Origin of the sequence: Isoptericola sp. NPDC019482, assembly GCF_040632295.1 — a bacterium.
In the GTDB taxonomy this organism is placed as follows: Bacteria; Actinomycetota; Actinomycetes; order Actinomycetales; family Cellulomonadaceae; genus Isoptericola.
This window is the reverse complement of sequence record NZ_JBEYBQ010000013.1, coordinates 1-108,248: the sequence shown is the minus strand read 5'-3', so window position 1 is coordinate 108,248 and position 108,248 is coordinate 1. Positions and strand designations below refer to the sequence as shown.

Genomic DNA, 108,248 nt, shown 5'->3' with positions numbered 1-108,248 from the left:
TCGCTTCTCCGCCTACCCCCCGGCCCGCCCCTGGTTCCCGGCCGCGGCGGGGGGGGGGGGGGGGGGGGGGGGGGGGGGGGGGGGCCGGGCCCCCCCCCCCCGCCCCGCCCCGCTCCACACCCGTTTCGCTCCCGTTCCACACCGACCGGAGGACGACGATGTCCAGCAGGTGGATCAGAACCAGCACGGTGGCGCTCACCGCGTTCGCGGCGGTCGCCGCCGTCGGCGTCGGGGCCACGGCCTTCGACCCGTACACCGCGAGCACGCAGGGCGCCGGGAGGTGCCCCCAGTTCTACGTCTCGCCCGACGGGGACGACGCGCGCGGCGACGGCACCCGGGACGCGCCCTGGGCCACCCCCGACAAGGCCCGCGACCACATCCAGGACCTGGGGCTCAACCACGAGCGCAAGATGCGGTGCGACATCGTGGTCAACCTCGCCGAGGGCGACTACCCCGTCGACCAGACGATCGAGTTCACCGAGAAGGACTCGGGCAACAACGGCCACCAGGTGGTCTACCGCTCCGCCGACGGCCCCGGCAAGGCCAACCTCGTCGGCGCCGAGCCCGTCACCGGCTGGGAGCCGTACCAGGACGGCATCTACAAGGCGTCCGTCGATCTGGACGCCCCCTTCTTCACGCTGTTCGTCGACGGCGACCGCGCCACCACCGCACGGCACCCCAACCGCACGAGCGAGGACACCCACGCGCCGTACCTCGTCTCGCGGCTCATCGAGCCCGAGAAGGAGGCGTTGCGCGACCAGATCGGCTACAACCCGGGCGAGTGGGACGAGACGGCGGACCTCGGCTCGTACACCACTTGGCCGGCCCAGGTCATGGTCTGGTCCGGGGGCTCGTGGAGCTGGTTCACCGACACGGTCCCGATCGGTGGCGCCGACATCAAGGACACCGACAACAAGCTCATCCTCGACCACTGGACCCGCTACGCGATGATGAACACCCGCAGCGGCTCGCGGTACTTCCTGCAGAACTCCCTCGACTTCCTCGACCAGGCGGGCGAGTACTACCTCGACTACGAGGCGGGCAAGCTCTACTACAAGCCGGCCGCGGGCTCGATGGACGGCGTGACCGTCATGCGGCCCACGGTGACGACGCTCCTCGACATCCAGGGCGGCTCCCCCGAGGACCCGGCGCACGACCTCACGTTCGACGGCATCGGCGTGCAGTACTCCGACTTCGTCGGCTGGTACCGCAACGGCTGGATCAGCGCAGGAGACTCCGGCGTCCCGCACGAGTACCCCGAGTACGACCGCCAGATCGAGATGCCCCGCAACCGGTTCGGCGCGATCACGCTCGAGAACACCGCGGACATCACGCTCACCGGAATGCGCATCCAGGACACGGGCTTCACCGGCGTGTACGCGCTGTTCGCCAACGAGCGCCTGACCGTCCAGGACTCGCTCCTGGAGAACCTGGGCGCCGACGGCGTCAAGGTCGAGGGCGGCTGGCCCGGCGAGGGGGACCTGAGCCACGGCCACACGTTCCGCAACCTGTACATCGACCACGTGGGCGAGCTCGTGCCCGGCGACGCCGCCGGCATCGAGCTCATGTCGACCGGCGACAACACCGTCGAGCACGTCCACGTGAAGCACTCCGCGCGCTACGGCATCAGCCTCGAGTCCCGCCCCGAGGTCGTCGACGGCGACCAGTACACCGACAACAACACCTTCCGCTACATCCGGATCGACGAGGCCGGGCTCGACTCCGGCGACATGGGCGCCTTCTACACCTACGGCGTGGACAACCAGGATCCCCACCCCGTGCAGAACACCGTGGACCAGATGGTCATCGGCGACGTCATCCCCGACCCCGCGGGCGCCATGCCGGACTCCGGCACCCGCGGCGTGCACATGGACGCCGGCGGCTGCGGCTTCGCCTTCTCCAACATCGAGGTCGGCGAGACCACCGACCAGTCCTACCAGTCGTACGACTGCAACGAGGTCGCCAACGGCAACTGGGAGGACGACTTCGACGCCACCCGGATGCAGTACGACCAGATCGGCGTCACCGCCGACTTCCCCTACTCCGTCGACTGACACCCCGCGGGAGCCACCATGACCGACCGCCAGACCACCCGAACCCTGCGCCGCGCGCCCGTCGTCCTCGGCGCCGCGGCCGCCATGCTCGCGACCGTCGTCGTCCCCGCCGGGGGCGCGACGGGCGCGGACGGACCGCCCGACACCGACGTCGGGCTCGAACGCCCCTTCGCCCTGCCCGGCTACGTCGAGCGGGACGACAACGGCGCCCTCCTCGTCGGCGAGGGCGAGAGCCGCTTCGCCCTTCGGGTCGACCTGCTGACCGCCGCCGGCAAGCTCGTCCGGGAGAACCAGGGCTTGCTCAACAACGTCGCCCACGTCGGCCCGGTGACGGTCGACGGCTCGTACTACGAGGTGGAGATCAGCAGCGACGACCGCTCCATCACCCCCGACCGCCTGGGCGCGCTGCGGGAGATCCTCGCCCACCCGGACGAGTGGTCCGCCGACCAGGTGGCTGAGGCCCGCGAGCAGCTGCCCACCCTCCAGGCACGCTACGACCAGACGCAGCGCGACAAGCAGACGATCCTCCTGCGGTTCGCGCGGACGGCGCCGAACACCCTCGTCGGGTCGGTCACCGCGCGCGACGCCGACGCGACCGTCTTCCTCGAGGCCGCACCCCCGTGGGACGAGGAGAACTCCTACGCGCTGGCCGATGGGGGCGTCCGCGCCACCGGCGCCGGGCTCGACGACCCCTCGGAGGTCGGCCACTTCGCCCTGCTCCCGACGCAGGCGCCCGACGACGCCGGGGCCTACGCGTCCGAGGACGACCTGGTCGCCGCGATGGAGGGCAAGGAGGGCGCCGCCGGCGACGCCGCGGCCGCCCTGCGGTACGACCTCGAGGAGGGCGAGACGATCACGTTCACCACGAGCGTGGCGGACGAGCCCCCGGCCGACCGCGCGTCGCGCGGCAGCATCCTCGGCACCCTCGCCCGGGCCCGGGCCAAGGCCGACGACGGCACCCTCAGCGGCAGCGGCCCGGCCGGCCGCGCGGCGACAGCGATGCGCAGCGCCATGGCCCTCAACACGAACTACGACGAGCAGTCGCGGCAGAGCTTCCTCGTGTGGGGCTGGGGCCGAGGCGGGGCGGAGAACGACTCGATCTTCACCGGCTGGGACTCCGCCTGGGACGCGATCACCGCGCTCACCGTGGACCCGGACCTGGCGCGCCAGCACGAGCGGGTGCTGTTCGCCTCCGGCGGGCCGCGCTACGACCAGCTGCACGCCGGCCCGATGCACGCCTACGCCGTCAAGCGGATCTACGACGCCACGGGCGACCGCGAGCTCGTGGAGCAGGCGTACCCCGCGCTCGTGGAGTTCTTCGACAAGCTGCCCGAGTGGGACGTGAACGACGACGGCCTGCTCGAGGCGCCCTACGACGGCGACCCGAGCAAGGTGGGCAACCACCTCGGTCTCGACGACCTGCCCGTCTACCTCGCCGCCGACCGCATCGCCAAGGAGGGCGGCAGCGGCGACGAGCGCGACAACACCGACCTCACCGACGTCGCGCTGACCTCCTACTACGCGCTGATGGCGGACTCGCTCACCGAGCTCGCCACCGCGCTCGACCGCCCCGAGGACGCCCACCGGTTCGCTGCCGTCCTGGCGCAGACCAAGAAGGCCGCGAACGACACCCTCTGGGACGACGAGCGCGGCATGTACCTCGACCGCAACCTCGACGGCACCTGGGGGGACGTCGTCACGCCCACGATCTTCTACCCGCTGTTCGGGGGCCTGGCCACGCCCGAGCGGGCGGCGCGGACCGTCGAGGAGAACCTGCTCGACCCGGAGCAGTTCTGGGGCGAGTACGCGATCCCGAGCATCAGCCGCGACGACGCGGAGTACTGCGCGAACGGCGACGTCTCCGCGACGTCGTCCCCGGAGTACACGTACTACCTGGGCTGGGGCGAGGAGAACACCTGCGAGCAGTGGCGCGGCGCCGTCTGGCCGCCGATGAACGCCACCGTCTACGACGGCCTCAAGCGGTACGGGCTCGACGGGGCCGCCGGCGAGCTGGCGACGAAGAGCACGAGCATGTACCTCGACAGCTGGGACGAGAACGGCTTCTTCCCGGAGTACTTCGACCCCGAGCCCGGCCAGGTCGTCAACGCCTCGGCGGTGGACAGCGCGTGGCGCTACTACACGTGGTCCAACGTGATGCCCCTGATGGCCGTGCACGAGCTCGTCGCCGAGGACGCGTGGGGACGGCCCGGGTCGGTCACCTTCGGCTCGCACGCCCTGCCGGGCCGCAACACCGTGGACGACGTGCGCGTCGGCGAGCACACCTACGCGGCGACGGTGAGCCCGCGCACCACGGCGCTGGAGCGGGACGGGCGGACCGTGTTCCGGTCGACGGGCGGACGCGTCGTCGTGCGCGACTTCGCGCTCACCCGGGACGGTGCGTGCTTCGACGTCAACGCCACCGGGACCGCACGCCTGGCGGTGACGCCGCGACCCGGCACCACCCTGCGCACCACGGTGCGGGAGGGCAGCTCGCACGTCTGCCTGTGACCCCACGGCAACCCGGCGCCCGGTCGTGACCACCCGTCACGGCCGGGCGCCGTCGTCATGCGCCGCCACCAGCTCCGCCCCGAGGCGGGCGAGCTCCGCGCGCACCGCGGGCGGGCCGACGACGTCGGCCTGGGCGCCCCAGCCGGCCAGGTGGCGCGCGACGTCGAGCGGCGTGGGGGCGGCGACCCGCACGGTCGCGCGAGCGCCGTCGCCGTCGCCGCCGTCCCCGTCGCCGTCGCCGTCGCCGTCGCCGACGACCGTGTGCCGCCCGAACTGGGCGCGCAGCACGTCGACGTGCTCGGGGGCCACGCGCACGGTGGCCCATGTCGCGGACCGCTTGAGCTCGACCTCGCCGACGACGCGGTCCCACTCGGCCCGCAGGTCGACGTCGTCGGGCACGACGGCGGGCTCGTCGGTGACCTCCAGCGCACCGATGCGGTCCACCCGGAAGGTGCGCGGGCCGCGGGCCGTGCCGGCGATCAGGTACCAGGCGCCGTCCTTGTCGACGAGTCCCCACGGGTCGACGTCGCGCCGCGAGGAGTACCCGGTCGCGCCCGTGTAGTCGACCCGCACGCGCCGCCGCTCGACGACGGCGCGCTGCAGCGCGTCCACCTCCGGCGGGCGGGCACGCTCGGCCGCGCTCCAGCCCTCCCGGTCGACGACGACGGCCGCCGCGGCCGCCTCCGCCTCGGCGCGGAACGTGGCCGGCAGCGCCCGCACGAGCTTGCGCAGCGCCGCGCGCGCATGGTCGGACGACGCCGCGCCCGGCCCGGCGAGCAGGAAGAGGGCGCGCGCCTCGGGGGCCGTCAGGCCGCTGAGGTCAGTGCGCGACCCGCCCAGCAGCGACCACCCGCCGCCGCGCCCCGGCTGCGGGTAGACCGGCACGCCCGCGGCCGAGAGCGACTCCAGGTCCCGGCGGGCGGTCGCCACCGAGACCTCGAGCGCGTCGGCGAGCTCTGCCGCCGTCACGCGGGGGCGCGACTGGAGATGGAGCAGCACCTGGATGAGGCGGTCGGCTCGCATGCTCCGAGACTGCCACCAAAAGTAGTCAGCAGGTGAGCACTTTGGGCGGAAGAGTGGTGCTCACGAGGTCACCAGGCCTCGATCGCACCGACCGACACCGAGCACCGGGAGCCGACATGCTGCGCGGACTGACCACCATCACCTACCTGGCCGACGACGTCGCCGCCGCCCGCGACTGGTACGCGGAGGTGCTCGGCACCGATGCGTACTTCGCCCGCGAGGCCGGCGGGGCGCTCGCCTACGCGGAGTTCCGCATCGGCGACTACCAGCACGAGCTCGGGATCATGGACCGGCGCTTCGCTCCCCCGCAGCCCGACGGCGCCGCGGGCGCCGTCGCCTACTGGGCGGTCGACGACGTCCGCGGCGCCGTCGCGCGGCTGCTGGAGCTCGGCGCCGCCGCGTACCAGGAGCCGATCGAGCGCGGCCCCGGCTTCGTCACCGCGGCCGTCGTGGACCCGTTCGGCAACGTGCTCGGCGTGATGGAGAACTCGCACTACCGCGAGGTGCTCGCCTCGCTGACCTCGTGAGCGCGACGGTCCCCCGTGCCAGCATGGGGCGAACCGCGACACGAGGAGGTCCGCGATGACCCGCACCGTTCCCCAGGACGACGCCGAGCTCGCGCGCCAGGTCCTCGACGGCGGCCGCTATATGGTCCTCGCGTCGGCCGACCCGGACGGGAACCCGTGGCCCACGCCGGTCTGGTTCGCCCGCGAGGGCCGCGAGCTGGTCTGGGTCTCGCGCCTCGGCACGCGCCACTCGTCCAACGTCGCGGGGCGCTCCGCGGTGGGGATCGTGGTCTTCGAGACCCCGGTCCCCGCCGGCGGGCGCCCGCGCGCCGTGTACGCGGAGGCGACCGCCGGCGAGGTGCCGGACGCCGACCGCGAGCGCTGCCTCGCGATCTTCGACCGCCGCTCCCGCGCGGAGGGCCTCGGCCCCTGGACGCTCGACCGCGTGGTCGCGCCCGCCGAGCTGCGCCTCTTCCACGCCCTCGTGTCGCGGTTCTTCGTGCTCGAGCCCGACCGCGACGTCCGCCGCGAGGTCGACCTCGAGTGACGGTGGCTCCCGCCATGATGTCCCGATGATCACGATGTTCGACGGTCCGCTGGACGTCCATTACGGCTACTTCTCCGTCGCGCCGCCCGACGAGTTCGTCGACAACCTGGCGGATGCCCGGGCCGGTCAGGCCAACGGGCTGCTCGGCGGCCGTGAGCCGCACCGCCTGTCGGGGGTCACCGGCCTGCACACGGGCGAGGTCACCTTCCGCGTCGAGTGGTCGCCGGAGGAGCCCGCGCTCGACACCGCGGGTCAGGACGTCGTCGAGGTGTCCGTCGACCTCGCCGGTCCCGGAGCCGAGCTGCGGACGTTCAACGAGTCGTGGCCGCTGACGTTTCCGGGCCAGGGCTGGCACCGCGCCCGGTTCACGGCCCGGGAGATGGACGCCGGACGGGACCTCGACACCGCGTTCGAGGAGCCGGCCCCCGACTCCTACCTCCTGCAGCTGTGGCCGGCCCCTCCCGCTCCCGACGCCGTCGTCGCCCGGCACAGTGCGATCGCCGACTACTGGCACGGGGTCGCCGGAGGTGCCCGCTGACGCTCAGGCGCTCAGCGTGAGCACCGCGAGCGCGACGGCGAGGATCACGTCGAGCACGCCGCAGAACTCCGCGAGCGACCGCGCGACGACGCGGCCGGTGCGGTGGTGGTACGCGTCCCAGGCGGCGTGCCCGAGCAGCCCGACGGCGACGACGAGCCCGCCCGCGGTGACGTCCAGCCGGACTGCGACCAGCGCGGCTGCTCCGAGCACGAGCATCGCCGCGGCCTGCAGCGGGAGGGACCACGGCGGGCGCGTGCGCCCGGCCGCGAGGCCGACGACGGCCAGCACCACGGCGAGGCCGATCATCCACGGCGTCGGGTCGAGGTCGACGACCTTGGTGACGCCGATGAGCACGAACGTCACGCCGAAAGCGAGCCAGGCGGCGCCGGGCCGGCCGAGCGCGGCGGCCGCCAGGTACACGAGGCCGGACGCGGCGAGCACCGGGGCGACGTCGCGGGCGTCGGCGAGCCCGAACATGGTCGCGACGGCGACGAGCACCCCCAGCGCCGCGGGCCACACCCTGTCGAACGCCGAGCGCCGGTCGGTCCCGGCCGTCGACGTGCCTGACACCTGGTTCCGGGTCATGGTCTTCTCGCTCTCGTGCGTGCGAACCGCGTGAGGTGAACCGCTGACGATCGAGCCCGATAAACTGTACACACCTGTTCGAGTTAACGGAAGGGTGAGTCGCGATGCCGCGCAGCACGACGCCGCCGGGACCCGCCACGCTCCGGCCGGCGACGGCGGACGACACGGACGCCGTCGCGCGGATCTGGCGCGAGGGATGGGCGGACGCGCACCTCGGTCACGTGCCCGACTCCCTCGCGGCGGCGCGCACCCCGGCGTCGTTCCCGGAGCGTGCCCGCGACCGCGTGGCGGACACGACCGTCGCGGTGCGCGACGGCGGCGTCGTCGGCTTCGTCATGATCGCCGGGGGCGAGGTGGACCAGCTCTACCTCGACCGCGCGGCCCGCGGCGGAGGCGTCGGCGGGGCCCTGCTGCGCCACGCGGAGCAGGCCGTCCGGGCCGCCGGACACGCGCGCGCCTGGCTCGCCGTCGCGACGGGGAACGCGGCCGGCCGCCGGTTCTACGCGCGGCAGGGCTGGGTCGACGAGGGCCGGTTCGCGCACCGGGCGCCCGTGCCGGGCGGCACCGTGGAGGTCGACTGCCACCGCTTCACCAGCCCGGGCCGTTAACCTGGACACCCCTGTACAGGCTTGGAGGAGCTCGTGGCCACGACACCGACACGGACGACGGCGGCACCGCCGAGGACCTCGCCCGACGGGGGGCGGGACCGCGCCAAGCGCGCCGACGCCGTCCGCAACGTCGAGGCGATCCTCGCCGCGGCCACCCGGGTGCTGGCGGCGGACCCCGACGCGAGCATCAACGAGATCGCCAAGACCGCGGGCGTCGGCCGGGTCACCCTCTACGGGCACTTCGACTCGCGCGCGACGCTGGTGCGCGAGGTCGTGGACCGCGCGATCGCCCAGACCGACGAGGCACTGGCCGAGGTGGACCTGAGCGGCGACCCGCGCGACGCGCTCGGCCGCCTGCTCGAGGCGACCTGGCACCTGACCCACCGGTTCGGGGCGCTGGTCGTCGCCGGCTCACAGGTGCTGCCGCCCGAGGAGATGAGCCGCGCGCACGAGGGGCCCGCGCAGCGGGTCCGCGGGCTGCTCGAGCGCGGCCGCGCGGCCGGCGAGTTCCGCGACGACATGCCCGTCGACTGGCAGGTCAGCGCGCTGCAGGCGATCCTGCACGGCGCCTCTGCCGCGGTGCACCGCGGCGAGATCACCGCGGACGAGGCACCCGCGCTCGTCCGCGCCACGACCCTCGGCGCCCTGACCGCCTGACGGCGCCCCGGGCGCCACCCGCACGAAGTCACCCGCACGACCCTCTTGTCGAACATGCCTGTTCGAGTTAATTTACTTGAACAGGCATGTTCGACTTATCCGTGCTCGACACACCGAGGGACCGTGCCATGACGTCACCAGAGAAGCCCGCCCCGGAGCAGACCACTCAGGACCAGGCGGCCCGGGACCAGGGAACCCAGGACGAGGCCGCAGCGCCCGATCCCCGGCGGTGGCGCGTCCTCGCGCTGCTCGGCATCGCGCAGCTGATGCTCATCGTCGACGTCACCGTCGTCGCGATCGCGCTCCCGGAGATGGGCGCGGACCTCGGCCTCGACCGCGCCGGCCTGACCTGGGTGGCGAGCGTGTACGCCCTGGTCTTCGGCGGGCTGATGCTGCTCGGCGGCAAGGCCGCCGACGTGCTCGGGCCGCGCCGCGTCGTGGTCGCCGGCCTCGCGCTGTTCACCGTCGCGTCGCTGCTCGCCGGGCTGGCACGCTCCCCCGAGCTGCTGCTCGTCGCCCGGGGCCTGCAGGGCGTCGGCGCGGCGGCCATGTCGCCGGCCGCGCTGTCCGTCATCGTGCGCACGTTCGCCGGGCCCGAGCTGTCGCGGGCCCTGGGCGTGTGGTCCGCGCTCGGCGGCGCGGGCGCCGCGGTCGGCGTCCTGCTGGGTGGCGTCCTCACCTCGGGCCCGGGCTGGCCGTGGGTTTTCTGGGTGAACGTCCCGGTCGGGGTCGTCCTGCTCCTGGGCCTGCCGCGGACGGTCCGGGCGTGGCCCGGGTCGGGCGGGCGGCTCGACGTCCTCGGCGCGGCCCTCGCCACCGCCGCGACCGCCGCCGTCGTGTTCGGCCTGGTCACGGCCGGCGACGACGGGTGGCTCAGCGCACCGACCCTGGTCGCCCTCGCCGTCGCCGTCGTCGGGTACGCGCTGCTCGCGATGCACCTGCGGGCGTCCGCCGCGCCTCTCGTCGACCCTGCCCTGCTCGCCCGGCGTCCCGTGCTGCGCGGGCTGGCGCTGATCCTGGTCGCGACCGCCCTGATGATCTCCGTCTTCTTCCTCGGCTCGTTCACGCTGCAGCAGCTGCACGGCTTCAGCCCGCTGGACACGGGGCTGACGTTCCTTCCGGTCGCCGTGGGCACGATCCTCGGCTCGACGGTCGCCGGGCGGGCGCTCCCCCGCCTCGGCGTGCGCGTCGTGTCCGTGACGGGGCTGCTCGTGGCCGCGGCCGGACTCGCGGCCGCCGCCGGGATCTTCTCGATGACCGTGCTCGCGGTCGGCATCACCGTCGCCGGGTTCGGCGTCGGCGCCGTCTTCGTCGCCGCCGCGGCCAGCCTGTTCTCCGCCGCCGGTCCGCACGAGGCGGGCGTCGCCTCCGGCGCGCTGAGCACGTTCCACGAGTTCGGCGCCGCCACCGGCGTCTCCGCCGTGTCCAGCGTTGCCGCGGCGGCCCTGCTGGACCCTGGCTTCGACACCTTCGCCGCCGGCTACTGGTTCGCCGCCGCCGTCGCGCTGGTCGCCGCGCTCGCGTCGCTCGCGCCGGCCCGTGCCGGTCGCTGACGGGGCCGTCCACCGGCCCGGGCCGGGCCGGGTGATATCTCGCCGTCGCGTGGCCGGTCGCGGGGCGGAAGAGGGACGCTGGGTGCTGCCGCGCCCGCCGCGCGCGGGCACATACTGGCAGGAGCACACCCGGGCGGAGTCACGATGACGCGTGCACAGGAACCTGGGGCGCCCGACCTCGGCGCCCCGAGCGCGGGCCGGCGCAGCCTCCTGTCGACGGTCTCGCAGGCGAAGCTGCGTCCCGCCGTCAGCCCCGAGTACCTCGTGTCGCGGCCGCGGCTCGTGAGGCTGCTCGACGACGCGGTGCGGGCGCCGCTCACGCTCGTCGTCGCGCCGGCCGGGTCCGGCAAGACCTCGCTGGTCCGCGACTGGGCCGCCCGGACATCCCTCCCCCACGCCTGGCTGTCCGTCGACGAGCCCGACCGCGACCCCGCCCAGCTCTGGCGGGGGATCCTCGCGGCGCTCGAGGGGATCGCCCCGGGATGCTCCGAGCCCGCGGCCCGGGCGCTGCGGCAGCGCCCGCTCGCCGACGCCCTCGCCGTGCTCCTCGACGACCTCGAGGCCCGGCCCTACGACGCGCTGGTGCTGGTGATCGACGACCTGGAGCTGGTCGACGACGAGCCCGTCACGGCGTCGCTGCGGACGTTCGTGCAGCGGCTCCCCGGCTGGCTCCACGTGGTGCTGGTGAGCCGTCGGGTGCCGGACCTCCCGGTGGACCGGCTGCGGGCGCGCGGGATGCTCGGCGAGGTCCGCTTCCCCGAGCTCCGCTTCTCGGACGCGGAGGCGTCCGCGATGCTCGCCCGGCTCGCCCCCGCGATGCCGGCCGACCGCGTGGACGAGATGTCCCGCCAGGCCGAGGGCTGGGCCGCGAGCATCCAGCTCGCCGCGCTGGCCGCCCGGTCGGCCGCTGCGCGGGCCGACGACGTCCGGGCCGACGACGTCCGGGCCGACGGGGGCAGCGACGACCGGTCGGCCCCGGGCGCCGTGCGCCGCGACGACGGCGCCCGCTACCTCGAGGACTACGTCTGGCACGAGGTCCTCCGCGGCGAGGCGTCGGACGTCGTGGAGGTGCTGACCGCCACCGCCGTCGTCGACCGCGTCGACCCGCGCCTCGCGCAGGCGCTGGCCGGCCGCGAGGACGCCCCCGACCTGCTGGCGCGCGCCGAGGAGCGGGGCCTGTTCGTGGCCCGGATCGAGCCCGCGGGGTCGTACGAGGTGCACGGGCTGGTCCGCGAGGCGCTGGTCGCGCGGCTGCGCCGGCAGGACCCGGCGCGGATCGCCGAGCTCCACCGGCTCGCGGCCCGGTGGTACGAGCGGGACGGCCAGCCGGTGAACGCCCTCGAGCACCTGCTGCGGGCGCAGGAGCACCGCGACGCGCTCCGGCTCCTCGCGTCCTGCGTCACCGCGCTCTACGAGAGCGGTCGCCGGTCCACCGTCCAGCGCACGCTCGACGCGATCCCCCCGAACGTCGCGCTGGCCGACCCGGGTGCCGCGACCGACGTCGCCTGGTGCCGGCTCTACGTGGACCGGGCGGGCTTCGTGCAGACGGTCGACGGGCTCGACGCCCGGGCCCACGGCCTCGACCCGGGAGCCGTCGACCCTGGCGCCGACGGCGTGGGGACCGCGCCGTCCGTGCGGGCCCGGCTCGAGGTGCTGCGGGCGGTCGTCGCCGCGATCCGGGGCGACTGGGCCGGCGGCGCGGGGCTCGCGCGCGCCGGCCTCGCCACGATGGGTGACTCCTGGCTGCTCGACCCCGTGGTGCGGTACGGCTGGAACCTGGTCGCCCGCGAGATCGCGCTCGCCGAGCGGTGGGACGACGCCAGTGCGGAGGTGCGCAAGCTCGCGCTCACGATCGCCGCCGCACCCGAGCGGAGGCTCGCGCTCGAGGGCACGCGGGCGCTCGGCGCCGCACTCGACGGGCGTCCGGTCGACGCCCTGCGGCTCGTCGCGGGCACGCGGGAGGCGGCCGACCAGGTCAGCATGACCATGCTCCGCACGGAGCTCCTGACCGCCGAGGGCATCGCCCTCCGGGAGATCGGCGACCGGACCGCCGCGCTGCCCCTGCTCGCGCGGCTCGCCGCCGCGGACTGCGACCCGCTGCCGCACTGCCGGCTCCTCGCCTGCCTGGAGCTGGCCCAGGCGCACCTCGACCAGGGGGACCTCGACGCCGCGGGGCGTGCCTTCGCCCAGGCGGCCGAGATCGTGGGGGCCGAGGTCACCGGGCCGGGCGGGCGGAGCCTGCTGGCCCGGACCGGGTGCCTCGTCGCGCTGGCCCGGGGCGCGACGGACGAGGCGCGCGGCTGGGTGGACCAGGTCGACGACCCGTTCTGGTCACCCGTCCAGGGCGCGCTCGTGCTCCTCGCGGGCGGCGAGCCCGGGGCCGTCGCCGGCCTGCTCAAGGACGCCGAGCCCCGGAACGCGCGGCACCGCGTCGTGCTCGACCTGCTGCTCGCCCGCACCGCCGCGAGCCCGGCGGACGCCGAGGAGCACCTGCTGCGGGCGGTCGAGCCGGCCTCCGCGCACGGCCTGGTGCAGACCGTCGCGAGCGCAGGCCCCGAGGTCGTCGAGGCGATCGAACGCCTGGCCTGGCGCGTGCCACCGGGCTGGTTGGCACGGCTGCGCCGCGTCCCCGCGCCCGGGACCGCGGTGTCGAGCGCGGCCCTGCGGGAACGCGCCCGCTCGCTGACCGACCGTCAGCTCGGGATCCTGCGGATGCTGCCGAGCCGGCTCACCCTGCGGGAGATCGCGGACGAGCTGTACATCTCCGTGAACACCCTCAAGTTCCACCTCAAGATCATCTACCGCGAGCTCGACTGCGGGTCGCGCGCGGAGGCCGCCGAGCTGGCGCGCGCCCTCGTCAGTCCCGGCCGCGCTCAGCCGTCGAGCACCCTGCGTCGCTGAGCCTCGTACTGGTCGAGGGTGAGGACGCCTCGCTCGACCAGCTCGGCGAGCGTCCGCAGCTGTGCCGCGGGGTCGACGGCGAGCTCGGGCCGCACGGCCGTCGCCGGACCGCGGACCAGCAGGTCGGCGGCGCCCCGGCGGCCCGTGTCGGAGACGGGCCCGGTGTCGCGCGGCGCGGAGGGCAGCATGGCGGACCCGGCGGCACGGACGCGGACACGGGCCAGCCGCTCGCCGCCGACGATCCGCCCCCCGGCCGCCCGGGCGGCGGCCGACAGCGGAGCGGCCCAGCGGTCCTCGAGGAGCAGGAGGAGGGCGGCCGCGTCCGGCTCGACCGCCACCGACGCGAGCGCGACGTCGTGCGCGCTGAGCCGGACCCGGGCGTTCTCGAGCGGGGCGAGCGGCGCCAGCTGCGCGACGTCCCGCAGGGCGTGGGCGGTGGCCGACGCCTGGTCCGGCCCGCGGCGGAGCAGGACCGCGTCGACCAGCCCGAGCACCCCCGACCGGACCAGCCCGGTGACCGTCGCGACGACGCCGCTCAGGAGCTCCACCGCCGGCACGGCGATCATCACGTACTCCAGGAGGTCGTCGTCGTGGCCGCGCACCGCGCCCGCCCCCGGCGCATCGGTCATCGGACTCCCCCTCCCCCGCGGTCGTGTCGTGCCCCGCCAGGCTGGCCCGAGGGCGGGTGGGGCGGCACCACCCCCCGACGGATGGCGCTCACCCACCCGCGCCCGACGGATGCTCGAAGCACGACGCCTCGGGCGACGGCACGGGCGACGGCGGGAGAGGACGACGATGACGACGGGACCGGCGACCGAACCCACCAGCGGCACCCGGGGGCTCGTGCTGCTCACCCTGGCCTCCGGCCAGTTCCTCATGACCCTCGACAGCTCGGTCATGAACGTGTCGATCGCGCAGGTCGCCGAGGACGTCGGGACCACCGTGACGGGCGTGCAGACCGCCATCACCCTCTACACGCTGGTGATGGCGACGATGATGATCACCGGCGGCAAGATCGGCACGATGATCGGGCGCCGCCGGGCGTTCGCCGTCGGCTGCGTGATCTACGGCGCCGGCTCGCTCACGACGTCCCTCGCGCCCAGCCTCGGCGTCCTGCTGCTCGGCTGGTCGGTGCTGGAAGGGCTCGGCGCGGCGCTCATCATGCCCGCCATCGTGGCGCTCGTCGCCGCGAACTTCCCGCCCGCGGGGCGCCCCCGCGCCTACGGCCTCGTCGCCTCCGCGGGGGCGATCGCGGTCGCGGCCGGCCCCCTGATCGGCGGCGCGGTCACCACCCTCTGGACGTGGCGGTACGTGTTCGCGGGCGAGGTGGTCGTGGTCCTGGCGATCCTGGCCCTCACCCGCCGCATCGCCGACTCCGCGCCCGCCGCCCGGTCGCGGATCGACCTCGTGGGGGTCGTCCTGTCGGCGCTGGGCCTGGGCGTGGCGGTGTTCGGCGTGCTCCGTTCGAGCGAGTGGGGGTGGGTCCGCGCCAAGCCCGGCGCCCCGGCGGTCGCGGGCATCTCCGCGACCCTGTGGCTGATCCTCGTCGGCCTCGTCGTGATCCGCGTGTTCCTCTGGTGGCAGGGCCGTCGGACGGCGCGAGGGCAGGAGCCGCTGGTCGACGTCACGCTGCTGCGCAACCCGCAGCTGGTGGGCGGCCTCGTCATGTTCCTGTTCCAGTTCCTGCTCCAGGCGGGCCTGTTCTTCACCATCCCGCTCTACCTGTCGGTGGCCCTCGGGCTCAGCGCGTTCGAGACCGGGCTGCGCCTGCTGCCTTTGTCCGTGGCGCTGCTGCTCGCGGCGGTCGCCGTCCCGAGGTTCTGGCCGGAGGCGTCGCCGCGCCGCGTCGTCACGATCGGCCTGGTCGCGCTGCTGGCCGGCATCGTGTCGCTGGTGCTCGCGCTCGACGTCGGCACCGGGCCCGAGATCGTCTCGGTGCCGCTCCTGCTCGCCGGGATCGGGGTGGGCGCGCTGTCGTCGCAGCTCGGCGCCGTGACCGTCTCCGCCGTGCCGGACCGGCTCAGCGGCGAGGTCGGCGGCCTGCAGAACACGTCGACCAACCTCGGGGCGTCCCTCGGGACGGCGCTCGCGGGGTCGGTGCTCGTCGCGGCGCTCACCGCGAGCTTCCTGGCCGGGATCGAGGACCACCCCGCCGTGCCGGACGAGCTGGCCGCGACCGCCACGGTGCAGCTCGCCGCGGGGATCCCGTTCCTCTCCGACGCCCAGCTGCGCGAGGGGCTGGTCGACGCCGGGTTGCCGCCCGAGCAGGTCGACGCCGTCGTGGAGGAGAACACGGCGGCGCGCGTCGACGGGCTGCGCACCAGCCTGGCGGTGCTGTCCGTGCTCGCCGCGGTGGCGGTGCTGCTGACCCGGCTCCTGCCCACGCGGGCCGTCGGCGCCCGCAAGCCCTCCGGGTGACCGGGTCCTTCAGGCGCGGACCGCGGAACGCCGCCGCCGGGCGACCAGCTTCCAGAGCTCCTCGACCACCACCAGGGACAGCGCGAGGCCGGCGGCGGTGCACCACTGCCCGAACGACAGCCCCGTGGTCCCGAAGATCCGCGCGAGCAGGTCGACGCCCGTCACCGCGACGACGGCGAGCAGCGCCAGGCCGTACCGGCGCAGCTGGACCGCCCCGGGCAGGGCGTCCCGGTCGAAGATCGTGCCCTCCGGGTCGCGCGAGAGCAGCGCCCCGGCGAGGTGGAACAGCGACAGCGTGGTCAGCAGCATCGTCGTCGCGACGACCGCGCCGCCCTGGCCGTCGCCGATCTGGTAGGCGACCAGGGAGCCCACCGTCATGACGAGCCCCTGCGCGCAGAGCCGGACCCACCCGTCGCGCGAGATCACCGGCGCGGACACAGGCCGGGGCGCCCTCGACATCAGCCCCCGCGCGGGCTGGTCGAACCCCAGCGCGATCGCGAGCGGGATGTCCACGACCATGTTGAGCCACAGGATCTGCAGGGGGTCCAGGGGCACCCCGCCCGCGATCCCGAGGGTGCCGGCGCCGAGGAAGATCGCGATGTAGGCGACGAGCGTCGACATCTGGAAGCGCAGGTACTTCACCAGGTTGTCGTAGAGCGCCCGCCCGTAGGACACCGCGCCGACGATGGTGGCGAAGTTGTCGTCGGTGAGCACCATGACGGCGGCCTCCTTGGAGACCTCCGTGCCGGTGATGCCCATGGCGACGCCGATGTCGGCCGTCTTGAGCGCGGGGGCGTCGTTCACGCCGTCCCCGGTCATCGCGACCACCTCGCCCCGCTCCTGGAGGAGCCGGACCAGGCGGACCTTGTCCTCCGGCGCGACCCGGGCGACCACGCCGATCTCGTCGAGGTCGCGGAGCAGGCGCTCGTCGCTCGTCGCCGCGAACTCGCGGCCCGTGACGGCCCGGCCCTCGATGCCGAGCTCCGCGGCGATGGCTGCGGCGGTCGTGGCGTGGTCGCCGGTGATCATCCGGACGCGGATGCCGGCCCCGCGGCACTCGGCGATCGCCGCCCTCGCCTCGGGGCGGGGCGGGTCGACGATGCCGACCATCGCGAGCAGCGTGAGCCCGTCCACGAGGCGGACGAGGTCGCCGGGCGGGGTGCCCTCGAGCACCCCCGGCGCCAGGTCGCGCTGCGCGACGACCATGACGCGCTCGCCCGCGGCGGCGATCTCGTCGTTGGCGGCGAGCGCCCGCCGCCGCTCGTCGTCGGTCAGGGAGGTCACGGCCCCGTCGGGGCGCAGGACGGCGGTGGACCGGCCGATCAGGACGTCCGGCGCGCCCTTGACGTAGCAGCGCACGACCGCCCGTCCGTCGGCGACGACCTCGTGGAACGTCGCCATGAACTTGTACGCGGAGTCGAACGGCACCTCCGCGACGCGCGGGAGCGCCGCGCGCGTGCCCGCGACGTCGAGCCCGCCCTTCGCGCCGAGCACGATCAGCGCACCCTCCGTGGGGTCGCCGACGAGGTCCTCGCCGTCCAGGACCGCGTCCGCGCACAGCACCATCGGCAGCAGGTAGGGGTCGAGGTCGATCCGCTGCCCCCCGACGTGCCGGATCTCGCCGGCGGTGGAGTAGCCCTCGCCGGTGACGGTGAAGCGGCCGTGGCCCGGGACCACGAGCTGGCGGGCGGTCATCTTGTTGAGCGTCAGGGTGCCGGTCTTGTCCGAGCAGATCGCCGACGTCGAGCCGAGGGTCTCGACCGCGGGCAGCCGCTTGACGATCGCGTTCCGGCGGGCGATCTCGCGGGTGCCCATGGACAGCAGCGCCGTGACCACGGCGGGCAGGCCGGTCGGGATGGCGGCCACGGCGAGCGCGACGCCCGTGACGAACAGCGTGTCGAACGGCTGCCCCTGCGCCAGGCCGAGCATGACGACGAACACGAGCGCGACGCCGGCGACCGACGCGATGATCCGCGACAGCGCGTCGAGCTGGCGCTGCAGCGGCGTCCGCGCGGTCTCGGTGCCGGCCAGCATGTCGGCGATGTGCCCGATCTCGGTGCCCATCCCGGTCGCCGTCACGATCAGCTCGCCGCGTCCCCGGGTCACCGACGTGTTCATGAACGCCATGCAGACCCGGTCCCCGAGCGGGACGCCGTCGCCGGGCACGGGCTCGACCGATTTCGCGACGGGCAGGCTCTCGCCCGTCAGCGCGGCCTCCTCGATCTCGAGGGCGGCCGCCACCCACAGGCGTCCGTCGGCGGGGACGCGGTCGCCGGCCTCGACGAGGACGACGTCGCCCGGCACCAGCTCGGTCGCGTCGATCTCCACCGCCAGGCCGTCGCGCCGCACCCGGCAGACCGTCCGCATCATCTGGGCCAGCGCCCGGACGCTCTCCTCCGCCTTGGCCTCCTGCCGCAGGCCGATGACGGCGTTGAAGACCGTCAGGCCGGCGAGCACGACCGTCGTCCCGGTGTCGCCCGTGACCACCTGGTTCACCACGGCGGCGACGAGGAGCACGACCTGCATGAAGTCCTGGTACTGGCGCAGGAACGCGCGCCACCCGGGCTCCCGGACCCTGGCCGCGAGCTCGTTGCGCCCGTGCGACGCGAGCCGGGCCCGTGCCTCCTCGGCCGTCAGCCCATGGGTGGGATCGACGCCGACCGCGCGTGCGACGTCGACGGCCTGGGCGGAGACGGGGTCGACCGAGGTGGGTCCGGGGTCGGTGAAGGTCATGCTCGGCTCCGAGTGGCGGCGGGACGGGGCGGGAGGCGGGTGGTGGTCGTCCCGACCGATGCTGCGGGCGACCCGGGTGGCGACGCTCCACCCCGCCCGGGGTGGGGTGCGACCACCCGGGGCGGTGCCAGCCTGTCCGTCGCGGCCGCACGGGTCGCGACCGACAGGCCGGCGCCGGCGCAGGAGGACCTCGATGACCGAGCAGCAGGTGGGACCGATCGACTACCTCGTCCTGGAGTTCCCGGGCGCGAGGCTGCAGGGCAAGGGGCTGCCCGCGCTCCTGGACCTCGTGGAGCGCGGGATCATCCGGATCCTCGACCTGCGGGTGGCGAAGGTGACGGAGACCGGCGTCGTCGGCGTGGCGCTCACGGACCTCGACGACGACGGGCAGCTGGACCTCGCCGTGTTCGAGGGGGTGACGTCGGGCCTGCTCGACGACGAGGACCTCGCGCGCGGCGCCGAGCTCGTGGAACCGGGCAACGCCGTCGGGATGATCGTGTACGAGAACACGTGGGCGGGACCCTTCGTCGCCGCCATGCGCGAGGCCGGCGCGGAGGTCGTCTCCAGCGGCCGCATCCCGGTCGACGACGTCGTCGCGGCGCTCGACAAGCTCGAGGAGGAGTGAGATGGGACTGCTACGAGGGGTCGCCCGGACCGCGGTGGTCGCGGGCACCGCGACCGCGGTGTCGAACCGGGTGTCACGACGTCAGGCCGGCCGCTGGGCCGCGCAGGAGCAGTACGCGGAGCCGCAGCAGCAGTACGCGCCGCCGCCTCAGCAGTACGCGCCGCCACCGGCGCCGGCCCCTGCGGCCGCCGGCGGCGACGACGTCATCGCGCAGCTGGAGAAGCTGGGCCGGCTCCGTGACAGCGGCGTCCTCACGGACGAGGAGTTCGCCGCCCAGAAGGCCAAGCTGCTCGGGTCCTGACCGGGATCGGGAGACGACGATGAGTGCCACGGACACGCCGCGCCCCGCCGCGGCCGGCACGAGGACGAGGCCGCCCGCGACGGCGTGGATCTCGTGGGTCGCGCTCGCCATGATGACGACCAGCTCGGTGGCCAGCCTGCGGGCCGCGCCGACGATGGCGGTCTACGGGCTCGCCTGCGTGTTCCTCTACCTGCTGCCCGCGGTGGTCTTCCTGCTGCCCACGTCGCTGGTGTCCGCCGAGCTCGCCTCGGGCTGGAAGGGCGGCGTCTACAACTGGGTCGCGCTCGGCATCTCCAAGCCGATGGGCTTCCTGGCCGTGTGGTGCCAGTTCGCGATGACGATCTTCTACTACCCGAGCCTGCTCGGGTTCGTCGCGAGCACCCTCGCGTACGTCTTCAACCCGTCCCTGGCCAGCAGCGGCGTCTGGACCGCGCTCGTCATCATCGTCGTGTACTGGAGCGGCGTGTGGGTGTCGTCCCGCGGCACCAAGGGCGTGGCCGGGCTCGCGAGCGGCGGGCTCATCATCGGCACCCTCATCCCCGGCGTCGTGCTCGTGACGCTGGGCATGGTGTTCCTCGGCCAGGGCAACGAGTCGGCGGCGCCGATGACCAGCGACCACATCTTCCCCGTGTGGGCCGGCCTCGCGAGCCTCGTGCTCATCGTGAACAACTTCCTGTCGTACTCCGGCATGGAGATGAACGCGGTGCACGTCTCCTCGTTGAAGAACCCGGCCAAGGAGTTCCCCAAGGCGATGTTCCTCGCGATGGGGATGGTGCTGCTGATCTTCATCCTCCCGGCGCTGGCGATCAGCTGGGTGGTGCCCGCCGAGGAGCTGTCCCTCACCGCCGGCGTCATGCAGGCCTTCGACGCGGTGTTCGCGAGCTTCGGCTCGCAGTGGCTCACCCCGATCGTGGGCGTCATGCTCGTCACCGCGTCGCTGGGCGGGATGCTCACGTGGCTGGCCGGGCCGTCCAAGGGCCTGCTGCTCATCTCGCGGCAGGAGGGCTACCTCCCACCGTTCCTGCAGCGCCTGAACAAGCACGGCGTGCAGCAGAACATCCTGGTCGTGCAGGGAGTCGTGACGACGGCGATCGGCCTGATGTACGCGCTGATCCCCGACGTCTCCAGCGCGTACTGGATCTTCTCGGTGATCACCACGCAGGTGTACCTGATCATGTACCTGCTCATGTTCGTCGCCGCCGTCGGCCTCCGCCGCCGGTACCCGGACCACCCGCGCGGCTTCCGGGCCCCGATGCTCGTGGCGCTGTGCGGCGTCGGGTTCGCGGCCTCGCTCGCGGCCCTGCTGGTGGGCTTCGTGCCGCCGTCCCAGTTCGGGGGCGGCAACGCCGGCCTGTACTTCCTCATCGTGGGCGGCGGGGCGCTGGGGCTCGGCCTCCTCGTCCCCTACCTCTTCTACCGGTTCCGCAAGCCGTCGTGGCGGCAGCCCGACGACGGCGGCGAGGCGGGCACCGACGTGGCGGGCGCGCCCCCTGACGCCTCGGGGGTGAGCGAGGCATGAGCACCGTCGACGAGACCCAGCCGCCCCGCGAGCGCCGGACGCTGTACGTGGTCGTGGCCGTCGTGGTCGTCGCGCTCGTCGTCCTCGGACTGGTCTTCTACCGGTCGGGCGAGCAGACCCGCGACGCCGAGGCCAAGGCCGACCAGCTCATCGCTGCTCTCGATGCCGCCGGGGCCCGCACGCCGTCCCAGGACCAGGTGATGCGCGTGCTCGCCGACGACGGCGGCGCGGTGTGCGCGAACCCGAACGAGGCGCTGAGCCGGGCCGCGTACCTCGCGCAGCTCGCCAACGGGGCCACCGGCCCGGGCGCGCGGCCCGTGATCGCGGACAGCCGGGCCGTCAAGGGGCAGCTGCTGATCATGGGGATCTACTGTCCCGACGAGCTCACGGAGTTCCAGCAGTTCGCCGACGAGCTGACGACCGAGGACCTCACGTCGCCGTGACGGGCGGGCCCGTTCACCCCTGCCCCGCCGTCCCGCGCGCGGCGAGCTCCTGGAGGAACGCCGGGATCCGGCCGGTGCCGAAGTCGTAGTACCGGGCCCAGGTCGGCACGACGGCGATGCGGGCCATGCGGTCGTACAGCCCGCGGCAGGCCTGCTCGAACTGCGCGAGCGCGTCGCCGGACATGCCCTTGCCCGCGGCGGCGAGGTACTCCGGCACGACGCCGTCGACGACCGTGATCTCCGCGCGGCCGCGCACCGACAGCGACTTCGCCCCCGACGGCGAGTCGCCGTCGTCGAGGGACAGGGCCACGTCCGGGCGCGCCCGGAGCGCGGCGACCTTGGGCGCCGTCTCCGCCGTCGAGATCACGAGCTCCCGGCCGGTCCACCAGAAGCCCGCGGGGACCACCCGCGGCGTGCCGTCCGGCGCGGTGTACGCCAGGTGGAGGGCCGACGGCGACGCCAGCAGCTCCCTCGCGTCCGCCAGCTCGCGGTCGATCTCCTGCTGGTCCATCGCGTGCGTCCCTCCGTCGGTCGCGGCGCCGGTCGCCGCCCTCACCCCGGGGACGGAGCGGGCCGCGCGTCCTCGACATCTGCTCCCGACATCGAACCGCGGCCGCGGCACCTCCGCCCGGCGTGGACACCGTGGGGTCCCCTGGCGGTACACCTCACGCCGGGGACTCCCCTGCCCGCCGCCGGGGGCGTTGACTGGGACCCGAGCCGGTGCCGTACGGGCGCCGGCCGCCGCGTGGGAGGAACGACATGACGACGCTCGCCATCATCGGTGCCGGCCCCGGCCTGGGGCTGTCGGTCGCGCGGCGCTTCGGCCGCGAGGGCTTCTCCGTCGCGCTCGTCGCCCGGGACGCCGCGAAGCTGGACCGGCTCGCGTCCGGGCTGCGCGACGAGGGGGTCACCGCCGCCGGGTACGTCGCCGACGCCCGTGACCGCACCGCGCTGACCGCCGCGCTCGACCGGGCGGCCGCCGAGCTCGGCCCCGTCGAGGTGCTGCAGTACAGCCCGGTGCCCGCGCGCGAGTTCATGAAGCCGACGCTCGAGACCACCGCCGACGACCTCGTCGGCCCGCTCGAGCTGTCCGTGCTCGGCCCCGCCGCCGCCGTCCGGCAGGTGCTGCCCGGGATGCGCGAGCTCGGCCGCGGCACCGTCCTGTTCCCCAACGGCGGCAGCGCCGTCCGGCCGCGCGACGCCGTCACCGGCACGTCCGTCGCCTTCGCCGCCGAGAGCGCCTACGCCCGGCTGCTGCACGAGGCCCTCGCGCCGGAGGGCATCCACGTCGCGCAGCTCATCATCCCGCTGGGCATCGGCGGCGGGGAGCCCGACCACGCCCCCGACGCCCTCGCCCAGCGCCTGTGGGAGCTGCACACCGGGCGCGGCGAGTTCCGGACGTTCGTGCGCCCGCTCGACTGATCCCGCGAGCGGTCAGGTGTTCCCCGGGAACTCCGTGGTGACCAGCGGGTCGGAATGCATGTGCACGATCCGCCAGCCGTCCGCGAGGCGCCGGTAGACCTTGGTGACGCGGCGCTCCCGCACCACCGGCTCCCCGGCCGCCGACCGGGAGTGGATCTCCTCCACGTGCACCGTCCAGGCCGTGTCGCCGTGGACGTGCTCGTCCAGCTGGTCGAGCCGCCGGTAGACGCCGTCGCCGTACGTCGCCGCCACGGCGGCGAGGCGGTCGCGCACCTGGTCCCAGCCGCGCGCGACTCCCCCGAACGCGCCGAGCAGCGACACGTCCGGGGCGTGGTCCCACAGCTGCTGGAAGTCGTGCGGGTCGCCGGCCACCAGCGCGGCCAGCGCGGAGCGCTGCGCGGACTGGAAGTCGGCCCACGTCGACACCATCGTCACGACCTCTCAGGGCAATCTTCCGCGAGGCGAGGGCCGCGCGGGTCGCGGCGGCCTCGCAGCCTCCACGTCACCACACCGGCGGCGGCCCTTCAACCCCTGGGGCGCAGGACGGCGTCGCAGAGATCGCACGACGTCGACGGCGCGCACGCCCTGGCGAGGGCGCGTTGACCTGCACCGACAGCGTCGTCCACAGACACCCGGGCAACCGTCTGACCGTTTGCTCTACAGTGACGCCCGACGTCACCGCCGACAGGGAGCCTCGTCATGACCCGAAGCCGGGCCATCCTCGCCGCCGCCTCCATCGCCGCTGCCACCGCGCTCCTCGTCGCCGCGTGCGACGACGACCCACCCGCCACACCCTCGCCCGAGCCGACCGCGACCAGCTCCAGCGCCGAGGCATCGCCGTCGCCCACCTCTACCGCCGTCGACGTGGCGCCCGAGCGCCCGAAGGAGATGGACGACGACGGCCCCGCCGGCGCCGAAGCCGCGGCGGTGTACTTCCTCGAGCTCGACGACTACATCATGAAGACCGGCGACACGGCTGAGTGGGAGGCGATGTCTGGCAGTGCCTGCGGTTTTTGCGATGCACGCCTCGAACAAGCAAGAACAATCGCCGAGCGGAAGGACAAGTTCGAAGGCGGAGACACCGAAGCACGAGCCGTTCACACCTACGAGCAGGATTCCACAACGGGGATCTGGCCAATTGACGTGGAAACGTCTGAGAAACCCTGGGCGATCACCGATTCAGATGGCAAAGAGATCGCGTCCCAAGGTGCCCTTGTTGCTACATCACGCGTCGAGGTTGCCCGCAAAGACGACGAGTGGGTAATCGTCGGGGTTGTGAACGACCAGGAGCGCTGACATGGGTCGAATCACAACTAGCGTCGCGTTTATAGCTTTGATCGTTTCTGTGTCGGCCGGGGTCCCCGACTACGAAGGCAAGACAGACAACGACGACGACACCGTGACTGTCGACGGCACTTCGAACGCCTGGACGAATGGTGCCGACGGCCGCGAGCCGGCCAACGACGAACCCCAGGACCGCTACGCCCGCACTGACGCGGTGACGTGCGGAACGCTGGGTGAGGACCTGGACGCCCTCAGCGGCATCGTGACGGCACCGGGCGCGTGCCCGGACGGCACGGACGTCGTCGAGATCACGATGCCGTGCGAGGACGGGGAGTACGCCCTGGATGCGCTGTGGGTGCAGCGGGCCCGCGAGGACGGCACGTTCGACGAGGCGGAGCAGCTCACCGAGGACGAGTGCGTGTCCCCCGCCGAGATCGCCGCAGCAGTGCAGCGCGAGTTCAAGACGATGAAGGTCGCGGCGCCGGAGGCGACGATGCAGGGCAACCCGCCGATGGTGGTCAACGTGCACTACCCGGCGTACACCACCGCAGCCCCGCAGGACCGGACGGTCACGCTGCTGGGCGTGCCGGTGGTCATCCGCGCCGAGCCGACGGAGTTCACGTGGGACTTCGACGACCCGTACTCCGCCGACGGCAGCACCCTCACCACGACGTCCCCGGGCCGCCCCTGGCACGAGGGCGACGCCACCCCGGACGGGAGCTGGGTCGGGCACACGTACACCCGGCTCGGCACGCCCGGCCAGGACCCCGGCACCGCCGTCGACGCCGAGGGTGACGCCTACCGCGCGGGCGTCACCGTCACCCTCACCACCACCTGGCAGGGGCGCTTCCGCATCCAGGGCACCAGCACCTGGACCGACATCCCCGGCACCATCTCGACGACGAGCACCACCGCGCCGACCACCGTCACCGAAGCCCGCACCCGACTCGTCTGCGAGGACCTCGACGGCAACGCCGTCTGCTGACGGAACGGGCTTCTCCGCATTCCCGCCGAGGGGTGCCCTCACAGGGTGTCTCGGAGCGGGCCGCGAGCGCATACGGTGGACGCCGCACCACCGACCGAGGAGAACTCTTTGCGCACCGTCAACGCCTACGCCGCCCCGTCCGCGACCGAGCCGCTGGTCCCCACGACCATCGAGCGGCGCGACGTCGGCCCGAAGGACGTCCTGATCGCCATCCGCTACGCGGGGATCTGCCACTCCGACATCCACACCGTGCGCGGCGACTGGGGACCCATCACCTACCCCCAGGTCGTCGGGCACGAGATCGTCGGCGAGGTCGTCGAGGTCGGCCCCGCCGTCACCAAGCACGCCGTCGGCGACCGTGTCGGCGTCGGCTGCATGGTCAACTCCTGCCGCGAGTGCGAGAACTGCCGCGCCGGCATGGAGAACTACTGCCTGGCGGGCAACACCGGCACCTACGCCGCCGTCGACCGCGACGGCACCATCACCCAGGGCGGCTACTCCACCCACGTGGTCGTCGACGAGGACTTCGTGCTCCGCGTCCCCGAGGCCCTCGACTACGCGGCCGCCGCGCCGCTGCTGTGCGCGGGCATCACCACCTACTCGCCCCTCGCGCACTGGAACGCCGGCCCCGGCACAAAGGTCGCCGTCGTGGGCATGGGCGGCCTGGGCCACATGGCCGTGAAGATCGCCGCGGCCATGGGCGCCGAGGTCACCGTGCTCTCGCGCACGCTGGCGAAGAAGGACGACGGCCTGGCGTTCGGCGCCACCGACTATTACGCGACCGACGACGCCGCCACGTTCGAGGCGCTCGCCAACCGGTTCGACCTCATCGTCAACACCGTCAGCGCGCCGCTCGACCTCCACCAGTACCTGCGGCTGCTGCGCCTCGACGGCACCATGGTCAACGTCGGCGCCCCGCCGGAGCCGCTGCCCATCCAGGTGTTCTCGCTGTTCAACAACCGCCGGTCGTTCGCGGGCTCCAGCATCGGCTCCATCGCCGAGACGCAGGAGATGCTCGACTTCTGCGCCGAGCACGGCATCGCGCCGGAGACCGAGCTCATCGGCGCCGACCAGATCAACGACGCCTACGAGCGCGTGCTGTCCAGCGACGTGCGCTACCGGTTCGTCATCGACACCGCGACCCTGTAGCGGCGGTCCGGAGCACCGGCGACCCCGCTCCCGTCGACGGACGGGACGGGGTCGCCGTGCGTCAGAAGAGCGGCCAGGGCACGGCCGGCATGTCGCCCTCGGGCGACGGGAAGACGGCGGTGCGCAGCAGCCGCTCGCACCGCTCGGCCAGCGCGACGACCTCGGCGACGTCGAGCAGTGCGGTGAGGCGGCCACCGAGCCCGCCGTCGCCGTGCTCCTCGAGGCTCGCGCGGACCCGGCGGACGCCCTCGAGCTCGTCGGCCAGCAGGGGCTGGCCGACCCAGCCCCACAACACAGTGCGGAGCTTCGGCTCGACGTGGAACGTGACCCCGTGATCGACCCCGAGGCGCCGGCCGTCGCGCAGCGGCAGCACGTGGCCGCCCTTGCGGTCGGCGTTGTTCACCACCGCGTCGAACACCGCCATGCGGCGCAGCGACGGCGAGTCCTCGTGCACCAGGCAGACGGGCTCGTCGTCGGCGCCGCTGCCCTCCAGCACCACGCGCCACCCGTCGCGCCCGGCGAGGTGGGACGGGACGACGTCGACGGGGTCCTGGTCGGGGTCCCGCTCCTGCCAGAGCTGGACCATGCCGGGGCCGAGCGGCCCGTCGCGCAGCCAGGTCCGGGGCACGACACCCCAGCCCAGAGCGTCCGAGACGAGGGAGGCCGCGACCTCGCGACCGGCCAGCGTGCCGTCCGGGAAGTCCCACAGCGGGTTCTCGCCGGCCACGGGCTTGTAGACGACGGCGGTGGCGCCGATCCGCCCGACGAAGGTCGCGTTCGAGGCCGTCTGGATGCGGCCCACGACCTCCAGGGCCCCGGTGTCGAGGTCGATCTGCTGCTCCGTCACGGCGCGCCCGTCGGGCCGCTCGATGCTCGACCCGGCGCTGTCACGTGCCGGGATCCGGGGCGCACTCGTGGCCGTCCTCGTCCATCGGCATGCCGCAGTCCGAGCAGGTCGGGCGACCCGACGCGACGACGCGGCGGGCGCGCTCGGCGAAGGCCCGAGCGGTGCCGACGGGGATCCGCACCACCAGCATCTCGCTGGGCTCGGGCTCGTTCTCGTCCACGACGAGCGCATCGTCGTCGGCCGGCAGGTCCTCCTCGACGGGGAAGGCCTCGATCACGAGCTGCGCGGTCCGGGGGTCCCAGCCAAGCCGCATCGAACCCGTCCGGAAGTCCTCCTCGACCGGCTGCTCCAGCGGCGCGTCGTCGACGAGCTCTGCCGGGACCTCGGCGGGGATGGAGAGCGTGTCGTCCGCGGTCACCAGCTCGTCGAGCATCTTGTCGATCATCTCCGCGAGCACGGCCGACTGCTGCTTCTCCATGGCGATGCTCGCGGTCCGCTTCCCTGCGCGGGCCTGGAGGTAGAACGTGCGCTCACCGGGGCGGCCGACCGTCCCGATCACGACCCGGTCGGGCCAGTCGAACTCGTGCACCACAGTGGTCATGCCACCACTCTAGGAGGCGCCCGGGCCGGCCCCGCCGCCGACGGGTGCGTCGCCGGCCGGCGCGGCGCCCCGCAGCCAGGACAGGTCGCCGGCGTCGGTGTTGACGGCGACCACCTCGGGCCGGTGCGGCCCGTACCGCACGATCGAGACGGACGCCGGCCCCACCGCGATGCGCTGGAAGAGGTCGAGGTGCATGCCGAGGGCGTCGGCGAGCACGGACTTGATGATGTCGCCGTGCGCGACCGCCGCCCAGACGGCGCCCGCGCCGTGCTGCTCCCCGAGCGCGGCGTCGTGCCCGCGGATCGCCGCCACCGACCGCGACTGCATCGCCGCGAGCGACTCCCCGCCGGGGAACGTCACCGCCGACGGCTGCGCCTGCACCTGCGACCACAACGGCTCCTGGGCAAGGTCGCGCAGCGCCCGCCCCTGCCACTGCCCGTAGTCGCACTCGGTGATGCCGTGCTCGACGAGGGTCGTCGGCGTGCCGCCCGCTGTGCCCTGCTGGTGCTCGACGACGACGCGAGCCGTCTGCCGGCACCGCTCCAGCGGGCTCGTCACCACGGCGGCCAGCGGGACCTCAGCCAACCGCGCCGCCGTGCGCAGCGCCTGCTCGCGCCCGACCGTGTCCAGCCGCACCCCCGCCGTCCGACCAGCGAGCACGCCCTGCACGTTCGCGGTCGTGCGGCCATGGCGGACGAGCAGCACGGTGGGCATGCCCGGAGCCTAGACCTTGGCGCGCGGGCTTCGTCCTGCATGCGGGACTGGATGGCCGACGACGAATCCATCCCCGGGCGCGGCCTCGACGGAGCGGACCGGTGAGCGACGTCACGTCCGAACTATCTGTAGTTACAGGTAAGGTGACGGACGGACGTGATCGGAGGTCGTCATGACGGTGTCCCTGACCCCGCGCCAGGAGATCTGGCGCGGGCTGCTGCTCGGCCAGCGCTCGATGCTGACGTCCATGGCGGCCGAGCTCAAGCGCGAGTTCGGGCTCACGCTGCCGGCGTTCGAGGCGCTGCTCTCACTGTGGGAGGCGCCCGGCGGCACGATGCAGACGACCCGGCTCGCCCGGTCCCTGCTGTACAGCTCCGGGTCCGCGTCGCACCTGATCAGCCGGCTCGTCGACGCCGGGCTCGTGCGCCGCGAGACGTCGGCGGAGGACGCGCGCGTCATCGAGGTGTCGCTCACCGCCCGCGGGACCACGCTGATCGAGGGTGCCGTCGAGGCGCACCTCGCCAGCATCGCCCGGACGTTCGAACCCCTCGTCGACGACGCCGACGTGGCCGCGCTCCTCGGGTTCGCCCGCCGCATGGCCGCGCACGAGAACGTCGTCTCCGCGCCCTTCGCCTGACCCCGGCCTCGACCGTCCGCGGCCGAGCCAGGCCCTTTTATCTGTATCTACAGACACCACAGGAACGAGAGAGAGCATGTCGAGGATCGGCCGCATCGCCGTCGTCCGCCGCTTCGGTCCACCCGAGGCCATCACCCTCGAGGAGCACCCCGCTCCCCCGGTCGGCCCCGGCCAGGTCCAGGTGGCAGTCCGCACCGGCGGGCTCAACCCCGTCGACGCCCGGCTGCGCTCGGGCACCTTCGGCGGGAGCGTGCCGATGGCGCTGGGCACCGAGCTCGCCGGCGTCGTCGTCGAGTCGGGCGACCCGTCGTGGAAGGTCGGGGACGAGGTGATCGGCTGGGGCGCCCAGGGCGCCGACGCCGACCTGGTCACCGTTCCCGGCACGCGGCTGCACGCCAAGCCCTCGCAGCTCGGCTGGGCGCTCGCCGGCGGCCTCGGCGGGGTCGGCTCCACCGCCCTCACCGCGCTCGACGCCGTGTCGCCGGCTCCGGGCGACGTCGTCGTGGTGCACGGCGCCGCCGGCGGCGTCGGGACGGTCCTGGTCCAGCTGGCGGTGGCCCGCGGCCTGACGGTCATCGGCACGGCGAGCTCGGCCAACCAGGCCCACGTGGCCGGGCTCGGTGCGCTGGCGGTCGAGTACGGCCCCGGGCTCGCCGGCCGGATCGCCGACGCCGCCCAGGGACGCCCCGTCGTCGCGTCGATCGACCTCGCCGGGTCCACCGACGCCGGCGAGGTCGCCGTCGCGGTCGTGGCCGGGGGCGGTCAGGCGATCACGCTGGTCCCCGAGACCACGCAGAGCCACGGGATCCATCTGGTGCGGGTCCAGCGCAGCCAGACCGCCATGGCGACGCTGCTCGACGCCGTGACCCGCGGCGACCTCGTGCTCCCGGTCGAGACGCTGCCCCTGACGGAGATCGTGGAGGCGCACCGGCGCCTCGACGCCAAGCACGCGCGCGGCAAGCTCGTGCTCGACGTCTCCGACAACCCCCACCTGCCCCGCACGGACGGAGACGCCTGACATGACCACGACCACCCCCGCGCCCCGCGCCGTCATCACCGGCGCGGGCAGCGGCCTGGGCCGCAACCTCGCGATCGAGCTGGTGCGGCGGGGCTACGCCGTCTTCGGGACGGCGAGCTCGCCCGAGCAGATCGCCGACGTCGCCGAGGCCACCGACGGTCGCGCGCGGCTCGTCGCGTGCGACATCACCGACGAGCGGCAGGTCGCCGAGCTGGCGGCCACCGTGCTCGCGGACGGCGGCCTGGACCTCCTCGTGAGCAACGCGGGGACCCTGACCCCCGGCCCGCTGGAGACCGTGCCGCTCGCGGCGGTCCAGCGCGAGTTCGCGGTGAACACGTTCGGCGTCCTGACCGTGGTGAACGCCTTCCTGCCCGCCCTGCGCGCCGCCCAGGGCCGCATCCTGCAGGTCAGCACGATGTCGGTGGACCGCCCCAGCCCGTTCAACGGCCTGTCCGCGGCCAGCAAGGCCGCCGCCGAGGCGCTGATGGCCGTGTACCGCGCGGAGCTCGCCGGCTCCGGCGTGGACGTCGTCGTCGCCGTGCCCGGCAACATGCGCACCGGCGGCCCCGCCCGGACCGCCGCCGCGATCGAGCGGGCGCGCGCCGCCTTCACGCCCGAGCAGGAGGCCGTGTACGGCGCCGCCTACGACCGCTTCGCCGAGCGCATCAACGCCGGCCAGGCCGCCGGCCTGGACGCCGACGAGGCGGCCCGCCAGATCGCCGACCTCGCCCAGCAGACACCCGCGCCGCTGCGCGAGCCCGTCGGGGACGACGCCGTCGCGCTGCTCCGCTCCCTCGCGCGCTGACACCCCCTCACCCGTACCGCACACACGAACCGGAGACACCACCGATGGAACTCATCCTCGACCCGACCGACCTCGCCGCCGTCCGCAACAAGGACCTGCTGCTCGCCCTCTACGACGAGATGATCAACGGCAAGGAGCCGCTCAAGGCCGTCCGCAAGTACCTCGTCCCGGAGTACGTGCAGCACAACCCGCGGCTGGCCACCACCGCCGACGGCACCGGCGAGGCCTTCGAGCAGCGCGTCCTCAGCAACCCGGACCTGCGCGTGGAGGTGCACCGCGTCATCGCCGTGGGCGACTACGTCTGGGCGCACGTCAACTTCGTCAACATCTACAGCAACGAGCCCGACGACCGCGGCATCGCCGGCGTCGACATCTTCAAGTTCGACGTCGACGGCAAGATCGTCGAGCACTGGGACGTGCTGCAGCCCGTCGTCGACCCCGCCGAGGCGGCCAACGACAACGGGATGTTCTGACCGGCCGAACGTCGAGGCTTCCCCGTCCGTACCACCGTCGCCCGCACGATGCCGAGCGACGTGGTGTCAGTCCGTCCGCTCGACCCCGGCGCTCGCTCGCTGCTGCGCCATGCGGCGCAGCGTGAGCAGCACGGGGTCGGTGAGGAGGGTGCCGACGACGACCTGCCGGACCGCCCCGGCACGCTCCGCGGGCACGGAGGCGACGTCGGCGGCGGCGACCGTGTCCGCCGCCTCGGCGAGGGCCGCGAGGTGGGCGTCCGTCAGGTCGATACCCGCGGCGTCGGCGGCCCGGAGCTGGTCCGCCAGGCGGGCGACGAGCGGGTCGTCCTCGGCGCACCAGTCCCGGGCCGCGACCAGTTCGGCGGCGCGGGACGCCCAGGGGTCGGCGGCCGGCGCGGAGGGCCCCCCGCTCAGCTCGGCATGCTCCTGGGGGCGCGCACCCTCCCGCGCGAGCATGACGTGCTGCGCCGCCCCCAGGAGCTCGTGCCGGCTGGTCGGCGGGTCGTCCAGCACGGTGAGGACCTCCCGCACCACGCCCAGCGTCAGGCCGGCGGACTCGGTGAGCGCGCGGACGAGCCGTACCCGCTCGACGTGCGTCGTGTCGTACACGGCCTGCGTACGGGCGGTGGCGGTGCCGGCGTGCAGCAGCCCCTCCCGCAGGTAGAACTTCAGCGTCGCGACCGGGACCCCGGTCCGTTCCGCGAGACCCGAGATGCGCATGGTTCCTCCGTCCGTACCTCTTGACTTTGGAGAGTAGCACTCTCCATTATTGGAGAGTTCCACTATCCGTTTGAGCGGAGGACTCCCATGAGCACGCTGACGACCCACCAGCACGAAGGCGGCCTCGCCGTCTTCCTCATCGGCGCGCGAGTGGTCAAGCCCTGGCGTCCTGACGCCTGGCTCCCCGCGTTCGCAGCGATGGGACCGATGCTCGCGGAGCTCAGTCGCGACCCCGACGCCGGGCTCCTCCACGCGCGCACCACGATCGACGCCGACCTGCGCGGCGTCACCGTCGTGCAGTACTGGCGCAGCATCGACGACATCTACCGCTACGCCAACGCCGACGAGCGGCGCCACCGGCCCGCATGGCTCGCGTTCTACCGTCGTGCGCACCGCGTGCCCGGCGCCGTCCAGGTCTGGCACGAGTCGTACGCCGTCCCCGCCGGGCATCACGAGAGCCTGTACGCCGACGCTCCCCGGCCCTTCGGCGTCGCCCGCGCCACCGGCAGCATCCCCGCCGCTCGCCGCGGCCGGACCGCGCGGGAGCGGCTGCAGAACCCCGTCACGTCGGCGTAGGTGGCCGGCGGCGAGGCCCAGGGCCCTATTCCCCCTCGCCCCGCCGCTGCGCGATCGAGACCAGGTGGGCATGGGCGTACTCGCACACCAGCGCGTGCCGGTAGACGAGCTGCGGGACGTCCACGTTCGTGTCCATCCAGAGGCTCAGGGCGCCCATCTTCCAGTGCTCGAACGTCTCGTCGTCGGTCAGCACGGCGAGGATGCTCAGGAACGAATCGTCGAAGCGCAGCGAGTGGATCGCGCGACGGAACTCCTCGAGGTTCAGCGCGATGCAGAACGGGATGTTCATCAGGCACAGGGCCGTCTGGATGTCGAGGCGCAGCAGGCGGGGGCGACGGCGTTCCGGGTCGAGGTCCGGCACGTCGAGCTGGGCGAAGTTCAGGCGCTCGGGCGCCGTGATGTCGATCCCCTCGAGCGCGATGAGCACGTCGTAGACGTTGACGTCGTGCTCGACGACGGCGTTGTCCCCCAGTCCGGACAGCGTCGTCGGGCGCAGCGTGACCGGCTCGATGGCGGCCGGGGTGTTGCGGATGATGAAGTTCACCAGGTTGGTCTCCACCACGAAGTGGCGGATCAGCAGCTCGACGGCGTCCGGCGACACGAACCGGCGCAGGAACCACAGGCAGAGTGCGTCCATGGTGGCGAGGGTCATCCACCTGCCGGGGAACACCCGCTTGATGACCGAGAGCACGGCCACCAGCACCCGGGAGACGATCCGCGCGATCGGGTACAGCAGCCGCCGGGAGGGGCGTTGCTGGTCCTCGATGATCATCCGCACCAGCGGCTTGTCGAGCGGGACGGACGGGTCGGCGTAGATCGCCTCCCACATGCTCGGGTCGGACCGCACGGGCATCAGATCTCGTCCAGCTCGGTGAGCTGCATGACGTAGAGCCGGGCCACCACCCGTGCGCAGGTGACGATGGCGTCGGCCGCGTCGTCGTCGATCCGGTCGGACGTGAGGATGGCGTCGAGCGTGCCGGTGTGCTCGGCGTCGGCGTCCTGGTGGTAGGCCATGAAGTGCACCTGGTTGTCCGCCAGCCCGAGCACCTCCTGGAACCGCCGCGCCCACACGCCGGCCTTCTGCGCGCCGAGCCCCTCGATGATGAACATCGCGCCGAGGCACCCGACCGGGTTCGGCTTGCTCGCCTCGTGGAACATGTAGCCGGACAGCGCCTGCGAGCCAAGGTTCTTCCGGCCCGCCCGCAGCGCCTCGAGCGAGCCGCCGACGGCGACGTAGTCGCGCTCCAGGAGCAGGTGGTCGCGGTGCTCCTCCAGCGCGTGCGAGATGGCGGCCGAGCGCAGGTCGAAGTGGTCCATGTCGAAGTTGGACGCCGCTCGCGCGATCCACAGCGACCCGTCGACCACCTGCTGGCGCAGGTTGTGCAGCAGGCACTGGTAGTCCGCCACCGTGACGTCGCCGTCGTCCAGCGCCCGCAGGATCGGCACCTCGGCCAACCGGGCCTCGAAGTCCGTCCAGACGTCGGAGAGCCGGGCGAGCAGCCCCGCCCGGTCCGGCTGGGGCGGGCGGTAGCCCTCGACGGTCTCGGTGCTGGTCATCTGGTGCTCCTTCGCGGTGCGACGACGGTCAGGTGGGCGAACCCGAACGAGAACCGTCCGGACTCGGGGACCGCGAGGAGGATCGTGTCGCCCGGCGCGAAGCGCCCGGTGCGCCACGCCTCCTCCAGCGCGATGAAGATGCTCGCGGCGCCAGTGTTGCCGCAGGTCTCCAGGTTGGAGAACCAGCGGCTCGTGTCCATGCCGGGGACGCGCGCGCTCAGCGCGTCGAAGACGACGTCGCGGAAGGCGTTGGTGCTGTAGTGGCAGAGCACGTGGTCGAGCTTCTTCAGGTCGATCAGCCCGCGGTCCACGAGCTCCTCGAACTGCGCCAGCCCGGCCGCGGCGAGCTCGTCGAGCACGGCCGTCTCCTGCCGGATCTGCAGCAGCCCGGCCTTCTCGGCGGTGGCCACGTCGTCGTAGTCCTGCCAGGTGCGCCCCGCGACGGCGTTGGGCCCGTCGAGGCCCGCGCGCATGCAGACCTCGTGCTCGTGCGCGAGCGAGACCTGCCGGACCCAGTCCACCCGCAGCGACGGCTTGTCCGGTCGCGGCTGGAACTCCACGATCGCGGCGCCCGCGCCGTCGGACAGCATCCACCGCAGGAAGTGCGCGTCCAGGTGGTCCTCGACGCCGTCGAACCGCCGCTGGTGCAGCCACCGGCTGGCCAGCTCCGAGCCCACCACCGCCGCTCGCGGGTGGTCGCCGAGTCGCACCTTGCTCACCGCCGCGTCGAGCGCGGCGATGCTGGACGCGCACACCCCGCTCGCCGTCAGCGTCTGCATGGGGCCGCCGCCGAGCCGCCCGTGCACCATCGACGCGAACCCCGGCACCAGCAGGTCGCCCTGCGTCGTCGCGCAGGCGAGCATGCCCAGGTCGGATGCGGTGATACCCCGGTCGGCCAACGCGTCCTCGAGCGCGTGGACGGCGAGCTCCTCGTTCAGCTCGGTGGTGCGGCCCTCGTCGTCCAGCGCGTAGTAGCGCTGACGGATGCCGTTGGCGCGCTGGATCCGGGCACGCAGCCCATCCGTGCGCTTGTCGACACCCCCGAGCCGGCGCGCCACGTCCTCGTTGGCTACCGGGTCGCCGGGCAGATACCGGCCCAGGCCGGTCAAGTACGCGGTCGCTGGCATGGGGGTATTCAGCCACACCCGACCCCGTCGTGTCGCTGGTTTCACCACACCCCGACATGTCGGAACCTCTGAACCTCGTCAGGTGGAGACCTCATCCGCGCTCGCGTGGTCCGACCTGCTTCATCGCGCCGGAGGACCAGACGGACGCTCCCTGTGCAGCGGGCACCACCAGCCGGGCGTCGTGCCTAGCCGGGTGTTCGCGGACCGGTCAGAAGTTGATCATGCAGGTGGAGGTCGCAGGATCGTTGAGATTCCGCGGTTTCTGCACTTGTCACGAGCGGCCGTGCAACTCGCGTGCCACTCAATATCGGGGTGCGGCCACGTTCGCGACATGTGTCCCGTCAAGAGTACGACAGTGCCGGTCAGGGCTATTTCCTGTATCCCTTACGGGCGCCCGTAACGACACCGCACCCAGCGCCGCGGAATCTTTTCGCTATCAGCTACGTCCCCACCTCGGTGACGGGAGAAGACGCAAGCATGAGTCGATCAGGCCACGCCCGCAGCCCTTCGCGCTCCGACTACGTAGGCATCACTCGCTGACGCGGATCGCGCGCCGCGATGCTCGTCCCAGTGCCGACCGAGCAATCCCAACTGCGTGTCGCGCAGCGGGGCCGACAGCCTCGCGCTGTGGAGCCCAACGCACTGCGGGTACCGCTCGAGGTCGGCGGCGACGTCGACGCGAAGGTGGTCCGCTGCCACAGCAAGCATGCCGTCGTCGAACCCGACTTCTGCCATCGTGGTGTCCCCTCAGCTGGCGGCCTGATCGATCTTCTCGAGCGCTTCGCGTAGGTCGTCGGGTAGCGGCTTGCGGATGGGCAGGATCTGGGTGCCGACCTTGGCCCAGGTCGTGCGGTAGCGGCGGGCTGTCGTGACGAACTTCTTGATCGACCAGCCGGTGGTCGTCTCGATCCAGTGGGAGACGGCCATCGCGGCGAACACGATGCTCAGGTGCGCCTCGATGGACTCGCGCAGGTGGTGGTAGACAGGCCGCACGGCGAGGTCGGACTTGGCCATCCGGAACGTCTTCTCGATCTTGTACAGGTTCTGGTAGGCGCCGATCAAGCGCTCCGGGGTCGGTGCGGTGATGTTCGTCAGGTAGGCCTTGAACCCGGCCAGCGAGCGGACCTTGGCCTCCAGGTCACGGTTAATGGACTTCGTCGCCCCGTCGAGCTTGATGAACCGGTTCCGCTTGACGGTGTCCTTGCCGGCGACCTGTGCCTGCGCCTTAGCGATCTGCGCGTCAACACCGCGCAGGGTCCGCGCGGCCCGCCCTTTCTTCCACTGGTAGTAGGTGACGTGATCGGTGCGGTTCTTCTTGCCCGTGCCCACCGGTTCGCGGGCGGCCCACACCTGCCCGTCCTCGTACTCGACGTCGGGGTGGTCGGCCTGCCACTTCTCCACGACGTACGGGAGGAAGGGCATCTTCGCCCCCAGGACGAAGGAGAACCCCTCGGCCTCGATCGCCTTCCAGTTCGCCTCCGAGATCATGCCCGCATCGGCGACGACGACCACGTCGTGCAGCCGGTGCGCGGCCAGGAACGCCTTGAGGGTGGGGATCATCGTCTTGGTTTCGGCGGTGTTGCCCTCCCACGCCGTGACCATCAACGGCATCCCGGAAGCGTCGGTGAGCAGCCCGATCTGAATCAACGGCTCTACGCGCCGTTCCTTCGAGAAGCCGGGGACCCGGAACTCGTCCTCTTTGTCCGTCTCGAACCACAGGTTCGTGACGTCGAACATGAGCAACGACGCAGGCCCCAGCCTCGCGGCGCGAGCGCACGCTGAGGCGAGGCCGTCGCGGAATCCTTCGGCGGAGTACAGGCGCAGGCGCCTGGCCACCGTGCGATGGGAAGCGCGCGGGACACCGATCTCGGGCAGGACCCGCTCAACGGCGGCGTGCTTGCTCGTCGGCTCGATGATCCGTGCGAGGACCAGGTCGCGGAACACGTCATCGGCGGCCCGACTTCTGCCACAGCAAGCATGCCGTCGTCGAACAACCGGTGTGGTGCCATGCTCGGTCCCAAACTCCGCACGCAACGTGCGCACCATCCGCCGCACCTCTGCGGCCTTCTCATCATCTGAGTTACGCCGCGTCTGCGGCTTCCCGGATGTCTGCTCAGCCGCATGGCTCGATGCTCGTTTCCAAGGTCAGAGCCTCCAACAAAGCGTCGCAGTAATCAGATCTCAAGGTTCGAAAAGTAGCCGAGCGCCGGGTCCGCAAACGTCCCGATTACCATTCCACGGTCGAGGAAGCGGTTGAACTCCTCGCAGCTCGTCTCCGGAAGCAGGGCGCATCCGTGACATGCCGCCATGTTGCACGAATCAGGACCTTGCCCTCTCTCGCCGGCGTCCATGCATACTGGATCCGTGGAGCACCAACGAGCGTCCCTGACGGCAGCGCCAATAACTGCCCGAAGGTTCTCGGGGCGCGCCATGCGAACGAGCCCGCCCATGGTTCCCTCCGAGTCACCGGCCGCCGTGTAGATGAGCAGACCTGCCATATCGCGACCGGGAGCGGTCGAGGCATAGAGACGCTCTCGAAGCGATGCGGAGCTGTAACCGCACTCGAATACGAGCTCGTTGATCAGCAGGTGTCCAAGAGTGTGCAGAAGGATGAACCGCGGACTCAGCGCTCTCTCCTGGCGACCACGTTGAGCGGCGACATGGCCGTACTGCTTGGCGATCTTGTCCGCTCGCGCCTGGACCTCTGCGCGGCTCTCCCAGCGAGACAGCTCGTCTTGATCGAGTTCCAGGTAGATGCCCTCGCCCTTCACGACATAGGCGGGGAGCCAGTCCTGAAGAGGCGGGAGCGGCTCGCGACGGAGCAGCGCCTTCCCCTCGCTCAGCTTCAGCACGTCGTCACGCACACGGGTGAACCCTCGCAGAGCCCGTGTCTCACGAAGTACATTCACGGATCGAACGCGACCGATTGTGGCCCGCAGACCGTCGTCAATCCCGGGATCCTTCCCGGCGAGGAAATCGTCCTTGGGCTCCTCCCTGATCTTCAGGAACTCAGGGTGTCTCCACTCGTCGTCTCCAGTGAGGAGTTCCGAGTCGCCTGGTGACTCATCGGACTCCGGCTTGGGCGCACCCACGCCGAAGAAATCGAGATAGGCAGCCCACAGCTCCTCGTCGCTGATCGGCCTGAACAGCTCTGCCGGGACGTTCCGCTCGAGCGACTTGCGCAGCATCTCGACGGTCACGGCACCCTCGAACGCATCGTGAAGCGTGCGCAGCGTCGTGTTCACGGCAGGGTGACGCAGCAACTCGTGCATCTCAGCCGAGACCGCGCCTTCAACGCGAGGCAGGTAGATCGAGGACTCCACCTTCGGGAAGTACACGTTGCCTGCTGCACGCAGGGCACCACGGATCGGCTGGTCGCACGGGCTCTCCTTCTCGGCCAGCCAAGGCCGAGCCCCGGGGCAGTAGTATGGATCGGACGGGCCGACGAGACGCTCCGTGAGCGCGGTGCTCTCGTTCCCCGAGGCGTCCCGAGACGGTTCCGTGATGCCGCGGAGCGAGCGCTCCTTGCCGCACTTGTCACATTTGACGACCTGACCCTCAAGGCCTCCACCACCTCGGGAGGTGAGCCTGAGGACGCCCGCGCACCCCGGCTGATGGGAGTGGTGGACCCACTTGTCGAAGGGAAAGTCATCGAGATGGCCCCGGCTGCAGACCGCTACGAACGGCACCTGCGCCATTTTCGGCTTGTACTTCCAGGTCGCGTGAGACGAATCCTTGCACTCCTCCTGCTGGCGCATAGTGAGCGTGCTCTTCTTTAGCCGTTTGCAGTACGGGCAGAAGCACCAAAGCGGGAAGCGCAGTACCGGAACCGTCAGTTTTACGTTGCGCTGATTGGTACTGGATCCAGAGTAGCGGTAGTCCGGTGGCAACCGGAACTCCGAAACGCGCAGACGGGACTCGAGCCTCCAGTCGTGTTCCTGGTACTCCTCGAGGGCCAGCATGCTCGCTGTGTGGTCGTACTCGTACCAGTGGTCGAGGCCGGCTGTGATGACCGATGTGCCGTTGACTAGAACACTCATCGCGCCGACGCCGAACGGTGTGACGAGTTGCGCTCGTCGCATGTTCCCGGTGCTCACAGAATCTCGCCTCCCAGTTCGGCGTCGGCCATCGCATACGCCTGCGAGATCTGCAGGCGGCACTCCGCATCAACGTTGCGCATGCTTGTCGGGATATCCCAGATCGGAGTTTTCGCATCAAGGTCAGGGAGGGTCCCCGCGTACCGCATAAGGCCCTGCTTCGGGTCGCCGCCGATCACGTTCGCCTCCCACTCCGTCCGTTCCCAGGCCTCCCACTGCTGGGCTCGTTTCGCGGCGAGGATGTCGAGGATGGGCAACTCGCCTTCGTCCGCAATTTCCGCCCGCGCCCGAAGGAGCTTGATCGCTGCGTCGTACTCCTCGCGTGGGAATGGGTACGGCTCGGCGGCGGGCGCGACCTGCCTAATGTAGGCGACGGCTGCCCCGTGCAGTGCTCGCCGGAGCACCGGGGTGGCAAACGGCGTGACCGACGTCGGTTCCACCTGTGCGTACAGCTGCTGGTGGTAGGTCCTAAACCGTTCATAGTGGCTTCGGTCGCGGGGCTTGGCAGCGCCGTAGATGGTGATGACTAGGCCCGGGCTGACGTCTGGCCTTCGTCCGACGCGACCACTCACCTGAATGTACTGCGCCGTCGTCTTTGGCTGTCCGACAATCGTCATCAGCCCAAGGCGATCGATGTCGACGCCGACCTCGATAATGTTCGACGCAAGGCAGATGTCGATGCAAGAGTCGTCCTCGACACGAATCTGCAGTTGCTCGATGGCCTTGGGGATCTCGTCACTCCGCCGACGCGACGTCAGTTCCATCGTGTTCCTGGGCCAGCGTGGATCGAGACCGTCACGACGACGGAGGGCCGTGAGGTAGTCGGGGACATCCGACTCGAGAAGGGAAACGGTGTTCCCCAGCTCGCGGAGGCTGTTCAGGAAGTTGAGGTTGGTCCAGTAGCCGTCGCGGTCAGCCTCGGAGATCGATGCGGCGGCCTGAAGCGTCGACGCCGCCACGCGGACCTGGACCGTTTGCATAGACCCAAGTGAGGAGCTCATCACGCCGAGGTAGCGCCGCCCGGGTGCAGGTGACCCATCCGGCCGAGTCTCGGGCTCAGCGAAGAACGAATGACCTTCCTCGAGTCCGTGAGGCGGAAACAGCGCCACCTCCGCCCTGCCGAACAGGCCACGTATCTGGTCCTCGTAACGACGCACTGTTGCGGTTGACGCAATGATCTTCGGGGCAACCGGCGCCGGGCCACGCCTATCGGTACAGAGCTCATCGATCACCGGCTCATAGAGCCCGACCATCGAGCCCAGCGGCCCCGAGATCAGGTGTAGCTCGTCCTGGATGATCACGCTCGGTGGCGAGACCTCACGGGCGCCGTCGTCGCCGAGGCCGAAGATTCGCCGTGCCTCTGGCCTCCAAGCCATCATGGCGAACTTGTCGACGGTGCCGATGATGATCGAGGGACGCACGGAGTAGATGTCTTCGTCGACGACGTGAACTGGCAGTCCCTTGCGCCCTGTGAACCGACAAGCCGGGTCGATGCACCGAAGTACCACCTTGGTACCGACCTGCTCGTAGCCGATCACTTCCTGCTGACTGCCCTTCTGCTTTGTGCCCATCTGGGCACCACACCAGGGGCAGCGCAGCAGCAAGAACTTGTTCTGGGCCTGCGGGCTGCGTCTGAGCTGCTTCAGCGCTTCAACCGCTTGGGTCCACCGGTTCGGCGTGGATGATCCACCGAGCCAGATCCCGATCCCGAAGGGCGTATCGCCTAGCTTTTCGGGGGCCTTCGAACGCTGGTCCTCGAGAACGCAGACCAGAGCGGCCGCGCGCAGGAACTGCTGTGCCGTGAGCAGCCGGAGCGTGTACCGCATCAGTGTGTCCGTTCCCGCGTCGTCCCTGTCGCGGAGACGGCGGGCTATCAGAGACACGGCCGAGGCCCCGAGATATGCCTCGGTCTTGCCACCGCCCGTCGGAAAGAAGATGAGGTCGACGAGTTCGCGTGCAGCGTGAGACGGATCAATCAACTCGGGCAGGCTCGCCAGGATGAAGGCGATCTGGAACGGGCGCCACTGGCCTTGACCCGGCTGAGGGATCCCCGCCGGGTGAGCGCCGACGACGCGCCAGATCTTGTCCTTCCCCTGCTCCACCTCACGGAGTGGCAACCGCGACCGGACCTGCTGCTGGAGCATCGCCTCGTTCGCAAGCCTGAAGGCTTCGCTCGCCAGAGTAGAGGTCGTGACGAGCTTCCAGCCTTCCGTCATGCGACCGAGCGCTGCTCGGCAACGACGAACGTGGTCACGCGCCGCTCGTTGGTACCGGGTCGGGAGGTCGCCCACCTGGTCCTCGAGTCCGCCGATCCATTCCTCGTAGAGCCGGAGTACGGCCTCAACCTGCTCGCGGCCCTCATCGCTATCGGCGGCGAGCGCAGCCATGCTCACCGTCACCGCGCGACGAGCTGAACCCTCTCCGACGTACACGTTCGGAGTCAGGCTGACTACCTCGTAGACGGGAATCGGATCCGCTCCCACCCACGCGCTCGACGTTCCCGCCGTGGATCTTGGCTCGGCCCACGATGCCGCGCACCCATGCCCGATCGCGTAGGTCAGCTTGTGCCTATAGAGGAGCGCGATCGACTGCTCCTCGTCATCCAGGTCTGGCTGTTCGATGTCCGGATAGGACTCGATCGTCAGGCCCTCTCCGGCTGACGCACGGAAGCTGACCTGGAACAGAGCGCTCGCCGATCCGCTTCCCACTGTCTGGTTGACGACAGCAACCGTCACCAGTCGCAGGTCATCGTCACCTTCGCCTGGAACCGGGCGGCTGAAGACCTGAGTTATTGGCTTGAGTCGCGGCTGCTCTGGACCCGATGCCACAGCCATGGGGATGTTCATCAGCTTTTTAACGGATCCAAGCAACACCTCGGCGGGAACGGACCCGCTGAGCACGAACGGGACCCTGACCCACCAGTCCTGCGCTCGGGCGACCCCTGGGATCTCCACTGAGACCTTGTCGTAGTAGGCGCCGCGAACTTCGAGGTTGAGGGTGCCTCCCGCCGAGACGCGACACTGGAACGACACCGCCATCGCTGATGGCTTGAAGTTGTTCGCATCTGAGAGATCGAAGTCGTCCGAATCTGGCTCGTCAAAGCGAGGCGTACCCTTCATCGCCGCCGGCTCGAGCGGCGGGTCTTCAGGGCTGTTTGCGAGTCCAGGCACCCACGACACATCGATGTCGGGCGAACCAGACGTTGCCGGGATGAACGTCCCGCTCGCTGCCGCCCCACTATAGAGAACGCCGATGCCGTATCGCTTTAGTGGCTCTGCCTGCGTGAGGACTTCCTCAAGTGTCGCCGCATCATGGAACACGCCGCGGCTCTCCTCCGCGGTGGGGAACTTAACCTTTCCGGCCGAACAGTCGAGCGGCCTGCCCTGCGGCCCCTGGCCCGGGACCGGGCCGAACAATTCCCGCCGCACGGAGTCCTCGACCACCTGTCGGGCTTCGGTCCCCGTCATGCTGCACCTCCAAGTGCTGTTCGGTATGTGCCTGCCTCGATGTAGGCGACGAGACGATCCGTCGCTCGGGTGAGAGCGACATACAAGACAGAATCAAAGTTGGTCGCAAACACGCGATCCAGATCGGTGACGACGACCGCGGGTGCGTCCAGGCCCTTGAAGGCGTGGACGGTTCCGAACCGAACCCTGCCCGGTTTCACAGGACGCCCGTCCATCGGCTGCAGCACCTGTCGAAGCCACGGGTCGGTTGCGAGCCTCGCGGTCGAGCTGTCTCGCAGAGGGCTCAAGACCACGATCTCACTGAGGTCATACCCCTCGTCCTTAAGCATCCTGAGCGTTACCAACAGGAGAGACTGCTGCTCATTGCTGTCCTTGTATGAGATGAACGTGGGGTCAACACCGTCGTCCTGCCGACGGAACCTTCGGTACCCAGGATTGAGCCCTGAGAAGAGATTGACCTGGTAGCCGATCCTAGGCAGGTTTCGACAGTTCTCGGTGAGACGCATCTGAACGAGGTGTGGTGCTCGGGCGCGCAGTGAGTCTCGTCCATCGGCGGCAGAGAACAGAGCCTGGCGTTCGAAGTCTCCGAACGCCAGAACGCGCCCGCCGGCTAGGCCACCCTCGACCATAAGGTCAAGGACGTCGAGGTAGCGCTCAGACACCAGGTCCTGGACCTCGTCTACGACAAGGAAGTCGCTGGCCGGCTCGTCCGTCGCAAGCAGAGCCTCAATGGCCCGGTCCGGAAGCTCTTCCTCCCAATAGGTTGAGTCAGCGTTCGGCGGAACGGTCTCGCCGGCGAGACGAAGCAACTCCTGGTGGAAGGTGCCGACACGCAAACCCGACAGCATCGATGTCTCATCGGCGAGGCGCACGCCGAGGAACCGGTTGAAGCAGAGGAGCCGCCCACCTCTCCCTCGGGCGACTTCGCGCCGAGCCGCTTCAATGGCCAGAAACGTCTTGCCGGAACCTGCGGGACCGGTGAAGAGAACGGCGTGGTTGTCAGACATCGAGTCCAACGCCTGGTACTGCTCCTCGACAAACTCAACGAGTTGCTCGCGGCGGGCGCGTCGCACGTCGCCGTGGACGGCAGCCATCTCGAAGCGCGGCCGCAGCGCCGAAACCACGCGGGTGGCCAGATCTTCCGACGGACCGGTGCCGTAGGCGTACCCACCGCGCTTCCCCCGCAGGTGGAAAGCGCCCGCAGCGAGCGTCCGACGGACGGCCTCCGCAGCATCGAGCCGGAGATCCTCGGAGTCGAGCACCTGCCAGGGGTGCCATTCGACCGACTCTGGCAGCGTTGTTCGCGCCCGCACATGCGTGAACCAGACTGAATATGGCATCGCCACGTGATCGAGATCGATGCCCTTGCTCTTGAGGTAGCCGCCGATTGAGTACCTGGCCTCGCGCGCTTGCTCAAATGGTCCGCGCTTCTTCGGCGCGTTGTTCCCAAGAACCCAGAGGCCATCATCACGGCGCCTGACAGCTAGGTGCGACTTCACCTCGATGACGAGGATGCCGGCGTCGGGAGCGACCACAACGAAGTCAGCCTCGCCCTCGACCTGGTGCGTGTGACGTGCGATACCCATTGAGTGCAACACGACCCAGTCGTCCGTGGTGCGATCAGTCGCAAGTGCCGTGTAGAGCGCCTTCTCGCCCGGGGGCGCATCGTCCGGGCAGATCGCAGGGATCATTCGAGCCACTGAGCGCCCTGATCCTCGAAGGGAACGCGGGCGTCATAGCGCATCTGGATCTCCTTGAACGGTGCGATAGCTAGGATCCTCGTCGCGACGATCGGCCGCACACCCTCCGATGTCGCAAGCGTCAGCTGGAGGTGCCCGGTCGACTCGAGCGCACTGAAGTCGGCCTGGGCCACCGCAGCCTCCAGCCCTCTCCGAACAGCTGCGTTCGCCTTGTGGACCGCCTTCCGCAGCTTCGTGGCGCTTCCGAACGTCGGCTCAGCAGAGACGCCGAGCCAGCGAAGCGTTACCCGAAAATCCTCGTCACGGTTCGGACGAACGAAGACTGGGTCGGTCCACGCACGGGCCTGCTCGCTCGCTTTGACACCGAGCTGCGAGAGCTGCCGAACGACCTCACCTTTGCCGAGGTCGTCCAGGCGACGAGCGAGGGCGCACTTCCAGGCCGCCTGCGTGGCGGCGATACCGCTCGCCGCGCTGTCCAACTCTCGCAACGCCGACTCGTAGAGGGCACCTCGCTCACCCGCGCCAACCCGCAAGAGCAGGTAAGTACCAGGCCGAACGGCCGACACCTCCGTGTACGTGACACGCTCGCGCGCGGGTTGGCGCGGCTCAAGCGTGCGGATCCGCTCACCGTCGTCCAGCCACATCGCGAAGCCGCCCGCAAGGAGCACCTTCCTGGCCTCGACCTCATCGATGCCAGGAGGGCGCGTGGCGGTCTTCCGCTCGCCCCAGGCCGGCTGGGGCAGTAGGTCGTCCTCAGCGACAGGTTCCTTGCCGTCGGCGTCCCCAATGTCCGGCTCATTCTGAACGCCGCTGGTGAAGAAGCGGGGCCGGATGCGGATGGCGCCTTCGGCGTACTCCGCGATTGCGGACGTCGGGACCGTCCGGTCACCGAACCACTCGGGAAGCAGGAATCCCAGCTCCCCGGTCACAGGCGCCGTTACGAGCGATGACGGGAAGAAGCGAGGCGGGCCGACGACGTACGCTACCTCGCGGTCCGGCTGCTGACGTTCGAGGTCGCCCGGGGTCAGCACGAGCGCTCCATGCGGTGCGAGCCACTCGTGCATTGCTACCTGGGCGGCTCCATTCGCTGCCACGACCACACAGTTCTCGGCCACAACCTCCTCGATCGACTCAAGCAGCAACCGGCCGACGGCAGGGTCGCTCACCGCCACAGCCTCGGCAGACGTTTGCAAGGAATCAAGCAGGCCTGCGTCTGCAACAGCGCCGCGCAAGCGCCTGCACTGATCAATCACCTTCGCGACGGCTTCAGGAAGAGCTGCGTTGACCGCGATCGGCGCCGGATACGCCAGCATCTTCCAACGGAGCGCCTTCACCGCGCCGACGAGGTCATCCCAGAGCCCGTGCCCGTCGTCGCTGGCACCACGCAGGAGCGACCGGGCCGCAGAGTCGAACGGAGCACCCACTGGGTCCCCGACGCTCGTTATCTCAAGTCCGTTGCGGGCTAGGTCGGCGACTGCCTGGTACCGCTGGTTGAGCTGGGCAACGGTTGTCACAGCGCCGCCGTAAACGCCAGGCCTTCTACCCCCGCCGGCGCATGCCAGCCTAGATCGCGGCTCAATGACAGTGGCGCGCCACGAGTGTTCCGCATCTGAACGAGGATCTCGGCGGCAGTCTCGTCGGCCACTGAGCGGTCAATGACACAGATAATCACGGGGGCCTCAATCTCTGCCGCGTACTTGATCGCGCTCGAACCATCCAGGACGACCGCCTGGACGTCCGGTGGAAGCGGCAACTGCTCGGCGAACTTCGCTGCCGAGTAGAGCCGGGTTGCCCAGGTTGCGGCTCCGTCATTGTCGGGGAGGACGATGTCTGCGAGTGTGCCGTAGCCGACAAGGTTGCCCTTCATACGGCACTCCGTGGCCTGGAATTCCGCTGCGCGATCTGGCGCCATCACGAGCCCAGGCTCCGTGCTCACGAGCGCGGACAGATCCTTCCGCAGCCACGCCTTCGTGCCGACAACAGCCAGATCGGCAGTCGGGGCCGAAAGCCGCGACTCCCACGTCTCTTCTAGGTGCGCGAACGCCCCAAGTGTTCCCGGCGCCGGCTTCGGGCTCCGTCTAGGTGTCGCGGCAGGTGGTGCTGGAGAAGCCGCGACGATGACGTGCGCAAGCAGGGTGGGACCAGTCAACTGGATACGAGTTGAGGTTTGACTTTCATGAATCCTTACGAGTGTGTCGTGCAAGACCTCAGTCTTCGTGACCAGACGCACGGCGGAACCGCTCGGCAACGACTTGAGGACCTGGACTGGGTTTTCAGCAGGCGGGGCTGGGTTAGCCATCGTCCATCCACACGCAACGAGCACAGCGGCGCACTCCCGCCTCGGGACCGAGACCGCAACGATCAACTGTCGGCCGAGGTTGCCTTCGATGTAGCGGCGCACCCTCGTACCAAGGGCGAGCATGGGACCGATCCACCCCGCTGGGACGGCCGGGATCGTCGGATCATCCGTCATCGCGAGGAGTCTGGCTCCACGACGCGCTCCGCCGGTGGTCTGCATGGGTGACGTCGCACCGTCAATGAGTCCCACCATCAAATCCGTGCCTCTCTGCAACCTGCCCAGCCTGTTGCCCCCGACACTAGTGGGGACCTCTGACACGAGGCGCGGTGTAACGGGTGAAATGTCGCAGTAAGCCTCTCTCGTACGGGACCGCGCTTTCAGCTCTGTCGCCCACTTCCGCTGGTCGGCGCGGCGGCGTGTCAGGCGAAGAGGATGGGTGAAGTAGGGGCTGCATCAGCTATCCGTACAGGGCTTCCCCCGTTCGCCGCGGAGACAGCGCTGCTCCAATGGGACTCCTCCTGGCCAGCCCAAGCGTCTACACGGTCGCCCACCACGTCGTGAACTACTCAAATGTCGACAACGCGACGCTCGACAGGTGGACCAAGAAGCACCTGCGTCTGCTGGGATGAGGAGACGCTCTGGTAGCCGCAAAGGCTTAGGAACAGTCCTCCGCATCGCGTGCTGCCGCGACCGTACTCGCGACAAGCTTCGCGACCTCCGACGGCAACTCATGCTCCCATACCCGCACCACCGACCAGCCCGCCTCGGCTAACCGTGCGTCAGTGTCGGCGTCCCGAGCACGGTTCCTGGCGATTTTGCCCGACCAGTAGACGGGGTTCGCCTTTGTCTCGGGCCGCCCGTGCTCGGGGCAGCCATGCCAGAAGCAGCCGTCGATGAAGACCGCGACCCTCGCCGGGCCGAACACGATGTCGGCCCTCCGCCGCAGCCCCGGCAACGGTGCGCGGTCGACCCGGTACCGCAGGCCCATCGCGTGCAGGTGGCGGCGTACCGCCAGCTCGGGACCTGTGTCGCGGGTTCGCTGGAGCTGCATCCGGCTGCGCACTCCGGGCGTCGACGCGTACGAGGCTCCTTCGAAATCCGTGCGCCGAGTACGCGCAGTCGATCCTGGACGCCCTGTCATGCCTCAATCGTCCAACACGTCGACATCCAGGTCCACACCGTCGCCGTCAGGGTCGAGTACTTGCGCCGGCGTGTTCATCAGGGCAGTGATGTCTTCGAACAGGTCGGTGAGGTCGAACAGGCGGTCCTGCATATGCAGCCACCGCCGGTACTCCTTCGCGTGGCGGTGGTTCGGCGCGAGCAGGCTCGACGGCTCCACGCCCGCCCCTGCCGGGAGGTCAGTGAACGGCCGGTAGAGATCAAGCAGCATTCGCTTGTTCACGTGGTAGACGCGGTCGACGAGCGGGTCGGAGCTCAGGTGATGCAGAATGTTGGGCTGGAATTCGTTGACCCCGAAAGCGATCTGCAGGTCAGGTCGGCGTCGCCGGTAGAAGTACGACTCGTGGAGATACGTACCGATCCGCTCCTTGCGCAGCGTCCACTTCGTCGAGATAAGGAGGCGGAAGTCGCGGGGCCCAAAGAGGACAAGATCAGGCTTCGAGTGGTAGCCCACAGGGGCGAGTTCGAAGCCCCGCAGAGTATGGAGGGTTGGCGTCCTCGACGGCTCGACTCCGCAAAGTTTGCCGATGATCACCTGGAGCGCGGTCTCGAACGCGGCACCCGTGACGTTGGGGTCGCGCTTCTTCTTCGGGGGGCCCAAGCCCTGTTTCGACCTCTCGGCGAGGTACGCCTTGCCGATCCGGTCGACGATCTTGAACGGGTCGCACGTGCGGTCGGGTACCAGATGCTCAGCTAGGTAGCTCGCCGCTCGGTCGGCAAGGTCGCGACCTGCCTGCGAGCGGAGCTTGTCGGACTCGATGATGTGGAGGTAGTCCTTGCCGTCGACCTTCTCCGACCACATGGTAACCGCGTACACGTAGGCCCACGCGTTGCTATTGGTCAGGTCGCCGAGCAGTGGGGGCAGCTCGTTGTCGACCAGGCCGGTGACGGTCGAGCGGTACCAGCCGACCGGGAGCTTGAACTTCTTCGCCACGGCGTGACTCTCGCACAGGGCACCCACACGTACACGGAGGCGAGCCGACTCAGCTGATCTTCGAGCGCAACCGATCGGTCGCGAACGCCTCGCGCGGGTGTGACCCTCCTAACCGCGGATTGCGCGCCGCTCCCCCCAGTCCGCGCGTGGGCGCGCCCGGCCCGCGTGCGTTCCTCAACCGCGAAGGCGCGGCGGATGAATCCGATCCTGCGCTCGATCTCGCTGTCGAGAAGAGTCCGTCCCACGGAGCGCCCTCTGGCGCCAGCCCAGCGCAGATCTCAACAGCTGTCGGCTCAGGAGCGCGCGTCGTCCTGTCCATGATGTGCCGATTCTGGCAGGGTCGCCGACTTGCCCGGGGGCGGCGCCGGGGAGTTCCGAGTCCGCGCTTTCAATGGCCAGTGCGCCCGCCGTACCAGACTGGGTCGAACGGCTGACAGGTGTCGTTGGCCGCGGCGACCAGCGCCGTACCCGTCGGGCCGTACGCCACCCGTCCTGGCCAGTCCGGTGTTGCAGGGGCCACGTGCCCGGCGACGTACTCCGTACGGCGTGGGACGGGAAGGCCGAGGTCGCGGGCGGCCTCGCGCTGCCAATCGTACGCGCCGCCGAGGACCACGATGCCCTCGTCGGCTAACGGGTCGCGCGAGCCGGACTGCCCGCCGCGGACACGTCGAGTGACGTCGAGCTGGGCTGCGACTGTCGCCACGGCGGCACGCCCGACGACGTGCCCTGCGGTGCGGCGGAAGAGCTCGGAGATTCTCGAAGTGCCGGCTCCGGCCGCAAAAACCGCGTCGACGTCGGCCTGTGGCATGTGCAGGAGGATGTTCGGCGGCAGATCCGCATCTTGCTGAAGCCATGCGATCGTGGCGCGCCCTGCCAACGAGAGCGTTCGCTTGGCGTCACGGTTCTTCCCGCCGTTGAGCAGTTCCTCAGAGGCCCGTACGACACCGATGGAGAACTTCGACTTCTGGTCGCTGGCAGTCACGACCATGCACAGCTCGCCGACTGCCTCCGGCGGGAGCATCCAGCCCCCAAGGGCCTGACTGTACTTTGCGTCGACGTCGTGACCGGCGATGCAGTAGTCCAGTTTCACACCGTCGGCGTACTCGAACTCGCGCTGGAGATTGATCTCCACCAGCGTCCCGAAGTGAGTCTTCTCCGTCTTGAACAGCTGGTCCCAGCGGTAGCGCTGCGTCCGCACACCGTCGTAGAGCTGGTCGAAGGTGTTCCGCAGGACTTGTGCGGTCTTCGCACCTCCAGGGTCGAGCCGCTGCATCTCTTGTACAACGCTGTCGCGGGCAGGATCGACGGGAAGGCCAATCGGGATGTCCAGTGTCACATCCGGAAGGCTACCGACGTGCGCGGATAACTCCCGGTCAACCCACCGGGTCCCACCGGGCAAACCGATGAATCGGCGCGAACGCGGGGCAGCGTGCACGGTGGAGCCCGACTAGGACGGCAACACGCACGCACCAACAACAAGCTCATGGGGATCTCAATCGCCCCGGTGAGTCCGGAGGCGTTGGCGTGCCCCGACTCCCGTGGGGTCGGGGCACGCCAACGCCTCCTCGGAAGCTCTCTCAGCTGATCCTTGATCGCGCGGTCTCGAACGCCAGATGGCGCACGTGGTCTTCCTGTCCAACGAACCCCTTAAAGGCACCCAGCACATAGGTACGCTCGTCACCGACTCCGTCGTGCTTGATCTCGAAGTCGCGCGAGAGCGTGCCCAAGCGCTGCTCGAAGTCTTTATCCCCGATTACACCGCCGGTGGCCTTGATGACCTGACGAGCTGTCAGCGGTCGGTCAGCGCGCCTGAGGGCAACGTAGATCGGGTCATGCATCACCTCAGCCTCGGTCTGCGCGAGATCCTTGGGGGCTCCCTCGTGCTTGAGCGCCGAAGCGATCGCGCCACCAACGGCACGCGCGACCGGCGGCGGGAACGCGTTGCCGATTTGCCGGTAGCGGGAAGTCTTGCGTCCCGTGAACACCCACTCGTATTCCGGCTCAGGCCCCCATCCCTGAATGCGCGCGACCATCTCCGTTGTCAGTTTCGGAACCCAGTTGACGGGGTGCTCCGAGGTCGGAGGTGTGTCGCTCACGCCCAGCCCGTCGACACCAAGTGCCTCCCACGCCCGCTTCGCACGCGTCGGACCGAGGTCTGCTCCACCGTGCTTCTTGGACCCCCCGACGATGGTCGGTGCGATCCCGTCTGCGCGGGCCGCCCACGCGGCGGCGCCCCGCCAGCCATCAGCCTCCATCAGGTCGTGCAGGGCCGAGCCAACAGTCCCGATGAACGGGGTGGGCTCGGGCCAACTGAAGTGGCGTGCGTCCTCTTCGCGCAGCGCGACAAGGATGAATCGCGGCCGCAACTGAGGGACGCCGTAGTCCCGCGCCTCGAGGAGCTTCCAGTCCGACCAGTACCCCAACTCGGCGAGCCGGTCCTTGACATGCTGGCGGTAGCCCGAGAACCGAGGCATCGACAGGCCTCTCACGTTCTCCAGGAGTACAGCACGCGGCTGCATTCGTCCGGCGAGCTCCACCGCCCACGCGAACAAGTCCCGCTCATCGCTCGTACCCAGCTGCTTGCCAGCAATCGAGAACGGCGGGCAGGGGACGCCCCCAGCAAGAAGGGCCAGATCCTTGCTGAAATCGTCTGGGTTCCAGACGCCCTCGTCGGCGACGTCACCGACCCGAACTTCCCACTCGCGGTTCGCCCTCAACGTCGCGGCGGCATGCACATCGAGTTCGACCGCGAGCGTGTGCTCGAAGCCGGCAAGTTCAAGGCCGAGAGCTTGCCCCCCAGCCCCCGCACAGATCTCAACGACTGTCAGACCGCTCACAATCAACTCCTCTAGGGTCCCACCGAGGGTATTCCACGGCGATGCTGGTGCCCGCCACCGACACGGATCCGCGGCGCGGGGAGGTTGCCAGCCAGCGTGCCGGAAGCGTTCCCGGCAGGCACCGTCCCGGTCGCCACCCTGTGGAGAACACCCGGCCCGTGCCGACTGTGGACAGCCGAGCCTCGTTGCAGCCCGCAAGCACGTCCCGCGGACCTGCTTCAATACATCCAGCCGCGAGAAACGCTACCTTGCACATGGCCGCGGGTTGAGCCCGCCAGTACCTCAGTCAGCCGTAGAGCCCCAGCGTCTCCTTGGGGCCGCGCCTTGCAGGGCTTCGGCTGCCCACGATGCGGCGCCAGCCCAAGACGGCGACGCGGTATGCCATGTGGACCAAACACTGTGCCCGCACGGCTAGATGGCGATCCCAGAGTTCGATGACCCCAGTTTCGCTGGCAAGCCGGTACTCACAGGGGACCCACGACTCGGTACGACGATCGGTGTCTGCGGCGCCCCCTTCGGCGGGCGCCCCCGCGGCGAGTCGGCCACCGACGCAGATAGGGTGGTCAGCGCTCGACGAGAATCGGGGGCTCTGGACACTCCCTCGCCCGCAGCCTGGAGGTCAGTGGCAACGATGAGAAGCCCGTCGCGCGCGGGGCCGACGAGCCGCTCGTAGGTATCCGCTGACCGATGAACTCCGATCGCGGTGCTCATCGCGAGGTGTCGCCCGGTGCGCTGGAAGTAGCGCTCGTCCTCGACCCCTTCCTGCAGTCGGGCTCCGAAGGCGTTGTCCACGTCGTTGAGGACGGCGGAGAGTCGCAGGACCCGATCGCGGCCCGGCTGGTTCGCGTCGCTCAGGAGGTCCAGCGCGACGGTCGCGTCGGCGACCGCTCGGTCGCCGCGACCGAGGTTGCCGCCAACAGAAGTGCGCAGGACGACGTTGAGGTCGGCGTAGGTCTTGGCGCGAGCGTCGAACCACTGCTCGCACTCCCCCAGGCAGGCGCTTGCGGCGAGGCGTGAGGCCTGCAACGCGACGAGTCGGTTGAGACGGCTCAACGCACGCAGCGCGAGTGCCCGGGGGAACTCTCGCTGCAGGTGGACAGCGGCGTTGTGCAGGTAGTCGATGGCCCGATCGACGTGGTCGACCGCTGTCGGCACGACGAGCCGCGGCCGCGAGCGCCACCCGGCCTGGTCGACTGCGTAGGCGTCGGCGGTGATCTGTTCCTCGGCCCATCGGACCGTCTCGAGGGCGGTGGAGACGATGCCGATCGGTTGGCGGAGGTGGTCGCTTCGACGCTTCCGGGCGAGCTCCGTGTGCCGGTTGCGGTCGCCGAGGAGTCGCCAGTTGGGGGCGTGGCGGTAGCGGTCGTCGAGCCGGATCAGGGCGTAGACGAGTTCGGCGGCGTCCTTGACCAGGACGAATCGTTGGCCGCGGTCCAGGTCGCCGCCGAGGGCGCCGAGTTCGCGGTCGAGTCCGGCGACTGCGGCAGCGGCGGTGCGCCGCCACACTTCGACGAGCCCGATCTCCTGCCGGGTGCCGAGCTCGTTCGTGTTCGCCGCACGGCCCGCGGGCAATCGTTCTGCCTCGGGTGCCATCTCGGTGATGCGCTCGTCGAGCCGCCACGGCAGGTTCCACGCTGGTGCAATGCCCCCGGGTGGGAGGGCGGTCTGCAGCAGTCGGCCCGCGTAGGTCCAGACGATGGCGCGGTAGCGCTGGATGAGGTCCGCGGACGCGCGTGCCTGCTCGGGGGTGCCCCATGCGGGTGCGCGTCCGTTGCCTGCCCGGCCGAGGTAGAACGTGATGCGCCGGTAGCTGAGCAGGTCGACGATGGCGGCCCGCAGGTCGGCGTTGACCTCGCCGTACGTCATCGCCGGTCACCGGCCCGTGCTCGACGGGGTGCGGTGGCCCTCGTGGTCCGGGTCGGTGGCCCAGGCGACGTCGAGCAGGTTGCGGCACACGCGCAAAGCCCCAGCGGGGATGCCGAACGCCGCGAGTGCGGTCAGCGACTCGTGCGCCAGGTCGTACAGCGCCCGCTTCGGCACGTCCCACTCGCATTCGCCGAGTGGTGGGTCCAGCGGGGCGTGCAGGGTGTCGAGCGTCTCGAGGACGACGTCGTAGTCGGCCGGGCTGTCCCACGAGACGGTCTCGGCCAGGCCGACGATCGCGTGGCGGGCGGCCTCCCACACGGTGCGATGGCGTTCAACCTCGCCTGTGCTGGCGGTTGCGAGGCTTGCGGGACCCGCGGATCCGCTGTCGCGTGGTGCCTGATTCATCGCCGGATTCCTTCGCTCGTCCTTGGGTGGGCGCCGTCCGCCGACGCGTCCGACTGAGGTGTGCGGGCAGCGCCACGCGTTCAGCGGGCGAGGCGTCGGCGCACCGCCCACGCGCCACGGCGCAGCCCGCGGCAGACGCCCAGGAGCGGCCACGCAACGACGCCGCAGGCGAACTTCAGCGCGTCGATGCACGCGACGAACAGGGCGAGCTGGAGCCAGATGTTGGTGTCCGCGCCGGGCAGGTCGGAGATCCATCGGGCGACGGCGTAGTAGCCGACGTATAGGGCGATGGACAGCGGCCACGCGTACCGCAGGTGCCCGGGCTGGCGCATCCAGCGCGCGATGACGTTGGTCGGGTAGAACCGCTGCGAGAACCGTGCGTAGGCAAGGGCGAGGGTGAAAACCATCTGGGTGAACACGGCTTGCTCCCCACTCGTCGATGCCGACCCGGCGGGCCGGTGCTTCGACGGTGGAGCGGCCCGGGCATGCCGTGGGAACCCGAGCGCAGATCTGTGGACAACCAGCTCGCTGGGGCGGCTGGGGACAGGTACCACGACGACTCGCGCTCGCGACCTCCGCCCGCTGCGGGGGAGCGTCCACAGATCCCTGACCAGCCCTTCCGCCCGTCAGCGGGCAGGGTCACCCTGACCTCATGGACCGATGGCGCAAGACCCTGGCGACGGTCACCGGCTCACCCGAGCGCGGGACCGTCCGCGGGCTGGGCCCCGACGCCGGCCGGAGCTCGGTGGGCGACGGTGCGAGCTGCCTCGACAGCGGCCCGTGCGCGGCGCTGATCGCGCTGCTGCGTCACGGTTGCGACCTCGCCTCCGACGGCGGCACGCGCACCGCGGAGCCCGTAGCGGTCCCGGTACGCCGCGACGACGGCGACCTGATCGCGCCAGGCGCGGCGCCCGGCCTTGTCGTAGGGCTCGTCACCGAGGTCGTGCAGCCACGGTTCGCGGTCGCGCACCGCCCTGGCCGCCACGGCACGCGCTCGTTCGACGATGCGGGCGGTGCGTTCGTCCAACGCGCGGCGCGTCTCCGGGTCGACGAGGCCGCAGACCTGGGGCAGCAACCCGGCGATCAGACCCGTCTCGTCGGCGTCGATGGGCTGCGCGACGGCAGCCTGCAGCCGCCAGGTCAGCACGGACGCGATGTTCGCGGCGTCACCGAACCCACGACCTGCCACGACGTGCGCCAAGACGTGAGCGACGTCGCCCCCGTTCGCCTCGATCCGTCGCAGCTCCCCGCACAGGGGCCCGAAGGCGTCGTCGGCGACGATCGCCTCGACGTCGTGCGCGGTGAGCCCGGCGTGCGTGGTGAGGGCCGTGCCGACGAGGTGCTCCCACCGGTCACGTTGGGCGAGGGTGGCGATGGCCTCGTACTCGGCGGCGAGCTGCGCGATGGACGCGTACCTCTCCCGTTCGGCCTGCCGGGACTCGTGCGCGGACAGTTCGACACCGGAGCGTGCCAACACGCTGGCAAGGACGCCTCGCGCGGTAACACGTCCGTCGACGGGATGGGCGTGCAGGTCGTCGGGCCGGTCAAGTGCGACGTAGGCCGTGTTGGTGTCCCGGCCGCGGCTCATGGCGACGTAGAGGTTCTCGCGGCTTGTGGCGCCTGCGACCACGACGTGGCAGGTGTCGACCGTCATGCCCTGGGCGCGGTGGGCGGTGACCGCGTAGCCGAGGTCGACGTGCTCTCGCACGTACGCGGCGGGCAGCACCACGCTCCCGCCGCGCCGCACGCCCTCGCGGCGCACTTCGAGCCCGCCGCTGCGACGCACGTCGACGACGCGCCACCGATCCCCGTTGCGCACCCACCCGCCCCGTGGGGTGCGCAGGCGGCGGTCGTTACGGCGGGTGACGACCAGGTCGCCGGCGGACGCGCGGGCGTCGCCGGCCAGCGCGGCCTCCCGGTCGGGCAGGGTGTCGCCGTCGCAGAGACGTTCGGCCCGGGCGCGCTCGTTGAGGTCGCGCACGTGGTCGGTGGAGTCGGTGACGAGCAGGGTGCGCATCCCGCTGCCGGCGTCGGCGCGCCAGGCCAGGTAGGCGGCGTCGACCATCTCCGTGGTGGTGCCCGCGCGCACCCGGTCGTGCGCGATGTAGTCCTCGACGACCTCGACTCGACCTGCGCGCAGGTCCAGCGAGGCGTGCTTCTCCCACTCGTTCGCGAACCGGTGCACCTCGGTCAGCTGCGGCACGACGCCGTCGCGTGCCTCGCGCAGCATCGAGAACGCCCCGCCCGCGTCGACGGCCTGCAGCTGGGCGTGGTCACCGACCAGCAGCACCTTCGCACCCGCCACAGATGCCAGCCCGGTGATCCGGTCCAGGGCGCGGGTGGGGGCCAGGGTGGCCTCGTCGACGATCACCAGCTGCCCCGCGGTGAAGTCGGCACGCCCGTGGTCGTGCTCGTGCAGCCACTTCGCCGTGTTGTCGCACCCGATCTGCAGGTCCCCGGCCAGCACCTTGGCCGCCGCCGCGGACGGAGCGAGCCCGACGACGGAGCCCGGCCCGTACTGCGCCGCCCAGGCACGCCGCAGCGCGCTCATCGCCGTCGTTTTACCCGCCCCGGCCGGCCCGACCAGCAGGTCCACCTGCCGCCCGGAGGTCGCCACCCAGGCCAGCGCCCGAAGCTGCTCCGCCGACAGCCCGTCGCCCTCGCTCCCCCGGCCCACGACGACATCGACCACCTCATCGGCGAGAGCGGGCGCTGTGCGGGTGGCCCCGCGGTCGAGGAGCCGTTGCTCGGCGTCGAGGATCGCCTCGGAGGTGAAGTACGCGCCGTGCCGGGACCGGAACATGTTGCTGCCGTCAGGACGACGCAGCACCTCCGGCGTGGTGGTGGAGTCGGGCGGCGTGAGGGGCACGGACCGGCGTTCGGCGGCAGACGTGATCGCGGCTACGACGCTTTCTCGGTCGGCCGTCGTGGCGAAGCGCCACCCCATGGTCTGGCGGGAGGCCTCGGCCCACAGGTTCCAGTGCCGCCAGGTCGCACGCCGCTCCCCCACCACCTCCAGGACGCGGAGGGCGACGTCGTCGACCATGTCGTCGGGGACGCGGTCCGCGCTGAGGGCTCGCTGCGGCGGCCCGGCGATCACGCGACGGGCCCACACGGTGGGGTCGACGCCGAGGAGGTGCCGGGCACGACCGCGCCAGCCGGCGGTGAGGTCGGCGAGGGAGTGGATCTGCTTCTCGGCGCGGGTGTCGAGGGTGGCCTGGGCACGCATGCGGATGATCCCCGCCCGCGAGGGCTGCCTGCCGTGGGTGGCCACGTAGTCGGCGATCATCCGGTTCTTGGCCTGCTCGATGAGCCGGGTGCGCGAGGAGAATTCGGCGATCAGGCCGTCGCCCACCCCGGCGATCTCCCACTGCGGAGAACGGTCCGCACCCCGCAGCCGCCGCTCCCAGTCGACGCCGAACTCGGCGGTGAGCCGGTCGGCGAGGACCGCGTTGTAGTACTCGCTCAGCGCCACCGTCGCCGCGTGCACGGGCCTGCTGTCCAGGCTGCGCCACCGGCCGTCGCGGACGGTCTTGACCTTGTTCGACACGACGACGTGCGTGTGCAGCTGCGGGTCGTTGGCGCGCGAGTCGTAGTGGTCGAACGCCGTCGCCGCGACACCGACCACGGCCTCCTGCACACACGAGTCCGATCCGCTACGGGTGGCCGCGACCTCACGCTCGAACAGGCCGATGACGGCCGCCACCGCCGCATGGTGGATCGCCGCGATGCGAGCCTGAGTCTCCGCATCCGACAACGCCCACAGCACCGAGACCGACTTGGTGACAGAAAAGGTCAGGTCGTACCCGGCGACCGCAGTCCGCGTGCCCTTCGCCGTCTCCTGGGCGGTGATCGCGGCGACGGCGTCGGCCCGCTCGCCCTCGTCGAGCGTCGTCGGCAGCCGGTCGACCCGGTCCGCGATCCGGTCCGCGACCGACACGTATGTCGGGAACGGACGACCGAGCGCCTTCCCACTCACCGGGTCGTGCCCCGCCCCCAGCAGTTCCTCAAGCTGCCGCGCGGTCACCACGTCGCCCTGGGCCAGCGCGCCGTCACCGAGCTCGGTCACCCCGGCACCCAGCCAGTAGCCGGGCGGAGTGCCCTCGTCGAGGTAGTAACGCGTCAGGGGTGTCGTCAGCGATCGGTTGCCGTCGCCGGTGACGACGGACCGCAGGAGGTACTCATACCCCTTGCCCGCCGTCATCACCCGCAGCGAGACCGTCATCGCGACACCTCCGGCCCTTCCGACCGGAAGGTGTCCCGCCCGAGCACCGACACAGCCAGACGTGTGGCGGCTCGAAGGGCAGCAGGGCGATGAGCGGGGTGGCGACCCCGTGCGCGGTCGACGATCGGCGGGCGGGTGGGGCCTGGGGCCGGTCATCGGTCGGGGCGTCGGCGGCGGGCGCACACCTGGGTGACAGGACGACGGCGAGGGTCCCGAGGGGCTCCCGAACGGGGACGCACGGGACGCGTGGACCGCGACAAATTGCGGCGGGAGGCAACTGATGGCAAAAAGGGAGATGCGTGTCTTCGGCCGGCACCGTCGCCGGCGCGGGGGCGAACGCGTTTCGGCGGAAGGCCTCGGAGGTATGCATCTGGGGGAACGTGTCGGCGCAGCGGTGACAGCGATCGTCCTCGCCGTGACCGTACCTGCCGCCTGCACCGACTCACCGGGCAGCGAGCCGACGTCGAACCCCACGCAGGCCACCGCGGAACCGACGACGTCACCGGACGAGTCGCCGACCGGTTCGCCGTCCCCGACGTCGGACACCGACATCGCCGCCGCGGGCGCTGAGGCCGTCCTGCGCGAGTACCTCACGCTGAGCAACGATCTCCGCACTGACACGAGCCGGCCGCTCGACGAGCTCGAGGAGGTCGCGACGGGACTCGAGCTCGACTCCCAGTCGAAGTTCCTCACCGACTGGCGCGAGAAGGGCTGGCAGGCGACCGGGGAGGCTCGGCTGGTCGAGCTCGACCTCGTCGACGTGTCCCTGGACAACTCCGACCCCGATGCCGGGAAGGTCCCCACGGTCACGATGGAGGCATGCGTCGACGTGACGGGATCCGACGTCGTCGACTCCGACGGGGACTCCGTCATCGAGCCCAGCCGAGCCGACCGCACCTGGACCCGCTACCTGGTCTCGAACTACCGATGGGACGACGACCCCTCGGACTCTTGGCGAGTAGCAAGCAGCGAGACCCTCGAGCGTGAATCATGCGACGCTGCCTGACACATGCCGTCGTCGTCCTCCTGGCCGCCACGGGGATCCTTGTTCTCGCGGGGGCCGGAGCGCACGCGGACGGTCCCTCGTGCCGCACCTACGACCCGTTGACGGGCGCCTGCGTCGTCAAGGCCATCGACACCGGAGCCGCGCCGGACACGGTCGATCCGGTCGCCGGCGACGGCGCCGAGGGGGACGGCCCGAAGGACACGGGGTCGGGCTCGCCGTGCTACTTCGACCCGTCGGACAACGGGTACTCGGCCGTGCCGGCGGGGCCGGTGCCGTGCACGAGCGATCTGGGCTACTGGTCGGCGGCGCTGCAGTGCTACATCAAGGTGCTCGACCCGCAGCCGGATGCCTCGGACCCTGCCTGGGACGGACGTTCCCCCGACGACGGCGGTGCCGTGTACGGGTGTCACCAGCCGTTGCCGATCGACGTCAGCGTCTACATCTGGCTGCAGAACCCTCCACCGGCCGCAGCCGCAGGTCCTTCTCCACGTGAGGTGGCGGAGATGGCGATCGACAAGATGCACCTGCAGGCGATCGAGATCGGCATCGTCCCCGAACCTCGTCCCGATCATGTCGGGATCGTCGGTCAGCCCGTGTGGATGTGGGCGGCCGATCCCGGACCGGCCACGGTCGGCCCGGTCACTGCGTCGGCCTCGGCCGGCGCCATCACCGTCACCGCGACGGCACAGATCCACAGGATCACCTGGACCATGGGCGACGGTGCCACCATCGAGTGCCGTGGTCCAGGCACACCCTTCACCGACGCGTCCGCCGGCACCCCCTCACCGGACTGCGGGCACGTCTACAAGACCTCGAGCGCGGGACGTCCGGGTGACAAGTTCACAGTGACCGCGACGTCCGACTGGGCCATCGAGTGGGAAGGCGCGGGGCAGACCGGCACGATCCGCATGGACGCGTTGCAGCGCTCGGTGCAGATCGCGGTCGGAGAGGCGCAGGTGCTCGTGACCTCGTAGGCCTCGCACCTGGGCGGGAAGGACGGACGTCATGTCCGAGACCACCACGCGGACGTCGACGCCGGGCAGCAGCGGCGCGACTCCTCCAACCGAACACTCCCCGGCACCGCCGGGGACGCGCCGCCGGCCGGCGATCACCGTCGTCGCGCTCGTGCTGGCCGCGGTCGGCGCGGTCATGGGGTGGACCCTGTGGACGTCGGAGGACTCGACGATCGAGGTGCTCGCCGCCCAGGACACCATCAGTCGTGGCGAGGTGATCGACAAGGCCGACCTGGCAGTCAGACGGGTCCCGGCGGACCTGGGTTGGTCCGTCGTCGAGGCGTCGCGGCTGGACGACGTCGTCGGGCAGCGCGCGGCGTACGACGTCGCGGCCGGCACGGCGGTCGCCATGGACGCGGTGTCCGATGCGAACGTTCCGGCAGACGGGTCCGCCGTGGTGGGCGTGGCGCTCGAGACCCGCCAGGCGCCCGGCATGCCGTTGCAGGTGGGTGACCGGGTCGCGGTGGTCGTTACCCCGGCCGGTGGGGGCGAGGTCAGCTCCGAGGCGGTTCCCGAGTCGACCGCCGCCGAGGTCGCGGGTGTGCAGGTCGATCCCGAGACGGGCAACACCGTCCTAGACCTGCTGGTCCCGGAGCCGCAGTCCGCGCTGTTGGCCGCCCGCGTCGCCACCGGGAACTTCGCCGTCGTGCTCCAGTCCCGGGACCGGTGACGGGTCATGGCGGTCATCGCACTTTGCTCCGCGTCCGGTTCGCCCGGGGTGACGACGACGACGGTCGCGCTCGCGTGGACGTGGCCCCGACCGGTCCTGCTCCTCGAGGCCGACCCGGGCGGCGGGTCGGCGATCCTCTCTGGGACGTTCGGCGGGTTCCGCGAGTACACGACCGGCTTGGTCGAGCTCACGACGACGCCGCTCGACCTCGCCGACGCGTTGCAGGATGTCGGCCAGCCAGTCGCGGACACGCAAGTCACGTTCGTGGCCGGCCCGCGCTCGCACCTGCAGTCGGCAAGCCTCGAACCATTGTGGGGGCGGTTGGCCGATGTGCTCGACGATCTCGACACCTCGGGGCAGGACGTCATCGTCGATGCCGGACGCCTCGGTATGCGGGGGTCGCCCGAGCCGCTGCTCGCCCTGGCCGATCTCACGCTGATCGTGAGCCGCACCGACTTGGTGTCGCTGTCCGCGGTGCGCACCTGGGCGGGCGCACTCACCGATCACGCCCTCGCCTGGCGCGACCCGGGTCTGCTCCTCGTGGGCGCAGGACGGCCGTACTCGGCCGCGGAGGTCGGCAAGAGTCTCGGCCTGCCGATCGTCGCCACCGTGCGCGACGACGCCGAGGCCGCGGCCGTCTACCACTCCGGCACGACACCGGGCCGTTCGTGGGCCACCGGCGCGTACGTGCGCAGCATCCGCGCCGCCGGCGCGGCGATCACCGCACGGATCGCGCGCGGACGCGTCGACCTGACGGCGGAGGTGAACTCGTGACGGACCGCACCGACACCAGCGCACGCACGCAGGGTGACGAGCAAGAAGGGATGAGCCCCGAGGGTGGTGACCGGCTGGCCGCCAGCCCGCTGTTCGCCCAGCCGATGCCTGACCTTGCGGGTGCCTCGCCGTGGCAGGCAGGTCCGCCGTCGTTCCGCGACCCGTTGCCGGAGCCGCCGTTGCCGGAGCCGCCCGGTCCCGATGACGACATCGACGTCGACTGGGGTGTGGTCGCCCGCCTGCGGGCGCGTGCCTCGGAGCAGATCGCGGCCGCCGAGCACGCCGACGTAGCGCCGCCCGACCGTGCGGACCAGCGGCAGCGCGGGCTGGCGATCTTGATGGACCTGGTCGCGGCCGCGAACGGCGAGCGTGTCGACGCGGGCTCGCCGGCGTGGACTCCCGAGCAGTTGCACGGCCTGACCCGGGCGGTGGTCGACTCACTTTTCGGGCTGGGGCGACTGCAGCCGCTGGTCGACCGCGCCGACGTGGAGAACATCGAGATCGACGGGTGCGACAACGTGCGCCTGCAGCTGGTGGACGGCTCCTACGAGCCGGGCCCGCCGGTCGCGGAGTCCGACGACGAGCTCGTGGAGTTCCTCGTCTTCCTCGCCTCCCGCTCGGAGGTCAACTCCCGCGCCTTCTCCCCCGCTCAGCCGAACCTCGACATGCGCCTGGACGGCGGGGCGCGACTCTCGGCGACCGCATGGGTGTCCACCCGGCCGCAGATCAACATCCGCCTGCACCGCCTCGTGCAGGTGGGCTTGGACGACCTTGTCGCCAACGGCACGCTGACCGCCGTGCAGGCGTCGTTCCTGGCCGCCGCAGTGCGCGCACGCCGCTCCGTCGTCGTCTCGGGGGCGCAGGGCGCGGGCAAGACGACGCTGGTGCGGGCGCTGTGCGGGCAGATTCCCTACGGCGAGTCGATCGGCACGTTCGAGACCGAGTACGAGCTGTTCCTGCACGAGATGCCCGGCCGGCACGCCATGGTCCGTCACTACGAGGCCCGGCCCGGCGTCGGAGAGCTCGGCGCCGACGGCCGGCAAGCCGGCGAGTACACGCTCGACCAGCTGCTCTACAACTCCTTCCGACAGAACCTCTCGCGGCAGATCGTCGGCGAGGTCCGCGGCAAGGAGGTCTGGACGATGGTCAAGGCCATGGAATCCGGTACCGGCTCGATCTCGACCACTCATGCCTCGGACGCCGAGGCTGCCATCCGCAAGCTCGTCACGTGCGCGATGGAGGCTGGCCCGCACGTCACCCAGCAGCTCTCGACGTCGAAGCTCGCAGAAACAATCGACCTGGTGGTGCACGTCGACCTGGACGCCGGCCACGCGGCTGACGCCAACCGCAGCGGGAGGGTCCGCCCGCGTCGCCGGGTCTCGGAGATCATCGCCGTCTCACCGGGCGAGGAGGCCAAGGGGTACGCCGTCACGCACGTGTTCCGGTCCGACGACGACGGCGCCGCCGTCCCGCACGTGCTGCCGCAGGAGTACCGCGCTCTTGCACGCCATGGCTTCGACCTGAACGGCTTCCTGCGCGACCAGGGGCAGGTGACCTGACATGACCTGGACGGCCCTCGGCTAGGTCACCGCCGGGATCCTGCTGTTCGGTGGTCTCGGGCTGCTGATCATGGCGCTCACCGGCCAGCTCGACCGTGCGCCCACTCGCCGTCCGGCGCGCCCGGGATCGTGGCGTGGGTGGCTGTCGCGGACGTCTCCGCGCACCCGGGTCCTGCTGGCCACCGGGCTGCTCACCGGGATCGTGTGTTGGCAGGTCACCGGTTGGGTGCTCGCCGTTCCGGCGGTGCCGCTCGCCATCGTCGGCCTGCCCTGGTTGCTGTCCGCCGGCAATGCGAAGGTGACCATCGGCCGCCTCGAGGCGCTGGAGGAGTGGACACGGTCGCTGGCCGGCGTGGTGCACGTGGGCGTCGGGCTCGAGGAGGCGCTGGCAGCCTCCATCCGTTCGACCCCGACGGCGATCCACGGTGAGGTCGCCCGGCTCGTCGCCCGGCTGCGGGCCCGGTGGAACACCGAGGAGGCCATCCGGGCGTTCGCTGACGACCTCGACGACGCGACCGGCGACCTCATCGCGGCGAACCTCATCCTGGCCGCACGCCGTCGCGGTCACGGTCTCGCGGACGTGCTCCAGGCCCTGGCCCGCACGGTCGCCGACGACGTGCGCAACCGGCGCCAGATCGAGGCCGACCGCGCCAAGCCGCGTGCCACTGCCCGCTGGGTCACCGCCATCTCCCTCGTCGTGCTGGCCGTGCTGACGTTCTCGGGCGACTACGTGCGCCCCTACGGCACGCCCATCGGCCAGGTGGTGCTCGCCGGGCTACTCACCGCGTACGTCGCCTGTCTCGTCTGGCTCAAGCGCATGGCCACCGGACGCCCCGCGCCCCGGATCCTCCGGAGCCGGTCATGAGCAGCGGGCTGATCGTGTCGATGCTGGCCGGTGCGTGCATCGGTCTGTCGATCGCGCTGCTGATCGGGCGCCTGTTGCCCGTGCACGCCGACCTCAAGGGCGCTCTGGACCGCCTCGCGCCGCCCCGCCGCGGCACAGACCTGCCGACGTCGGACGTCCAGGCGGCAGGTGGCACCGAACGCGTCGGTCATTGGGCCATGGCGGCCCTGCCGGCGGAGGTGTGGGTGCGCACCCCGCGGCGCGAGCTCGCCCTCCTGAACAAACCGCTGTCCCGGTTCTACGGGGAGAAGCTCACGTATGCCGCCGTCGGGCTGGCCGCCCCCGCCTTTCTCACCGCCCTGTTCACCGCCCTGGGCGTTCGGCTGCCGTTCACGCTGTCCGCCGTCGCCTCGCTCGCGCTGGCCATGGTGATGTTCTTCCTGCCGGACTACAACGCCCGCGACGACGCCGCGAAAGCGCGCGTCGAGTTCCGCCGCGCGTTGGGCGCGTACGTCGAGCTGGTCGCCCTCGAACGCACCAACGGGTCCGGGGTGCGCCAGGCCATGGAGGCCGCGGCCGGTATCGGTTCCTCGTGGGTCTTCACCCGTATCGACGAGGAGCTGTCCCGCTCGCGGCTGTCGGGCGTCCCGCCCTGGTCAGCGTTGCGCACCCTGGGCGACGACCTCGGTCTGCCCGAACTGCACGACTTCGCCGACATCATGCGGCTGTCCGGCGAACAGGGCGCCGCCGTCTACTCCAACCTGCGAGCCCGCGCCGACTCGATGCGCTCGGCCCTGCTCGCCGAAGAGCTCGCCGAGGCCAACGACACCGGCGAGCGCATGTCGATACCCGGATCCGCTCTCGGCATCGTCTTCATGGCGCTGCTCATGGCACCCGCACTGCTGCGGATGTTCACCAGTACCTGACCTCGCCCGCGAGGTCCACGCGAAAGGAATTGCTCATGTCCCGTCTCATCGCCGCCCTCACCGTGGTGCGGGCCTACCTGCGCGAGAAGGTGCCCGAGCCCGAACGCGGCTCGGTCACGATGGAGCACGTTCTGTGGGCGGTGGCCGTGATCGCCATCGTCGGCATCGTCGTCGTCGCGGTCACGAACTATGTCACCCAGCAGGCCGGACTCATCCAGTAGTCGCCGCCCTCGCCGACGACGCCGGCTCTTCGGCGGGCGGCATCGTGCGCGGGCCAGGGTGGGCGACGCGGAGCGTGGCTCGACGACCGTCGAGCTCGCGCTGCTGCTGCCCGCCGTCTTCCTGGTGATGTTCCTCGGCCTGCAGGCCGCTCTCTACTTCCACGCCCGCACCGTGGCGATCACCGCCGCCACCGAGGGCGCGAAGGCGGCCGCCGTCGAACAGGGCAGCGCGTCCGACGGCGCCGCGGCGGCGCTGTCGTTCGTCGCCGACGCCGGCGGCGACGACGTCCTGCCAGGTGCGGGCGCCACCGGAACGATGACCGCCACCGCCGTCACCATCGTGGTCACCGGCAGCGCCCTGTCCGTGATCCCCGGGTGGGCACCGGACGTGCGACAGCACGTCACCGCCCCACGCGAACGGCTCACCTCATGACTGCCGCATGCCCCAGCAATGCCGATCGCGAGCGCGGCTCCGCCCCGCTCGAGGCCGCGATCGTCGTGCCCGCGTTCATGCTCCTCGTGGCGCTCGTCGTGCTGGGTGGGCGGATCTCTCTCGCCCACCAGGTGGTGCAGTCTGCGGCCGCGGACGCCGCCCGATCGGCCTCGCTGGAACGCACCAATACCGCGGCGCGGAACGCGGCCGCGAGCGCCGCCGGGGTCGCCCTGGCCGGGCAGCAGGTGGAGTGCGCGTCCACCGATGTCGGCGTCGACTCGACCGGCTTCGGAGGCGAGGCGGGTGCTGCGTCGCGGGTGACGGTCACCGTGTCGTGCCGGGTGAGCCTGAGCGACCTCACCCTCATCCCAGGGCTGCCGGGCACACGCGAGGTCGCGGCATCGATGACGAGCCCGATCGACCGGTGGAGGTCCCAGTGACACGGTCACCACGGAGCGGCGACTGCTCGCAGAGGGAGGCCGAGCGCGGGTCGATCTCGGTGTGGGCGGCGATCGCGTCCGCGGCGATGATCCTGTGCGTCGGTCTGGCGGTCGACCTCGGCGGGCAGGTGCACACCCTGCAGCGGGCCCACGACCTGGCACAGCAGGCCGCGCGCGCCGGAGGTCAGGAGCTCGACGCGGCGCACGCGATGCGCGGTGACGTCATCGCCGTCGACGTCGCAGCCGCCAAGACCGAGGCACACCGCTACCTCAACGCCGCCGGCGCGACCGGAACCGTACAGGTCACAGCAGGTACCCGGGTGACCGTCACGGTGACTGACACCTACGACACCGTCGTGCTGGGCGTCATCGGCATCACCAGTCTGGGCGTCACCGCGGACGCCACCGCCCGCACGGTGCGGACCATGGGAGGGACGGAACAGTGAACCAGCTCACCCAGCGGCTGCAAGGCATGGCCGGCCTGCTCGCGATCGTCGCGTTCGTCGTCGGCGTGCCCGTGCTACTGCTGGCGGTGAACGCTGCGCCCTGGCTCACCGACTGGGGCGCCGTCGGGCAGCGGCTGACGATGGCAGACAACGGCACCCTCCTGGTCACCTTCCTGGCGACGCTCTCCTGGATCGGATGGGCGTACTTCACGCTGTCGCTCGGCGTCGAGGCGGTCGCGCGTATCCGCGGCACGGAAGTGCCGCACTGGCGAGGTCTGGGACTGTCACGGACCGTCGCTCGCCGAGCGTTCGACGTCGCAGCGTTGGCATTCGTCGCCATGCCGTCACTCGCCCCGGCCGGCAGCCCGACGGCGCAGGCCACGACGTCGGTGAGCCAGCCCGTGGTGCCTGCCGAGATGGACGCCGTTGCCGTGCAGTCCGCCCATGTGGGCCGGAGCGCGACGGCGGTGGTCGCCGCGGCTCACGTGGAGGAGGCGCCGTCGGGCGTCGTCGAGTACACCGTGCGCCGCGGCGACAGCCTGTGGCGCATCGCCGAGCAGAAGCTCGGCGACGGACACCGCTGGACCGAGATCCACCGCCTCAACCGTTCCGTCCTCGGTGACGACCCGGACCTCATCGCCCCAGGCACGCTGCTGCTCCTACCCGACAAGGCGCCAGCGCCGTCCACGGCCGCGACCGGGACCTACACGGTGCAGCCCGGCGACACGCTCTCCCAGATCGCAGCCGACACACTCGGCGACCCGGATCGCTATCCCGAGATCGCCGACGCCTCCCGGGACATCACGCAGCCCGGCGGGGAGCGGCTCACCGATCCCGACCACATCGAGCCCGGCTGGACGCTTGCCGTCTCCCCCGACGCCGAGCACGCCGCGGCGGACGCCGACCTCGAGGACAACGGACCCGTGGACGGCGAGCACGGCGACGCGATCGCACCCACCATCCCCGGCACGGAGGCTGCTCCCCCGCCCACGACCGCACCGCGCACCGCACAGCCCGCGGTACCACCACCGACTCCGTCGACTAGCGCCGCCGGTGCGGAGAGCCGCGAGGCGACCGAGGCGCCTTCCCGCGCCGATGAGGCCGACCCGACGGAGATCGAGAACGACTCGGTTCCCGTGCCGGCCTGGTTCGTGCCTGGGCTCGCGGGGGCCGGCTCCCTCCTCGGCGCCGGGGTGTTCCTCACGGTCCGCGCCCACCGCCGCACGCAACTGCGCTCGCGCTTACCGGGGCACATCATCGCCCCGGTGCCCGTCGACCTCGTGCCTGCCGAAGAGACCGCGCGCATCGTCGGCCGACCTGCCTCCGGGAGTCTCCAGGCTCTCGACCGCGCCTTGCGCTCCCTCGCGACCGCGTTCCTCGACCCATCCCGCTACCCACCGCTGCTGTCGGTCGAGCTATCCACCACCCGCATCACCCTGCACCTGGCCGAGGACGCCGACCTCCCCGCGCCGTGGATCGGCGAGCGCACCACCTGGCACGCCCCCGTCGACGGCGACCACCAGGACATCGACATGGTCCCGCCGTACCCGATGCTCGTCTCCGTCGGGCAGGCTGACGGCGGAGCACTGCACCTGGTCAACCTCGAGCGGGTCGCCGTGCTCTCGGTGACAGGCGACCCCGAGGTCGTCGAGGCGTTTGCCCGCCACGTCGCCACGGAGCTCGCCGTCGGCCCTTGGTCGTATCTCGTCGAGGTGCACGTCATCGACTTCGGCGAGGAGCTCCAGGCTCTCGACCCCAGCCGCCTCGCCCACACGTCGGCGGACGGGGCCTCCGCACTGGAGTCCGCCGCGGCGGACGTGGAGGCCTCTCGCGATGCCGGCGACTGGGACCCCGAGGACCTCACCGCTCTCGTACTCGGCCCGACGTCCGACCACGTCGCCGTTACCCGCCTGGCCGCCGCCATCGCCGAGCACGGCTCCCGACCTGGCATCGCCGTCCTCGCCACGGGGCTCGGTGACGCCCCGCTCGAAGACGCTACGGCCGCGGCGCTCACCCGCGACAAGCGCCTGCGCATCCCGGCGCTCGGTATCGACGTCCAGGCAGCGATGCTCACTGCCAACGAGGCACGAATCGTCGCGGACCTCCTCGCCGTCACGCAAACGCACGAGAACGTCCCGATGCCCGCCGACGAGACCGCGACCGACGGCGTGGAAGCTCTCGTCGACGTCGGCGGCGCGATCCGCCAGGAGCACGTCGAGCCCCGGCCCTGCGACGACGAACCCGCTGGCGAGCGCTCGCTCCTGCCCGCCTCAGCCGCTGACCATGCGGCTGCTGCCGCCGTGACCGTGGACGACGTCCACACCCTCGCGCCGGTCGTGCCCGACGAGACCACCGAGAAGGTCCTCGCGGCCGACCCGGACCTCGACCACGACCTCAAGCGGTGGAACCAAGGGTCCGACTGCCCCGTACCGAGGCTGGTGCTGCTGGGCCGCACCGACATCCGCGGCCTGCACGCCAACGTCACCGTCGCCGAACGCAAACAGCACTACGCCGAGGTCGCCGCATACCTGTGGGCTCACCCACGCGGCAGCCGCTCGGGCGATCTCGCCAAGGCCTTCAACTGCTCACCGGGCCGCTCCCGCACCGACATCGCTGATCTTCGCGCGTACTTCGGCGAACACCACGTGCCCAAGGCCCCGCGCCGTGGCACGCCCGAGGATGAAGACTGGCACGGCTCCCACCTCACCCGCGTTCTCGTCGACATCGACCTGTTCCGCCGGCTCCGTGCCCGTGGTACCGCCCTCGGTGCCAAGGACGGCGATCCGAGCGGCGTCGACTATCTGGTCCAGGCGCTCCGCCTCGTCCAGGGCGAACCGTTCACCGACGACCGCCACCGCGGCTGGGTCTGGCTGCACGAGGGTGAACGCCTGGACCACGAGATCGCTGCCGCCATCGTCGACACCGCCCTCGTCGTGCATGCGGTCACGCTGAACGCCGATCCACCCGACCTCGCCACCGCGCGCTTCGCCGCCAATACAGCGCTCATCGCCTCGCCGTACGACGAACCGGCTCGCCTTGCTCTCGCAGCCGTCGAAGACTCTGCTGGCCACCACACCGAAGCTGAGCGCCTCCGGCGTGAAAGTACTGACGGCCACACATGGGATCGCCGTGTCCCGCCAGACAGGCCCTCGCGCACGGCGAGGATTCAGCGATCAAACACGGTGGGCAGAACGGGCCTGGCCTAACGACGCCTTCCTGGAACAGTTCGAGGGGGTCGCCCGCGTGATGCGCGAGCACGGGATGGCCAGGATCCGGCTACGCCGGCGGGTGCGGACCACGGTCCCCGACCAGGCCTGGCGCAAGCACCCCGACCTGCTCGGCCGGGACTTCGCGGCCCCGGCCGTCAACCGCCGCTAAGTCGGGGACATCACCTATGTCCCGATCGCGGACGGCACCAATTGGTACCTGGCCACCGTCATCGACCTGCACTCACGCAAGCTCGCCGGGTGGGCGCTGGCCGACCACATGCGCACCGATCTCGCCACCGACGCGCTGCGGATGGCCCATGCCGTGCGCGGCAGCCTCGCCGGGACGATCTTCCACTCCGACCACGGGTCGGTTTACACGAGCAAGGATTTCGCGGCGGTGTGCGCCGACCTCGATGTCATGCAGTCGATGGGAGCGATCGGCACCAGCGCCGACAACGCCCTCGCGGAGTCGTTCAACGCAACCTACAAGCGCGAGACACTCGAGGGCGCGGCGGCCTTCCCCGATGCCGCGACAGCCCACCGGACCACGTTCCGTGGGTCAACCGGGATAACACCCGCCGACGCCACTCCGCGATCGGGAACGTCTCACCCGACACCTTCGAACGCGCCCTCGTCCCCGCGAGCACCGGCGACGACGTCGTACCCGCTACGATGACCAACGCTGCATAGCCTGCGAACACCGTGTCCGAGATCCTGGGTCAAGCCCCCCCTAGGTGCCCTCCGAAGGTTGGCGTCGAAACGGACCCACGTGCGATTTCACCCGCACCGGAAGGTGCACAGGCTGCTCTGAGCCGGGATCATGTCGCCATGCCCGCCGAAGAGACCCAGGAACTCGGCCGCGCCGCGGTTGCATCGGTCAAGCGCTGGCTGGAGGCGACGACCTACATCGCGCTCGAGTGGGACGTATACAACTACGTGCAGTACTGCAGCGTTGAACACCTGGGTGGACACAAGCGACTCGATCTCGCTGGCTCGTACCTCACCGGCACGAGGGACCTCGTATATGTCGAGTCGAAGCGGTACACGACTGCGGCCTCGGCGAGGTCTCTCTACGGACAGTTCCAGGACTTCCTCGCCGTCGCGTACAGCCATGCGCTCTTTCAGCGGACGAAACCGCACCCCCAAATCGCCCACTGGTACTGGGTCACGTATCACCCGTTCGAGCTCACGAGGTGGGCGCAGCTCGAGAGCCCCGGTGAGCTTACTGCCGCTGTCACTGCCGCCAGCTACGTTCCAGACGACGCTGTCGACACCACGTTGATTCACGAGGTCGCAAGTCGGATCACGGTGCTCGTCTACAACCCGAAGATGGAGCGCTTCACCATGACGCCCCAAGAGGTCCAGCGCGTCCTTGGGCACCTCGAGCGAAAGGCTGTAGGACTGTGACCGGTCTCGTCGAACGCATCCGGCACGCGAGCGAGGCGACTCTGCCCGGGGACTACGTTCGGGACGTCAAGACCGCCGTGATCGAAGAGATCCGAGCGATCGACGCGACGGCGACGGTCGAGGACACGACGTACTTCAACCACAGCGCCATCCCCGACCTGGTCCTCAGCTGGGCGGATCAGCGCGAGAGTCGCCAATTGTTCCTCCGAGGGTCCTACGCGGGGGTTATCGCGGGCAGAGATGTCGAGTACCTCGGCGAGAGCCGCCCGGTAGTTATGGCTCTGTCAGACGAGCGCGCAGATCTTCCGACCGCCCTTCGGCCCGAGCAGGCGAGCGGTCGCCGGGCGGAGACGCTCGTCACGGACAGCTCCGCTCTTGAGTCACTCTCGGAGGAACCCGTGAGCGAGTCACCGCTCGCGGGGCTCGTTCGAGCGAACTTCTTGCGCGGAGGTAAGGGGCACATCGACGAGGAGGTGGCCGGGGGTCTCGTCCGTGCGCCTGAGTTCGGCCCAGAGGCGACGTCGTTCGTCGATGTCGTCCGCAACTCTTTCAACGAGGCTGCCGCTACCCGGATCGAGCGCTCCGCCGGGATCATGGACCTCGCGCTCGGCCGGGACCTCTCGGAGTTGGAGTTCGACCCTGAGAATCCGACAGCCGCGCCTATACGCGGAGTCCTGTCGAAGGCCGAGATTGCGACACTCATCCCGTGGTTGCTCAGGACTCCTTCGGTGACCCAAGAGCCGCTGTTCTGGCGGTACGTCGGCTCGATGATGACGTTCAAGGACCTCGAGAACATCGCGACCGACGTTGCAGACCTCGACATGTCAGCACTCATCCGCGCCAACTCCGCTAGATGGGTTGCTGGCCGGTCCTACATCGGTGTGCGCCCAACCAGGGACGCAGCCGACGGTCTGGCAGAGCCGCTCGTCGGCGAGTGGTCGTTCCGCGGTGGACTGCTCGGGCTCGACGTCGGCGCTGCTCGTATCCAACTGGCGACGGATGGGCGACGCCTAAAGGGGCGCCCAGGCAGCTCAAGCGCCCGGTGGGAATCTGTGCGCGAGGTCCTTTCGGGTTCGAACGTTGTTGGAGCTCAGCTCCGTGGCGTCACCAAGGCCGTCACGGTCACGGCAAACGCCGGCAACGACATCCGCGACGACATCGAGCGCTTCGCCGCAGGAGATGCAGACGACTACTTCGTCGACGAGGTGAAGATCCAGTTGCCTGCCACAGAGGAACTGGCCGAGCGAGTCGTCACGGTTTCGTTCTCGAAGGCATTCGTGACCGCTGAGGAGGCTTCGCTTACCGACCTCGTCGACGCCACCACCGACGTTCTCGGATTCAGAGAACTCGCCGAGTTCCGAGGCGCAGCGCTCGCCCGAGAGGCTGAGAGTCCTCAGTGAGCTCTGTGGGCTCGAACCGCTGCCCCTAAGCCTGCACGACCGCGCCCCCGTCCCTCCCCTGGAGGGGCGGGGGTCTAGGGCCTGTTTCGGGGTTGGTCAGCGGTGGCTGATCCAGGCGAGGATGTCGGCGGCGATCGCGTGCGGGTCGGCGGCGGCCGCACCGTCCCGCGCCGCCCCCGCTGCACACGCCCGCCCGCGTAGTCGCCGCCCGCGCTGCGTCCAGCTCACACGTCGCGGCGCCAGACGATGGGCTTTTCCCCTCAGGGGCAAGCAGTCCAGTGATCGCGTCCACGTGCGCATCCTGACCTGCACCGACACCGGTTCTCCGGGTGCGCACGGGGTGCGCACGGTGTGCGCTTCCCCGTGCGCACCTGGCCGAGCGTCTGAGACATGGACTCGTCCTCGACGCAGACGCTGGCGGACACCGCTCCGCTGGTTCGTGCAGCACGCACGGCCTCGCTACCGGTGGCCGCTGCCGGGCTCGCCCACGCAGGTGTTCCGGTATTCCCGTGCTTGCCGACGGCGAAGGCCCCGCTGACGCAGCGAGGGTTCCTGGATGCGACGACGGACCCGGAGCAGGTGGCGTCGTGGTGGTGGCGCCGTCCGGACGCGAACGTCGGCATCCCGACCGGTGCCGCGTCCGGGTTCGATGTCGTCGACATCGACCTGAAGGCGGGGGCATCCGGCTTTCCCGCGTTCGAGCGGGCGCGGCGCGCAGGTCTGGTCAGTGGGTGGGGGCTGGTGGTGCGCACGCCGTCAGGCGGGATCCACGCGTACTTCGCGCACACCCCGGACAGTGAGCAGCGGTCGTGGCAGTCACCGGGCGCACATGTCGACTTCCGCGGCGACGGCGGGTACGTCGTCGCTCCCCCGTCCCTGTGCGCGACGCCGGACGGCACGGCGCGCCGGTACGAGCTGGTGTCGGTGGCGCCGCACCCGGCTGGGCCTGTGGACGCCGCCGCGTTGCGCACCTTCCTGGACCCGCCGCGTCCCGCGTCCTTCGTCGGCGGCCCGACGCCGTCCGCCCCGGGGGTGGGCGCCAGTCCGCAACGCCTGGCGGAGTGGGTGGCCGCCCGCCCGGTGGGCGGCCGGAATGCCGGCCTGTTCTGGGCGTCGTGCCGGATGGTCGAGAGCGGGTTCGACCTGCCTTCGACGCTCGGTTGTCTCGCCGAGGCCGCGCAGCGTGCCGGCCTCGGCGACCGCGAGATCGAGCGCACGGTCCGCTCGGCGTTCCGGCGCACGGCTCCCCTTCCCGACCAGGGCGGCGCGCCCAGCCGGCGTGACCGCGCACCGGAGGTGTCCTCGTGAATACCGAACCTGCCCCGAACGGCGCCCGCCAGAGCACCCGGCCGCCGATCGCGACGTCGCCGTCGCGTACCAACCTCACGCGCGCCGACGTTCCGGACCCGATGGCGGTGCACCGCGACCCTTCCCGCACGCCCCACGGCGGGCGTTCCTCCGTGTCACGCGGGGCCACGATCGCCACGCGTGCCCGGGCCGATGGCTACCGGTGGCTGCGCCTGGCCGACGTCGGGGTGATGGCGTCCCAGACCGTGATCGGGCGCGGGATCTCCCTCGACCATGAGCTGGCACGCTCCCTTCGCCGCGGCCCCCGCAAGGCGGTCACGGCGGTACGCCGGCGCACAGCCCGGGCGACGAACGTGTCAGCGCCGACGATGGCACCGACCTCCGGTAGTCCGGTCTCACCCACCCCGGCGGGCCCGTCCGAGGGGGTGGACCTGTGAATGGCGAGCCCACCTTCGCCGACAACGCGGGGCTGCGTGCGCTGCTGCTGGAGTTGTGCACCAACTCGGCGCGGTCGTGGCGCACGGATCCCGAGGCGCGCGAGCTGATGCGGTTCTGCGCGCGCCGCTATGCCGCACTCGCTCGCACCTACGGTCAGACGCCGCACGACGCCGCGGTAGCCGCGTTCCTCGAGCTGCGCCGGCCGCGCCTGCTGGAGAAGACCGACCCCTGGGCATTCGTCACGACCTCGGTCGAGGCCTACCTCAAGGCGCAGCAGCGGGCCGACGAGCAGCTTGTCAGCGAACGCACCGCCCGGCACCGCGAGCCTGTCGATCCCGCCGGGATGCACGAGGCACGCCGGTTCGACGAGCGCGGCTGGGCCATGCTCGCCGACCGCGTCCCCACCCGGCACTGGGAGGACGACCAGCAGCGGCGTGTACCGCGCTCGACCTCGGCCGGGCGAATCCGCCCTACCGAGGTCGACGACGCGATCGACCGCACGGCATCGGTCCTCGCGGCCGTGGGCTGGGAGTTACCCGCGGCTGAGGTCGCCGTCGAGTACGTCACCGACCGCCTCGCGACGTCGGGTTCACGGCCCCGTGCGCACGCGTACCTGCGTCGGGACCCGCACGGGAGAGCACTGCTCGACCTGGACCAGCCGGCATGGCTCGCGCTGCTGACCGCGGTGCTGGGTGACCCGAACCCGGTTCTCGCGCTGACACCGCGCGGCCGCGGCGTGCTGCTGTCCCTGTTGCTCGGCCACGCGCCGTGGGACCTGCTGGCCGATGAGCCGCTCGCCGCACTCCTGGCGGCCACGACACCACCCCCGCCGGACGAGCTCGACCCGCACGACAAGGACCACGACGACGAGGACTACTTGGTCGACGCCTCCGGCGCCTGGGCGGTGGGCTCCCATGTCTGATCAACAGTCCCTGGCCGGGTACCTCGACGTCGAGCGTGCGGTGGACTCCATCCGGGTCGGCAACCGCTACCGCGAGGAGCTGGGCGATGTCGACGCGCTGGCGGAGTCGATCGCCAGGGTCGGGCTTTTGCAGCCGATCACGATCACGCCCGACGGCGTCCTGGTGTGCGGGCAGCGGCGACTCGAGGCCATCAAGCAGCTTGGGCACCACACCACGAAGGTCTGGGTGCGCACGGGGATCTCCGAAGGAGTGCAGCACCTGCTGGCTCTTCAGCACGAGAACACCACGCGAAAGCCCCTGACGGTCGTCGAGTCATCGAAGCTGTACCGGGAGATCAAGGCCCTGCTGGCCGAAGACGCCGCGCGGCGCAAGTCCGCGGCCCAGTTCAGCACGCACCACCAGCCGCGCCAGGCCGAGAGGGCCGCCGAGAACAACAGCGCACGTCGTGACGGTGGTGGCCAATGGCCACCACCGTCAAGGGAGGCCGCGAAGGCTCGCACCCAAGCGGCACGACTCGTCACGGGCAAGGCGTCGTACAAGGTGTTGGAAGCCGTCTCCGCACTGGAGCGGATCCGCGACGACACCGAGCAGCGGCCCCAGATCCGCGAGCATGCGGCCGCAGCTCTCGAGCGGATCAAGACGGGCGCTCCAGCGCGTGCCGCCTACGAGCTCGTCCGGGCGGAGATCATGAACAACCCGTACGCCCGAAGTCGCCCTCCCAGTTCCACGAGTAGTACCGACGCCGGCTTCGCGCGCACCGCCGCCGTCGTCCACGACGGGGCTTCCGCGCCCCTCGCTTCCAACTCCCCGTACCGGCCGGCAGGGACAGTCCGAGAGTTCCTGCTCACGATCAATCAGCTCGACGGATGGGCCGACGGCTTCGACCCCGACATCATCGGACGCCAGCTCGACGACGGCGGCTGGGACACGTTCGACCGCGTGCTGGATGAGTTCGGCCGGTTCGCCGTCGTCGCCCGAGCCGCGCGTGCCGCCGGCGACGCCAACTCCGGTGCCGGTAAAGGGACGGAGTGAACGCCATGTGGCCCCGTACCCCGCTGACCGTCGTCCCCTCTCGCACGCGTCGCCTGTTCGTCGTCGTCCTCGTCGTCGTGGTCGGGCTCGCCGCACTCGTCACGGTCGTTGGCCTGCTCTGGCCCCAGGAGGACGCCGCATCGTCCGCCGCGCCAGCACCGGCGGCGGGTCATGGTCCGGACGACGTCGTCACGACGGCGACTCCCCCGTCATCCGACGCAGACCTTGACCCGGTGCAGCCGTCGTCGGACCCGGTCGAGTTCGCCCGGGCTGCTGCCGTCGAGCTCTTAGCCTGGGACACCACCCAGCCTGTGCCGCGCAGCGCGTACATGGAGCGTCTGATCGCGGTCGGCGACCCGACGGGCGAGCAGACGCCCGGCCTGGTGGCAGACCTCGAGGCCTATCTCCCGAGCGACGGCGCGTGGGCGCACCTGAGCCAGTACTCGACCCGCCAGTGGCTGACCATCACCGACGCCGTCGTCCCCGAGACCTGGGCGCACGTGGTCGCAACCACGCCCGCCGACCGGCTCGCCCCAGGCACGGTCGCCGTCACCATCAGCGGCACCCGCCACCGCGCCGGCGTCTGGGAGGACGCGCCGGTCACCGACCGCTCCGCGGTCGCGTTCACCGTCTTCGTGGCCTGCGAACCTGCCTACCCCACCTGCGCACTGCTGCGCCTGGGCGCCCCCGACAACCCGATGCCGTGACCGTCATGCGCCGCCCGCTGTTGCTCGCCGTCCTGCCGCTCGCCCTCCTACCGGGCGCGGTGGTCGCGACCGTCGCGCTCGCGCTCCTGCCCGGCGTCGAGGAGTGGTGCGAACCTACCGTCGGCACCCTGGGTCCGACGCCGGACCGACTCGAGGCCCGCACCCGCGACGGCGTCCTCGTGCACCTGGACCGCACCCAGCTCGGGCACGCGGCGACGATCGTCGCGGTGGGGGCGCGGGTGCGAGGCGTGGGCCGCGACGGGCTTGTGATCGCCCTCATGGCCGCGCTGACCGAGTCACGGCTTCGGCAGTACGCCAACACGACTGCCTATCCCTCCTCGGCCGACTACCCGCATGACGCCGATGGCTCCGACCATGACTCACTCGGCTTGTTCCAGATGCGCCCGGCGGCCGGGTGGGGCACCGTCGCCCAGCTCATGGACCCGGCCTACCAGGCGCGGGCGTTCTTCGGCGGCGCCGCCGGGCCGAACCACGGCTCCCCACGCGGGCTGCTCGACATCCCGGACTGGCGGCACCTGGCGAAGGGCACGGCCGCACAGGCCGTCGAGGTGTCCGCCTTCCCCGACCGGTACGCCGCCTACGAGCCGGTGGCCGAGGCGATCCTCGACGCCCTCACCTCTTCCGCGGACACCACGGGCGACCGGCCGGCTGCACCGAACGTCGCGGGTGCAGATCGACTGCCGGCCACGACGTCGACGACGTTCCCGTTGCCCACGGGCGCATGGACCGCCACCAGCGGGTTCGGCATGCGGCGCAACCCCGTGCTCGGGGTGCGGCGTCTGCACGCCGGCGTCGACATCGCTGCCAGTGCCGGAACGCCGATCCTCGCGACCGCCGCCGGCCGCGTGGTGCACGCCGGGCCACGCGGCGGGCTCGGCAACGCGGTCGCCGTCGCGCACGACGTCGACGGGCGAGTCGTGGTGTCGGTGTACGGGCACATCCGCGACGACGGGATCCACGTCCGCAGCGGTGACCTGCTGGCCGCCGGGGACTGGATCGCCGACGTCGGCTCGACGGGCAACTCCACCGGCCCACACCTGCACTTCGAGCTCCGCCCCGGCGGCCTCGACGAGCCCGCCGTCGACCCGCAGGCATGGCTCGACGCCACCGACACCCGGGATCTGGACGACGCGCTCGACACCCTGCCCGCACGCTCCCCCGCCCTGTGCACCGACGAGGAGGCATCGGCATGAACCCCTTGGTATTCGGCCCCGCGCCAGCCAGTGCCACAGCGGTCGCCGCCGACATGGCCGCGGTGCCAGTCGGTCCCGACTTGGGCGCCGTCGCCGCGCAAGGGCAGCTCGCCGACCTCATCGGCGCCCTGCTGACCATCGCGCTCATCGTCGCTGTCGCGCTCCTGATCGCCTGCGCCATCACCTGGGCCTTGGCGACCACCAACGGCTCCTGGCAGACCGCGGCCCGCGCCCGCACCGGCGTCCTCGTCGCCCTCGGGGGCGCCACCCTGACCGGCGCCGCGCTCGCCTGGACCAACTGGCTCCTGGACACCGGCGCCTCGCTTTGACCCCGTCCAACCACCGCACAGGGAGCGGACCCATGAACCCCGTCATCAAGCCCTACATCTTTGGCCCCGCCACACCGGCGGTGGCGACCGTGCTGGCCGACATCTCCATCGACCCGAACACCACTGGCCTGCCCGGCATCAGCGCACTGCGCGGCATCGTCGGCGCCGTGATGACCATCGGACTTATCCTCGCGATCCTCGCCCTCATCGTCGCCGCCATCGTCTGGGCCTTCGGGTCCAACACCTCCAACCCGCACCTGTCCGGACGCGGCAAGACCGGCGTCCTGGTCGCGGTCGGCGCCGCCGCCGTCTGCGGGGCCGCCGTCACCCTCGTCAACTTCTTCTGGGACGTCGGCCGCGCCGTCTAGGCACCGACTGTCCGTCGCCGGAAGGAGGGCGACATGGACGTGTGCGGGATCCCCGTCGTCGCGACGTTCTGCCGCGCCGCGGACACCGCCGCCGCGACCGTCGTCGTCACGACCCTGCAGTTCATCACCGAACAAGCCGCAGAGGCGGCCGCCGGCCTCATGCGCGGCATGTGGAGCCTGTTCGAGACCACAACGTTCGTCGACATCACCAGCGGTCAGTTCACCCGCGTCTACAACATCGTCTTCGGCGTCGCCATGTTCGTCATGATCGGGTTCTTCCTGCTCCAGGTCATCGGCGCGATGATCCGCCGCGAACCTGCCGCTCTCTCGCGGGCCGCGCTTGGGCTCGCCAAGTCCGTCCTCGGCTCGTTCGTGGTCCTCACCCTGCTCGCCGCCGCCCTGGAGATCACCGACCGCCTCTGCGTCGGCATCATCCGCGCCGCCGGGACCAACCTCGAACAGCTCGGCGACCGCATCACCCTGCTCACCACCGGCACCACCATCACCCTCGGCAGCGGCGTCAGCGGAGCACTACTCATCGGACTCCTCATGTCCCTGCTCGTCGGCTGCGCCGCCATGATCCTGTGGTTCTCCCTGCTCGTCCGCAAGGCGCTGCTGCTCATCGCGATCGTGTTCGCACCCGTTGCCCTGGCCGGCGCCACCTGGGACGCCACCCGCGGCTGGGTCGCCCGCTGGGCCAACGTCGTCATCGCCCTCATCGTGTCCAAGGTCGTCATCGTCGTGTTCCTGCTGCTCGCCACCGCCCAGGTCACCGCACCCATCAGCACCGACCTGGCCAGCCTGTCCGACCCGATCTCCGGCGTCGTCCTCCTCCTCGTCGCAGGATTCGCGCCCTACCTCACCTACAAGGCAATCACCTTCATCGGCTTCGACATGTACCACGCCATGAGCGCCGAACAGGAGGCCAAGCAAGCCCTCAACCGACCCGTCCCCGTTCCCACCCGGTGGCTCAACCGCCACGAGACCCCCCGCATCCTGGACGGCGGCGGAAGCGGCGCAGGACGCGATGGCGCGCCACCTCCACCACCCGCGCCCGCAGTTCCCGGCCAGGCGCCGACCGCGGCGACGGCGGCGCAGGGCACGACGGCGGCCAGTACCGCCGCGAGCGGTGCGAAGGCCGGCGCGGGAGCCTCCGGCGCCGCAGCGGCCGGACCTGTGGCTGCGGCCGCCGTCGTCGGCAAGGAGGCCGCCACCGCCGAACCGAAGACCAGCGCATTCGTGGCAGGGAAGGTCGGACAGGAGTCGTCCGCCGCCCAACAGAATGGTGAGCGGGACGGGGGCAGCCGATGAGCACCGACGACACCGACGTCCGGCCGGTGCGGTTTTCCCGCCTGGCCCGCCGCGGCGTACTGCTCGGATTCTCCGGACCACAGCTCACCGCGCTCGGCGCCGCGGCCGTGCTCGGCATCCTCGCCCTGTACGCCGGAGGACCGGCACGCCTGATCGCCAGCCCGGTCATCGCCGCACTGACCGCCACCGCACTCGTCAGGGTCAACGGCCGCACCGCCATCGAGTGGCTGCCCGTCGTTTCGCACTGGGTGGGCCGCACCGCCACCGGGCAGACACAGTTCCGGGCCCGGATCGCCACACCCCGCCCCGCAGGAACCCTCGCCCTGCCCGGCGACGCCGCCCGGCTACGCGAATACCTCGAGCCGGACACCGGCGCCGTCTACGTGCACGACCCGCACGCCGCCACACTCACCGCCGTCGTCGAGGTCGTCCACCCCGCGTTCGTGCTCCTCGACCCGTCCGAGCAGAACCGCCGCGTCGCCGCCTGGGGCCGCGCCCTGGCCTCAGCGTGCCGCTCCGGACGCATCGCCGCCGTCCAGGTCCTCGAACGCACCCTGCCCGACTCCGGCAAATCCCTCACCGACTGGTGGCACACCCACGGAACCCGCGACGGCTCCTGGGCCGCGCAAAACTACGAACAACTCGTCGAACGCGCCGGCCCCGCTGGACAACGCCATGCCGCGACCATCTCGATCGCCATCGACCTCCGCACCTCCGCCCGCACCATCCGCGCCGCAGGTGGAGGCCTACGTGGCGGCGCCGTCGTCCTGCGTCAGGAGATCGACTCCATGACACTCGCCCTCCGCGCCGCAGACATCACTGTGTCCCCGCCCATCGGCCCGGGCGAACTCGCCCTCATGCTGCGCACCGCCTACGACCCCGCCGTCTCCGCCGCCCTCGAACGCCACGGCGACCTCGGCCGCGACCTCGCTGCCGCCGGCCCCGTCTCCGTCACCGAATCCTGGGGCCACCTACGCACCGACTCCGCCTACCACTGCGTGCTGTGGATCTCCGAATGGCCCCGCACCCACGTCAACCCCGCGTTCCTCCAGCCGCTACTCACCTCGACCGGCGTGCAACACACGTTCTCCCTGCACTTCACCCCTGTGCGAGCTGACCTCGCCGCCCGCGACCTGCGCAAGAAGAAGACCGAGCACCTCTCCGACGCCGCCCAGCGCGCCCGCATCGGCCAGATCGACGACGCAGGCCACAGCGCCGAGTACACCGACGTCCTCCAACAAGAAGCCGATCTCACCGCCGGACACGGCATCCTGCGCGCCACCGGGCTCATCACCGTCACCGCATCCAGCATGATGGAACTTGAGCGCGCCGTATCAACGATCGAGCAAGCCGCGATCCAGTCCTCCTGCGAGACTCGCCGTCTCTGGGGGCAACAGACCGCAGCCTTCAGCGCCGCTGCTCTGCCGTTGCGCCGACCAAGGTAGTTCTCGACGAGATGCGCTACACGATCGCGACCACTCGTGGCAGAGTGATGCCCGTGAGACGGCACACGGACTGCCCAGTTTGCGGTCAAGATGTTCGAAAATCGCCGCGAGGCGCATGGTTTTCACATCCGAACCCAGCAACTGGCCAGTCGTGCCAACTGTCTGGACACGTAGGAGACCAGTCAATCCTGTTGCCTTGCCCTCGGTGTCAACGAGTCGTTTCCGTCACCCCTGATGGCACCTGGCCTGCACATAGTGCGGTCGGCACGAACTCTCCTTGCGCACATTCAGGAACGCCTGACGATGTGCCCCACGAAGAAACCTCAATCACACCCCATGGCGATCACAACAACGAACGCCGATTCTCCAATTATCAGCTTCAGCAGGTAAAACTGCGGCACGAATCAATGTGGCGCCAAGGATCTCTCGAAGTCCGTCAAGAACTAATCGCACGACTTATCGAAAACCAAGCTCTCGTAGACGCACTGCTCATCCTAGAAGGAATCGAAAAGGGTGTGGCGCAGATCCGGCGTGAACTGACCGGGACTGGCGAAGCACCCCGGGTCCGCGAGCTAACCCAGCGCCTCCAGAAGGACGAGCAAGACGAGAGGTCACATCCTGCTAGGCAAACAGCAAGAGGCCATCGAACAACGTCGGACGAAGGCGTTTCGGTTCGCGCAATACCTTCGGGCTCTCCTGGTCTCGGCAAGCGGAAGTCATGACTGACCCGGCGACCGATCTAACATTCGAACGCTGTCCGGGATCCGCGATCATCTCGCACTGGCGACAACAGGACACAGAGGGATTCTCACGAGCACTTACATCGGGCTTCTCGTTTGAGGGCTCTTCGCAGATGAAGGGGGTGCCGGGGTGACACGCCGGGCGTGGCGGTGACGTCGGGGTAGGGGTCGAGGCCTCCAGGATCGGGAGCGACCAAGCATCCTGTTCCCGAGAGGCCTCGACGTGTCCGAGCCTACGGCCTGTGTGTCGTGCTGCCCTGATCCGAGATCTGCCGTTCCGTACTGCGTCCGCTGCGACCTGCTGATCGGGCTCGGTTCGTTGCACGTGATCGGCGTCGAGCGTGACGACGATGTCGTGATCGTCGTTATCGAGTCTGCGCCCGGGGTGATGGGCTGCCCGGCCTGCGGCGTGGTCGCCGCATCGAAGGGCCGCCGGACGGTCGAGCTGATCGACGTCCCGGCGTTCGGGAGCCCGGTCCGGTTGCGGTGGCGCAAGCGGCGGTGGCTCTGCCCTGACGTTGGCTGCGACGTCTCGTCGTTCACCGAGCAGGACGCCCAGCTCGCCGCCCCGCGGGCCGTGCTCACGTCGCGGGCGGTCCGGTGGGCGATCCGCCCAGTTGCGAGCCGAGAACGCCTCAGTCGCTGGGCTGGCCCGCCAGCTCGGCGTCTCCTGCTGGACGTGCTGGAACGCGATCCGTCCCATACTCGCTGACGCTGCCGACGACGAGTCTCGATTCGACGACGTCACGTTCCTCGGGGTGGACGAGCACGTGTGGCATCACGTCAGTCCGAGGGATCGTGGACCGAAGGAGCTGACCGGGATGGTCGACCTGATCCGCGATGACCAGGGCAACACTCACGCCCGGCTCCTGGACCTGGTGCCCGGCCGGACCGGCACCGTCTACGCCGCCTGGCTGGACGAGCGTGGGGCCGAGTTCCGCGACCGGATCCAGATCGCGACCCTGGACTCGTTCCACGGCTACAAGAACGCGATCGACGACCGGCTCCAGGACGCGACCGCGGTGCTGGACGCGTTCCACGTGGTCCAGCTCGCAGGCCAGGCGATCGACGAGGTCCGTCGCCGGGTCCAGCAGCAGACCCTTGGGCACCGCGGCCGCAAGGGCGACCCCCTCTACGGCATCCGCAACATCCTGCGCGCCGCCCCCGAACGCCCCACCGACCGGCAGATCAACAGGTTGAACCGAGCGATCGCCGCCGACGACGCCCACGAAGAAGTCCTCGTCGCGTGGCAGGCCGCCCAACAGATCCGCACCGCCTACCGGAGCCAAGACCTGACCCACGGGCGCCGGCTGGCCGAGCGCGTCCTGGCTTCCCTGCCGTCGTGCCCGATCCCCGAGATCGCCCGCCTCGGCCGGACCTACGCAAGTGGCGCACCGCGTTCCTCGCCTACTTCGACACCGCCCGCTCATCGAACGGCGGCACCGAGGCGATCAACGGGATCATCGAGCTCGCCCGCCGCATCGCACGCGGCTTCCGCAACCGCGACAACTACCGCCTCCGCATGCTCCTCGTCGCAGGAGGAATCACACCGTGACCCCCTTCAACTGCGAAGTGCCCGTTTGAGGTCGAGCAGAACGAGGACGACTGCGATGTCGGTGAGGTGCGATCCAGCGGACGCGCTCCTCAGGATCGGTCAACACGTCGTAGCGCGATAGGTGATCAAGCAGCGACCTAGTCATCCGGTAAGAGTGTCTGGTGACTTGATTCCTGGTCCTGGACGCCTGGTACTGACGAACCTGGAACTGACCGAACCTGCGAGTCAGTGCGACGTCGCGCCTATCACATCATGCAACCTAGTGAGAACACTTCTCAATCCCGATTCGCTTCGTCCGCCTTCTTGTCGTAGGTGTGTACGAAGGCGACCAGGAGGTCGATCCCCCGACCGTCGCGCTCGACACGCAGCAGAGGCCATCCAGATATCTGCCCCGCCTCTCGCACGAAGCCGTCGACCTCGCGCAGAGCGGAGAGTGCATCTAGGCGTGTACGGTCAACGTCCTTGTTGCGGACGCAGTACAGCAGCACCGCCTTCGTGTCACGGGCGTCCAAGTAGCCGCAGAGCTGGTCGAGATTGTCGGGGACTTCTGCCTTGCCGCCCCAGATCTTATTTTCGCACACGAAGACAGTCTCGGGACCGAGTCCGTCGTCGACGGAGTCCGCGCGGACCGACACATCGGTTTTCCCGGCCTTGCGGTATACCTCGCGATCGGCGCCCGGCAGTGCGGCGTTTAGCATCACGCACAGCGTGTCGGAGAGCATGTCCTCGGTGAACTTCGAGTAGCTCCGCGGGTACCGTTCGACCCCACTGCCCCAGACGCGGATGGTCCGGACGACGTCCTCGAACGACGCCCTGGAGAGACGGTGGTCACCGAGCGCCACGTCGAGAACTGTCGGTTGGGCACCGGTGTCGCCTGCCGGCTCGACCGATAGCTCGGGCTGCGAAAGGTGGCTGAACGGGATCTCGACCTCCGTCGAAATGCGGTGGATGCCACGCAGGTTCCGCTGAAGCGCCGTGATTTGTTCCGTGTAGAAGGCTGGGAGAATCTGCTCGTTGAACTCCCGGATTTGTGCCGCTATCGCGTCGACGACGGGTCTGATCGCCTCGATCCATACGTGCACCACGCGCGATCGAATCTCGTCAGAGTCGGCCGCTTGGAGGAGGTCCTGAGGCGTGACGTCGACCCGGACCGACAGCATACGAGCCTCACCGTCAGAACGGAGGAACCACCGGCTAGCGAGCCGACCGAGCTCCCACTTCCTCAGAGCAGCCTCAGGAGTCCAACTGTCGGACTGGAGCTGTTCGTAGACTTCCTCGTCGCTGAAGCCCGCGTCCACCGGGTCAGCTCCATGCGCGGCCAGGTCGGGCCAGTACACGAGCCACCCCACGTCGCCAGCGGTCTCGACGGCAAAGGTAAAGACATGCACCAGACCCTTCACGCCTCGCTCGAGTGTCGGCCGTGACGTTTCGGTCGTTCGTCCGAGGAGGCGGATGCCCTCGCCGAGTGCGGGCGGTTCGACGGCGGCCTTGCCGACAAGCTCGGCGACCAAGTCGGCGACCGGCAGCGTCCGCTTCTCGTCCTCTGAGAAAGGCACGAGGTGTATGCGGAGGCACTCCTCAGCCTGTTGGTTCAGCGCCAGCGATAGCGGACGATTCTCTCGCGAGAACCGGGTGAAGAGGTTGTTCTCGAAGGTGGGCACACCGGATGCTACCCAGAATCCCGCCCAACGGGCCGACTTCGGCACGGAAGCGGCTGTGGCCGCATCCGTGAAGAGAGGTCGCCCTCTCAGGTTCGCGCCACGCGGCTCATGAACGCCAGTGGTCTTGGGACGTCGAGAAGTCACCAGTCGAGGACCCTTGGAAGCGACGCGAGCCCACGTAGGTCAGCTCGTCCGCACCGACGTCGGCGCGTCATTGGGTTTCGCTGGCCCGCCCGGTTCGACGCACAACATTTCCGCCGCTCGCGCGTGGCATCCCCGCCCTCTACCTCGCAGCCGTCGGCCCCCGATCCTGACCAACGCGGGTACCAGGCACCGGGATCAGGATCTGGTACCCCTCGCGCCAGCCCGCCCGCCCCCACGCCGATGACGGCCGTAAGAAACTCCCGACCGAGCTACGGTCCGTGGGCGAACGCGCCAACACCCTGCGGAAAAGGCCCTGGCCCGACCTCCAGTTCGTCACCCTCGACCCGCACCGCCTCACCGACATCACCGCTGCCTCCCTCGTTCTGCTCAACCTTCAACGAAGAACCGAACCTTCACGCTGGTGAGATCAGCTCACATAGCACAGAGCCACCTGGACGACCTGTGAGCATCAGCCGCTGGACAGGCACACCTCAAGATGACATGAGTCACCTGGAGGAGCGATGTCGATCCATGACGACCCAGTGCTGGCTGCCAAATCTGTCGCCGAGGCAATGCGGGCTCTCACGCATGCGACCCGGTCGTTTCACGACCCGTCAGACACGTACTGGGCGGTCGGGAACGTGCTGTCGGTCGCGGGCCGGTTCGTGCAGGTGCTGGAGCAGTTAGCCGACGCCCACCGAGCCGAGTTGGACTCCGCGTCTGACGATGCTGGCAGTCACACGGCAGGGCGGGCGGCGGCGTTGTCGGCCGCGGAGCACCTGCACAAGGCAGCGATGGCGCACGCCGAGGCGTACCAACATCTCGATTTTGCCTCGCAGGCGTCGGGGCGGATCTCGTGGCGCCCACCCGAGCCGCCCACAACCCAGCGCCCTGGTCCGATCAGTGTGGGTGCACAAGTGGGCACCCTGAGCACCGACCGCGCCCCGGCCACTCACGACAGTTCGGAGCCGGGGCTGTGAAAAGCGAGCGCAGCTTCACGTCGACGCTGGTGGCACCTGCCGATGAACGACGAGCGGCGCGACGGGCCAGGCGTGCGGCCGCGTCCCGGGCTGCCTCGGCCAACCACGCGGCCGAGCGCGCCGGGCAGCGGGCCCAGCGGAATGCCGAGGAGGCTGCGCGGCGGGCCATGCGGTACCTGCCTGCGGCGGGCGAGCGCGGGCCGGCGGCACTGCGGACTCATGGCCGCTTTCGGCTGCCGAAGCACCAGGACACGTCGGCGACGTGGGGTGGGGCGTACCCGTTCCTCGCGGAGGGTGGGCTCGGTGCGGACGGCGTGTTCGTCGGGCAGGACCACAACTCCGGGACGTCGTTCGTCTACGACCCGTGGGTGCTGTACCAGCGGAAACTGATCACCGCGCCGAACGTCGTTATCGCCGGGATCGTCGGCGCAGGCAAGTCCGCGCTGGCCAAGTCGCTGTACACGCGGTCCATCCCGTTCGGGCGGCGCGTGTACGTGCCGGGTGACCCGAAGGGCGAGCATTCGGCGGTCGCACGCGCCGTCGGCGGGGTCGCGATCGAGCTCGGGCACGGGTCGGCGAACCGGCTCAACCCTCTGGACGAAGGCCACCGTCCACCGGGCATCGACGACGCGCTGTGGGCGGCGCAGGTCAGTGCGCGGCGTCGTGACCTCATAGGCTCGCTGACCGAGACGGTGCTGGAACGCCGTCTAACCCCGACCGAGCACACCGCGATTGACGTCGCCCTGGACGACGCCGTCGCCTCGGCGGACGTCCCGGTGTTGCCAATGGTGGTCGACCGTCTCCTCGAACCTCGCGACGGCGGCACCGGAACGGCTCGTATCCATGCTGGTCGGTTGGCGGACGACGGGCGGTTGGCAGGGCACGCTCTACGCCGTCTGGTGGCCGGAGACCTGGCCGGCATGTTCGACGGCCCCTCCACCGTGCGGTTCGACCCGTCCCTGCCGATGGTGTCCCTCGACCTGTCCGCCGTCGCGGAGAACTCCACCGCGATCTCGCTGCTGATGACGTGTGCGTCCGCGTGGATGGAGTCCGCCCTCACGGACCCATTCGGCGGGAAGCGGTGGGTCGTCTACGACGAGGCCTGGCGGCTGATGGCCCACCCCGCTCTGCTGCGGCGCATGGACGCGCAGTGGCGAATGGCCCGTCACTACGGCATCGCGAACATGCTGATCTTCCACAAACTGTCCGACCTGGACAACGTCGGCGACTCCGGGACCGCGATGCGCGCCCTGGCCGCCTCCCTGCTGGCCAACGCCGAGACCCGCGTCATCTATCGGCAGGGGTCCGACCAGCTCGGCGCCACCGCTGCCGCCCTCGGCCTGACCCGCACCGAACGGGACCTCCTGCCCGACCTCGGCAAGGGCCAGGGCCTGTGGCGCATCCGCGACCGGTCCTTCCTCGTCACGCACCAGATGGTCCCCGCCGAGCTCGAGCTCTTCGGCACCGACGCCCGCCTCACCGACCCCACCTGACTGCCGCCCGGTCCACCTACGGCACCTGTGGTGGACGACGGCGGCACACCTGCCTGACGACGCCCGCACCCGCCGCCGGCACGGGCGACCGGCACCCTTGGAGGCTCGTGATGCACCGTGACACCCGGTCGATCGCCGATCGTGAGGCCAAGCTCGAGGCCCTGCACGCCACGCTGACCGACGCCGTCGCGCAACTCACGACCGAGGCTCAGTGGCGCCGCGCGATCGACTTCGCGGCCCGGTTCCGGCGCCGCAGCTTCAGCAACTCGCTGCTGATCTACGTCCAGCACACGGCCGCGTTCGAGGCCGGGCGGGTGAACGCGCCGACGCCGACCTACGTCGCCGGGTACGGGCAGTGGCAGCACCTGGGCCGGCAGGTCCTCAAGGGGCAGACCGGGTACATGATCTTCGCTCCTGTGACCCGGCGCATGGTCGCCACCCACCCGGATACCGGCCCGTGGCGGACCCTGGACCGCGGTGAGAAGCCCGATCCGGTCGAGACCGTCCGCACTCGGATGATCGGCGTCCGCCCGGCCTACGTGTGGGACGTCTCCCAGACCGACGGTGACCCGCTGCCCGCGCCTCCCCGCTCCAGGCTGCTCGAGGGCGCCGCACCCCCGGGCCTGTGGGACGGACTCGCCACCCAAGCACGAGCTGCCGGCTTCACCGTCGGCGACGCCGCGGACGCGGACGGAATCCGCGGAGCGAACGGGCAGACGAACCACACCGATCACACCGTCACGGTCCGCGCCGATATGGACGACGCCGCCCGGGTCAAGACCCTCGCCCATGAGTTGGCCCACGTCATCCTGCACGGCCCCGACAACGACGAGGCGGGCACCCATCGCGGGGTCGCCGAGGTCGAGGCCGAGTCCGTCGCCCTGATGACCCTGGCCGCCCACGGCGTGGACACCAGTCGGTTCACCGTGCCGTATGTGGCGACCTGGGCCGCAACCGTCTCGGCCGCCGACCCCGTCCAGGTCGTCACCGCCACCTTCGACCGCGTCCGCACCACCGCCCTGGCGATCCTGGACCGCCTGGACACCACACAGGTCAGCGACGGCACACCACCCCCCTTGCCCGACGTCTCCCCCGCGGCCGGCTCTTCGGCGACTACCCCGCGAGTACCCGACAGTCCTGCCGCCGCGGCCTCGCGCGAGACGCAGGGGGTGGCCCTGTGAAGCAGCCCGGCCCGATCCCCGCCGTCCTGCCCCGCGCACGAGTCGTCATCGGTGAGGACGACCACCTGACCGTCACCCTCGACGGCGACCCGTTCCCCGTCCCACCCGAGTGGGCAGGCGTCGGCAGGGACGCCATCGGCGCGGTCATGGACGCCGTCGGTGAGTACGTCGGGCAGGTCGTGCGCATCGACATCACCTACCCCGACGGCACCACAGAGACCGAGATCCTCACCCCCGACGACACCGACCAGCTACGCCAGGACGCGCCCACCCCGCACACCCCACCCGCCCGGCCCGTCCAGGCCTCGGCAAACGGGTCGTTCCTCGGCGTCGCCGAGGAAGGCTTCCGCCCCGGTGAACCCGTGAGCATCGCCGTCGTCGTCACCACGGCCACGGCGGGGCACGACGGCGTCGCCGCCCTACGCCTCCCACCCGCACTTCTGACCCGCACACCGCTCGCACTCGTCCTGCTCGGCCACGACTCCGGCACCCTCGTCCTGCACGACCCCGACCACACGACCACCCCACCGGACCCGACATGACCAGCACCACACGGGCACCACGAGCCGGCGTCAGCACGGGCACGGACGTCGCCCTGGCCGCCCTCGCTGCAGGAATCGTGCTCGCCGCCGTCCTGCGCCTGGCCGGCACGCTGGCCGCAAACTTGTCCGACGCCGACCCACCAGCAGCCGGACTCGGCGCCGGCCTCGGCGTCCTCGCCAACCCCCAGGACCCGGCCGCCGCGCTCGAGGCCCCCGGCCTCCAACCCGACCTGTACTGGGCCATCGCCGCCGGCCTCCTTGCGGCAGTGGCCGTGATCGCCGTCGTCGCGTGGAGGTACCTGCGCCCCGCGCCCCGCCCCGACGACGGGTTCGCCACACGAGCCGACGTCGTCAAGCACGCCTCCGCCCGTGCACTGACGAAGCGGGCCACCAACCTGCGCCCGAGCCTGACCCACCCCCGTCCCGAAGATGTCGGCTACCGGCTCGGGCAGTGCCATGGCAAGGACATCTGGGCATCGGTCGAGGACTCCATGCTCCTGGTCGGCCCACCACGCTCCGGCAAGGGCCTGTACATCGTCATCAACGCGATCCTCGACGCCCCCGGCGCCGTCGTGACCACCTCCACCCGCCCCGACGCCCTCACCATCACCCTCACCGCCCGACAACGACGCGGCCCCATCGCGATCTTCGACCCCCAACACCTTGCCCCCGACCTACCCGCCGGACTGCGCTGGTCCCCCGTACGCGGCTGCGAAGACCCCGAGACCGCCGCCGTGCGAGCCCGCGGGCTCGCGTCCGCCTCCGGCTTCGGTGCCGGCACCGAGAACGGCGGCTACTGGGAAGGCCTCACCCGCGAAGCCCTCAAACACCTCCTGCACGCCGCCGCCCTCGGTGAGCGCACTCCCGCCGACCTGCACGCCTGGGCACAACAGCCCGCCGCCGCAGCCGACGCCGTCGCGATCCTGGCCTCCGCGCCGCTACCCCACGCCGCCATGTGGGCCCACACCCTCAACGCCGCCATCAACGCCGACCCCCGCACCCGCGACGCCGTCTGGTCCGGCCTCCAGCTCGCCCTCGCCTCCCTCAGCGATCCCCACGTCCTCGATGCCGTGACCCCGCGCCCCGGCGAAGGGTTCGACCCCGAGTCCTTCATCCGCAACCACGGCACCCTCTACCTGCTCGCGACCGCCACCAGCTCTGGCACCGCTGCCCCCCTGGTCGCCGCACTCGTCGAAGACCTCACTGAGACCGCCAAACGCCTCGCCGCCCACTCCCCCGGAGCACGCCTCGACCCGCCCCTGCTGCTCGCCCTCGACGAGATTGGCAACCTCGCCCCCCTGCCCTCGCTGCCCCAGCTCATGTCCGAAGGCGGCGGCTCCGGCATCACCGTCCTGCCCGTCCTGCAGTCCATCTCCCAAGCCCGCGCCGCCTGGGGCGAACAGAACACCGGCACGATCTGGGACGCCGCCATCGTCAAGATCCTCCTCGGCGGCTCCTCCGTCACCAAAGACCTGCACGACCTATCCACCCTCATCGGCGACCACGACGAGACGACCCACTCCACGACCATCGGACCCGACGGCACTCGCACTAGCCAGGAGTCCCTGCGCCGCGTCCCGATCATGACGCCGCAACAACTGCGCACCATGCCCTTCGGCACCGGCCTCGTCCTGCTGCGCAGCATCAAGCCACTGCAGGTCCGGCTCCGGTCTTGGACCAAGCGCAACGATGCCGGCGAGCTCATTACTGAGCGAGAAGCCGTTTGAGAGACCCTTGGCACAAAGAGCGGGAAGGAGGGCGCTCGGGCCAACATTGCCACGCTCTCTGCCCGGCACGACGCTTCTATCGAACAGACCGATAGGGACTTCCCCCGCCCCGGGTGACGCCGAGTCCGTGAGCCAACGCAGTGCTGCCGCCCGTGCATCTGTCCGTTGATCGCCCCTCCAACGACATCCGTACGCCCGGTGCGGCCGTCGCAGTACGCGCGCCCAGGGCTCCCCCTCCGTAGCACTCCTGTCCTCGACAGGTGCACCCGGAGCAACCATTCCGCAAGGGAAGGCAGGGCACCTTCTGTGGAGCACACGCAGCGCGCCTGCACGACTACCGCTCAGAACGTCTGGGGCCGCCCCAAGCAGCGCGGGTCGGCCCGGCTCGAGGCGAAGTGCTCCGGCGTCCATGAGTTGTGCCCGCCACCGGGGATCACACCTATAGGTAGGGCTCCCACTCCGCGAACTTCGTGAGCAGGTCGTCCCAGGCGCGGGTCGCGTCCATCGGCGTGGCCGCCTCGTTCTCCCAGTCGGACACCGCAACCGAAGCAGCATCGGCCGCCTCGAAGGTCGACTCGTACAGGTCCGCGATCTCTGCCGGAGGGTCACCCAGGTAAGTGTCGCTGTCTGGGTTGATTGCACCCCCGATCGCCACGGCAGCGGTCTCAGCCGTGTAACCCATCGCGATCAGGTACGCCTCACAGTCAGGTGCGTCGCCCATCGCAATAGCCGTTGCCGAACAAGTGGCGTCTTCCCAGTCCGCGTTCATCTCGTCGACGGCATGCCGCTGTCCAGCAACGATCGACGCCCACTGGTCGACGGTCGTCTCGGCAACGGTCTCGGTCGCCGGAGCACTCTCCGGTGCCTCCGAGCTAGCCACGTCTGCCCCGGCCGATCCCTCGCCGCTGCAACCCGCTGACACCGCCACCAGCAGCGCAGCCCCGAGCAAGGCTCTCGTCCAACCCGTCACCTCTGCATCGTTCCAGGCAACTCTCAGTTCATCGACTCCAGTGGCGGGTGAACCACGATCCATGACCGGCCGTACACGCGCGTCGGAAGCATGCCCTCACGGACCGAGGACAAGGCCCCACGCACCGTCGTTGAGGAGGCCGTGCGTCGATTTCATCCCGTGGATCCGCGATCAGTTGGCGAATGACGATCCCACCGCGGCCATGGCGTATGTGCTCCAGATCGTCGCAGCGAACCCGGACATGAGCGCTGCCATCGATATGTCTTCGGACTTGGGCACTGTCCTCGAGGCTGGGTTGATCCCTCGCGAGTCACCTTCCTGCGCGAAGATCTGGATCGGGAGATTGTGACGCCTGCCGCGCACGGATTTCGACGACCTAACCTGTCTCAGCGACGAAGCCACCCTCGACCTGCGACGGTCCTGTCCGATCCGCGCCGGAGGCCAGCAACTGATCAGGCGTCCCGGAGTCTCCTGAGCTCGTCAGGGGTCATCCCCGAATCGAGCGTGACTAGGTCGTTCGCCCAGTCGGAGACCACGACTTGACTGGCTCTCATGTCGACTTGGGTCGTCAGCCATGCGAGGAACGCTGCTGCCAAGTCGTCGCCCCCGTCCACTCCAAGCCCTTCCGCGCCTGAGAGGAAGTCGACGAAGACGATCTGGCCCTGTCCGTGGAGCTCCAAGAGCCCTGCGCTGTTCGGGGCGAGCCTTTCGCTCGAGGGCGACCATTTGGAGCCTGGCCATGCGCTCAGCGCGGGGTCGACGAGGACGTCCGGATTGAAGCGAGCCGGTCCTTCGAGTACCCCGACAAGTAGGTCTGCCACGTCTCCTCCAATCAGTTCGTCAGCCGTACGTATCCACGAATCGCCAGCTCCCGCATGCGCGACTCGATGAACTCCGCTGCAGCCTCGCTGTTCGTCGTGATCTCGACCACGCCGTCTCCGCTGCCCATGACCTCGTCAGCGGCGCTCTGCAGGCGGTTCAAGGTGCTGTCGATCTTGCGCGTTGCCAGTTCACGCATCTTCGCATTCTCGATCCCCTCAGGGATGTACCACGAGCGCGCGGACGTGACGTGCTTGTAGTCCCCGATCGCGCCGTACTGCGGCGTGAAGCCGTCAGGATGCACGTTGATGTCCTCGGACGGCACGTGCACGATGCGCTCGTTCTCGCCGTAGACCTCGATTTGACCATCTCGCGCCGGTCCAGGCGCTCCCTTGACCGGCGTCGACGGGTACGTCTCGTAGCGTGCTGCCGCAGCCGCCTCTTCTGCTGCGCTGAGTGCGGGCCTCGTGGTGCCATCGGCGAGCGGGATGGGCTTGCGGGCAAGGAACCACTCCAGCGGGACGGAGCCCCGCTCTGGTTCCTCCCGAAGCATGGCCCGGCGTGTGGCCATCCAAGCCGCCGGGTCGGCCGCGATGTCGTCGGCGACGGCCCGGCCGCCCTGTCCCACGCGTGCGCCGATGAAGTTGCCGGGCGCGAACGTGAGCGCAACTCCAGCGGTATCGGCGATGACCTGCCCGGGCGTGGCGGTGGCGATGTAGTCCCGGGTGGCCTGGTTCGGGTCGCGAACGAAGGTCGCGATGCCGTGCCCCTTGTCCAGACCCCAGGTCAGGGCACCCGAGACGCCCAGGGCCACGCCGAGGGATCCACCCGACAGCACTACCAAGCCCGCGACTCCGGCCCCGATCGCGAGCTGGACGGCCAACGGCTGCTCGGCCCACCACTCGGCGAGGATGTCAGCGACTCCGGCGAGCCACGCCGGCCAGTCCGATGCGCTGACACCGATCACTGACGCAGTCTGCGGCGCGAGCACAAACCCCAACCATGCGAGCAGCAAAACGGCGGCCAGCGCGAGGAGGCGTCGACGCCGCACGTGCACCGGCCCGGCCAGGGCCTCTAACGCCAACTCCCGGGTCGCACGCTGCCCCGACACGGCGGTCATCCCCCGGGCGGCGGCCCGACGGCGCGACTCGCCTCGCTGCCGCGAGAACGCCATCACCGCGTCCCCGAGGTCGCGCAGCACCACCCAGACCAGCGCGGTCACCGCGCTCGCCACCGACCGTGCCACGGCGGCGAGCGGACGAGGCCAGGACCGGGTCCAGGTCGCGACCTGGACCACGGTCTTGCGCGGCCAGCGGGGCGGCTGCCGGTCCGCAAGCAGACCCGACGACGGCACCGCCGCCAGCCGCCGCGCATCAACCAGCAAGCACACCGCGACAATGATGAGGAAGACTCCCGCGCGTCCGTGGCCATGTCCCAACCACGACCACGGTGCTCGCAGCCACCACGGCACGCTCGTCTCCGCCGGATCCAGCCACACCGCCTCCGGATCCTCGGACAACAGCGAGCTCAGGCCGCCACCGAAGGCACCGAACGCGTTCTGCACGTTGTACCCGGCATGGTCCGCGATCGCCGACCACAACGCGACCACCGGCAACACCACCGCGAGCAGCCGCCAGCCAGGGTTACGGGTCGCGCGCCACCACGCGACGCCCAGGCCCACCAGGCCCGTGACGATCGGCGTCATCACCGCGTGCCCGCCGAACCCGGCCACCCCGTCGTCCCAGTCCGACGGCACCGGGAACAGGCGGAACAGGATCCAGCCCTCGGGCACCTCGTCGTCCGGCCCGAAGTCGAACCAGCCCCGCCCCACGCCCGTCTGCCACGCCACCCGCCGCAGCGTCTCCTCCACCGCGAGGAACGCCGTCCCCGATGCCACCCCCAGCAGCACCCAGTCCACCGACGCGAAGCGAGCCGCCCGCCGGGGCGCGAGAACCGCGAGCACCGCGACCGGGGCCAGCTTCAACGCCTCCTCAGCGATACCCGCGATCGCAACCTTCGGTCCTGCCGCGTCGACCCCACCGATCGCGGCGGCCGCGGGCTCGCCCGCCATCGACGCATCCGCCATCACCGTGCACACCACACCGATCAGCACCGACCACGGCACGCACACAGCGAAGAACCGCATCAACCCCGACCACGTCAACGTCTTCGTCCGTACCAGCGCGAACCACGCGATCACCGTCCACACGCACCCCAGGTACGCACGCAGCCCCAACGTAAGGTCAGGGACGAAGACGACCAGGGCCAGCAGCCACGCCAGGGCCACCCAGAGGCCGACCGCGCGCACCCGTGCACACCGCCGCGCCAGCACCGGACGGCCCGCCCACCACCGCGCACGGCGCTCGGCCCACACCTGCCACCACTCCCGCGGCAGCTTGGCAGTCACGTGCTCATCGACGACGACGTCGGCGGGGGCCATTCCGGTCCTCTCCTCGAGCTCCACGTGTGGGGCGGACAGTAGGCCGCGAGGACCGGCCAGTGCGTCAGTCACCACCAGCTGGACACCCGTCTCGCCCACCAGCACGCCCGACCGTGCTGCACGTTGCTCTACGCAACACACAGCGGCTCACCAACACGGAGATCCGCCGCTGCCGCGAGGGCCGCTTCGTCCGAGTCGACCGCCGCCTGCACACCTGCACTGCGACAGCGGTACGCCGACGGTGCCGCGTTGCCTGGGAGGTTTCCATGCCGACGTCATCCTCCATCCCGACTCGACAGTGCATCGTGGGCGAGATCGCCTCCCGACCGCAGTGGTCGAAGACGACGACGGGGTCGACGCGGTGGTTCGCCCGGATCAAGATCACCGCGCGCCGGCGGCATCCGGACGGCACCTACGGGGACCCGGAGACGTCGTTCCACAACCTCGTGGCTTTCGGGCATGCGGCAGAACGGGGGCGGACCCGCCTGCGCGAGGGCGACGTGATCGTCGCAGCCGGGTACGTGCGCGCCAACCTTGCGGGCACCGGTGAGGAGTTCGTGATGCGGTGGTGGGGCCACGAAACCTGGCGCACCCCGTACGCCGTCACCCGCACCACCCCAGTCCCTGCGCCGAGGGGGCGGTTGCCATTCCGCGCTCGCACACCACGGCCCGCCAGCCCCGCTACGGCGTCCAATCCGGCGCCGTCCACCCCCATACGGGGGCGATGAGCCCGATGCCCGAGCTCTTCTCCGACCCCGACGGCGAGGACCGCGACGGCGCCCTCGAGATCCCCGGCGCTGCTCGCAAGTCGCGGGCAGACCACGATGCCGCCGCGTTCGCCGGAAACGAAGACAGGCCGCCCGGGCCGGTCAACTGGAACGCCCTCGGCCCCGAGGAAGCTGCAGTTGCGTGGGCCGAGCTCGACGCCTGGGTGTCTTGGCTGCGGGTCGCGTACGGGATCTCCGCCCTGGAGATCCCGCCCCTGTGGCACCGGCACGACGAGCTCGTGTGGGAACTGTCCGCCCTGCACCAGCACTGGCTCGCCTGCTACGGCGACGGCGCGTCCGGCTCCGCTCCCCTGGCCTGGCACAAGGACTTCGACGACGCCCGCCACCGGCTACGCCGCTGGGTCGCCGCATCTGGCACCCAGCCCGGCACCGACCGGCCCACCCTCGTCGCCACCTGGCCCGGCGAGGCCCCACACCAGGTCGAACCCGCCCACGACATCGTCGACCGGTACGCCGACTTCACCGCCATGGTCCGCCACGACCTCCGCGAACGCCAGGACGCCCTCGAGCGCTTCACCAGCCCGCTCTCCCGGCGGCGTCAGGCCGGAAGGGAGGGGGCGTGATGCATCGCCTGCCCGGCGCGCTCGAACGAGACGCCGCCGACATCGCCGCCCTCGCCGACCACGTCGCCCACCCCGCCACCACCGCCTACCGTGCGCTGCGCGAACCCCTGTGGTCCACACTCCACGCGCTCGGGTTCGACGGAGGACACATCCTGGTCCAAGGCGACGGTGCCCGCACCCTCCTCGCCCTGCCCGACCGGCCCGACATTCCGATCGACTTCATCACCGCCCACCTCGCACCCCTCCAGCACATCCAGGCAGGCCAACCCCAACCGCCCGCGATTGACGGCGGGCCCAGCGACTACGACGCCGTCATCGCCTCCCTGCCCTGGGCCGACGTGCAGATGCGCGTGCCATCACGCCGGGCCCGACACACCGCACGCCAAGCCCTCATGACCATCGCCGCCACCCGCCTCGCCCGACCCGGGGGCCTCGTCGCCGTCCTCGCCGGCCACGACCTCATGGACTCCCCCGACCCCACACCCCGACACGCCGTCCGCGCCCACGCCGCCTTCCTCGGCGCCGTCCGCCTACCCGCCGGAGCCCTACGCCCCCAAGCCGGCACCGACAACGTCGTCGACCTCATGCTCTTCACGCCCACCCACGACACCGGGCTCGGGCCCTCACTGCGGTTCGCGCACAGCATCCCCATCCCCCTGGACGGGCACACCGTGCACATCAACCAGTACTACGACAACAACCCCGACCAGATCCTCGGCAACATCGACGCCGAAGCCAACGTCTGGGACCAGCACGCCCTCACCGTCACCGGCAATCCCACCCACCTGACCGCCGACGTCAGCCAGGCCCTCACCACCCTGGCCACCAACGCCCTGCAACACGCGCTCGTCCCCACCTCCGACCCCGACACCCCGTCCGAGACCGGCGAGCCCGGACAGTCGAATGGCTGGGGCGCCTGGGCCATCACCCATGCCCGCCGCTACCTGCCCGACCTACTCAGGATCGACCAGCGGTCGAACAGCACAAGTTTCGACCCCCCGCATTCGAACGATGGCCCTACGAATCGCCGCCTCGACCTGTAAGAACCGGGCCAGTGTGAGCCCCGGTCGCTCGCTACGGTTGTCACCGTGACGGACGACCAGGAGAAGCTGCGCCAGTTCGAGGCCGCGATCAAGGGCATGGGTCTGGACGACCTGCGCGAGCTGACCGTCCAGATCCTCGCCCAGGTGTCGACGCCCGGGTCGTACCGGACGCGCCGCCCGGACGCGGCGTCGCGGCGCGGCCGTCACGCTCCCCCGCCGGAACCGGTGATGCTCCGCCTCCGCTTGGACCTCCAGGGCGCCACTCCCCCGATCTGGCGCCGCCTGGACGTGCGCTCGGACTTGCCGCTCGACGTCGTGCACCAGGTGCTGCAGGACGCGTTCGCGTGGACGGACTCGCACCTGCACCGGTTCACCCTCGGCACGGACGCGTGGGACCGCGACGGCGAGCAGTTCCTGTGCCCGTACGACGTCGAGAACGCGGAGGACGACGAGGACGGCGTCCCCGAGGAGCAGGTCACCCTGGGTGAGACGCTCGGCGAGCCGGGCGACGTCCTGCACTACGTGTACGACTACGGCGACGACTGGGAGCTCGCGCTCAAGCTGGAGAAGGTCTTCCCCGCGACGCCGGACACGCCCGCGGCCGTGTGCGTCACCGGTCGGCGTGCCGCCCCGCCGGAGGACTGCGGCTCGCTGCGCGACGCCGACTCCCTCGCCGAGGTGCTCGACGACCCGGCCCGTTTCGACCCGGCCGAGGTCAACACCCGACTGCAGCGCTCGCACTACGCGCTGCGCAGCAGCGGCCTGCTCCCGCACCTGCTGCAGCTCGTCGCCATGCTCGAGCACGACGGCGACGACCTCGGCGCACGCCTCGCCACCGTCGAGCCGTCGCTCCAGGTGTCCGACGACGACGTCGCGGTTGCGCTGCAGGCCTATCGGTGGTTCCTCGACCGGGCGGGCGACGGCGGCATCCCGCTGACGGCGGCGGGGTACCTGCGGCCGGCCGACGTCGAGGCGGTCGCGCCGCTCATCCCGACGATAGAAGGCTGGATCGGCAAGGCGAACCGGGAGGACCTCACCGTCCCGGTCGCCGTCCTCCGCGAGTCCCTGCTCCGGCCGCTCGGCCTGCTGCGCAAGTACAAGGGCAAACTGCTGCTGACACGCGCCGGCGCGACCGCACGCAGGAGCCCGCGGGCCCTGTTCGACCACCTCACCGCACAGCTCGCGCCCGACGACGCGGGCTTCGAGCGCGACGCCGACCTGCTCGTCCTGGCGTACGCCGCCGTCAGCCCCGGCCAGGAACTCCCGCGCGAGCGCATCGCCGAGATCCTGAGCTCACTCGGGTACCGGCACGCCGACGGTCGCGCCGTCGACCAGTACGCCCTGCGCAGCTACGAGGGCAACGCCCTCGACATCCTCGCGAACGTCGCTGCCCCACCCTTCACCCACCGCCAGGAGTACCAGGTCACCACCGTCGCCGCGGCACTGGCCCACGCCGCGCTGACCCGGACCACCACGTAGCGACCCGCGACGTCGTGGCTCGTCAGATGGCTTCCCGACGATCCCGAGGACGATCAGGATGCGGATGCCCCGGAGGTCCGATCCGGATCCACGCGAGGATGCGTACATGACCAACCTCAGCGACGAGGGCACCGCGCCCGACGACGCCCAGGGTGGGACGCTTCTCTCGACCCGGGACGATGCGCGGTACAAGACCCACGTCGATATCGCGAGACTGTTCGGGAAGGACTACAAGGGCCACCAGGCATCGACGTTCAGGATCGACGACGCCACGCGAGTCTGGTTCCCGAAGCTGTACCCGAACAGCGACTGGGACAATCAGCTTTCCCCTGACGGCCAGGTTCTGACGATGCGCCATCAGCCGGGCGGCAGGTTCGAGAACGTTCTGACGTCCCCGCCCCTACGCGAGTACGTGATCACGTTCGCGCATGTCAAGCCGGACACCGGCCCGAAGTACTACCGCTTCATCGGCGTCTTCGAGGCGCTCCCACACCTGTCGGACACCACCAAGTGGGTCTACCAGTTCGTCTCCGACACGGTGCACATCGACGACGCCAACAAGGTCACCTTCTCCCCGACACGCACGCGTCCCGAACTGGACGATCAGTCGGCCGAGGCCGCGGACGCAGATCCCGCACTCATCGCGGACCTGAAGCAGCAGCTCGAGTCCGGCAAGTTCGAGGTGGAGGACCTGATCGGGACAACGCGATCACGGGGCAGTGCACAGTCCGTCTTCGCGAAACGCGTGAAGGACAACTACGGCTGGGAGTGCGCCGTCACGGGGATCCGGACGAGCGCGTTTCTCGTCGCATCGCACATCGTTCCCTGGAGCGAGGACAAGACCATCCGTCTCGACCCGAGCAACGGAATCTGCCTGTCCACCTTCGTCGACCGGGCGTTCGACGCAGGCTTCGTCACCATCACCCCGCAGGGCCGCACGGCAGTCCGCTGGGACAGAGTCGCGGAAGACCCGATACTCAGCGCGGAGCTCGCCAAGATCGACGACGTCGAACTCGCCAAGCCATCCGCGGCTCCGCCCGACCTAGCGAAACTCGAGCGGCGATTGGCGCTCGGGTATTGAGCGTCGCTCGAGCTCGCAGCCGTAACAGCACGCACGCGCGGCTCAGCGGGCCCGGACATCGACCCCCCGTAGACGAGGTCGCTCCAGAACGGGACACGACGGCGGGGCGCATGGCACTGGGCCCACCCAGGTAGGCGGTCTCAACCGGTCATTGCGACTCCGCCCGCACGACATCACGCGGACCCAGGCTCGTCACCAGCTCGACCGGGCCGCAGCGAGGCGGCCCGGTCCCCTGGGGACCCTGGCGCAGGTTCTCGCTGCGGCCGTCGGTGCCTGACGGCGCGAGCTGCAGCCCTTCGACAGGCAGCCGGGCGGCCGACGCCACAAGACGTGGCCGCCTGCGGACTGATGGCAGTGGATAGAAACCACTCACGCTCAACCGTTCCCTGGGAGGTTCTTATCCAAGGTCCACGGCCGAGGCGGGCGTCGGTGGCCTTCAGGTGGTCCAGGACCGCGCCGGCTGCCGCCACGTGCGCCGCTTGAACGCGCACGCCGGTGTTGTCCGCCTCGTCACAAATGGTCTCGCTGCGGATGGCACCCACGTCGAACTCCAGGCCGTCGACGACATCGACCGCCACGATCTCTCGCGGTCGGCGCTCGACGTCGTCGACGTCGTTGGGAGACCCGATGCGGCCAGGTCGATGTCTCGTGTGGGTCGGCGTGCTGCGAATGCCGCGAGCAGCACGCCACCCTTGAGCACGAAGTCGTCGCGGACCTGCGAGGCGGCCAGTCGAACCAGGAAGCCCTCCAGCGCATACAGCACCAGGTCCTCCGACGGCCCTGCGCCCTGGCAAGGTTGCGCAGGTCGTTGTACGCCCGTCCGGCCGGCGTCGCGCGTGGCGGGTTCGAGCTCACAGAAGCACCTGGAGCGCCTGCCGGATGGCGGCGACGGTCCGGGGGAAATGTTTCGCGGTGCGGAGCAGTTCCGAAGGTGAATTCCCCCAGCCTCGGACCCACCGGCGCAACGCCTCGTGAGCCTGGTCGAGGTGGCCGGTCCGGAACGCGTCGACGATCGTTCGCTCTGCCGAGTACGCATGAAGGTCCGGGTGCTTGGGCATGACGGCGCGACCGACGTCGAACGTCTCCTGCCCGAAGGCATGCCATGTCACGTACTCGAAGCCCGCGGGGAACCTGGTACCGCGCGGCAGCGCGATGTCGGTCGCGAGCGGGATCTCGTCACTCAGCTCGTGGTACACCAGGGCGCTCGTGAGGCACAAGGTCGCGGCCGGCTTAACTGCGGCGGCTCCGGCCAGCGGCGCCACCGCGGGATCCAGCTCGCCCGGACGGATATACACGCCCCGCCCGATCCGCTCCAGCTCGCCGGACCGGACCAGGCGGTACACCTCGTCCTTGCGCAGCCCCGCCGCGCGTGCCGACTCGAGAGTCAGGACCGACATCAACCCACCTCCTTACTGTCTACAGCAACGATGGACCTGATAACAGTAAGGAACGAAGGGAGCGAACCCCCCGACGAACGCCCCGGACCCGGCGCCGACAGCGATGCGCTCCCAAACGGTTTCGATCGGCACGCCGATCTTGCCGGGTGGCGAACAGGGGGAGCTCCTGCGAGCGCTTGATCTGGCCCACGCGGGGGCACCCATTGTCGGCGACGAGAAGCACGGTTCCAGGCACGTGTGCGGACGGCTAGCATCAGGCGATGAGGTACGAGGTGAACATCCCCGACGGCCAGCACCTCGGGAACTCACGCCAGGACCCAGGAGCCCACACTGGCTTGCTGTTCGACAAGAACGGCAACTTGGTGGGGCAAGCGACGCTGCGGCCCGTCGAGGAGCCGGAGCCGGTCGAGATGCCGTGCGGTGACCCGTTTGCAGGCGTACCTAATTCCCGCACCCAGGACCAGCGTGACGCCGATGCGGAACGCGCAGCGCAGCTCGCTGAGCTTTTGGTTGTACTGGCCATCAAGGGAGCGATCACTGCCGCCCCACACGTGAATCGGTACTGGGGCACGACGCTCCTACCATGGTTCAAGGCGCTGCGGCAGCGGCTGTCGTCGTTCCGGCTGCCGCAGTTCACGGTCGGTGCGACGAGCGCGAAGCGCGCACAGGACCTGGAAGCAGCTAGCAAGGTCGTGGGATCTCAGCTCGCCGTGGTGGAGGCCGAACCTAAGCTGACGATGACGAAGGCCGAGTGGGACACGCGGGTGGCGGCGATGCTCACGGCCGAGGCGTTCCGCAACAGTCAGTTCGACGTCCTCCGTCGAGCCACAGTCGTCGACCCGAAGGTCATTGGCGTCGGGAAGGATCCGGATACCAAGCTGACGCCTCGTGAGTACTCGGACCACATGGAGCGTGCTCTGGGCACCATCCCGGCAGCCCTGGAGGGCGGCCTGTACGCGGCGCTGGTGAACGCGGTCCACCAAGACGAGCAGATGGAGCGCGAGAAGCAGAGCGGCCGCGCAGAGCAAGAGCAGTAGCTGAAAGCTCAGAGGAAGACTCGGTGGTGATGGCTCCCAGCCATCACCGGAACCTCCCCCGCGCCGCAGGCATGGCAACGGCCAGTCGGTCGCGCAGCTCGTCGAGGTCGACTCGGATGAGTCGGCCCACCCGGTAGCCGGTCACCGTGCCGTCGGCGATGCGCCGGCGGACGGTCTTGACTGACACGCTGAGCTCGTCGGCCGCGACGGCGAGGGCGACGAGCCGCCCTCGCCCGGTCGGCCGTTCCTGAACGTGTGCGGTTGCCATGGCCCCACTCCTCCCCCGGCGGCACCCCTCGTGCCGCCGTCACGACACAGGTGTGCCGTCGTCGCCACGAGTGGACTCGAGCTCCGACAGCACGGTGGCGCTCATCCGCGCGGCGAGGTCGATGTCCCGTGCCATGGTGGCCTTCTGGTAGCGCAGCACGACGTTGACGTCCGAGTGTCCGCCGCGCCGCATCAGCTCGGCGAGGGTCGCGCCCTCCTGCGCGAAGCGGGTGAGCCCGGTGTGCCGCAGGTCGTGGAACCTGTACCCCTCGGGCAGGCCGGCCACCTGCTCGCGCGCCTGCGCCCAGGCGTTGTTCCACGTCGTCGTCGCCAGGTGCTGGGCGCCCCGCTCCCGCAGCGGCACGACCGGCGCGTTCTTCCCGTCACCGACGAACGCGTCGAGGTGCTCGCGCAGCCGCTCGACCATGAGCGGCGGCACCGCCATCGACCGCACGCCCTTCTCGGACTTCGGGTCGGAGAGCTGCCCGGTCAGTCCGTTCTTCTGCCGCCGCACGTACAGCGTCGCGGCGGTGCGATCGAGGTTCCAGACGACGTCGCGCCGCTGCAGCCCGAGCACCTCGCCGCGCCGCAGCTGGCACCACGCCGCGAGCAGCACGGCGATCCGCCAATGCTCCGGCGCGGCCGCGTAGAGCGCGTCGACCTGCTGCGGCGTGGCGACGTCGTCCTCGGGCGTGTGGTCGGCGTCGTGCCGCACGGAGCGACGCGACGGCGTCGGCACGTCCGGCATCGTCTCAAGCAGCCCATCGCGCATGGCGGCGCGCAGGATCATCTTCAGCAGGTCGACGGCGTCGCCGGCGATCCCGTTGTGGTCGACCCCCGGCTTGAGCACAGACGGCTGCGACGCGAGCTCGGTCGACACCGCCCGCACGACAGCGGAGTCGATGTCGCGCACCCGCATGTCGCCGAGCGGCCCCAGCAGGTGGTTGCGCACCCGGCCGCGGTACACCATCACGGTCCCGGGCCTCCGGGTCCGACCGCCCTTGCCCGGCTCGTGCTGGACCCGGTCCAGCCACGCGAGGGCGTACTCGCGGAACGTGACGTCCCGCCGCGCGGCTTCCGCCGCCTCGGCCTCCCGCCGTCGGGCCGCGTCCTCCGGCGACTCCCACTCGCCACGCACGATCGCCGCGTGCGTCAGGTTGAGGAACCCGCGCGCGTCGGTCTTCGTGACGAACGTCAGCGGCTGCCCGCCCTCCGTGCGCGCCGAGTACACCTTGCCGTCGGGGCCCGTGTACCGGGCCTGCCACCGCTTCGACGGCAGCTGGCGCAGCCGGCCCCATGTCTCGCGACGCTGTGCCGTCGCCCTCTTCTCAGCCATCTCGACCTCCCTGGTTTCGTGCCCCCTACGTGCCCCTCCGAGTGGCACGCGGGGGGCACGCCTGTCCATAGGTGTGCACGGACCTCCAGACAGAAAGAGGCCCGGAACCGCGGAATTCCGCGGATCCGGGCCTCTGACCAGGCGATCGGACGGTGTCCGATTTGACCTACTTCCTAGAAGTTGATCATGTGCCCCACGATGCCGTGGATGGACTCCTGGATCGCCTCGGACAGCGTGGGGTGCGTGTGCACGTTGCGCGCGACCTCGTCGGCGGTGAGGTCCCACTTCTGCGCGAGGGTGAGCTCGGGCAGCAGCTCGGAGACGTCGGGGCCGATCATGTGGGCGCCGAGGAGCTCGTTGTACTTGGCGTCGGCGACGATCTTGACGAAGCCGGTGGGGTCGCCGAGGCCGTGGGCCTTGCCGTTGGCCATGAACGGGAAGGAGGCGACCTTGACGTCGTAGCCCTCGTCCTTGGCCTGCTGCTCGGTGAGGCCGAACGACGCGACCTGCGGGGAGCAGAACGTGGCGCGCGGCATCATGCGGTAGTCGCCGAGGGTCTGGGTCTCGGCCCCGCCGATGGTCTCGGCGGCGACGACGCCCTGCGCCTCCGCGACGTGCGCCAGCATGAGCTTGGCGGTGACGTCACCGATGGCGAAGATGTGCGGCACGTTGGTGCGCATGTGGTCGTCGATGGCGATGGCGCCGCGCTCGGTGAGCTGCACGCCGGTGCTCTCGAGGCCGAAGCCCTCGACGTTCGGCGCGAAGCCGACGGCGGACAGGACCTTGTCGACGACGATCTCGCCGGGCTTGTCGTCCTTGACGCCCTTGTAGGAGACGGTGACGGACGAGCCGTTGTCCTTGATGGTCTGGACGGCGGTGGACGTGAGGAGCTTGATGCCGAGCTTCTTGTACTGCTTGGCGATCTCCTTGGAGACGTCCGCGTCCTCGTTCGGCAGCGCACGGTCGAGGAACTCGATGATCGTGACGTCCACGCCGTAGTTCTTGAGGACGTAGGCGAACTCCATGCCGATGGCGCCGGCGCCGACGATGGCGATCGACTCCGGCAGCTCACGCGTCATGATCTGCTTCTCGTAGGTCACGACGTTCTCGGACAGCTCGACGCCCGGGAGCAGCTTGACCTGCGAGCCGGTGGCGATGATGGCGTTGTCGAACGTGACCGTCTCGGTGCCGCCCTTGTTCAGCGCGACCTCGATCGTGTTCGCGTCGCGGAACGTGCCGCGGCCGTCGAGCTCGGTGATCTTGTTCTTCTTCATGAGGAAGTGGACGCCCTTGGTGCGACCGTCCGCGACCTCGCGGGACCGGTCGAACGCCTTGCCGAAGTCGAACGTCACGTCACCGGACATACCGAAGAAGTCGGCCTGGTGGTTGAAGATGTGCGCGAGCTCCGCGTTGCGCAGCAGGGCCTTGGAGGGGATGCAGCCCACGTTGAGGCAGACACCACCCCAGTACTTCTCCTCGATGATGGCGACGGACTTGCCGAGCTGGGCCGCACGGATCGCGGCGACATAGCCGCCGGGGCCAGCCCCGAGGAGGACGACGTCGTAGTGGGAAGCCATGGGCCCAGCCTATTAGCGCGCGCCACCCCCTGCGGCGTGACATCCGTCGCACCTTCGGCGCGACGTCGTCGGGCCCGGGCTACCGCACGGAGTCGACGCCCAGGTTCGCGAGCGCGTCGGCGCGCTCGTTCCCCGGGTCGCCGGCGTGCCCCTTGACCCACACCCAGCGCACGTCGTGCTCGGTGACCTCGGCGTCGAGCGCCTGCCACAGGTCCACGTTCTTCACGGGCTTCTTCGCGGCGGTGGTCCAGCCGTTGCGCTTCCACCCGGCGATCCAGGTGCGCATGCCGTTCATCACGTACGACGAGTCGACGTGGATCACCACGGTGCTGGGCCGCTTGAGGGCGCGCAGCGCCTCGACGACGGCGGTGAGCTCCATGCGGTTGTTGGTGGTGACGGTCTCGCCGCCGTAGAGCTCCTTGGTGTGCTCCCCCGCCTTCAGCAGCGCGCCCCAGCCGCCGATGCCGGGGTTGCCCTTGCAGGCACCGTCGGTCCACATCTCGACCAGGGGCTTCTCGATCTCGTCAGGCACCCGCACACCCTACGTTCCTTGCATTCCACGGCCGTGTCGGACGCCGCACGTAGCGTCGACGCACACCCCAGGACGACGAAGGAGACGCACATGAGGTTCGGGTTCGTCGGCAGCTTCGGCACCCCGCAGCAGAACGTCACGCTGGCCCGCGCGTGCGAGGAGCACGGCTGGGACGGCTTCTTCAGCTGGGACGGGATGAGCATGGGCGACTGGGGCGGCGACGCGCTCACCGCCTGGGACCCGTTCGCCGTCCTCGCGGGCGCCGCGGCCGTGACGGAGCGCATCACGCTGGGCGCCATGGTCTTCGCGGTGCCGCGGCACCGCGCGTGGGAGCTGGCGCAGCGCGCGCTGACGGTCGATCACCTGTCCGGCGGGCGGCTGGTGCTCCCGGCCGGCGTCGGCGTGCTCGACGACCGCGGCTTCACCTCCGTCCCCGGCCAGGTGACCGCACTGAGGGACCGGGCGCAGACGCTCGACGAGACGCTCGAGTGGCTGCGCACGTCCTGGTCGGGCGAGGAATTCGAGGCCGACGGCGCACAGGTGCGCACGGGCCCGTTCCGGTTCGCCGCTCCCCCGGTCCACGGTCGCATCCCGGTCTGGCCGGTCGGCGTCTGGGACGCGACCAACCCGCCGCTGAAGAACCTGCGGCGCACGCTGCGCTGGGACGGGATCGTCGTGCAGGCGCGCGGCGCGACGCCCGAGGAGGCCGAGGCCGGGCCCGACGCCGTGCGGGAGCTCACCGCGTGGATCGCCGAGCAGCGCGGGCCCGACGCCGGACCGTTCGACGTCGTCGCCTCCGGCCTCCTCTCGTCCGACGCGGCCGAGGCCCGCGACCAGGCCCGCGCGTTCGCGGACGCCGGGGCGACCTGGTTCGTCGACTCGTGGTGGGACCCGGCGCAGGCGACGCCCGAGCGCCTGCTCGAGCGGGTGCGCCAGGGCCCGCCCACCCTCTAGGTCTACCCGGGGCCCGGAAACGCATCGAGCGTGCTGACTTGTTCCTCAAACGGGTCGTTTGAGGAACAAGTCAGCA

General features: G+C 70.6%; 94 protein-coding genes and 3 pseudogenes. 60 read left to right on the top strand and 37 right to left on the bottom strand.

Annotated elements, in window-relative coordinates; translation table 11 throughout:
• The first annotated feature begins 158 nt into the window (after window positions 1-158).
• Entirely contained in the window at window positions 159-2,054 is a 1,896-nt protein-coding gene (locus tag ABZ493_RS11215; protein ID WP_430582244.1) for a right-handed parallel beta-helix repeat-containing protein, read from the top strand.
• Window positions 2,055-2,072: 18 nt separating this feature from the next.
• Complete coding sequence (locus tag ABZ493_RS11210; RefSeq protein WP_430582243.1) at window positions 2,073-4,562, top strand: trehalase family glycosidase; 2,490 nt, start codon at window positions 2,073-2,075, stop codon at window positions 4,560-4,562.
• Window positions 4,563-4,598: 36 nt separating this feature from the next.
• Here the strand turns inward: ABZ493_RS11210 and ABZ493_RS11205 are convergent, their stop codons facing one another.
• On the bottom strand, window positions 4,599-5,585 hold the full coding sequence (locus ABZ493_RS11205) for a WYL domain-containing protein (RefSeq protein ID WP_430582242.1): 987 nt from the start codon (window positions 5,583-5,585) through the stop codon (window positions 4,599-4,601).
• 116 nt (window positions 5,586-5,701) lie between these two features.
• On the opposite strand from ABZ493_RS11205, the gene ABZ493_RS11200 reads away from it, so the two are divergent.
• From ABZ493_RS11200 to ABZ493_RS11190, 3 genes are read left to right on the top strand one after another with little or no spacing between them, the layout of a single operon-like run.
• Window positions 5,702-6,112: a VOC family protein gene (locus ABZ493_RS11200; RefSeq protein ID WP_430582241.1), complete on the top strand. Its 411-nt coding sequence runs from the start codon at window positions 5,702-5,704 to the stop codon at window positions 6,110-6,112.
• A gap of 55 nt (window positions 6,113-6,167) precedes the next feature.
• A complete protein-coding gene (locus tag ABZ493_RS11195; RefSeq protein ID WP_430582240.1) occupies window positions 6,168-6,638 on the top strand; it encodes a pyridoxamine 5'-phosphate oxidase family protein in 471 nt (156 codons plus the stop codon).
• 25 nt (window positions 6,639-6,663) lie between these two features.
• Window positions 6,664-7,176 (top strand): hypothetical protein, encoded by a 513-nt coding sequence (locus tag ABZ493_RS11190; RefSeq protein WP_430582239.1) that lies wholly within the window; start codon window positions 6,664-6,666, stop codon window positions 7,174-7,176.
• A 3-nt stretch (window positions 7,177-7,179) separates the two neighbouring features.
• Here ABZ493_RS11190 and ABZ493_RS11185 read toward each other — a convergent pair whose 3' ends face one another.
• Window positions 7,180-7,761 carry a hypothetical protein gene (locus ABZ493_RS11185; RefSeq protein ID WP_430582238.1) on the bottom strand — a complete coding sequence of 194 codons (582 nt, stop codon included), beginning with the start codon at window positions 7,759-7,761 and terminating at the stop codon, window positions 7,180-7,182.
• 104 nt (window positions 7,762-7,865) lie between these two features.
• Between ABZ493_RS11185 and ABZ493_RS11180 the strand changes: the two genes are divergently transcribed.
• The 4 genes from ABZ493_RS11180 (at window position 7,866) to ABZ493_RS11165 (ending at window position 13,480) form a co-directional block, all read left to right on the top strand.
• Entirely contained in the window at window positions 7,866-8,369 is a 504-nt protein-coding gene (locus ABZ493_RS11180; RefSeq protein WP_430582237.1) for a GNAT family N-acetyltransferase, read from the top strand.
• 33 nt (window positions 8,370-8,402) lie between these two features.
• Entirely contained in the window at window positions 8,403-9,026 is a 624-nt protein-coding gene (locus ABZ493_RS11175; protein ID WP_430582236.1) for a TetR/AcrR family transcriptional regulator, read from the top strand.
• Between the two features lie 128 nt (window positions 9,027-9,154).
• The gene (locus tag ABZ493_RS11170; protein ID WP_430582235.1) at window positions 9,155-10,579 is read left to right on the top strand and encodes an MFS transporter; all 1,425 of its coding nucleotides are present in this window, start codon (window positions 9,155-9,157) and stop codon (window positions 10,577-10,579) included.
• Between the two features lie 144 nt (window positions 10,580-10,723).
• Window positions 10,724-13,480 (top strand): LuxR C-terminal-related transcriptional regulator, encoded by a 2,757-nt coding sequence (locus ABZ493_RS11165; RefSeq protein ID WP_430582234.1) that lies wholly within the window; start codon window positions 10,724-10,726, stop codon window positions 13,478-13,480.
• On the opposite strand, the gene ABZ493_RS11160 is transcribed toward ABZ493_RS11165, so the two are convergent.
• Window positions 13,453-14,109 (bottom strand): hypothetical protein, encoded by a 657-nt coding sequence (locus ABZ493_RS11160; protein ID WP_430582233.1) that lies wholly within the window; start codon window positions 14,107-14,109, stop codon window positions 13,453-13,455. The genes ABZ493_RS11165 and ABZ493_RS11160 overlap by 28 nt on opposite strands.
• A 166-nt stretch (window positions 14,110-14,275) precedes the next feature.
• Here ABZ493_RS11160 and ABZ493_RS11155 point away from each other — a divergent pair, with 166 nt between their 5' ends.
• A complete protein-coding gene (locus tag ABZ493_RS11155) occupies window positions 14,276-15,898 on the top strand; it encodes an MFS transporter (protein ID WP_430582232.1) in 1,623 nt (540 codons plus the stop codon).
• Between the two features lie 9 nt (window positions 15,899-15,907).
• On the opposite strand, the gene ABZ493_RS11150 is transcribed toward ABZ493_RS11155, so the two are convergent.
• Window positions 15,908-18,631: an HAD-IC family P-type ATPase gene (locus ABZ493_RS11150; RefSeq protein WP_430582231.1), complete on the bottom strand. Its 2,724-nt coding sequence runs from the start codon at window positions 18,629-18,631 to the stop codon at window positions 15,908-15,910.
• A 193-nt stretch (window positions 18,632-18,824) separates the two neighbouring features.
• On the opposite strand from ABZ493_RS11150, the gene ABZ493_RS11145 reads away from it, so the two are divergent.
• From ABZ493_RS11145 to ABZ493_RS11130, 4 genes are read left to right on the top strand one after another with little or no spacing between them, the layout of a single operon-like run.
• Entirely contained in the window at window positions 18,825-19,256 is a 432-nt protein-coding gene (locus ABZ493_RS11145; RefSeq protein ID WP_430582230.1) for a DUF6325 family protein, read from the top strand.
• 1 nt (window position 19,257) lies between these two features.
• On the top strand, window positions 19,258-19,557 hold the full coding sequence (locus ABZ493_RS11140; RefSeq protein ID WP_430582229.1) for an SHOCT domain-containing protein: 300 nt from the start codon (window positions 19,258-19,260) through the stop codon (window positions 19,555-19,557).
• A gap of 19 nt (window positions 19,558-19,576) precedes the next feature.
• Window positions 19,577-21,076, top strand: a complete 1,500-nt coding sequence (locus ABZ493_RS11135; protein ID WP_430582228.1) for an APC family permease — start codon at window positions 19,577-19,579, stop codon at window positions 21,074-21,076.
• Window positions 21,073-21,519, top strand: a complete 447-nt coding sequence (locus tag ABZ493_RS11130) for a hypothetical protein (RefSeq protein WP_430582227.1) — start codon at window positions 21,073-21,075, stop codon at window positions 21,517-21,519. The genes ABZ493_RS11135 and ABZ493_RS11130 overlap by 4 nt, the downstream gene beginning before the upstream one ends.
• A 13-nt stretch (window positions 21,520-21,532) precedes the next feature.
• Here ABZ493_RS11130 and ABZ493_RS11125 read toward each other — a convergent pair whose 3' ends face one another.
• Window positions 21,533-22,030 (bottom strand): pyridoxamine 5'-phosphate oxidase family protein, encoded by a 498-nt coding sequence (locus tag ABZ493_RS11125; RefSeq protein ID WP_430582226.1) that lies wholly within the window; start codon window positions 22,028-22,030, stop codon window positions 21,533-21,535.
• Between the two features lie 248 nt (window positions 22,031-22,278).
• Here ABZ493_RS11125 and ABZ493_RS11120 point away from each other — a divergent pair, with 248 nt between their 5' ends.
• A complete protein-coding gene (locus ABZ493_RS11120) occupies window positions 22,279-22,941 on the top strand; it encodes an SDR family NAD(P)-dependent oxidoreductase (RefSeq protein ID WP_430582225.1) in 663 nt (220 codons plus the stop codon).
• A gap of 12 nt (window positions 22,942-22,953) precedes the next feature.
• Here the strand turns inward: ABZ493_RS11120 and ABZ493_RS11115 are convergent, their stop codons facing one another.
• On the bottom strand, window positions 22,954-23,370 hold the full coding sequence (locus ABZ493_RS11115) for a nuclear transport factor 2 family protein (protein WP_430582224.1): 417 nt from the start codon (window positions 23,368-23,370) through the stop codon (window positions 22,954-22,956).
• Window positions 23,371-23,640: 270 nt separating this feature from the next.
• On the opposite strand from ABZ493_RS11115, the gene ABZ493_RS11110 reads away from it, so the two are divergent.
• The 3 genes from ABZ493_RS11110 to ABZ493_RS11100 all read left to right on the top strand — a co-directional run bounded on the left by ABZ493_RS11110 (window position 23,641) and on the right by ABZ493_RS11100 (window position 26,359).
• Complete coding sequence (locus ABZ493_RS11110; protein WP_430582223.1) at window positions 23,641-24,237, top strand: DUF6318 family protein; 597 nt, start codon at window positions 23,641-23,643, stop codon at window positions 24,235-24,237.
• A gap of 202 nt (window positions 24,238-24,439) precedes the next feature.
• Window positions 24,440-25,210 (top strand): hypothetical protein, encoded by a 771-nt coding sequence (locus ABZ493_RS11105; RefSeq protein ID WP_430582222.1) that lies wholly within the window; start codon window positions 24,440-24,442, stop codon window positions 25,208-25,210.
• A 108-nt stretch (window positions 25,211-25,318) separates the two neighbouring features.
• The gene (locus tag ABZ493_RS11100) at window positions 25,319-26,359 is read left to right on the top strand and encodes an NAD(P)-dependent alcohol dehydrogenase (RefSeq protein ID WP_430582221.1); all 1,041 of its coding nucleotides are present in this window, start codon (window positions 25,319-25,321) and stop codon (window positions 26,357-26,359) included.
• A gap of 61 nt (window positions 26,360-26,420) precedes the next feature.
• On the opposite strand, the gene ABZ493_RS11095 is transcribed toward ABZ493_RS11100, so the two are convergent.
• Genes ABZ493_RS11095 through ABZ493_RS11085 form a run of 3 tightly spaced genes read right to left on the bottom strand, consistent with a single transcriptional unit; the run spans window position 26,421 to window position 28,521 of the window.
• Complete coding sequence (locus ABZ493_RS11095) at window positions 26,421-27,206, bottom strand: SCO1664 family protein (RefSeq protein WP_430582220.1); 786 nt, start codon at window positions 27,204-27,206, stop codon at window positions 26,421-26,423.
• Between the two features lie 40 nt (window positions 27,207-27,246).
• Window positions 27,247-27,807: a DUF3090 domain-containing protein gene (locus ABZ493_RS11090; protein ID WP_430582219.1), complete on the bottom strand. Its 561-nt coding sequence runs from the start codon at window positions 27,805-27,807 to the stop codon at window positions 27,247-27,249.
• Between the two features lie 9 nt (window positions 27,808-27,816).
• On the bottom strand, window positions 27,817-28,521 hold the full coding sequence (locus tag ABZ493_RS11085) for an MSMEG_4193 family putative phosphomutase (RefSeq protein WP_430582218.1): 705 nt from the start codon (window positions 28,519-28,521) through the stop codon (window positions 27,817-27,819).
• 172 nt (window positions 28,522-28,693) lie between these two features.
• On the opposite strand from ABZ493_RS11085, the gene ABZ493_RS11080 reads away from it, so the two are divergent.
• The 4 genes from ABZ493_RS11080 to ABZ493_RS11065 all read left to right on the top strand — a co-directional run bounded on the left by ABZ493_RS11080 (window position 28,694) and on the right by ABZ493_RS11065 (window position 31,454).
• Window positions 28,694-29,158, top strand: a complete 465-nt coding sequence (locus ABZ493_RS11080) for a MarR family transcriptional regulator (RefSeq protein WP_430582217.1) — start codon at window positions 28,694-28,696, stop codon at window positions 29,156-29,158.
• 76 nt (window positions 29,159-29,234) lie between these two features.
• Window positions 29,235-30,176 (top strand): NADP-dependent oxidoreductase, encoded by a 942-nt coding sequence (locus tag ABZ493_RS11075; RefSeq protein ID WP_430582216.1) that lies wholly within the window; start codon window positions 29,235-29,237, stop codon window positions 30,174-30,176.
• 1 nt (window position 30,177) lies between these two features.
• Window positions 30,178-30,981, top strand: a complete 804-nt coding sequence (locus tag ABZ493_RS11070; protein ID WP_430582215.1) for an SDR family NAD(P)-dependent oxidoreductase — start codon at window positions 30,178-30,180, stop codon at window positions 30,979-30,981.
• Window positions 30,982-31,025: 44 nt separating this feature from the next.
• Complete coding sequence (locus ABZ493_RS11065) at window positions 31,026-31,454, top strand: nuclear transport factor 2 family protein (RefSeq protein WP_430582214.1); 429 nt, start codon at window positions 31,026-31,028, stop codon at window positions 31,452-31,454.
• Between the two features lie 66 nt (window positions 31,455-31,520).
• Here the strand turns inward: ABZ493_RS11065 and ABZ493_RS11060 are convergent, their stop codons facing one another.
• Window positions 31,521-32,174: a MerR family transcriptional regulator gene (locus ABZ493_RS11060; protein WP_430582213.1), complete on the bottom strand. Its 654-nt coding sequence runs from the start codon at window positions 32,172-32,174 to the stop codon at window positions 31,521-31,523.
• A gap of 87 nt (window positions 32,175-32,261) precedes the next feature.
• On the opposite strand from ABZ493_RS11060, the gene ABZ493_RS11055 reads away from it, so the two are divergent.
• The gene (locus tag ABZ493_RS11055) at window positions 32,262-32,750 is read left to right on the top strand and encodes a DUF4188 domain-containing protein (RefSeq protein ID WP_430582212.1); all 489 of its coding nucleotides are present in this window, start codon (window positions 32,262-32,264) and stop codon (window positions 32,748-32,750) included.
• A gap of 25 nt (window positions 32,751-32,775) precedes the next feature.
• Here the strand turns inward: ABZ493_RS11055 and ABZ493_RS11050 are convergent, their stop codons facing one another.
• The 17 genes and pseudogenes from ABZ493_RS11050 to mobF form a co-directional block, all read right to left on the bottom strand.
• Window positions 32,776-33,603, bottom strand: coding sequence for a hypothetical protein (locus ABZ493_RS11050; protein WP_430582211.1), 828 nt, complete (start codon window positions 33,601-33,603; stop codon window positions 32,776-32,778).
• A complete protein-coding gene (locus ABZ493_RS11045; protein ID WP_430582210.1) occupies window positions 33,603-34,307 on the bottom strand; it encodes an iron-containing redox enzyme family protein in 705 nt (234 codons plus the stop codon). Before ABZ493_RS11045 ends, ABZ493_RS11050 begins: the two co-directional genes overlap by 1 nt.
• Window positions 34,304-35,434 carry a 3-oxoacyl-[acyl-carrier-protein] synthase III C-terminal domain-containing protein gene (locus ABZ493_RS11040; protein WP_430582209.1) on the bottom strand — a complete coding sequence of 377 codons (1,131 nt, stop codon included), beginning with the start codon at window positions 35,432-35,434 and terminating at the stop codon, window positions 34,304-34,306. The genes ABZ493_RS11045 and ABZ493_RS11040 overlap by 4 nt, the downstream gene beginning before the upstream one ends.
• A 747-nt stretch (window positions 35,435-36,181) precedes the next feature.
• Window positions 36,182-37,549: pseudogene (locus ABZ493_RS11035) on the bottom strand (IS1634 family transposase); the annotation flags it as partial.
• Between the two features lie 59 nt (window positions 37,550-37,608).
• The gene (locus ABZ493_RS11030; protein ID WP_430582208.1) at window positions 37,609-39,531 is read right to left on the bottom strand and encodes a DUF1998 domain-containing protein; all 1,923 of its coding nucleotides are present in this window, start codon (window positions 39,529-39,531) and stop codon (window positions 37,609-37,611) included.
• Window positions 39,528-42,998 (bottom strand): helicase-related protein, encoded by a 3,471-nt coding sequence (locus tag ABZ493_RS11025; RefSeq protein ID WP_430582207.1) that lies wholly within the window; start codon window positions 42,996-42,998, stop codon window positions 39,528-39,530. Before ABZ493_RS11025 ends, ABZ493_RS11030 begins: the two co-directional genes overlap by 4 nt.
• Entirely contained in the window at window positions 42,995-44,689 is a 1,695-nt protein-coding gene (locus tag ABZ493_RS11020; RefSeq protein ID WP_430582206.1) for an NERD domain-containing protein, read from the bottom strand. The genes ABZ493_RS11025 and ABZ493_RS11020 overlap by 4 nt, the downstream gene beginning before the upstream one ends.
• Window positions 44,686-46,212, bottom strand: coding sequence for a hypothetical protein (locus ABZ493_RS11015; RefSeq protein ID WP_430582205.1), 1,527 nt, complete (start codon window positions 46,210-46,212; stop codon window positions 44,686-44,688). The genes ABZ493_RS11020 and ABZ493_RS11015 overlap by 4 nt, the downstream gene beginning before the upstream one ends.
• Complete coding sequence (locus ABZ493_RS11010) at window positions 46,209-46,565, bottom strand: hypothetical protein (RefSeq protein WP_430582204.1); 357 nt, start codon at window positions 46,563-46,565, stop codon at window positions 46,209-46,211. The genes ABZ493_RS11015 and ABZ493_RS11010 overlap by 4 nt, the downstream gene beginning before the upstream one ends.
• Before the next feature lie 1,087 nt (window positions 46,566-47,652).
• Window positions 47,653-48,048: a very short patch repair endonuclease gene (locus ABZ493_RS11005; protein WP_430582203.1), complete on the bottom strand. Its 396-nt coding sequence runs from the start codon at window positions 48,046-48,048 to the stop codon at window positions 47,653-47,655.
• A gap of 93 nt (window positions 48,049-48,141) precedes the next feature.
• A complete protein-coding gene (locus ABZ493_RS11000; protein ID WP_430582202.1) occupies window positions 48,142-49,110 on the bottom strand; it encodes a hypothetical protein in 969 nt (322 codons plus the stop codon).
• Window positions 49,111-49,498: 388 nt separating this feature from the next.
• Window positions 49,499-50,446, bottom strand: a complete 948-nt coding sequence (locus ABZ493_RS10995) for a NaeI family type II restriction endonuclease (protein ID WP_430582201.1) — start codon at window positions 50,444-50,446, stop codon at window positions 49,499-49,501.
• Window positions 50,447-50,687: 241 nt separating this feature from the next.
• Complete coding sequence (dcm, locus tag ABZ493_RS10990; RefSeq protein WP_430582200.1) at window positions 50,688-51,947, bottom strand: DNA (cytosine-5-)-methyltransferase; 1,260 nt, start codon at window positions 51,945-51,947, stop codon at window positions 50,688-50,690.
• Window positions 51,948-52,358: 411 nt separating this feature from the next.
• On the bottom strand, window positions 52,359-53,813 hold the full coding sequence (locus tag ABZ493_RS10985; protein WP_430582199.1) for a hypothetical protein: 1,455 nt from the start codon (window positions 53,811-53,813) through the stop codon (window positions 52,359-52,361).
• Between the two features lie 6 nt (window positions 53,814-53,819).
• Window positions 53,820-54,131 (bottom strand): hypothetical protein, encoded by a 312-nt coding sequence (locus ABZ493_RS10980; RefSeq protein WP_430582198.1) that lies wholly within the window; start codon window positions 54,129-54,131, stop codon window positions 53,820-53,822.
• Between the two features lie 167 nt (window positions 54,132-54,298).
• The gene (locus ABZ493_RS10975) at window positions 54,299-54,637 is read right to left on the bottom strand and encodes a hypothetical protein (protein WP_430582197.1); all 339 of its coding nucleotides are present in this window, start codon (window positions 54,635-54,637) and stop codon (window positions 54,299-54,301) included.
• A 272-nt stretch (window positions 54,638-54,909) separates the two neighbouring features.
• Window positions 54,910-58,443 (bottom strand): MobF family relaxase, encoded by a 3,534-nt coding sequence (gene mobF / locus ABZ493_RS10970; protein WP_430582196.1) that lies wholly within the window; start codon window positions 58,441-58,443, stop codon window positions 54,910-54,912.
• A gap of 415 nt (window positions 58,444-58,858) precedes the next feature.
• Here mobF and ABZ493_RS10965 point away from each other — a divergent pair, with 415 nt between their 5' ends.
• From ABZ493_RS10965 to ABZ493_RS10845, 25 genes and pseudogenes are all read left to right on the top strand, one after another.
• Window positions 58,859-59,449 carry a hypothetical protein gene (locus ABZ493_RS10965; protein ID WP_430582195.1) on the top strand — a complete coding sequence of 197 codons (591 nt, stop codon included), beginning with the start codon at window positions 58,859-58,861 and terminating at the stop codon, window positions 59,447-59,449.
• A 254-nt stretch (window positions 59,450-59,703) separates the two neighbouring features.
• Complete coding sequence (locus ABZ493_RS10960; protein ID WP_430582194.1) at window positions 59,704-60,423, top strand: hypothetical protein; 720 nt, start codon at window positions 59,704-59,706, stop codon at window positions 60,421-60,423.
• Window positions 60,424-60,454: 31 nt separating this feature from the next.
• Window positions 60,455-61,132, top strand: coding sequence for an SAF domain-containing protein (locus tag ABZ493_RS10955; RefSeq protein ID WP_430582193.1), 678 nt, complete (start codon window positions 60,455-60,457; stop codon window positions 61,130-61,132).
• A gap of 48 nt (window positions 61,133-61,180) precedes the next feature.
• Window positions 61,181-61,906, top strand: coding sequence for a hypothetical protein (locus ABZ493_RS10950; RefSeq protein WP_430582192.1), 726 nt, complete (start codon window positions 61,181-61,183; stop codon window positions 61,904-61,906).
• Window positions 61,903-63,465 carry an ATPase, T2SS/T4P/T4SS family gene (locus ABZ493_RS10945; RefSeq protein ID WP_430582191.1) on the top strand — a complete coding sequence of 521 codons (1,563 nt, stop codon included), beginning with the start codon at window positions 61,903-61,905 and terminating at the stop codon, window positions 63,463-63,465. The genes ABZ493_RS10950 and ABZ493_RS10945 overlap by 4 nt, the downstream gene beginning before the upstream one ends.
• Window positions 63,466-63,535: 70 nt before the next feature.
• On the top strand, window positions 63,536-64,330 hold the full coding sequence (locus tag ABZ493_RS10940; RefSeq protein ID WP_430582190.1) for a type II secretion system F family protein: 795 nt from the start codon (window positions 63,536-63,538) through the stop codon (window positions 64,328-64,330).
• Window positions 64,327-65,235 carry a type II secretion system F family protein gene (locus ABZ493_RS10935; protein ID WP_430582189.1) on the top strand — a complete coding sequence of 303 codons (909 nt, stop codon included), beginning with the start codon at window positions 64,327-64,329 and terminating at the stop codon, window positions 65,233-65,235. Before ABZ493_RS10940 ends, ABZ493_RS10935 begins: the two co-directional genes overlap by 4 nt.
• Before the next feature lie 35 nt (window positions 65,236-65,270).
• Window positions 65,271-65,456, top strand: coding sequence for a hypothetical protein (locus ABZ493_RS10930; RefSeq protein WP_430582188.1), 186 nt, complete (start codon window positions 65,271-65,273; stop codon window positions 65,454-65,456).
• Between the two features lie 58 nt (window positions 65,457-65,514).
• Complete coding sequence (locus ABZ493_RS10925) at window positions 65,515-65,889, top strand: TadE family protein (protein WP_430582187.1); 375 nt, start codon at window positions 65,515-65,517, stop codon at window positions 65,887-65,889.
• The gene (locus tag ABZ493_RS10920; protein WP_430582186.1) at window positions 65,886-66,329 is read left to right on the top strand and encodes a TadE family protein; all 444 of its coding nucleotides are present in this window, start codon (window positions 65,886-65,888) and stop codon (window positions 66,327-66,329) included. Before ABZ493_RS10925 ends, ABZ493_RS10920 begins: the two co-directional genes overlap by 4 nt.
• On the top strand, window positions 66,326-66,775 hold the full coding sequence (locus ABZ493_RS10915; protein WP_430582185.1) for a pilus assembly protein TadG-related protein: 450 nt from the start codon (window positions 66,326-66,328) through the stop codon (window positions 66,773-66,775). Before ABZ493_RS10920 ends, ABZ493_RS10915 begins: the two co-directional genes overlap by 4 nt.
• Window positions 66,772-69,981, top strand: a complete 3,210-nt coding sequence (locus tag ABZ493_RS10910) for a LysM peptidoglycan-binding domain-containing protein (RefSeq protein WP_430582184.1) — start codon at window positions 66,772-66,774, stop codon at window positions 69,979-69,981. The genes ABZ493_RS10915 and ABZ493_RS10910 overlap by 4 nt, the downstream gene beginning before the upstream one ends.
• 22 nt (window positions 69,982-70,003) lie before the next feature.
• Window positions 70,004-70,674, top strand: a pseudogene (locus tag ABZ493_RS10905) (IS3 family transposase); the annotation flags it as partial.
• Between the two features lie 138 nt (window positions 70,675-70,812).
• Window positions 70,813-71,391, top strand: coding sequence for a hypothetical protein (locus ABZ493_RS10900; protein ID WP_430582183.1), 579 nt, complete (start codon window positions 70,813-70,815; stop codon window positions 71,389-71,391).
• Window positions 71,388-72,791 carry a hypothetical protein gene (locus ABZ493_RS10895; protein WP_430582182.1) on the top strand — a complete coding sequence of 468 codons (1,404 nt, stop codon included), beginning with the start codon at window positions 71,388-71,390 and terminating at the stop codon, window positions 72,789-72,791. Before ABZ493_RS10900 ends, ABZ493_RS10895 begins: the two co-directional genes overlap by 4 nt.
• A gap of 390 nt (window positions 72,792-73,181) precedes the next feature.
• Window positions 73,182-74,099 carry a bifunctional DNA primase/polymerase gene (locus ABZ493_RS10890; RefSeq protein WP_430582181.1) on the top strand — a complete coding sequence of 306 codons (918 nt, stop codon included), beginning with the start codon at window positions 73,182-73,184 and terminating at the stop codon, window positions 74,097-74,099.
• Window positions 74,100-74,532: 433 nt separating this feature from the next.
• Window positions 74,533-75,459, top strand: a complete 927-nt coding sequence (locus ABZ493_RS10885) for a hypothetical protein (RefSeq protein ID WP_430582180.1) — start codon at window positions 74,533-74,535, stop codon at window positions 75,457-75,459.
• 40 nt (window positions 75,460-75,499) lie between these two features.
• Window positions 75,500-76,492 (top strand): ParB/RepB/Spo0J family partition protein, encoded by a 993-nt coding sequence (locus ABZ493_RS10880; protein WP_430582179.1) that lies wholly within the window; start codon window positions 75,500-75,502, stop codon window positions 76,490-76,492.
• 5 nt (window positions 76,493-76,497) lie between these two features.
• Window positions 76,498-77,199, top strand: a complete 702-nt coding sequence (locus ABZ493_RS10875; RefSeq protein ID WP_430582178.1) for a hypothetical protein — start codon at window positions 76,498-76,500, stop codon at window positions 77,197-77,199.
• Between the two features lie 5 nt (window positions 77,200-77,204).
• On the top strand, window positions 77,205-78,413 hold the full coding sequence (locus ABZ493_RS10870; RefSeq protein WP_430582177.1) for a M23 family metallopeptidase: 1,209 nt from the start codon (window positions 77,205-77,207) through the stop codon (window positions 78,411-78,413).
• Window positions 78,414-78,475: 62 nt separating this feature from the next.
• Complete coding sequence (locus ABZ493_RS10865; RefSeq protein ID WP_430582176.1) at window positions 78,476-78,742, top strand: DUF6112 family protein; 267 nt, start codon at window positions 78,476-78,478, stop codon at window positions 78,740-78,742.
• Between the two features lie 32 nt (window positions 78,743-78,774).
• Window positions 78,775-79,110, top strand: a complete 336-nt coding sequence (locus tag ABZ493_RS10860) for a DUF6112 family protein (RefSeq protein WP_430582175.1) — start codon at window positions 78,775-78,777, stop codon at window positions 79,108-79,110.
• Window positions 79,111-79,143: 33 nt separating this feature from the next.
• Window positions 79,144-80,421 carry a conjugal transfer protein TrbL gene (locus tag ABZ493_RS10855; RefSeq protein WP_430582174.1) on the top strand — a complete coding sequence of 426 codons (1,278 nt, stop codon included), beginning with the start codon at window positions 79,144-79,146 and terminating at the stop codon, window positions 80,419-80,421.
• Entirely contained in the window at window positions 80,418-81,866 is a 1,449-nt protein-coding gene (locus ABZ493_RS10850) for an SCO6880 family protein (protein ID WP_430582173.1), read from the top strand. Before ABZ493_RS10855 ends, ABZ493_RS10850 begins: the two co-directional genes overlap by 4 nt.
• Window positions 81,867-82,931: 1,065 nt before the next feature.
• A pseudogene (locus ABZ493_RS10845) lies at window positions 82,932-84,161 on the top strand (ISL3 family transposase).
• A 275-nt stretch (window positions 84,162-84,436) separates the two neighbouring features.
• Here the strand turns inward: ABZ493_RS10845 and ABZ493_RS10840 are convergent.
• Complete coding sequence (locus ABZ493_RS10840) at window positions 84,437-85,822, bottom strand: hypothetical protein (protein WP_430582172.1); 1,386 nt, start codon at window positions 85,820-85,822, stop codon at window positions 84,437-84,439.
• Window positions 85,823-86,487: 665 nt separating this feature from the next.
• On the opposite strand from ABZ493_RS10840, the gene ABZ493_RS10835 reads away from it, so the two are divergent.
• The 5 genes from ABZ493_RS10835 (at window position 86,488) to ABZ493_RS10815 (ending at window position 91,889) form a co-directional block, all read left to right on the top strand.
• Window positions 86,488-86,946 carry a hypothetical protein gene (locus tag ABZ493_RS10835; protein ID WP_430582171.1) on the top strand — a complete coding sequence of 153 codons (459 nt, stop codon included), beginning with the start codon at window positions 86,488-86,490 and terminating at the stop codon, window positions 86,944-86,946.
• A gap of 167 nt (window positions 86,947-87,113) precedes the next feature.
• Complete coding sequence (locus ABZ493_RS10830) at window positions 87,114-88,439, top strand: ATP-binding protein (RefSeq protein ID WP_430582170.1); 1,326 nt, start codon at window positions 87,114-87,116, stop codon at window positions 88,437-88,439.
• A 110-nt stretch (window positions 88,440-88,549) separates the two neighbouring features.
• Window positions 88,550-89,620, top strand: coding sequence for an ArdC-like ssDNA-binding domain-containing protein (locus ABZ493_RS10825; protein ID WP_430582169.1), 1,071 nt, complete (start codon window positions 88,550-88,552; stop codon window positions 89,618-89,620).
• Complete coding sequence (locus ABZ493_RS10820; RefSeq protein WP_430582168.1) at window positions 89,617-90,162, top strand: hypothetical protein; 546 nt, start codon at window positions 89,617-89,619, stop codon at window positions 90,160-90,162. The genes ABZ493_RS10825 and ABZ493_RS10820 overlap by 4 nt, the downstream gene beginning before the upstream one ends.
• Window positions 90,159-91,889, top strand: a complete 1,731-nt coding sequence (locus tag ABZ493_RS10815; protein ID WP_430582167.1) for a TraM recognition domain-containing protein — start codon at window positions 90,159-90,161, stop codon at window positions 91,887-91,889. Before ABZ493_RS10820 ends, ABZ493_RS10815 begins: the two co-directional genes overlap by 4 nt.
• Before the next feature lie 439 nt (window positions 91,890-92,328).
• Here the strand turns inward: ABZ493_RS10815 and ABZ493_RS10810 are convergent, their stop codons facing one another.
• The 3 genes from ABZ493_RS10810 to ABZ493_RS10800 all read right to left on the bottom strand — a co-directional run bounded on the left by ABZ493_RS10810 (window position 92,329) and on the right by ABZ493_RS10800 (window position 96,142).
• Window positions 92,329-92,859 carry a hypothetical protein gene (locus tag ABZ493_RS10810; RefSeq protein WP_430582166.1) on the bottom strand — a complete coding sequence of 177 codons (531 nt, stop codon included), beginning with the start codon at window positions 92,857-92,859 and terminating at the stop codon, window positions 92,329-92,331.
• A gap of 452 nt (window positions 92,860-93,311) precedes the next feature.
• Window positions 93,312-93,680 carry a hypothetical protein gene (locus tag ABZ493_RS10805; protein WP_430582165.1) on the bottom strand — a complete coding sequence of 123 codons (369 nt, stop codon included), beginning with the start codon at window positions 93,678-93,680 and terminating at the stop codon, window positions 93,312-93,314.
• An 11-nt stretch (window positions 93,681-93,691) separates the two neighbouring features.
• Window positions 93,692-96,142: a restriction endonuclease fold toxin-2 domain-containing protein gene (locus tag ABZ493_RS10800; protein WP_430582164.1), complete on the bottom strand. Its 2,451-nt coding sequence runs from the start codon at window positions 96,140-96,142 to the stop codon at window positions 93,692-93,694.
• 281 nt (window positions 96,143-96,423) lie between these two features.
• On the opposite strand from ABZ493_RS10800, the gene ABZ493_RS10795 reads away from it, so the two are divergent.
• The 5 genes from ABZ493_RS10795 (at window position 96,424) to ABZ493_RS10775 (ending at window position 101,072) form a co-directional block, all read left to right on the top strand.
• Window positions 96,424-96,846: a hypothetical protein gene (locus tag ABZ493_RS10795; protein WP_430582163.1), complete on the top strand. Its 423-nt coding sequence runs from the start codon at window positions 96,424-96,426 to the stop codon at window positions 96,844-96,846.
• Window positions 96,843-97,469, top strand: coding sequence for a hypothetical protein (locus ABZ493_RS10790; RefSeq protein WP_430582162.1), 627 nt, complete (start codon window positions 96,843-96,845; stop codon window positions 97,467-97,469). The genes ABZ493_RS10795 and ABZ493_RS10790 overlap by 4 nt, the downstream gene beginning before the upstream one ends.
• Window positions 97,466-98,512, top strand: a complete 1,047-nt coding sequence (locus ABZ493_RS10785; RefSeq protein ID WP_430582161.1) for a hypothetical protein — start codon at window positions 97,466-97,468, stop codon at window positions 98,510-98,512. Before ABZ493_RS10790 ends, ABZ493_RS10785 begins: the two co-directional genes overlap by 4 nt.
• Window positions 98,513-98,557: 45 nt before the next feature.
• Complete coding sequence (locus ABZ493_RS10780; RefSeq protein ID WP_430582160.1) at window positions 98,558-99,991, top strand: plasmid pRiA4b ORF-3 family protein; 1,434 nt, start codon at window positions 98,558-98,560, stop codon at window positions 99,989-99,991.
• Window positions 99,992-100,097: 106 nt separating this feature from the next.
• Complete coding sequence (locus tag ABZ493_RS10775) at window positions 100,098-101,072, top strand: HNH endonuclease (RefSeq protein ID WP_430582159.1); 975 nt, start codon at window positions 100,098-100,100, stop codon at window positions 101,070-101,072.
• Window positions 101,073-101,508: 436 nt separating this feature from the next.
• On the opposite strand, the gene ABZ493_RS10770 is transcribed toward ABZ493_RS10775, so the two are convergent.
• Window positions 101,509-101,757 (bottom strand): hypothetical protein, encoded by a 249-nt coding sequence (locus ABZ493_RS10770; protein WP_430582247.1) that lies wholly within the window; start codon window positions 101,755-101,757, stop codon window positions 101,509-101,511.
• 166 nt (window positions 101,758-101,923) lie between these two features.
• Entirely contained in the window at window positions 101,924-102,469 is a 546-nt protein-coding gene (locus ABZ493_RS10765) for a type IV toxin-antitoxin system AbiEi family antitoxin domain-containing protein (protein ID WP_430582246.1), read from the bottom strand.
• A gap of 260 nt (window positions 102,470-102,729) precedes the next feature.
• On the opposite strand from ABZ493_RS10765, the gene ABZ493_RS10760 reads away from it, so the two are divergent.
• Window positions 102,730-103,506: a hypothetical protein gene (locus tag ABZ493_RS10760; protein WP_430582158.1), complete on the top strand. Its 777-nt coding sequence runs from the start codon at window positions 102,730-102,732 to the stop codon at window positions 103,504-103,506.
• 43 nt (window positions 103,507-103,549) lie between these two features.
• Here ABZ493_RS10760 and ABZ493_RS10755 read toward each other — a convergent pair whose 3' ends face one another.
• From ABZ493_RS10755 to rnhA, 4 genes are all read right to left on the bottom strand, one after another.
• The gene (locus tag ABZ493_RS10755) at window positions 103,550-103,774 is read right to left on the bottom strand and encodes an excisionase family DNA-binding protein (RefSeq protein ID WP_430582157.1); all 225 of its coding nucleotides are present in this window, start codon (window positions 103,772-103,774) and stop codon (window positions 103,550-103,552) included.
• 39 nt (window positions 103,775-103,813) lie between these two features.
• Window positions 103,814-105,109, bottom strand: a complete 1,296-nt coding sequence (locus ABZ493_RS10750; RefSeq protein ID WP_430582156.1) for a site-specific integrase — start codon at window positions 105,107-105,109, stop codon at window positions 103,814-103,816.
• Between the two features lie 173 nt (window positions 105,110-105,282).
• Window positions 105,283-106,686 carry a dihydrolipoyl dehydrogenase gene (gene lpdA, locus ABZ493_RS10745; RefSeq protein WP_430582155.1) on the bottom strand — a complete coding sequence of 468 codons (1,404 nt, stop codon included), beginning with the start codon at window positions 106,684-106,686 and terminating at the stop codon, window positions 105,283-105,285.
• A gap of 79 nt (window positions 106,687-106,765) precedes the next feature.
• Window positions 106,766-107,185 carry a ribonuclease HI gene (gene rnhA / locus ABZ493_RS10740; RefSeq protein ID WP_430582245.1) on the bottom strand — a complete coding sequence of 140 codons (420 nt, stop codon included), beginning with the start codon at window positions 107,183-107,185 and terminating at the stop codon, window positions 106,766-106,768.
• A 123-nt stretch (window positions 107,186-107,308) separates the two neighbouring features.
• Between rnhA and ABZ493_RS10735 the strand changes: the two genes are divergently transcribed.
• A complete protein-coding gene (locus tag ABZ493_RS10735; RefSeq protein WP_430582154.1) occupies window positions 107,309-108,172 on the top strand; it encodes an LLM class flavin-dependent oxidoreductase in 864 nt (287 codons plus the stop codon).
• Window positions 108,173-108,248 lie beyond the last annotated feature (76 nt).

Bases quoted from the DNA above. Each gene is read 5' to 3' on its own strand.
- ABZ493_RS11215 (WP_430582244.1), top strand. From the start codon at position 159: ATGTCCAGCAGGTGGATCAGAACCAGCACGGTGGCGCTCACCGCGTTC.
- ABZ493_RS11210 (WP_430582243.1), top strand. From the start codon at position 2,073: ATGACCGACCGCCAGACCACCCGAACCCTGCGCCGCGCGCCCGTCGTC.
- ABZ493_RS11205 (WP_430582242.1), bottom strand. From the start codon at position 5,585: ATGCGAGCCGACCGCCTCATCCAGGTGCTGCTCCATCTCCAGTCGCGC.
- ABZ493_RS11200 (WP_430582241.1), top strand. From the start codon at position 5,702: ATGCTGCGCGGACTGACCACCATCACCTACCTGGCCGACGACGTCGCC.
- ABZ493_RS11195 (WP_430582240.1), top strand. From the start codon at position 6,168: ATGACCCGCACCGTTCCCCAGGACGACGCCGAGCTCGCGCGCCAGGTC.
- ABZ493_RS11190 (WP_430582239.1), top strand. From the start codon at position 6,664: ATGATCACGATGTTCGACGGTCCGCTGGACGTCCATTACGGCTACTTC.
- ABZ493_RS11185 (WP_430582238.1), bottom strand. From the start codon at position 7,761: ATGACCCGGAACCAGGTGTCAGGCACGTCGACGGCCGGGACCGACCGG.
- ABZ493_RS11180 (WP_430582237.1), top strand. From the start codon at position 7,866: ATGCCGCGCAGCACGACGCCGCCGGGACCCGCCACGCTCCGGCCGGCG.
- ABZ493_RS11170 (WP_430582235.1), top strand. From the start codon at position 9,155: ATGACGTCACCAGAGAAGCCCGCCCCGGAGCAGACCACTCAGGACCAG.
- ABZ493_RS11165 (WP_430582234.1), top strand. From the start codon at position 10,724: ATGACGCGTGCACAGGAACCTGGGGCGCCCGACCTCGGCGCCCCGAGC.
- ABZ493_RS11160 (WP_430582233.1), bottom strand. From the start codon at position 14,109: ATGACCGATGCGCCGGGGGCGGGCGCGGTGCGCGGCCACGACGACGAC.
- ABZ493_RS11155 (WP_430582232.1), top strand. From the start codon at position 14,276: ATGACGACGGGACCGGCGACCGAACCCACCAGCGGCACCCGGGGGCTC.
- ABZ493_RS11150 (WP_430582231.1), bottom strand. From the start codon at position 18,631: ATGACCTTCACCGACCCCGGACCCACCTCGGTCGACCCCGTCTCCGCC.
- ABZ493_RS11145 (WP_430582230.1), top strand. From the start codon at position 18,825: ATGACCGAGCAGCAGGTGGGACCGATCGACTACCTCGTCCTGGAGTTC.
- ABZ493_RS11140 (WP_430582229.1), top strand. From the start codon at position 19,258: ATGGGACTGCTACGAGGGGTCGCCCGGACCGCGGTGGTCGCGGGCACC.
- ABZ493_RS11135 (WP_430582228.1), top strand. From the start codon at position 19,577: ATGAGTGCCACGGACACGCCGCGCCCCGCCGCGGCCGGCACGAGGACG.
- ABZ493_RS11130 (WP_430582227.1), top strand. From the start codon at position 21,073: ATGAGCACCGTCGACGAGACCCAGCCGCCCCGCGAGCGCCGGACGCTG.
- ABZ493_RS11125 (WP_430582226.1), bottom strand. From the start codon at position 22,030: ATGGACCAGCAGGAGATCGACCGCGAGCTGGCGGACGCGAGGGAGCTG.
- ABZ493_RS11120 (WP_430582225.1), top strand. From the start codon at position 22,279: ATGACGACGCTCGCCATCATCGGTGCCGGCCCCGGCCTGGGGCTGTCG.
- ABZ493_RS11115 (WP_430582224.1), bottom strand. From the start codon at position 23,370: ATGGTGTCGACGTGGGCCGACTTCCAGTCCGCGCAGCGCTCCGCGCTG.
- ABZ493_RS11110 (WP_430582223.1), top strand. From the start codon at position 23,641: ATGACCCGAAGCCGGGCCATCCTCGCCGCCGCCTCCATCGCCGCTGCC.
- ABZ493_RS11090 (WP_430582219.1), bottom strand. From the start codon at position 27,807: ATGACCACTGTGGTGCACGAGTTCGACTGGCCCGACCGGGTCGTGATC.
- ABZ493_RS11085 (WP_430582218.1), bottom strand. From the start codon at position 28,521: ATGCCCACCGTGCTGCTCGTCCGCCATGGCCGCACGACCGCGAACGTG.
- ABZ493_RS11080 (WP_430582217.1), top strand. From the start codon at position 28,694: ATGACGGTGTCCCTGACCCCGCGCCAGGAGATCTGGCGCGGGCTGCTG.
- ABZ493_RS11075 (WP_430582216.1), top strand. From the start codon at position 29,235: ATGTCGAGGATCGGCCGCATCGCCGTCGTCCGCCGCTTCGGTCCACCC.
- ABZ493_RS11070 (WP_430582215.1), top strand. From the start codon at position 30,178: ATGACCACGACCACCCCCGCGCCCCGCGCCGTCATCACCGGCGCGGGC.
- ABZ493_RS11065 (WP_430582214.1), top strand. From the start codon at position 31,026: ATGGAACTCATCCTCGACCCGACCGACCTCGCCGCCGTCCGCAACAAG.
- ABZ493_RS11060 (WP_430582213.1), bottom strand. From the start codon at position 32,174: ATGCGCATCTCGGGTCTCGCGGAACGGACCGGGGTCCCGGTCGCGACG.
- ABZ493_RS11055 (WP_430582212.1), top strand. From the start codon at position 32,262: ATGAGCACGCTGACGACCCACCAGCACGAAGGCGGCCTCGCCGTCTTC.
- ABZ493_RS11050 (WP_430582211.1), bottom strand. From the start codon at position 33,603: ATGCCCGTGCGGTCCGACCCGAGCATGTGGGAGGCGATCTACGCCGAC.
- ABZ493_RS11045 (WP_430582210.1), bottom strand. From the start codon at position 34,307: ATGACCAGCACCGAGACCGTCGAGGGCTACCGCCCGCCCCAGCCGGAC.
- ABZ493_RS11040 (WP_430582209.1), bottom strand. From the start codon at position 35,434: ATGCCAGCGACCGCGTACTTGACCGGCCTGGGCCGGTATCTGCCCGGC.
- ABZ493_RS11025 (WP_430582207.1), bottom strand. From the start codon at position 42,998: ATGACGGGGACCGAAGCCCGACAGGTGGTCGAGGACTCCGTGCGGCGG.
- ABZ493_RS11020 (WP_430582206.1), bottom strand. From the start codon at position 44,689: ATGATCCCTGCGATCTGCCCGGACGATGCGCCCCCGGGCGAGAAGGCG.
- ABZ493_RS11010 (WP_430582204.1), bottom strand. From the start codon at position 46,565: ATGAAGGGCAACCTTGTCGGCTACGGCACACTCGCAGACATCGTCCTC.
- ABZ493_RS11005 (WP_430582203.1), bottom strand. From the start codon at position 48,048: ATGCAGCTCCAGCGAACCCGCGACACAGGTCCCGAGCTGGCGGTACGC.
- ABZ493_RS10985 (WP_430582199.1), bottom strand. From the start codon at position 53,813: ATGACGTACGGCGAGGTCAACGCCGACCTGCGGGCCGCCATCGTCGAC.
- mobF (WP_430582196.1), bottom strand. From the start codon at position 58,443: ATGACGGTCTCGCTGCGGGTGATGACGGCGGGCAAGGGGTATGAGTAC.
- ABZ493_RS10955 (WP_430582193.1), top strand. From the start codon at position 60,455: ATGTCCGAGACCACCACGCGGACGTCGACGCCGGGCAGCAGCGGCGCG.
- ABZ493_RS10940 (WP_430582190.1), top strand. From the start codon at position 63,536: ATGGCGCTCACCGGCCAGCTCGACCGTGCGCCCACTCGCCGTCCGGCG.
- ABZ493_RS10935 (WP_430582189.1), top strand. From the start codon at position 64,327: ATGAGCAGCGGGCTGATCGTGTCGATGCTGGCCGGTGCGTGCATCGGT.
- ABZ493_RS10930 (WP_430582188.1), top strand. From the start codon at position 65,271: ATGTCCCGTCTCATCGCCGCCCTCACCGTGGTGCGGGCCTACCTGCGC.
- ABZ493_RS10920 (WP_430582186.1), top strand. From the start codon at position 65,886: ATGACTGCCGCATGCCCCAGCAATGCCGATCGCGAGCGCGGCTCCGCC.
- ABZ493_RS10900 (WP_430582183.1), top strand. From the start codon at position 70,813: ATGCCCGCCGAAGAGACCCAGGAACTCGGCCGCGCCGCGGTTGCATCG.
- ABZ493_RS10890 (WP_430582181.1), top strand. From the start codon at position 73,182: ATGGACTCGTCCTCGACGCAGACGCTGGCGGACACCGCTCCGCTGGTT.
- ABZ493_RS10875 (WP_430582178.1), top strand. From the start codon at position 76,498: ATGTGGCCCCGTACCCCGCTGACCGTCGTCCCCTCTCGCACGCGTCGC.
- ABZ493_RS10870 (WP_430582177.1), top strand. From the start codon at position 77,205: ATGCGCCGCCCGCTGTTGCTCGCCGTCCTGCCGCTCGCCCTCCTACCG.
- ABZ493_RS10860 (WP_430582175.1), top strand. From the start codon at position 78,775: ATGAACCCCGTCATCAAGCCCTACATCTTTGGCCCCGCCACACCGGCG.
- ABZ493_RS10855 (WP_430582174.1), top strand. From the start codon at position 79,144: ATGGACGTGTGCGGGATCCCCGTCGTCGCGACGTTCTGCCGCGCCGCG.
- ABZ493_RS10850 (WP_430582173.1), top strand. From the start codon at position 80,418: ATGAGCACCGACGACACCGACGTCCGGCCGGTGCGGTTTTCCCGCCTG.
- ABZ493_RS10835 (WP_430582171.1), top strand. From the start codon at position 86,488: ATGTCGATCCATGACGACCCAGTGCTGGCTGCCAAATCTGTCGCCGAG.
- ABZ493_RS10830 (WP_430582170.1), top strand. From the start codon at position 87,114: ATGCGGTACCTGCCTGCGGCGGGCGAGCGCGGGCCGGCGGCACTGCGG.
- ABZ493_RS10825 (WP_430582169.1), top strand. From the start codon at position 88,550: ATGCACCGTGACACCCGGTCGATCGCCGATCGTGAGGCCAAGCTCGAG.
- ABZ493_RS10815 (WP_430582167.1), top strand. From the start codon at position 90,159: ATGACCAGCACCACACGGGCACCACGAGCCGGCGTCAGCACGGGCACG.
- ABZ493_RS10790 (WP_430582162.1), top strand. From the start codon at position 96,843: ATGAGCCCGATGCCCGAGCTCTTCTCCGACCCCGACGGCGAGGACCGC.
- ABZ493_RS10775 (WP_430582159.1), top strand. From the start codon at position 100,098: ATGACCAACCTCAGCGACGAGGGCACCGCGCCCGACGACGCCCAGGGT.
- ABZ493_RS10765 (WP_430582246.1), bottom strand. From the start codon at position 102,469: ATGTCGGTCCTGACTCTCGAGTCGGCACGCGCGGCGGGGCTGCGCAAG.
- ABZ493_RS10760 (WP_430582158.1), top strand. From the start codon at position 102,730: ATGAGGTACGAGGTGAACATCCCCGACGGCCAGCACCTCGGGAACTCA.
- ABZ493_RS10755 (WP_430582157.1), bottom strand. From the start codon at position 103,774: ATGGCAACCGCACACGTTCAGGAACGGCCGACCGGGCGAGGGCGGCTC.
- ABZ493_RS10750 (WP_430582156.1), bottom strand. From the start codon at position 105,109: ATGGCTGAGAAGAGGGCGACGGCACAGCGTCGCGAGACATGGGGCCGG.
- lpdA (WP_430582155.1), bottom strand. From the start codon at position 106,686: ATGGCTTCCCACTACGACGTCGTCCTCCTCGGGGCTGGCCCCGGCGGC.
- rnhA (WP_430582245.1), bottom strand. From the start codon at position 107,185: ATGTGGACCGACGGTGCCTGCAAGGGCAACCCCGGCATCGGCGGCTGG.
- ABZ493_RS10735 (WP_430582154.1), top strand. From the start codon at position 107,309: ATGAGGTTCGGGTTCGTCGGCAGCTTCGGCACCCCGCAGCAGAACGTC.